Here is a 115343-nt window from a genome sequence, read left to right as displayed (position 1 = left end):
GCGGCGTCATTTCGCGCTTCCTGGTAGTTCCCCGCAATTGGCGTCAAGGTCGCCAATAACTGTTTATGTTCTGCTGCTTGATTCGCTAAATCCGTCACTGACAAGTCGGATAATTCGGCCTGCTGCTGGGTAAACGTTTGTTGATCGTCCGCGAGTTTTTGTTGCGCCTTCGTCAATGCAGCCGTTGCTTTCGTAACCTCATCAGTTCGCAATGCTAGCTGCTGTTTTTGCGCGCTCATGGCGACAAGTTGTTCGCGAACCGACTGCAACTGATCGAGTTGTTTTTGCTTCGCGTTGATTGCCGTCTCTTGTTGCTGCAGCTCGGCCAAGCTTGCTTTAGCCTGATCCATGGACTGTTGGATCGCCACCAAAGTTGCCTGGGTCTGCGTTGCTTGCTTCCGCGCGACAGTCAAGTCCTGGGCTGTGGTTTCGACCCGTTGCGCAGCGGCTTCATGTTGCTGAACCCAGGTTAATTGAGCCATGCGTTTGAGCCGGTCTTGCTGAACTGGCTCCTGTTCAGCGAGTTTCGCCAAGGCAGCGGTGGTTTGCTCGCGGTCTTTGAACGCTTGTGCCAACTGTCTGCCTGCCTGAAGCGCTGCCTGTGCGACCTGATAGGCATGATGGCTGCTGTCAGCGGCTTTTTGTCGCGCCGCAACTGTCACCGCTTGCTTTTCGACATTTTCCCGCATCAAGTCCAACTTGTCCGCCGGGGTGGCATTTTCATCCGGCTCAACTTCAAAGTCAAATTGGGATGTCAGCAAGTTGAGCATGCGTTCCTGATCCTGAATTTCCGCACCCTGCTCTTTGGTCTTGGCCAACATCGCCGTCTGCCAGCGCTGAATAAGCTGCGTGCCAAACAAGTCACGTAGCAAGTCTTCCTTAGCATTACTGTCCGCATCCAAAAAGTGCCGAAAATCGCCTTGAGGCAACAGCACAATCTGGCGAAACTGTTTGGCATCCAGATGCAAAACCGCATCTAACTGCGCCTGCACCTGATTCTTCTTGGTATATTCCGCTACCTGCTTATCGCCATCCGCGATCGCCAGCACGACCCTGGCCTTAACCTCGGTAAGCCCATCCCCGCGCTTTTTTTGTTGCAATTGTTGCGGCTGCCGCGTGACCGAGTAGTGTTTGCCATCATGTTCAAACGTCAACGTCACTTTCGTCAAATCATGATGGCTGGCAAAATTCGATCGCATCTGAACGCCATCCCGCTCGCCAGAAGTTTCACCATATAAGGCATACACCAGCGCATCAAAAATGGTGGTTTTTCCGCTGCCGGTCGGACCGCTGATCAGAAACAAGGGGCTGGTTTGAAAATCATCAAAATCAACCGTCTCATCTGCATATGGGCCAAAAAACTGCATGTGTAATTGTTTTAGTTTCATTGCTTCTGCTCGCTTTCTGCCGCGGCAAGACCGGCTTTTGCCCACTTCAGCTGATCAGCCGTCAGATCGGTTTGCATCAGTTCTTCATAAAAGGCCTTCAATAAGCTGACCGGATCCAGATCACGTTGCCGCTGTTGCAATGGCTTCACAGCTTGGACACCATTTTCCCGTCGTAAGCTAATGATGCGTGGATAAATCTGCCGCAACTGAGCCATCACGTTGGGAATGACCTGGGTATCGGTTAAATCAATCCCGATGTAGGCATCTCGATCCTGCTTTTGGTAATACGCAGGATCGGTCAAATCCGCATAGCTGGCTTTTAATTCCAGTAAGTCATGCTGCGGCTTCAACGGCACAAATTCCCGCTGCATCGTTTCGGTGTCCACAATGTAGACACCTTTTTCCTGCTTCGCCTCGCCTACTGCATACTTCAGCAAAGCACCGCTATATTGAATTTTCGGCTCGCCATGCAACGCATTGTGATTATGTAAATGTCCCAACGCAACATAATCAAATGCCGTCAAATCATCAATCGGCACCGCGTCCAAGCCGCCGACATTCACTTTTGTTTCCGAAGCACTATGGTCACTGCCAGCCGCAAAAAAATGACTCACTAAAATATGCCGCATCCCCGGTTTGAACAGCGTCTTCATCTTGGTAACGATCGGCCGAATCGCCTGTGCGACGTTTGTAATGGTCTGATCCTGAAAATAGTCGCGAACCGCGAACGGCTCAAAATACGGTAGTAGGAAAAATTGAACGCCATCCAGCTCAATCGGCGTGAACGCTTCGGCTAACTGCGTATTGACATACATTTGGGTGGCGGAAAACCAGGAACGGCCTGTCCGCAAACGCACCGCCGAATCGTGGTTGCCCGAGATCACCAACAACGGGTAATGCAAGTCGCGATTCAACTTCACGAGCATCTGGTCCAGCACCGCCACCGCTGCTTCGCTCGGCAGTGCCCGATCATATAAATCGCCGGCAATCACGATGGCGTCTACCTGTTGCGCCTGCGCAACCGCCATCAGCTGTTCAAAAACCGCCTGTTGGTCTGCTAATAAGTCAAAATCATTTAATTTTTTGCCAATATGCCAATCGGCTGTGTGTAAGAATCGCATTTGAACGCCTTTCTTTGTTACCGCTTACTTGCTACAATAATATTGGTTATTTAGGAGGAAAATTTATGAACACGTTTATCTTTGATATCGATGGAACCTTACTCGATAATGTCGAGGGTTATCTCTACGGTTTACAGAAAACGCTGCGGCGGCACGGTCGCAAGGTACCTATCCAGGATCTGACTTGGACCAATGGCCGTGCAGGCGTTGATAGCTTGAAAGAACTAGGCTTCAGCGATGAAGAAGTTCCTGTGGTTCACGAAGAGTGGCGGGAAGATTCAAAGGCTTTTTTGACTGACGTTAGCTGGTTTCCTAATATGCAAGTCGTTCTTAAACAGCTAGGTCGGCAATATAAACTCGGTCTTGTCACATCAAAAGATAAACCGCAGTTTCTTGAAGAGGACAAGAAATATCACTTCAGTCCTTATTTTCAGACGGTAGTTGTCGCTGGTGAAGCCAAACGCAACAAGCCATTTGGCGATCCGATTACATTGGCTCGCGAACGTCTAGGTGGCAACCCAGAAACAACGGTCTATATCGGCGATACCTCGACCGATGCCCAAGCAGCTGCCAACGCGAATGTCGCTTTTGCACTCGCTGGGTGGACAACGCCGCCTTCACCAGCTGTCGCCCCACGGATCGCCGTCTTGCAGCGAGCTGACGATTTGCTGAAGCTTCCGGACTTAGGATAAACGGTTGTTTCTATTATATACTACGCATTTAATCCGCTAACGCAATTTTCAGAAGGCCAAAAATGGACAAGAAATCGATCATTTTCATATAGAAGATTTAGAAAAGCCGACCCGCGACAAACTTTGCCTGCAGGAGCCGACTTTTCTTTGTCTTTATCAACTGATTGGTGCAGCAGGTGACACACGTTCTCCTTCATCAAAAAAGCTCGTCATTTAATGACTTCTATTCTGTTGCAATCACAAGCCCGTGAGATTTTCCGCAACCGGTATATACCATATGTTAAGGCTTGTTATATTCTGTTCACTTTTTCGGGCATTTTGTGAGCTTATTCAGGCAATAATCGATGACTTAAGAAAGCGGACAAGGCGTTCAAAAATCGCAAACTCGGCGTTAAACATTGTCATTATGAGCTTGACGAATGGTGTCGCCGGTGGTAACTTAAAAATGTAATAAGGAACAAAAACAAACAACAACGAACAGATCATGTGAGGTGATTCAATGTTAAAAGACGAGCGCTTGCTGACAATTCGCAACTTAGTGGATCGCAAAGGGATTGTGACCGTAAACGAAATTGGTGATAGTTTAGGTGTTTCGACCATGACCGTGCGTCGGGATCTGGAAGAGCTCGCCGATCGAAATGAGTTAATCCGCATTCACGGCGGTGCCCAAAGCACGCATTTTAAGCCGCTAACCGAATTATCCCGAAACGAGAAGCGATCCATTCACGTCAACGAAAAACGCAAAATTGCTGCGACCATCGCAGACATCATTACGTCAGGCGATACGGTGTATATCGGTCCCGGCACAACCATGGAACTCATTTCCCAGTACCTCAAAAAACCGGAAGTGCGCATTATTACCAATAGCCTTCCTGTTTTTCAGAGTTTTCAGGATCGTGCAGATTATTTTTCACTGAAACTGATTGGTGGCCAGCTGCGAGAGCGCTCCGGTGCTTTCATTGGCAGCTTAGCTAATGAGATGTTAGCTCACCTCACGACCACCAAGGCCTTTATCAGTGTCAACGGGATTGCCGACAACCATATCAGCAATGCCAGTCCTGAAGAAGGTCAGACCCAACGGATTGCCCTGAACAATGCCGGCATGAAGTTTGTTGCTGCGGATCATTTTAAACTGAATCGGCAAGATTTTTACAGCTTCTATGACCTCGATCAAACCGATGGCCTCATCACGGATGATGGTATCAGCGCTGACGATAAGCAGCATTTTAGCGAGTATACCTCTGTTATCGTAGGAAAATCATAACGCGTTGCTGGCGCAGGCGCCAGCTCACGCTCACCCAAAAAAAGGAGAATAAATCATGGATGTCATTATTGGTGCAGACAAAGACGGATTTGCAATGAAGGAACAGGTTAAGAAGTATTTGGAGGATCATCAGTATCAAGTTGCTGATGTAACCCCTGAACCTGCTGAAGATTTTGTTGAATCTGCTTTGGCAGTGACAAAGAAGTTGCTGAACGGCGACGCTCACAAAGCGATTATGTTCGACCGCTATGGTGTTGGCTCAGCTATGGCTTCTAATAAGGTTAAGGGTATGGTCACTGCCGTTGTTCAAGAAGAAAACACGGCGCACATGACCGCTGAACACAATGGCGCCAAGGCAATTGCTATCGGCACCGGCATCACCGGCCCTGATCGTGCCATTGCGATCGTTCAACGTTACCTCGACACCGAATATGCTGGCGGCCGTCATCAGATTCGGTTAGATATGTTGGAAAAAATGATTTAAGTTACGCCTCCGTTTATTTAAGCCAAGAAAGGAAGTTTCATCCTAATGATTATTGCAATCGGAAATGACCACATTGTCACCAATGAAAAAATCCAAGTCTCCAATATGCTGAAAGACATGGGCTACAAGGTAATTGATGAAGGTACCTATGACACGCATCGTACTCACTACCCAATTTATGGCAAACGCGTTGCCGAAGACGTTGCTGATGGGCGCGCAGATTTAGGTATCGTAATGTGCGGAACCGGTATCGGTATCTCAACTGCTGCCGATAAAAACGAAGGCGTTCGTGCCGCGATGGCTAATGACGCAACTTCAGCAGTCTATGCGCGTGAACAATTGAATGCCAACGTCTTAGGCATTGGCGGCGCCGTTACCGGTATCCATTTGATTGAAGATACGGTTAAAGCTTTCCTTGACGCAACTTACAAGGAAACACCGGAAAACAAGAAGATCATCGACAAGATTGACAAAATTGCTAAGCCTAACCCAGAACAAAAAGACAATCCGCACTTCTTCGATGCTGAACTCGAAAAGTGGGACGAAGGCGTTTATCACGATTAATTTGGCTTCATGAGCGTTAACGCGCTCACTAGCCCTTACTAATGGAGGAATTCTCATATGACTGTTACCCTTACTGCTGGTCAATTTAAACACTTACAAAAACTTTCCGATGACAACAATGTTATCTCCGCCTTGGCCATTGACCAACGTGGTTCCCTGAAGAAAATGCTGGCAGCTGCTGCCAACAAGCCGGCTGACGAAACTACGATTGTTGATTTCAAAAAAGCTGTATCTGAAGAATTAACCAAGTACGCTAGCTCCATTTTGCTGGATCCGGAATATGGCTTGCCAGCTGCAAAAGTTCGGGCACCTCAAGCCGGCCTGTTGCTTTCTTACGAAAAGACTGGCTACGATGCGACCGAACCTGGCCGCTTCCCTGATTTGATCGACAACCAGAGTGCCTTGCGCATCAAGAATGAAGGCGGCGACGCGGTTAAGTTCTTGCTGTACATTGATCCAGACGAACCAGACTCAATCAACGATCGCAAATATGCCTTCGTTGAACGTGTCGGTGCTGAAGCTAAAGCCAACGACCTGCCGCTGTTCCTTGAATTGGTTTCTTACGATGGTAAAACCAATGAAACCGGGACTGCTGCATGGGCCAAGGCTAAGCCAGAAAAGGTTATCAAGATCACCAAGGAATTCAGCAAGCCACAGTACAACGTTTCTGTCCTCAAAGTTGAAGTTCCGGTTGACCAGAAGTTTGTTGAAGGCTTTACTGATGAAGGCGGCACCCCGGTTTATACCAAGGAAGAAGCCGCTAAGTACTACAAGGCACAGTCAGATGCCACCGATCTGCCGTTTATTTTCCTTTCGGCAGGCGTTTCAAATGAATTATTCCTCGAAGAACTCAAATTTGCTAAGGAAGCAGGTTCAACCTTTAACGGTGTTCTCTGCGGTCGGGCAACCTGGAAGCCAGGCGTTAAGCCATTTGCTGCTGAAGGCGAAGCTGCCGGCAAGAAGTGGCTGGAAACCGAAGGCAAAGCTAACATCGATCGTTTGAACAAGGTTTTGGCTGAAACTGCCACCCCTTGGACGGACAAGGTTACTCACGATTAGTTCGTGCGTAGGCCATAAAAGCCGACTCCCCAGGGAATCGGCTTTTATTAAATGGACGACTGGCAGCAGTGCAGCGTTACGTTTGAATGAATGCACGCCAGCTCACGCTCATCATAACGCGTTCCCTGGCGCAGGAGCCTGCATGTAAGGACCTCGGTCGCAATGGCCAAAAACGGGCCATCACGCCCAAGGCCGCTTACACTCCGGCTCCTAACCGCGCCAGCTCACGCTCAGAAGGAGAAGAAATTCATGATTTTAACCGTCACTTTAAACCCCTCAATCGACGTTTCCTACCCACTCGAACATCTTAAAATCGACACGGTGAACCGCGTCAAAAATGTTCGCAAGACCGCTGGTGGTAAGGGGCTGAATGTTTCCCGGGTGATTCACATGCTGGATCACGATCTTACTGCGACCGGTTTTATCGGCGGCTATTTTGGCAAATGGTTGGAGAATCAATTGGATCGCGATGGCATCGCCCATGATTTTCTGCCGATCGATGCGGAAACCCGTAGTTCCATCGCGATGCTTCATGATGGCGGCAAGCAAACCGAGATTCTTGAAGCCGGCCCAACGATTACCCCTGAAGATGCGCAGAAGTTTCTCGATCACTTTGACAAATTGCTGGATCAGGCAGACCTGCTGACGATCTCCGGTTCCATGCCGCAAGGACTTCCGGAAGACTATTACACGCAAATGATCGCCCACGCTGGCGCCAAAAATGTCAAGGTCTTGCTCGACACATCGGGCGCCACTTTGAAGTCCGCACTCGAAGCACCAGTGAAGCCCCTTTTGATCAAGCCAAACGAAGAAGAACTTGCCGGCTTGCTTAACCGCGAAGTCGATAAAACCGATTATGCCGCGTTGAAACAAGACCTCCAGGATCCGATTTTTGACGGCGTTGATTGGATTGTCGTTTCCTTGGGATCAGCAGGTGCCTTTGTTAAGCATCAAGACAAGTTCTATCACGCCGCCATTCCTAAGATCCAGGTCGTCAATCCGGTTGGTTCCGGCGATTCAACCTTAGCCGGCCTCGCCATGGGTATTCACGATGGTAAGTCCGACGAAGACATTATGAAGACGGCGATGACCACTGGGATGCTCAACACGATGGAAGCAGAAACCGGCTTCGTCAACCCGACGAAGTTCGATACCTATTTTGCCAAAGTCACGATTGAAAATTACTAATTTTGGAAAGAAGCCATCAAATGTCAACTTTTGAAAAGATTCAGCAGTTGAATCCAGATAAGCAGATTCATCAGCTAACGGATCCGGCGTTTGCCGATTACGGCGTCACCTACCCGCAATACGATGTCAGTGAGCTCAAAACGTTCATGGACCAAAACGTCAACATCCCTGCCCCCACCGCAGCCAACCTCTATGTTCCGTCAAACCCGGACATGGAAAAGATTCCGGTTGTTCAGCAAATCGGCCGCGATGTTTTCGCTGGCCTGCCAATCGAAGCAGGCGAATGTGCTGGCCACGCCGAAGCTTTAACCGCCGTGGAATTCCACCAAGGCAGTGAAGTGAACGTCTTTTTCACAGATGTCGTCATGGTCATCGGCAAGCGCGGCCAAATGCACGCTGGCAAATTCAACGCGGAAAAGGATGCTAAACTGTTCTTCGTTCCAGCTGGCACCGTGGTTGAATTCTTCAGCGACACGTTGCACTACAGCCCGTGTGAAGCCCATGCCAGTGGGTTCAAGTTTATCGTGATGCTGATCCGCGGCAGTAATCAACCCTTACCAGCTGATTACCACACTGACAACAAGCTGATCGTTAAACAAAATAAGTTCCAAGTCGTTCATGCCACCCGCACCGATAAAATCAAGCAAGGGATCCAAGTCGGCGTGACAGGCGAGCTCGTCAAAGTGGCACATTTAGATTAATCAATCATGGCCGACGACGCCAATGCCCCAACAAGCACAAGCTAAGACTCGACCGATCGTTCATTTTTGGAGGCGTTTATACATGGTAGAACTAGAATCAGTTAAAGATGAATCACCATTAAGCCGTTCCTTACAAACCGAACACTATAACGGCGCAGTCGCAGTGGTGACTGCCGACAAAGAGTTAGCAGCAGATTCGCAAGGCTTTGCCCATATCGATATGAAGGTTCCATTCGCATCACATACACTCAGCGGTGCCGGAACCGTTACACAACAATTCTTCGGCGTTTTGCTCATGCAATTTGTCGAAAAAGGCGCGCTAAAACTGACCGACAAACTATCACAATACGTGCCTGAATATAAGCAAGCTGACAAAATCACCATCGGCCAGCTCGCCACGATGCAAAGTGGGATTCCCGATTACTTAACGCTCATGGCTGAACCATTCAAGGCGAACGCTCCGGCAACCTTACCAGGTGAGCGCCTGGCCTTACAAATCAACCAACACAATGCCGCGGACATGGATCTGGCCAAAGTCTTGGATGTCGTTGATGATCAACCGTTAGCCTTCAAGCCAGGTAGCCAGACTGCTTACAGCGCCACCAACGCCATTTTGCTAGGCGAAGTGCTTGATCGGCTCACTGAGGAACGCCCGCTTGAAGCCATTTTGAAGGAAAACATTTACGATCCTTTGGCTTTGACACATACCAAAATCGGCACCTCACACGCTTTTGCCGAAAGCTATCATTGGATTGCCGGCAACCCGAACCTCGCTGGTAAAGGTGACGAAAATCAGGCAGATCGCGGCTTAGTCACAACAGTCGACGATCTTGAAAAGTTTGCGCAAGCTGTGTTGAAAGGCAAGCTGCTCAAAGCAGGAAGCTGGGAAACCATCTTCAAGGCTGCTGAAGGCGGCTACGGATTCGGCTGGCACAAGCTTGCTGACGGCTGGTTAGGCAACAGCGGCAGTGTCCTCGGCTATACTGGCTTGCTCAGCATCAACCGCAAGCAGAAGAAGGCTGCGGTCGCTCTGACCAATGTCTTAAAGCCGCAAGCTGATATGACGGAATTCGTTGATAAAATTCAGCAGGCTGCACAAGAACTTTAAACTTCATAGACAAGCAACCCCGGCTGAAGCCACCAACTTCAACCGGGGTTTTCTTGACATTCATAACATCTTAGCGAGACACTAACAGAGAAAAATTGAAAAACAGATGGGGCGCAACCATGACATTTTGGTTATTCATTTACTTTATCGGTGCCGGCATCCTCGGCGGCTTATTGGCTTCGATCGCTGGCTTAGCTTCGTTAGTTTCCTACCCAGCACTCCTCATAGCCGGCATCCCGCCAGTCATTGCCAACGTTACCAATACAGCCGGACTCGTGCTCTCCGGTATCGGCGCAACCGCATCATCATCCCGCGAGCTTCACGGCGAAGGCAAACTGGTGACCGGCTTAACCGCCCTCACGCTAGCAGGCGGCATTCTCGGATCTGCACTTTTACTTATTGAACCGGCGTCCACATTCGAACACGTCGTCCCCTTCTTCATTCTGTCAGCCGGTGTTCTCCTCTTAGTCAGCGGACACCAAGCGGACCGGAAGAATGTCCCTGCCTTACGCGATCAGAACAAGTTCGGCCTGATTTTAAAAGCTATCGGTCTCTTCTTGATCGGTGCCTACACCGGATACTTCGGTGCGGCAGGCGGCGTCATTATCCTCGCAATTTTGACACTGAGCCTACCCCAAAGATTTGCAGTTCTCAACGCCTTCAAGAACGTCATGGCTTTCATGGCTAACGCAGTGGCGACAGTTATTTACGCGTGGACTGGCAAAATTGATTGGGTCGTCGTCCTGCCGCTTGGCATCGGCTTTCTGATCGGCGGCTACTGTGGTCCGATCGTTGTGCGGCATGTTCCGGTCAGACTGCTTCGGATTCTGATTGCGTTTGCTGCGTTTGGGTTGGCGGCTGATTTGTTTGTGCAGGCGTATTTTTAGTTGATCCATTGAGCCAGCAATTAATTAAAATACGCTATTAGACTTAAGCCAGACGGAGGCGTTACAGGCAATCGGCATCAGATTCAGGAAAGATAGGTACTTTCACTTTTACAAGTTGATCCCTTCAGCGCCAAAAAGCCGCCACAAAAGAAACCATACGCAAACAGCTAATCCGCCTAAACAGATTAGCTGTTTTTTCGTTCCATTTGACTGACAAACGCAGACCCACATTGACTCAACCAGTCACACTTTAGCAGACTTTGGCTTCTTCTTATTCTGCATAAATTGCTTAACTGTCACGACTTTTCCCTGATTAAGTGGTTGAAGTTCTTCTCCAGAGAGCATCAGAGCATGGTTTTGCAATGATATCTGGTGACTTTCTAATTCCGACTCTTCATGTCCACCCCAATTATTCGTCATTAAAGCCTGTGAATTTGGATAGGTAAAAGTTGACAATTTTTCCGGCTTCAAGTCAATGACTGTTCCATCTTTGCGGAACGATCCTTCTTCTATTTTAAAGCTAGCAGGCGCTTGGGGATTTTCACTAACATTAGTGATATTGATGACGTAATGCCCGCTGTTTTTTAAATTGATGACAGTGCTTGTCATACCGTGCCCTATGAAGAATGTCCCCAAATAGAAGTACTTACGCCGTTGGTAGAGCATGATGCCCATACCGGCCGCAATCATTGCCAAAACAAGAATCGAAATGTTAGTCGCCATATCATTCACCTCATGTAACTGATTCTACCATGCAAATTTGTCAGAAAAGGGGTGTGACTAGAAAGCCACGCCCCTTCCTCAATAACTGTATCTCCTAGATAAGTCAGCGACAACTAGATACCGTCATCAGAGCCAGTAGCCATATTGTCTGGCATATCCAGCGTAAACTTTTGCGTGCCTTGTTTTGATGCAGCAATAATCGCATCAGCATAGGCATCGGCATTGTCATAGTCACTGAATACAGATTCAAGTAACGACCCTAGGTTACAGCCAGAGACAACCGCCAATTGCGGATTTTTGCTTGCTAGAGTTGCCGCCACTTTATACGGGGTTCCGCCAGCTAAATCTGTAAAAAACAGTGTCGGCTTGGGATCAGATCCAAGAATCGTTTCAAACTTAGCTTGAAGTTGTTTATCACTCATACCTTCTGAAAAGTTTACGAACGACCAGTTGTCTGGAACGCTAGCCAGAAGATGTAGCGCACCTTTGAACCCATCGGCAAAAGTACCATGCCCGGTGACGATCACTTGAACTTTACTCAATGTCTAATTCCTCCTCAAATCATTTACTAACAGCTACATCCAACCGATGGCCGCCATAACAATGGCAAGTGCAAAGGTTACGACAATTAACCAAATTGGGTTAACATTCTTCTTCAACAGCCAGTACAGCAAGAAAACAAAGGCAAATGGCAGAATGTTCGGGAAGATTTTATCCAGCAACTGCTTTTGCAAGTTGATAACCGTATTCCCGGCACCAATTTTAATGGTGAGTGACATCTTGACATAACTGGCGATCAAACCACCGATAACGGTCAAGCCCAAGATAGAAGCAACGTGTGAAATGATTCGAGAGTTTTCCTGAATGACATCAATCGCTCGCGTACCAAGGTTATAACCCAAGTGTGCCAATGGAATACGAGACCAGAATAGGAACAGGTAAACCAGGAAGAACAGAATTGGTCCAAAAACGTTCCCGTTCTTCGCGATTGAGGCAGAAATACCACCGACAATCGGCATAATGGTGAACCAGAAGATCGCATCACCAATGCCGGCCATAGGACCGAACAATGCGTTCTTTAAACCTTTAATGGTTGTCCGATCAACATGGCCTTCTTCCATCGTCAGTAGCAATCCCATCAGGATAGGATACAGTGGCGGTGAACTGTTGATGAATTCCATGTTATCGGTCATAACGGCTTTAAGGCCCTCAGGATCATCTTTATAGATCTTTTGCCAGTATGGCAGCTGCGCCCAAGTCCAACCTGGTGAATGCATTCGTTCATATGAGAAGGATGCCTGAACTAAGTTAGACCGAATCCCAAGCATGGAGATTTCATGATTGGTAAACAAGCTTTTCTTTTGTGTCTTATCATTCTTGTCATCAGATGCCATCATTCATGCCTCCTCCTTGAGATTGATTTTGAACTTCCTTAACTTGCTTCTCTAACTTGATCTGATCACGGCTGCGATAGAACTCGATCAGTGCAAATACTGCGCCAACCAAAGCAACTGGCAGAACATTTGAGAATGGGATCATTGAAGCCATAACGAATCCCAAAAGCAGATATGCAAAGTATTGACCTTTTAACATAACCTTCAACAACATTGCAAACCCAACAGCTGGTAAAATACCGCCAGCTAATTCAAAACCATGTGTTAACCAGTGAGGCATTGAAGTAACAAGTGCCTTCATTGGGCCCTGTGCTGCATATGCACTCAGGAAAGCCATGATCCCGAAGGACAATGTAACGATCGTGAGCGGAATGAAATTCAGACGTTTAAACGCCCCTGCATTTCCTTCTGCGGCATATTGATCGAATTTCGGCAAAAACAGTGAAAAGCTGGAGTAGAAGAACAGCAGAATATATTGCATTAACATCGCGAACGGTAATGAAAGACCAATTGCCGTTGCTGGAGCTGTTTTGTTAGTTGCCGCAATAACCACCGTCATAATCCCGCAAAGAACCGTGTTCGGCGGTTGTGTCCCGCCGGCAGGAGTCAATCCGGCAAAAGCTAGTTCAGTTAACCCGCCAGCAATGACACCGAGCTGTAAATCGCCCAGAATAAGGCCAGTGACTGTGCAGACAATAATCGGGCGGAAAATGAAGAACGCCTGTAGCCAGCAGTCAAGACCTGATATCATTGCCCAAAGCGCGATTAACACCCCTTGAGTTAAGGTAACATCCATGAACCTGACACCTCCAATTTAATCTATTGACTATTTGACATTCTTTAACAAGTCAGCAGTAATTGGTGTCTTCTTATCACCCGGATAGTCCTGAATGAAAATATTGACGCCAGCGTTCACAATTGCTAACAGATCCTCTTTGTCCTGTTCATCGACATAGACCTTCTTAGTAATCTCTGTCTTGCCCTGAGCAAAGTGCATATTGCCAACATTGACTTCCTTGATTGGCACACCGTTCTCAACTAACTTGCGAGCGTCGGCTGGCGTCTTAATGACGATAAAGATGTGCTGACGATCGGCAGCCTTACCAATAATGTCAATGGTATGTTGAACCGTGAAGAAACGGATACCAGCACCTGAAGAGTCAGCCGTCGTTGCCATTAACTTCTGCTGAAGCGGATCATTGGCAGCTTGATCGTTAGCAACCAGAATCAGATTTGCATTAACAGCGCGTGTCCATGTAACCCCAACCTGACCGTGCACCAAACGGTTGTCAATTCGTGTAAAAACAATATTTGCAGCCATCACTTTTCACCTCCTTATAAAAATATTATTCGCAGCGTGAACAGAAACTGACGGTGTGTTTTTGCTCTGCGTCATGCTATTTGTAAACCTGATCCTCCTCACAAAGTAAACCTGGATAGGTCTTTTATAGCGCTTTCAAAAACTAGATCAAAAACCAGTCTGACTGAGCGGCATTACAAAAGCGATCGGGCATTTTTTAAATGAACAACATCTGGGGAAATGCCAATTTTGAATGAAAAAGTTACGTCGACCACCGCTTAATCATTTGTCAACCATTTGTTAACTATTGTTTGTTCCTGTTCACTTTTAATTATAAACAAGCGTTTTCAGTAGTCAAGAAAATCCTCAAAAAGGTTGGCAAATTATTTAATGAATTTTATAGAGAGTTTAACCCCTCGTTGTGCAAGTACTTAGACAATCTATAAAACTTTGCAAATTAATGACGTAGATTATTTACGGCAGAATTTTCCCTAACAAAAAAGAACAAATTAAAACAAATAGGCCTCAATTTAATTGGCAACCATTGATTTCGCTTTTTGTCATCTATGATGCATAACCTGATGCCATTAACACCTAAGCACAAGAAAAAAGCCTTCCTAATCAAGGAAAGCTTCCTCCTGTGCAAATAACCCACTAGTTAAAAACCACTATGTCTTATTCAAACGTCCAAGTATTCGCCAACGTAAATGGCTCCCCTGGCAACAACGTAATCGCCGAGAGGTCATCCCCGCTAACCGGCGCAAACTGGCATTCAAGGGCCACACCGTCGAATTGTTTGATGTTGTGAGGAATACCCGTACCATCGAAGTGATTGGCGGTGTAAACAACTACGCTTGGCGCGGTTGTGACTAAAGTCATAGTGTGCTTGGCTGTTTGAAGCTTAGCCGCCAGTGTTTTGCCGTTTTTCAAAAGAAATGGATGGTTGATCCCGCGTTCGGACGTGATTTGATCGGCGCGGGTGTGGATGACATCGCCGAGTTTTTGGCCTTGACGAAAATCGAACACGGTGCCAGCTACTGGCTGCCAGCCTTGATTTGGCAAGTGTTCGGCGTCTAATGGCTTGTAGTCATCAGCCGGAATTGTCAAGGTGGTGTCATCAATCGTCGCTGGTTGATCCAACGCGAAGTAAGTATGGTTAGTCGGATTGAAGAGCGTTTCCGCGTCGCTTAGCGCATCGACCCGATATTGTAAGGCATTCGTGTTGGTTAGCGTATAGGTGACTTGCAACTTGAGATTGCCGGGATAGCCGTTGTGGCCGTCCGGATCGACAAACGTGAAGCTGGCGCTGGCGGTCGTTGCCGTTTTCTCGATGCGGAAATTGAACACTTGCCGATCGAGGCCGTCATCCCCGCCATGAATGTGATTGCTGCCTTCATTCATGGGCAAGTCGACTTTGACATCGCCGTGTTGCCAAACGTGACCGCGAATCCGGCCGACAATGCGGCCAACCGTCCCGCCTAGAAAATTACGCTCTTTTGAATAGTCCTCACGACTCGGTAACGAAAGAATCATATTGTGCAACCCGTCAGCTTCCGGCAGCAGCACTTTTTCCAAAGTTGCGCCGTAGTTTAACAGTTTGACTACCATTCCCTGATCATTGGTCAAGGTTAGTTCATACAAGTCGTGTCCTTGATACTGACCATATTGCTCAACTGAAACGTCCATCATAACCTGCTATATAAAACGTGGAAGAATGTCTCTTTGACACCAATAAAGGTTTTACATATTTCCTTTCTTGATTGACAATCCTACATTTCATTTAGTCCCGTCAACAACGGTATTCCCACTCTGAAATAAATCATCATGACAGTGACCGTCTCCTGAACTTTAAGGGTATAGCCTACCCCGTAACCTTTGATTTTGCATAAGCAATTAGATTCTCAACCGCATTTTCGTCTCGCCGCAGCTTCACCCCGCATTGATAACAATGATAGTCATCATGACCAGTTCGATGTTTTAAGTTGCCGCGTAGCGTGACCCGTTCATCAGCGGTTTTCACATAACCACAGCGTGAACAACGCTGGGTGCTGGGGTAATACTGATCCGCCAGCACCAACGTATTGCCATACCAGTCAGCCTTGTACTGCATGATCACTTTGAACTTACCAAACAATGATCGATGCAAGTTCTTCGCGAGACGTTTATTCATGCGCATATGGCGATTATCCAGATCCTCAATCCCAATTAAATCATAATCAGTGATAAGCCTCGTCGTAAACTTTTGCAGCAAATCCATTTGAATCCGTTCAACTCGTTGGTATTGACGCTTCAACTTGGTTCTCGTTGTGCGATAAGCCTTGGAGTTAACCCGCTTGGGATTTACTTTCCGTTTGCGGGCTAATTGGCGCTGATAATGAGCAATGCGGGTGTAAAGCAATGGCAGACGGTCAGGCAAGGTGGGTTGAGTCGCATAGCCAGTTGACGTTTGATAGTCAAACTTGCCAATGTTGGCATCAACCCCAGTGACAGTTAGAACCGGCCGCTTTTCAACAGAAGTCTGAACCTCAATTGAAAAGGAAGCATAGTAACCGTCAGCGTCTTGAACGATACAAACTTGTTCCAGTTCGCCCTGCCAACGCGGTTGCTCGGCCAGTTTGATGTCATACCAGGCACCAGCACCATGAGGTTTATCTAAACGTAACTTGCCAGTCACAAGTTGCGCCCGATCCGTCTTGAAAGTTTTGCGAGATCGTTTCTTAGATTTCCAGTTGGGTTTATCGTGATCTGGCATCTTCGGATTGAAGTAGTTCTTCCAAGCCTTATCTAGATCTTTAACGGCGAGCTGTAAAACTCGGGCTGACTGTTCGTACTGCCAGTCGGTTTTGTTCCAAACCAGTTCGTTCCGTACTTTACGTTCATTAGGTCGCAGTGTTTTGTCCACCATCACCAGAGATGCGTCATACATGCTGTTCCAAGTTTCAAGGGCCTGGTTCCAGCAAAACCGGCGATAGTTGAACAATCGTTCCAGTTCACGCCGCATGGTTGCGTTGGGATAGAGTTTAATCTTATGCGTTTTAATCAAAAGTTGTCACCTCCTCTCAATTAGCTGGTTAAACGCCACTTGAGAGGAAGCTTGAAGTAGACGTTCAAACCAAGGCTAGTTAGCGGAACTTTGGTAAGAACCATCATACAGTACCGATTCAGGCTCTTGTCAATACATTTCGCAGATTAGTTTGGTTTGAACACATGGACAGCTTCCACTTAATTATTCTGTCCATGTTGTACCGCTTGATACCATATTGTTCGTCATATTTGAGTGCTGTTAACACCCTCCTTAATCAGTGATGCATACGCTACAAACTGCTAGCGCGCATCACAAGCTCACTCTTAAAATTGACTTGGCGTGGCACCCGCTTGGCGTCGCTCAGCCTTGCCTGCAGCAACTCAACCGCCGTCTGGCCCATTTGATCCGTGGCAGCATGGACCGTCGATAATGGCGGCGTCGTGAACTTGGCGACCGCCACATCGTTAAAGCTAATGACGGACACCCGTTGCGGCACTGCTAAGCCAGCCTCGTTCAACGCGCGCAAGGCACCGACTGCCATGGTGTCGTTGGCGATGATGAAGCCGTGCGGCAATTGATCGCCTAACGTTTCAATCGCCTTTTTCATCAAGCGGTAGCCCGAATCCGGCGTAAATTCGCCGATTAACCGAAACTCAGGGCGTGCGAGTCCGGCGTCCTTCGCCACACGATCAAACGTTACCGTGCGTACATCCTGAAACTGCTCGCGGCCGCTGCGACTCGCCTCAAGTCCGCCGAGAAAGCCAATATCGTCAATGCCGACTTTACGAAAATGCTCAATGATCTCTTTAATCGGCCCGGCATAATCGGCGGTAACCGAGTCGCAGTCGAACGCCAGCATGTTCTGATCAACAAAGACCACCGGCAATTCCAGTGCTTTCATTTTAGCCACTTCACCAGCGTCATATTTACCTAAAGCAATGATACCTTGGATGTTGGCAACACTGTCACTATCCAGCTGCTCGAGGTGAAAATTCTGCAAATGGTAACCGACGCTGGCTGCTTTGGCTTCAATTGCGTATTGAATTTGCAGGTAATAAAGATCATTCAATTCTTCTTGTTCACTGCGCCACTGGACAAGGGCTACCGTTGTCTGAGTGGGCACCCGTTTGCGTCGTCGCGGTTTATACGCTAGTTTCTCAGCCGTTTTCAAAACGCGCTGCCGCGTTTCTGGCGTCACAGCCAGCGTCGCGTCATAATTCAAAATTCGCGAAACCGTAGCGATCGACACCCCCGCCGCCTTCGCAATATCTGTAATCGTGGTCATCGATTCCCTCCGTTTCCCTGACTGTGCTGCCAAAAGATGCATTTAAAGTGTGCGGCAGAAGCGGCCAAACGCTTCCTGGCCGATTTCATCGCGTTTGAACACGCCGGCATCTTCCAGCACGCGGGCGAAGACGCGGCCCACGGCTTCTTGCAACTGGGCTTCTGCATTCTCCGGCGTCCACTGGTATTTGGCCTTAAGCTGGTCTGCCCATGCTTTGTGCATTGGCTTCATGTCATTGGCTTCACCTAATAAATATTTTTGCACTTCAGCCAATTCCGTCTTGAGCCGTGCCGGTAAAATGGCACGCCCCATCACTTCAATCAGTCCGATATTTTCCTTTTTAATATGTTGAACATCCTGATGCGGGTGGAAAATACCGTCAGGATACTGCTTACTGGTCTGATTGTCACGCAAAACCAAATCCAACTGGTATTCGGAGCCGACACGACGGGCAATCGGCGTCACAGTGTGGTGCGGCTTACCGTCCACAAATGCCCGCACGTCAACGGATTCATCCGTATACTGATCCCATACCTGCCGAACATGCTCAGCGGCATTCACCAACTCTTCGCGATCAGCGCTGACCAAGCGAATGACACTCATCGGCCACTTCACAATACCGGCGAAAACATGCGGATGGCCGCTAATTTCGACTTGGGTCTCAATCGGCGCCTTAGCCATCGGGAACGTATGCCGGCCACCTTGATAATGCTCGTGAGCCAGCATCGAACCGCCGACAATTGGCAAGTCCGCGTTGGAGCCGACAAAATACGTCGGGAACATGGCCACAATCGCCAACAGATTTTCAAATGTGCTCTGATCAATCACCATCGGTTCATGAATAGCATCCAAAAAGATCGCATGCTCATTGAAATAAGCATATGGCGAATATTGGAAGCCCCAGGTTTTCCCACCTAACAGGAAGCGGATAATCCGGTGGTTGGTACGTGCAGCAAAATTACTGCGGCCTGCATAGCCTTCCGTTTGCAGGCACAACGCACATGCCGGATAACCGGACTGGGCGTGGGCTGCGGCGGCAATATCTTTCGGATCCTTTTCCGGCTTGGAGAGGTTGACCGTAATTTCCAAGTCACCATACTCGGTTTTGGCCGGAAAGACCAGGTTCTTGGCAATCGCCCGAGTTTGAATGTAATTATTCGCCCGACTTAAAGCAAAGAACCAGTCAGTTGCGACCCGTGGACCCGCCTGATACTTATCCCAGAACATTTGGTTGACGCGACTCGGAGTCGGTGTGGCAAAATCCATCAGCTGCGCTTCAAGAATCTGGCGGGCTGACTGTGAATCCGGAATTTTACCGTTATCCTGGGCAGCTTGAACCATCAAATCCAGATTCTTCAACGGATCCTCATCACCTGGCAGGTCCAGTGCCGCATCCCCGATTAGGTTCAGCAACTTGTTCGTCAGGTAAACCGCATCCATATGGGTATAATCAGGATTCAGCTTAATAATGGTCTCAATATGATTGGTAATTGCGGTCAATTACGGTCACCAAAGCCTTCCGGATGATTCTCGTGCCAGTTCCAGGCAGTCTCGATAATTTTGTCGATGTCGTCATAGTTCGGTTTCCAGCCTAAGATGTCGCGGGCCTTGTCCGAGCTGGCGATTAAGGTACTTGGGTCGCCTGCACGCCGCGGTGCCATGGTTGCCGGGATCTTCTGGCCGGTCACTTTACGGGCAGCGTTCAAAATCTCCAAGTTCGAGAAGCCATGAGCGGAGCCGATATTGAAGGCCGATGACTGATTGCCCGCGTTCAGATACTTCAATGCCAGCACATGGGCATCAGCCAAGTCAACCACATGCACATAATCACGAACATTGGTGCCATCCTTGGTTGGGTAATCATCGCCATAGATTTGCAGACCGGTACGGGTCCCTGCTGCAACCTGCAAGATGATTGGAATCAAGTGGGTTTCAGGGTGATGATCTTCACCAATCGAACCATCTGGCATCGCCCCAGCCACGTTGAAGTACCGCAGCGCAACAAACTTCAGATCATAAGCAATGTCGGCCCAGTGCATGATCTTTTCCATGGCCAGTTTGCTTTCGCCGTATGGGTTGGTTGGCACTTGCGGATCGGTTTCCTTAATCGGCACCTGCTTCGGTTCGCCATAAGTAGCAGCGGTCGATGAAAAGACAATCTTTTTAATGCCAAACTGGTTCATCGCTTCAAGCAGCGTGATCATGCCACCAGTGTTGTTGTCGAAATACTTCAGCGGATCTTTCATGGATTCCGGCACAATCGAAAAGGCCGCAAAGTGCACGATACCGTCGATCTTTTCCTGGCTGAAGACCTGGCTCAGGAAGTGGTAATCGCGAATGTCGCCTTGGTAAAAACGGGCGCGCGGATCAACCGCCTTGCGATGACCGGTAATCAAATTATCTAAAACAATGACATCTTCCCCGTCAGCCAATAGTTGCTTAACCGTATGTGAACCGATGTAGCCTGCGCCACCTAAAACTGCAATTGTCATGTTAATGTTTTCTCCTTTACTTTTTGCTTCTGCATCCGTCTGCGTTGACTGATATTTTGTCAGCGCTAGTTTAACTGCTTAGCTCCGTCGGCAATGTCGGCCACATAGAAGTGCGCGTCATAGCCGATCTTTTCAGTATAAGCTTTGCCAACGTTACTAATAAAGTCCTCGACGTCAGCGCTGTTGACAATCGCAATCGCGCAGCCGCCAAACCCGGCACCGGTCATCCGTGCACCTAAGACACCGCGTTGTTTCAAGGCGTTGGTCACCAAAGTATCGAGTTCAACGCCGGTAACTTCATAATCAAATGCCAAGGAAACCCCGGACGCAGAAACCAGCTTGCCGAAGGTCGTCAGGTCGCCTTTTTGCAGTGCCTGTGCTGCTGTTAATGTCCGTTGGTTTTCGAATACCGCGTGACGGGCACGTTTGATCAGAATCGGGTCATAAATGAGATACGTGTTTTCATCAAATTCGTCTTCGGTCAGTTGGCCAAGGCTCTTCACGTCAATGCCTTTTTGCAGCATTGCCAAAGCCTTTTCGCATTCACTGCGGCGTTCGTTGTACTTGGAATCAGCCAATTCGCGGCGCTTGTTGGTGTTCATGATAACGATCACGTTGTCGCCCATTTCAACTGGCAGATACTCGTATTTCATGGTGTTCGTATCCAGCAGCGTTGCTTGGTTGGCGCGGCCCATTTCGATGGCAAACTGATCCATGATCCCAGAGTTAACGCCGATATAATCGTTTTCGACTTTCACGCCGAACTTAACCAAATCCAACGGGGCAAATCCGCCGTCAAAAAGATTATTCAGAATCGTGCCAACCAGCATTTCCAATGAAGCTGAGCTCGACAAGCCCGCGCCATCCGGCAAATTACCATTAATATAAACATTCAAGCCGTGGGTATAATTAATCCCCGCTGTCTTCATCACCCGCGCCATGCCTTGGAAATAGTCTGTCCACAAGCCGCGTTTTTCCTGAAAAAGATCCGGGAACGGAATGTCGATAATACCAACCTTCGGGAAGTTAGCTGAATACAACCGGAACGCATTGTCTTCATTGGCACCAACTGCGGCATAAGTACCAAGCGAAATCGCGCAAGGGAAAACGTGCCCACCATTGTAATCGGTATGTTCACCAATCAGATTAATCCGTCCCGGCGCGAAGAACGTATGCTCCGCCTGCTTACCAAATTGCTCTGTAAAGCCTTTCGTGACATCTGTACTGTTCACTCTGAATTCCTCCTATGTTTAAAAAATACGTCAATTTGTTCGCGATTTTTGTAACCGTTTTTATTTTACTAAAAAAGTCGCGCAAATGGAAGCGCTATTGTCAAAATATTTTAGCTAAATTAGACTGTATGCAACAAAAATACGTCAAAATAAAATTTATGTTTTAGTAAAACTCCTCTTAAATATCGGTTATACGGGGGAGTTCCTCAGCACTTGAACCTCGGAATCTTTTAAGTAGCTTTACCATAACGCGTTCGCCAGCCCAGAAACCTGCGTGTAAGGACCTTGACCGCAATGGCCAAAGACCAGCCATCACGGTCAAGGCCACTTACACGCAGGTTTCTAAGCGGGCTGGCTCACGCTCACACCAAAAAAGCATCAGGCTCAATGTTCTCCACCGAACCGATGCTTTTGGCCAATATTACCGGACAAATACATGACGCGAGTTAGTTCTCTTTAGCGCATCATAGATCCAAGTCTATTGTTTTTCTTCAAGTTTCTTAATACGCTTCAGCATTCGGATCATGTAACGTGCTTGATCAATCAGCAGCATAGTCGTCATCAGCGTATCTTGTCCGTGCACCATGATAAACGTCACGTCCATCTGGGCACCACCTGCTTCTTTGCTAAGCAGCTGGGTTTGTTGATTATGGGCTTCGTTGATATCTTTTTGGGCTTCATCGAGCAGCGCATTCGCTTTATCAAAATCTCCCGCCTCTGCTGCGTCCAACGCATGAATGGCTGCTGTGTGTGCATCTCCTGCATAAGCGACAAGTGCAAAGCCCACCATTGAAATTTCTTCTTTTGTTGCCATTATTTTGCCTCCAATACCGTGATTTTCCTTCATTGATTGTTTGTCTTAGTCAGGAATGACATGTGTTTCACAAACCTGTTTGAACCACTCTGCGCTTTGCTTGACATAGCGCTTCTGAGTTGGAAAATCGACAAAGAATAGTCCGTAACGCTTGCTGTACCCATTCGTCCAGGAAAACTGATCTTGAAGGGACCAGACAAAGTACCCTTTCACATTTGCCCCGCTCTTAATGGCATCGGCGATCGCACCCAGATATTTCTTTAAATAATCAATTCGTTTCGGATCGGGAATGACCGTATCAGCTGTCGCATCGGCTGGCAAAGATTCCTTAAGACCGATGCCATTTTCCGTCACATAGATGGCAGGAACTAACGGATAGTCATTGTGAATCCGCATTAAGATGTCATACATGCCACGTGGATAAATTGGCCAATCCCAATCAGTCGTCTCGATGCCTTCGGGTTTCTTTTCTTCGCCAATACCATGAAGCCGTGAAACAGAAGAACCCTTGGCACCAGTGCCGTTATGAATCGTCTCCGACTTGCCATGATAAACGCGCAACCACTTACTGAAGTAATTATTCACTCCGACAAAATCCAGTTGCTGGGCAGCTTTTTTAATGATTTGCATGTCTTCCGGCGTACTATGAAACATTGGCTGATCGTTAGCATTTAAAATTTCTTTGACCAGTGCTAGTGTCGTCGGGGCGTATTCGCCAGCTAAAGTGCCATCCAAATATAATCGGTTATCAAGGACATCTTGCAAGTCTGCTGCATGTTGATCTTCAGCCGTATCACTATACGGATAAACCGTCTGAAGCGCGTGCACAATGCCAATTTCACCGTCAAGCTTCATCGATTTGAACAAGTTAACGATCCGAGCGTGGGCGACCATCTGGTTATGCTCAGCCTGAAACGTCTTGTCGAATCGGCCTTTCTCAGCAGGTGGGAAGGTGCCGCTTGTGTATTGCTGTACTGCCATTGAAGTAAGTTCGTTGATCGTGATCCAGTGTTTAACCTCCGGGAACTCTTCAAAGCAGAATTTTGCATAATTGACAAAATCGTCTAGCATCTCCTGACTCAACCAGTCTCCTGCTTGATGAAGGCGCTCGGGCGTATCAAAGTGATGCAAGGTCACAAAGGGCACGATATGATGTTTGGCACATGCTGCAAATAATCGATGATAGTAAGCGACACCGCGCGGCTCCACCGCACCGGCCCCATCAGGAAAAATCCGGGACCAGGCAATTGAAACGCGAATGACTTGATGGCCGTATTGTTCTGCCAAAGTCAAGTCTTCGTCATACCGATGATAAAAGTCTGCTGCTGGATCAGGACTAAAGCGCCCCTGTTTTTCTAAAAAGTCATCCCAGAGAACTCGTCCTTTACCGTCCTCTTTTGTGGCACCTTCGACTTGATACGCCGCCGTTGCACCACCCATCACGAAGTCTTTTGGTAATTGTTTCTGCATCGCTCAATATCCTCCTTAAAGATTAGATTCGACAAAATTCAGAGCCATATCGCCATTGTTGGTTAAGTCAATGTACTGACGACCGGTTGTGGTGACCAGTTTGACGCCATATTTATCTGTAATCTTCTTGAGATTGGCTTTCATACTTTCCATCTGTGGCGCAAGGATCACCATGTTCATATCTTTGATCAGATCCATATCCTGCCCATATGCCCGGGCTGCCGCGGAAAGTTTCAAGCCTCGTTCTTTGGACAATTTATTGAGCGCATTGGCTAAAATACCGCTTGTCCCGCCACCGGCACACAAGACCAGGACATCAACTTCATTCTTCTTGAAATAATCCTCACTATGCGATGACGTAGCCTTTTCAATTGGTCCGGCATCATTTGGCGCCGTTGCTGTTTGCTTGGAAATTGTCTGGGTTGCGACTTTCTTAGGTTCAACGGTATCAGCAGCTAAGACTGCCGTATTGTCGCCTTCAAGCGTTGCCTCATTAGCTTTTTCTTCAGCAAGAAGCGTACTGTCATAGACCCGAATGAATGGGAAGTAAATGGCGACATCCAGTACCAGTGTCAACAAAACATAGACAAAGGCAAGTGGCGCAAAGCCTGTTGAAATGACAATCCCAATGGGTGCAGGAACTGTCCACGGCATCGTGTACATCATGCTGTTCATACCGAGAACGCTTACAAAAAACTTAAAAAGACAAACATTCACAATTGGCGTGAGTAGAAATGGAATGAAGAACATCGGGTTCATAATGATCGGCATCCCGAACAGTACCGGCTCGTTAACCGAAAAAGTACCCGGAATGAACGCAGCTTTCCCAACCGCTTTTAATTGTGCGGATCGGGCAGCAAACAACATAATAAAGGCAACGACTAATGTTGATCCAGTTCCGCCAAAGTTCATGACATAGTCCATCGTGTTCATAGCCAAGGCGTGGGAGACATGCTCGCCTGCCTGATATTGTTGAAGATTGGCCGCCGTATTGGCAATCATGATCGGCACAACGGCTGGTTGCACGATTGAAGGCCCCTGAACCCCACAAAACCAGAAGAATGCCATCGCACCAGCAATAAGTGCCAACCCCAAATAGGAGTCACTAGCTTGAAACAGTGGTGATAGGACTTGGATAATCCAGCGCGGCAAGATGGTCCCGGTCAATGCCTTGAATCCAACGCCGAAAAGCCAGAAAAGAGTGACAGATAAGCCCATCGGAATCAGGTCTTTAAACGACTGGGAAATATTACCTGGCACTTGTGGTGGTAACTTAATGGTGACGTTGTTCTTGATGCAGATAAAGTAAATGTTAGGAACGATCAAGCCAACAATGTACGCACAAATCAAGCCTTGCGTGCCCATGTAAGTCAAATCAACGCCAGTTTTCAGTGGCAGAATCGACAGAATGACAAACGCAATTTCGGACGCCACAATAACGGCAACCGGATTAATCTGATTGGTTTTAGGTAGCTCCAAGTTCTTACTGTCAGTCAGATTCTTAGCCGTTGTCCCAGCAACGAACAATGCCAACAATCCCATTGAATAGTTATATGCAATCATCAGCGCATTGGTGACATTTTTAGGCCAATAAAAGCCCCAAGCATTTGGTACATAAGCGATCATCATAAAGATACTTGAAAAGATGATAATCGGCATGCAGGCAATAAAACCGTCTCGAATGGCGGAAACGTATTTGTTCGCCGCAATGGCTTCAAATATTGGTTTAAGTTTGTCAAAAACCTTATTCATGGTGCTTTCCTCCTGTTTTTCCATCAGACGTCTGTTCCTCAGCAGGCGCTTCATTAATTAATCGTTGAATGTGGATGATGAAATACAGTCTTTCATCTTCGCTCATACCGTGGTAAAGGTTCTCTTTAATTTCATCAAAAATTTCAGAAGCAATCTCATAAGACTTTGGGTAATTCTGCTCTAACTCCGTTGCAACTTCCGGTACGATGGCAACAGAATCTGTGTCTACCCGCTGCAGTCGGTCAACTAGATACTGAAGATGGATCATAAATCGATCATAATAATTGCCATTAGCCGGTGATCTTGTGATTTTGTGCCGTTTCAAGACGCGTTGGACAAGTTGACTAAGCGAGGCCTCATTGCTCTGATCAAATGCCTGTTCATTGTCGTCCTCACCGGCGGCATTAATGAAATGTAGCGCAAGGTTTTTCACTTCAGAAAGCGGAAATTGAACACCTAAGTTTGCGGCAATAATTTGTAACGCTTGCTTGGCCACTGCATATTCTGCCGGGTACTGAATGTGAAAATCCGGCACCATTGATTCTTGGTAGGTACCTGCCTGATAACGTTTGTATGCCTCATAAATATGATCGCTTAAGGTTATATAAATATAATCAAGCACTTTGAGGTGAAACTGTTTTTTCGCAAGATCGATAATTTCGTATGTGGTCGTCACCACGTCAATTGGAATATTTCGCAATAGAAAGTACAAATTCTGGCGGGAAGTTTCCGTCGCAAGATAGAAAATTTTTTCGATCTGGTTAGCCGGAATGACATCCCCGCGCTTCTTTTTAAAAGCGATGCCCCGTCCCTTCACAACGGCCTGGCTGTGGTTGTCTAGATCAACTAACGCCACGTTATTGTTGAAGATCTGAGCGATTTTTGGCATACTGTCATCTCCTTACCAAGACATAGAAAAAACCACAAACCACGCGCTACTAATAGCGCTGTGATTTGTGGTCTCGCCTAATTGAATAGTCACAATCCACAATGAATATTCCCATCAACAAACAAATTGTACCATATTCGAACAAAATGTAAACGTTTTATTTCAGACTGGCGCTCATTTCCTGCCAGGCCTGTTCTTTATAGAATCGTGTTTGTGCCACTGCGCCTCTGTAAACCTGTGATAGTGCTTTATAAAATAACTAATTTAAAATTTCAAATGTTTTTATACAGTATTTATATTTGACAATACGCCCCCGCCATTTGCAGATGCCTCGCAAATGGCTCGAATCAAACAGAACTGTTCCCAACTTCACCGATGAAGAGAAACCAAGTCGTTTTAATTGACGGCTACCAAAAACTGACGATAATAATCAAAGCAAAGATCCAATATTGCAATGATTTAACCGCTTAGACGCCGTGCATGATTGCGGTGCCGCCAAGGAGGTTTAGATTTCCATGACCAATTTAGATTTATCCATCATTGTGCCAACGTACAATCTTGGCCGGTATCTGCCGGCTACCCTTAAAACCATTCAGGAACAAACAATTGATGTGGAACTGTGGCTCATCGATGATGCTTCAACAGATCGGACGGCTCAAACAGCGGCCGATTTTGTGCGCGGCGTGCCAAATTACCATGCTACGGCTTTTGATCGTCATCGTGGTATTGGCACCGCCCGCAACTTTGGGATTGATCATGCCAGTGGTCGGTTTATTGCTTTCGTTGATGGTGACGATTTGATCGCGCCTACTTTTGCCGAGACCCTTGTCCGCGGCTTCACACCAGGTGTCGTTGCGACCGCGGTTGGTTACGATTGGTGGCATCGCAGCCGCGGCGGTCCTGATCGCTTCCGCTTATTGTCCCAGGCCGAAATGTTTGAACAGGTTTCTCATCACGGAACGGAAATCGGCGGGTATATCTGGAACAAAGCCTTTTCCCACGCCGCTTTGGACGCCAGCAACATTCGCTACAAAGAGCAGTTGCGGATTGCTGAAGACTATGACTTCACTGCCGAATACGTTGCCCATACCCGCGGCAAGTATGCTTACAATCCAACGGTTCTGTACAAAAAAATCAACCGGCCGAACAGCACCATGCACAACTTCTCTTGGGACGACCGGCGTCAGGAAGACAAGATTTTTGACCACATTTATCAGCTCAAACAACTCATCTAATCAGCCTTACCTAACCCGGCCACCATGCCGGGTTTCGTGTTTCTGAATGCATAAGCCTAATGAAATTTAGGTGAATCTATATTCTCAATTGCGAATATAGGCCTTATGGTTAAAATAACTTATGATTTATATAAGCATAATGCTTGCATTCGTCCCGGCGATCGGGTATAACTATTACCGGAAACGTTTTCATTGTGTGCAATTATATTTCACTGGAGGTAGCTAATCGTGACAAACGAACAACAATATATTTTAGCGATTGATGAAGGAACGACCAGCACCCGGACCATCATCATCGACCATAATGGGCAAAAAGTGGCGGATGCACAACGCGAGTTTCCGCAGTATTTTCCGCATCCCGGTTGGGTAGAGCATAACGCTAACGAAATCTGGAACGCTGCCCTATCAACGATCGCCACGGCTTTCATTGAATCACATATTCAGCCGCGGCAAATCGTCGGAATCGGCATCACGAATCAGCGGGAAACCACGGTTGTCTGGGATAAGCAAACGGGCTTACCGATTTATAACGCCATTGTCTGGCAATCACGGCAAACCAGCGAGATTGCTGACCAGCTCAAAGCCGATGGATACGACGATCTTATTCACGATGCTACAGGCCTGCTGATTGATTCTTACTTCTCAGCAACCAAAATTCGCTGGATTCTGGATCACGTTCCGGGTGCCCAGGAACGTGCGGAAAAAGGTGAACTGCTTTTTGGAACGATCGACACCTGGCTTTCCTGGAAGCTGTCCGGCGGCGCGATTCACGTCACGGATTACACCAATGCCTCGCGTACCATGCTGTTTAACATTCATAAGTTGGATTGGGACGATGAGATTCTGCGCATTTTGAACATTCCTAAGCAAATGTTGCCGGAAGTCCGCAGTAACTCGGAAATCTATGGCGATGCTGCTGCTTATCACTTTTTCGGCAGCACGGTTCCGATCGCCGGCATGGTCGGGGATCAGCAAGCCGCTTTGTTCGGTCAGTTGGCGATTCAACCAGGTATGGTCAAGAACACTTACGGAACCGGTGCCTTCATTGTCATGAACACCGGCGACAAACCCACCCTTTCCAATCACAACCTGCTGACCACTATTGGCTATGGTCTTGATGGCAAAGTCACTTACGCACTTGAAGGCTCGGTCTTCGTTGCCGGAAGTGCCATTCAATGGCTGCGCGACGCGATGAAAATGATTGAACGCTCAAGTGATTCGGAAGCCGCCGCTTTGGCATCAAAAAGTCAAAATGAAGTCTATGTTGTTCCCGCCTTTACCGGTTTGGGGGCTCCTTACTGGGATTCCGATGCCCGCGGTGCCATTTTTGGCATTACCCGGGGTACGACCCGCGAAGATTTTATTAAGGCAACTTTGCAATCGCTTGCATATCAATCCCGCGATGTTGTCGACACGATGAACGCCGATACCGGTATGCCGATTCCGGCATTACGCGTTGATGGCGGTGCTGCCAACAATGATTACCTGATGCAATTCCAGGCCGATATTCTGGGGATTCCGATCGAACGGGCCGCGAACCTTGAAACCACCGCGATGGGCGCTGCTTTCTTTGCCGGCTTAGCCACAGGTTTCTGGAACAACACCGATGAACTGCAAAGCATTGTCAAGGTCGGCAAGCGGTTCGAACCACAAATGGACGCCGTCGACCGTGATTATCTGTACGAAGGCTGGAAGCAAGCCGTTGCCGCCACCCAGATGTACAAGCATACGGACAAACACAACTAATTCTTTTTAAAAATATCATTCAATCATTATTCAAAAGGAGCTTATTAAAATGGCATTTTCAAGTGAAACCCGCAAACAAACGATTGAACAATTAAAGCAAACCGAACTGGATCTTCTGGTTGTCGGTGGCGGCATTACCGGTGCCGGGGTTGCGATTCAGGCGGCCGCAAGTGGCATCAAGACCGGCTTGATCGAAATGCAGGACTTTGCTGAAGGAACCAGCTCACGTTCGACCAAACTGGTACACGGCGGCATCCGTTACCTTAAGACATTTGACGTTGGCGTTGTTGCCGATACCGTCAAGGAACGGGCCGTTGTTCAAGGCATCGCGCCGCACATTCCGCGGCCATTCCCGATGTTACTGCCGATTTTCCAGGAACCTGGCAGCACGTTTGATATGTTCAGCATCAAAATCGCGATGGATCTGTATGATCGGCTGGCAAACGTCGAAGGCTCGCAATATGCCAACTACACCGTTACGAAAGATGAAATTCTACAGCGTGAACCGCAGCTGGAAAAAGACGGGCTGCAAGGCGGTGGCGTTTACCTCGACTTCGTGAACAACGACGCTCGGCTGGTCATTGAAAACATCAAAGAGGCAGCTGAACTCGGCGGACTCATGGCCAGCCGCGTGAAGGCGATCGGCGTCTTGCACAATGACGCTGGCCAAGTCATCGGTTTGCGCGTCAAGGATCTTTTGGATGACAGCGAATTCGATATTCATGCCAAACTCGTGATCAATACCACCGGTCCATGGTCTGACAAGTTTAAAGCATTGGACAAGAACGAAAATCAGGCCCCAACCCTGCGCCCAACTAAAGGTGTGCACTTGGTTGTCGATGGTTCCCGTTTGCCGGTCCCACAACCGACCTACATGGATACCGGTTTGAATGATGGCCGGATGTTCTTCGTGGTACCACGTGAAGGCAAGACTTATTTTGGCACGACCGATACCGATTATACCGGCGACTTCAAACATCCACGCGTAGAGCAAGCCGATGTGGATTACCTGCTGAAAGTGATCAACAAGCGCTTCCCAGAAAGCCACATTACAATTGACGACATCGAAGCCAGCTGGGTCGGTCTGCGGCCACTGATTGCCAACAACGGCAGCTCCGATTATAACGGCGGTGGTGCCAACACTGGTAAGGTTTCGGATGATTCGTTTGAAGCCTTGGTCAAAGTCGTTAACGATTATGAAGACAACCAGGCAACCCGGTCCGATGTTGAGCACGCCATTTCCAAACTTGAGACCGCGCATGCCGAAGCGTCCCTGAGCCCATCCCAGATCTCCCGCGGTAGTTCGCTGCGCCAAGCCGATGATGGCATGATCACGCTGTCCGGTGGGAAGATCACTGACTACCGGAAAATGGCGGCTGGCGCCCTCGCCTTGATTCGTCGTGTCTTGGCTGAAAAATTTGCGACCGAAACCCGCACCGTTGATTCTAAAAAGCTTCAAGTCTCCGGCGGTCATTTTGACCCGACCAATGTTGACGATACGATTGCGTTCTATACCCGGATCGGGATTGACGCTGGCATGCCTGAAAAGGACGCCGCTGACCTTGCCAATCGTTACGGCTCCAACATCAGTCGCGTGGTCACGTATGCTGACGGCCAGCCGGCACCGGGCCTGAGTCTCAAAGAAACCATGAGTCTACGCTATTCAATTAATGAAGAAATGACGCTTACGCCGGTTGATTACCTGTTGCGCCGGACCAATGCCATTCTTTTCCATGCCGAAACGCTGGCTGACTTGAAACAGCCGGTGGTAGACGAAATGGCCCGCATCTTAGGTTGGGACGAAGTAACCAAGGCACAACAGTTGGCTGATTTGGAACAAGCGATCAGTGAGAGTCGGTTGGATGACTTGAAGAAGGCGCCGGCTTCGGCTCCTCAAGCCTAGAAAGGGGCACCCATATGTGGACACAAGCATTAGGTGAATTCATTGGTACCTTCGTTTTGATCCTCCTTGGCGATGGCGTCGTCGCAGGCGTGTCACTGAACAAGTCCAAAGCCAATGGTGCCGGCTGGGTTGCCATTACCCTAGGATGGGGATTAGCCGTGACCATGGGCGTTTATACCGCCGCCTTCTTAGGCCCGGCACACCTTAACCCGGCAGTCACTGTAGCGTTTGCAGCGATTGGCAAATTTCCTTGGGCGTGGGTCATGCCATTCATCATCGCTCAACTGCTCGGTGCGTTACTCGGTGCGGCAGCTGTCTGGCTGCATTACTACCCGCATTGGGCCGCTACCAAGGATCCCGCAGCAACCTTAGGCGTCTTTGCCACTGGCCCGGCCATTCGCAGTTATGCGGCCAACTTCATTTCTGAGTTCATCGGGACTGCCGTCTTGATTTTCGGACTGTTAGCCTTCACCAAAGGCAAATGGACAGATGGTCTGAATCCAATCGGCGTCGGCATCCTGATCACCGCGATTGGCCTATCACTTGGCGGTACCACCGGTTATGCTATTAACCCAGCTCGAGACCTTGGCCCGCGGTTGGCGCACGCCATTTTACCAATTGCCAACAAAGGCGACTCCGACTGGCCCTATGCCTGGGTACCGGTTTTAGGCCCACTGGCAGGCGGTGTGGCAGGCGCGCTGATCTTTGCAGCTTTGCCATAATCTATCACTTGATTTGAACCACAAAAACCGACATCGCGATTGATGTCGGTTTTTTGTATACCTTTGAATCATCTAAAAAGCAAGCTCCTAATAAGCTGAAACTGTTCCAGCATCTTGCGAACAGCTTTCTTTTGGCTATACAACGATAGTCATGCGATTGAGAGTGCTATGCTTCAGCCTCTTTTCCAGCAGCAACCTGCTTTTCGTCATTGACCAACTTGGCATCGTACAGTTTAATAAACGGAAACCAAATGAGAAATGCCACGATGCCGCACAAGATGGCTACAATCACCGCTCGTATATCAACGGTACTGATCAATGCGCCGAAGCCAATTGGTGATGGCCATGGTGCCTGTGTGATGATCGGATTGATTAATCGGAAATAAAAGGCGGCGTAAGCCAATGAAGCACTTGCCATCGGTGCCAAGAAAAATGGAATCGCCAAGTATGGATTATAAACAATTGGCAAGCCGAAAATCAGCGGTTCGTTGATGTTGAAAAATGCTGGTGCCAAAGACGCTCTCCCCAAAACCTTCAGCTGTTCCGAGCGTGCAGCAAAGGCAATGAAAAGACAAAGACCGAGTGTGGCACCGGAGCCACCCATAATGGCAAATGAGTTGTTGAATTCCCCGGCAAACGGAATATGTGCACCTTTTGCATTAGCGGCCATATTCGTCAATAAAATTGGAGTGATAAAGGCACTGATAATGTTTGCACCATGAATACCGACAATCCAAAGGGCATGGATCAAGAATTCGATGATGATGACGCCGATCCATGTACTCGTCAGATTGGTGACAAAACTAAACGGAATTGAAATCATTTTGAAAATATCCGTCCCCAACAAGACAAGCGAACCATTGATGACCATCACAACAAGAGCAATGACAGCGGTTGGAATCAAAGCAGTGAAAGAACGGGAAACACCTTCAGGGACAGCTTCCGGCATTCTAATCGTCCAATTATGCTTGACACAAAACTTGTATAAATAGACAGCCACAATCGCCATAATAATTGCTGTGAAAATGCCTGAAGTTCCCAAACGATCGATCGTTGCCGTCATTCGAAACCCATTGATCACTTTCTCTTTTGAAGTAATAGAGTTGAGTAGAATGATCTTTCCGCCCTTGACAACCAGTTCAGGTAAACACATGAAAAAGGCAAAGAGTGACAAGAACGCGCCGTTTAGCGGTGCAACTTTCAGCTTATCCTCTGTTTGAATGATTCTGGTCAGCTCATAGCCGATCGCCAGCGCAAAGTACATTGCTAAGATGCCCATGGTCGCTGTGTTGATAACCATATAAAGATCACTGAACTTCATAAAGGTGGCGTTCCAAAAACCGGCTGTCACCGGCCAAACTAAAGGAATAACATTAAGAACCAATACCATTGAGCCGACAATTGTGAAAGGAATACTTGCCATGCCGGCTGCCATGACCGCACGTACAATCCGATACTGGGCTACCTTCGACATGGGTTTAAGCAAGGTCTTCGTCATAAAATTGAAAAAGCGTCCGTTATTTTCCATTACTGTTCCCTCCTACTTTTATGAGCGGGCCAGCGCGGTAATACTTGAGATGACATCAAGAATGACACCTAATGGTCCTAAATCTCATGACCGACATTTAACCATTTTTTGTTGAAAAGCTTCTGCGCCGCAAAGTTTGTTACTTGTGAAGTGTTGCTTGATAAGCCTTCAAGCGACCATAAAATCGATCCTTGTCCTGTTTAATCAAATTCAGTCGACGTAAAGACCAGCCACCAAGGCCAATACCGATCATCAAAATCAAAAGGACAACACCGCGATTGTTATTCGTGTCGCGAATGAAGGGGTATAACGCATTAAATAGTGGCGTCACGATCAAAATACTGAGGCCAATGTTCACCCATGTTTGGCACCAGAAATAAAGTGTGGTATATGGCAAGTGATGCGTAGGGGTTCCAAAGAGTTTAATTTGTTCATAAATCACCGGAATTGCAAGCATCATCAACCCCACTGGCAGCCACTTGCTCCAAAGATTGTTAGCAATAATTGCCCACCAAAGATTAGCAAAAAAGAACACAGCGGTTAGATAGCGAATACCCAAAAATCGATTGAAACGCATGCTTTGCAAACTAAGTGCTTGGCGATTTTTATCAATAGTCGTTGTTGTTTGTGTTTGTACGTTCTCACTTGCCTTTATCTTCCGGTTCATTGCTTTTCAACTCCCCTGCAGCAGCCTGATTGCGATAAAGATGCTCCATTTCCAACGCAACTTCGCGTAACGTCATCGTGGTCATCAAGTGGTCCTGGGCGTGAACTAAAATGATCTCCATCTCGATCTTTGTACCACCGGCATATTTCTTTAAGAGATCGCTTTGTGATTGGTGTGCTAGCAATAATTCATCATTTGAAGCCTTCAAGCGTTCATCGGCTTTGTCAAAATCGCCAACACGCATAGCCGCGAACGCCTCATGAATCATGGTTCGTGAATTACCGCTATGCAAAATAATTTCAAATGCAATTAATTGAATATCATCTGAATTCATCGACACTATTCCTCCTCCATCATTTGTAAAAAGCGGTGACGAAAACTTTTAAAATCTGAGGCTGCCACTAATGACGCTTGCCAATCCGCATGATCAGTCAACGCAACAATTGTCTGGGTGATTGAGGTCAGCCCTCGATTCCCCAAATAAGAAGGTGACAGAAGAAACACGAGCTGGACAGCAGGAAAGCTTTCGGACCATTTCAACCCCGCAGGAATGACGCCAATGGCAATTTGGGTAAATTGTCCGACCGGCATTGCTGGATGAGGAACAGCGATTTTTTGACTAAATATAATGCTGCTCATCTGTTCGCGTTGATGTACTTGAGCTTTTAACTCGTCGGCAAAATTAGCCGGTTCAAGAAGCGCTAATTGGGCACAGAGCCGATTTAAAACTGTCGCTCGAGTAACTGGCTCTGTCCACCGTACAAATCGACTAGAATCAGTAAATTGATCAAAAAGGCTTTTATCGACAGCAGCAATAGCCTCGACTTTTGAAGTTGCTTTCCCATGTGGGCGATTATGCGTCTCCAAAAATTGACGAATCGCTCGGACATCCATTTCGCCCAAGAAGACACTGACCTGAATGACTGGGACACGCAGCACCTGGGTCGATAAATCAATCGCTGAAATGATTAGATCAACGTCAGCCAAACTTTCGTCATCGACTTCGTAATAACCTTTAACTCCGACAATATTCAGTGCCTCGCCAAACTCCTTTTGCACGCGATTGTTGAGTAACTCTGCACTGCCATAACCGGTGGCACAAATAATCAAGGTCCGCAGTTTATGGGCATTATGATACTTTTCGACTGCCGCCATGAGATGCATCGCCATATAGGCCGTCTCGTCATCGTTAATCGTGTACGTAGACAATATTTTTGACATGCCTAGAAAGCGCTTGGTGTCGGCAAAATATTGCGGATAATGGGTCTTGATTTCTTTTAACAATGGATTTTTTAGCTGAATGCCTTGCTGCAGTCGTACTAACATCGGCTTGATGTGTTCGGCCAGACTCTTTCTTAATGCATAATCCGTGCTCACCGGATAACCTGTCTCGGCTTCGATTCGTCTGAGCACTTGATCCATGTCCTTCCAAAGAGCCTGGTCGTTCGAGTCTTGCGGGCTTCCCTTTGCCATCGCAACAAGCTGAATCGCTAAATAGGCAACTTCACTTTCCGAAAACTGCAACCCGGTACTTCTGGCGATCCGTTCCATGATCCGCTCAGCCACCGCATAATGCCGTTGATGTTCTGGCGCTTGTTCAACCTTTACAGGAGGCAAACTGTTCCCTTTTCGGACCCGCTCGATGCTGAGTGCCAGGTACAAGACAATATTTTGAATGATGAAATCCGATAGCCGTAGACTGGCTTCGCGACATTCATCGATCACGACGATCGTCAGCTGTTCAAAACTGACATCGGCAAAGAAAGACTTATTTTCCATAAACCGTTGAAAGTTATTCTGGCCATGGCTAAAGAAATAATCCAGAATGAAATGCCGGCGATTGCGTTCCGTTCCGACAACATAAAAGCCCTTGTTCGCCCTACTCTCAAGATGCAGCGCATAAGGCTCCAACTTTTCACGAACAGAAATCATGTCTTTTGAAAGCGTCGAGCGACTGACGAATAGCCGTTCAGCGAGATCATCCATGAGTAACGCCTCGTCTTCAATTAGCAGCTTATTGAGAATATAATTCTGACGATCAATCGACTCGGACGCCGCCGCAGTGTCATTGACTTTTGTGCTTAACACCTTATGTTGGTTTAAAAACAGATCAAACGCGACTGGGTGGAGAATATGTAAGCGATAACCGAAACTCGGCTTCGCTTCGAGACTCGCACCATGCTTCTCGATCATGGCTTTTAAACTTTTAACATAGCTTCGGACCGTCCTAGGCGTCATCAAAAGTGTGTTTGCCAAGTCTTTACTCGTGACATATTGATCCTGATTCTCAACGAGATAAAGCATTAACTCGCGCTCTTTTTGTTTCATACTGATGCCTCCTCGATCCGGTCTTTGCTTCGCGGCTTTTTACATAAGCATGTTGTCGTTGCCGACCTGAAGGAAAGATAACTTCAGAGATTTTTTTCAACCAACTTGGCCATTTTCTCGATCCCCATTGGAATTGGAATGTAAGCATCAAATGGAATGCTGACAACTGGTTTTCCTACCTCTTTGCCAACTTTCTGGAAGTTATCCAGATACATGTTGGTCTGTGGTGAAATCAGGAAAAGATCGAAGTCGCCGTTGCGGATTTCATCTTCACCTTCAGTTGCTGTGACAGCATCTAACTGAATGTCTTTGCTGTGTGCCTTAAAGTAATCTGTGGTTTTCTTCGCCATCATGGATGACGACATTCCTGCTGCACAGATGATCAATGCTTTTTTCACGATACAGTCTTCCTTTCCTACTTGACGGCCAGCGATCACACTGCCGACTGCCATTACCTTAATTCAGATTCTCACCGTTTGACGCGATAACCTGTTTGTACCAGAAAAATGAATCTTTACGGCTACGAGCAAGCGTTCCTTCGCCTTGGTTGTCTTTATCAACGTAAATGAAGCCATAACGTTTGTCCATTTCGCCGGTTCCGGCAGAAACTAGGTCAATCGGGCCCCAAGGTAAGTAACCGATTAAATCGACGCCATCTTCCGTCACTGCCAGTTTCATTTGTTCAATATGTGCGCGTAAATAATTGATGCGATATGAATCGTGAATCTGACCATTCGCTTCAACTTTGTCATACGCGCCGAAGCCATTCTCAACAATGAACAGCGGTTTGCGATACCGATCTGTCAGCCAATTCAGCGCGTAACGCAACCCGCGCGGATCAATTTGCCAACCCCAATCGCTAGCTTTCAGGTAATTATTTTTGACCACTTGCTTTAAATCGAGATCGTCAAAGGATCTAGCAGGATCCTTTTTAACAGCGTGCGACATGTAATAACTAAGCCCAATATAGTCGACTGTGCCATTTTTCAGAATCTGGCCGTCTTCAGCACTGATCTCAGGCGTAATGCCTTTTCGCTCCCAATACTTGAGCAACGTTGCCGGATAGTCACCATGAACGTGCACATCAGCAAAATAGTAATTGTGTTCCATCGCTTTTTGCGCCAACAACACGTCTTCAGGATTCATGCTGTATGGATAAATCGGACCCATCGCGATCATGCAGCCGATTTGCATCGTTGGATTGATCGCGTGACCGATTTGCACGGCCTCTGCACTGGCAACCAATTCATTGTGGGCCGCCTGATACATGATAGCCTCCCGATCATCACCAGGTTGATAACGTAAACCCGAGTTGGTGAATGGTGCAAAATCATCGACAAAATTTGCCTGATTGTTAATTTCGTTAAATGTCATCCAGTACTTAACCTTGTTCTTATACCGTTCAAAACAGGTAGTGGCGAATCGAACAAAAAATTCAATTAACTTGCGATTTCTAAACCCGCCATATTCAGTTACAAGGTGGTACGGTAATTCAAAATGTGACAAGGTAACAACCGGTTCAATGCCGTTCTTCAATAGTTCGTCAAAGAGATCATCGTAAAACTTTAAACCTGCTTCGTTTGGCTGAGTCTCGTCTCCATTTGGATAAATCCGCGTCCACGCAATCGAGGTTCGAAAACTGTTGAAGCCCATTTCCTTGAATAAAGCGATGTCTTCCTTGTAGCGGTGATAGAAATCGATTCCATCATGATTCGGATAGTATTCTCCAGGAACCACGCCGTCTGTGATCGTCCGCGCTTTTTCCGGACCACCCACCGTCATAACGTCGGCAACACTGACACCCTTGCCGTCTTCCTGCCAAGCACCTTCCAGTTGATGGGCAGCAACCGCACCACCCCATAAAAAGTCTTTAGGTAACTCTGTTGTCATGTTTGAACCTCCTCCTCTTGTTCTTACATGAACCAGCATAATATGTAACCGGTTACACGACCATATCAGCTTTTTCCGCATAAATGAGGAAACGGACTAGCAAAAAAGAAGCAGTCGTATTTTTAACCGATTCCTCTGCGCTGCATTTGTCTACTAAAAAACGGCTCCCATTTAGGAAGCCGCCAATCGTTCGAACGATCGATCAATATTGCGGGTAACTAGGCCGCGATGATCTTCGAATGACACTTATATTTAGCTCTAAACACACATTATCATTTTCGGTACTTGCTGTCATTTTTTGAGTTCCGAATCACTTCATCAACCGCGCCACCCGCTGCTGCAGCGCCGGCACGACCTCATCCATGAACCACGGATTGCGATTCACCCAGCCGTAGTTCAACGGCGAAGGATGGACGATCGGGAAGTAGGTCGGTAGATAGGCCCGAAAATTTTTGACTGTCGCCGTCAGCGTCTTTTCCCGGCGTTTGCCTAGATAGTACTTCTGCGCATAGGCACCGATCACAATGGTCAACTGGATGTGTGGCATCAGTGCCAACAACGGGGGATGCCACTTAGCCGCAAAGTCTTTACGTGGCGGTAAATCCCCTGACTTGCCTTTTCCTGGATAATAAAAGTCCAGCGGTAGGACAGCGATTTTACCGCTGTGATAAAACTGGTCGTTCGTCACACCCATCCAAGTGCGCAAACGATCACCGCTTGGATCATTCCAATAAGTTTTCGTGGTTTGCGCTTTCCGTCCTGGCGCCTGACTTGCAATCAGGATGGTCGCATCTGGCTCGATGTGGTAAAGCGGATCCCACCCTTGCGCAGTGAAGTCTGCGTTGGCCGGATCACGCCGGATTGCTTCAAAAATCTGATTGGCTGTTGTCACGCCTTAATGCCTCCTTGTCGATACCTTGGCCATGCCTTAGTCCGTTCAAAATCAGCCGCAAGCGTCCGCGCGTCTTTGATCAACGTCTCCGGATACGCCATTGTGGCCAACAAGGTGATTGCATTATGCGACGTCGCCGGGCCTTGATGCAGCAAGTAGTCAAAGACAACGCCATCTTTTTTGGTCACCTTTTCCTGAAAATGCCAGTTGACGCATTGTTCGCCCATGATATCGGTCAGCTCGTTATCATGCGTCGCAACCACCACCAGACTGGGATAGTGGCTCAACCAGTTGATGACACTGGCCGATGCAGCAATTCGTTCGACCGTATTGGTGCCCTTCAGAATTTCATCAATGAAGCCGTAAATTCGCTTGTTAGTGGCAACCGCATCTAAGAGCCGATGGATCGCCTTAATTTCGGCCACAAAATAACTGTCGCCTTCGCTTAAATCATCCCGGATCGCCATGGCCGTAATCACCAGCCCCGGTTGGATCGAGAAGTCCTTCGCCAAAACTGTGTTGATCGTTTGCGCTAGAATCGCGTTGACGGCGATGCTTTTGACATACGTTGATTTACCAGACGCGTTGGCACCGGTAATCAAGGCGTTCTTCTGCCAATCAACCGGATTAGCCACCGGATGCTTGAGCAACGGGTGGACCAGCTCCTTCGCCGTCAGCCCACCATCCGCAAAAACCGGTTGGCTGCTGTCGGTATGCGCCTCGCGAAAATTAGCAATCGCAATCGCCAGCTCCAAGTCGCCTAACGCCTGCCACAAAGTTAACGCCTCGGCATGCCGATTGTGCAAGCGCGTCAGCACGTTGTTATAGGCAATAAACCCCAGCATAAACATACTGCTAAAATATTCGGTCATCATATCGGCACTGCTGTTATCGCGCGTGCGGAAAACAAAGGCAAGCCGCGTGATGCCACGCATCGGCTTCAACGCAGTCCGCAAAGCCGCCTGCGTTGGTTGGGCAATTTTAACGAGATGCTCGGCCGTCACAATCGTGCGCACCAGATACCCCATCGCCATCACTTCGGCGTCCAGTGCCTCTCTTTTCAAAACGTAATAAAAAAGATTCACCATGAGGCTCAACGTCGCCAGTGCCACCCCAATTGCTGGCAACAACGGAATCAGGAGCAAGCCCACAACCGGCAGGCCACCTAAAACCTTAAAGCGCCAAGCATGAGGCAGCGCCGCCTGTGTCGTGGTGCGGAGATAATGCTGACTATTATTCGCCGCTTCCGTGCCCAAACCGGCAAACGCAAGCTGAACTTTAAGCCGCTCCTCGGCGTGCGTACGGAAAAAGTCAATCAACGTTTCGTTAACATCAGGCTTGCCCAAGTCGTAAGCCCGCAACTGAGCATACACCCGCTCCGCACCAACGCTGCTCTGCGTGGCGTTAAGCTGTTTGAACACCTCAAACATGTCCAAATCCCGCCATGTCAAGTCGTCAATGAGACAATCATGATCAACCTGCGCCTCATGATCAAGATACGCCGCCTTCAAATAACGCTCGCTACCACCACGCTTAACCGGCAACGTCCCCCAGTCAGCAAGCAGCTGCTGCTTCAACTTCGCCTGACGCCGCCACGCCAACAGCAGATTAAGCACAACGACGGCAACAGCAAAGCCGCCAACACCAAGCAAAATTATCACGGGTTGGGTCATATCGATCATCCCTTCTTATGCACCAGGTCACGGGTTCATGCCAGCCATTCATCACACAAATCTAATGATATTATCTCGCGTGCAAAGATAAAAGACAAAAAAATAGACGAATCAACTTCCAGCGATATTATGTGGAAGATTAATTCGTCTGTTTCTAAAGAAGAGTCGGGGGAACATTTCGTTGTGTTCTTGGAAAACCCAGTGCCAAAGCGGAGCAATCGGAGGCCAGATGAGCCTCAGTGGTGACATTGTTGTTGGTGGGGCGTTCTTTGCCCCGCCTACAACAAGGCCGAGCTTTAAGACTCAGCGTTTTTTGCTGAGGCTTAAAGTCGTGCCCACCACGTTCCAGGCTCAGCTGGCCGGAGATTGCGGAGTTTGGCACGTCCCGGAACAAATTGCCTAAGCCTGCCGCAACGACTTCGGATAAATCTCTGCTACCTGCTTCTGCGCAGTCTCATGTTGCATAAACTCGTCATAACTCGTGTCAGCCCGATCAACAACACCTAATGGCCCGACTTCGATGATATGGTCCGCAATGGTCTGGATGAACTGATGATCATGACTGGTGAAAATCACGGAACCTTTAAAATCAATCAACGCATCATTCAGGCTAGTAATACTTTCCAAATCAAGATGGTTGGTCGGATCGTCCATGATCAACACATTGGCCTTACTTAGCATCATCTTCGCCAGATACGACCGCACCTTTTCGCCACCGGACAAGACATTCAACTGCTTAAGCACCTCATCACCGGAGAAAAGCATGCGCCCGAGGAACCCGCGCAAGAACGTATTATCCTGCTCATCTTGCGGCGCAAATTGGCGCAACCAATCCAGAATATTAAGGTCAGCGTGGTCAAATTCGGGATTTAAATCCTTAGGCATCGCCGCACGGCTGGTCGTGACACCCCAGGTAATGGTGCCACTATCCGGTTCCATCTCACCTGCCAGCAACTGCATCAGCACCGTTGCCGTCACATCGCTGCGGCTGATAATGCCGGTTTTATCACCCGGCCGCAAAATGAAACTGACATCTTTCAGCACCTGCTGGCCGTCAATCGTCTTGGAAACATTTTCAACCCGCAACAAATCGTTCCCGATCGCCCGCTCAGGTTCAAACTTGATATACGGATACTTGCGGGAACTCGGTCGAATATCGTCCAAAGTAATCTTTTCAAGCTGCTTCTTACGCGACGTCGCCTGCTTCGACTTGGACGCATTGGCCGAAAAGCGGGCAACGAATTCCTGCAGCTGCTTGATTTGTTCTTCTTTTTTGGCATTAGCCTGACTCTGCAGCTGCAACGCCAACTCGGAACTCTGCTTCCAAAAGTCATAGTTGCCGACGTAAAGTTCGATCTTACCAAAATCGACATCACACATCATGGTACAAACCGCGTTCAGAAAATGCCGGTCATGTGAAACGACCAACACGGTATGCTCATAGTCAGCCAAAAAGTCTTCCAGCCAGCTAATTGCCTGGGGATCAAGACCGTTAGTCGGCTCGTCCAGCAACAACACGTCCGGCTTGCCGAACAACGCCTGCGCCAAAAGGACCTTGACCTTCTCCCCTTCAGGCAGATCGGCCATAAGTTTTTGATGTTCGCTTTCCCGAATACCCAGCGACTGCAACAATTGCGATGCATCGCTTTCCGCGTTCCAGCCATCCATTTCTGCAAACTCGCCTTCAAGCTCGGCAGCCTTATTACCGTCTGCTTCACTGAAGTCCGCTTTAGCGTAAAGCGCGTCTTTTTCCGTCATCACTTGATACAGACGTTCCCACCCCTGTAAAACAGTGTTCATGACGGTCTGATCATCGAACGCAAAGTGATCCTGTTTCAGGCTGCTCATGCGCTCGTTAGGTGACAGACTGACAGATCCGGTCGTCGGCGTCAGCTCGCCTTCAAGAATTTTGAGAAAAGTCGATTTTCCCGCCCCGTTGGCACCAATAATGCCATAACAATTACCGGGCGTGAATTTCAAGTTAACGTCTTCGTACAGCTTCCGGTCCGAGAACGTCATCGAAACATTGTTTACTGTGAGCAATTTCATACCTCGCTTAAAAGATTTCTACATATATTATCAGATTATCGCGGGTTTCACAAATAACGCTGTTTCGCCAAACGCTATCAGTTCGGTCAACTGGTTAAAACTCGATGGAAATAATATTAGGGTTGTCGGCATAAAACATCAGCAGTCGCCGCATATCTTCGTTGGCCCTACTTTCGACATGCAGACTCATTTTCACTTCATCGCCTTCGTGCTTGATGGAGACGTTCAAGACTTTGATGTGATACTTGCCAAGTGTCTGACGCATGTGTTCCATATCAAAGCCTTCATTGCGAATTCGAATCGTCAAAACGCCATTGTCGCCACTTGGCAGCCAGCGATAATGGTGATGCAGGACTACCTGAATGCCCAAGACGAGCGCCGTCGCCGACAAACCCAGAATATACAGTTTGGCACCAATCGCCATCCCGACAGCAGCCGTGGTCCAGACACCAGCAGCGGTCGTCAAGCCATTGACGTTGTTGTGCCGCACCAGAATCGCGCCGGCACCAAGAAAGCTGACACCGCTGACGATCTGAGCCGCGACCCGGGAAGGATCCAACGCAATATTTTTCAAATTCAAAATATCAAAGAAACCATACTTAGAAACAATCATAATCAGTGCCGAACCCAGCGCGACAATCATGTGCGTTCGGATACCGGCATTTTTAAAGCGATTTTTGCGTTCAAACCCAATGGCAAACCCGCAAAACGCTGCGACCAGCAGTCGAATGACGAGTTCGACTTGATCCATTATTGTCATTGTCAAAACATCACAACCTTTGTTCTTACTTTACCACCCAAGGCAACGGTTTAAAACGCACGAATGGGAACCCCCAACTCTGCGTGAACGGTTAACGAAAAAAATCCAACGGTAGCGGCTGCTGACAGCCTTCACGCCTGCCAATACAGCTTCTTAACTAAATCATCCTGTCCAGGTGAAAATCGTTGCAATCCCTACCTGCTATGCTAAACTAAAACCAGATTAAAATGATTCTAGTTTGGAGGAGAAAGAATGGCAATTGATTTACGGGATGTACAGGATGTGTATAAAGATGCAGGGTCGGATATTATTTTTGCAACATTTGATCTTAAGCGGGAAGACGTTGCAAGCGACAAAGAAATGATTGCCGATTTGGCGGATCATCTGCCGGCCTTCATTAACAGTCTGAATATTCGTTATCCTGATGCAAAACTGGCAACGGCTTTCGGCTTTTCGCGGAAGGCGTGGGATTATCTTTTTCCTGATGCCGAACGACCAAAGGAGTTAGAAGCATTTCAGCCAATCGTGGGACCTAAATACACCGCGGTTGCTACCCCGGCGGATCTATTCTTCCATATCCGGTCACAAAACTCCGCCGTGCCATTTGAATTGATGTCCGAAATCATGGAAATCATCGGCGACAACACCGTCACCCTCGATGAAACCCATGGCTTCCGCTACTTTGAAGGCCGCGCCATCATTGGTTTTGTTGACGGCACGGAAAATCCCAGCGCACTGGACACACCGGAATACGCGGTGATCGGCGATGAAGATCCTGCGTTTGAAAATGGTTCGTATGCCTTCGCCCAGAAATACCAACATAACCTGGATGCCTGGAACAAACTCAAAACGGAAGATCAGGAAAAAGCCATCGGTCGTAAGAAGTTCAATGATTTTGAGTTAGCCGATGAAGAGAAACTGGTCAACTCGCACAACGTTGTGTCTCAGGACAACGAAGGCGGCGTCGAGCATAAGATCGTGCGCATGAACGTTCCCTTCAGCAATCCTGCCGAAAAAATCAACGGTACTTATTTCATCGGCTACGCCCGCCATTGGACTGTCACCAAGCGGATGTTGCAAGGCATGTTCGACAACTCCGACCGCTTGCTCGACTTCTCGACGCCATTGACCGGTGAACTGTTCTTTATTCCATCTAAGTCCGTGCTTGGACAGATTGCGGATGGTGAGCTTTAGGATTTCTAACGCTTAACAAGCGCTTTATTTGTTTTCAGCCTTAATGACATCGACTTGTTGTTAAGGCGTTTTTTAACTGACGCGTCTGTTCTTTCGCCATTAAATTTATATAGACCAATGTACCGAAAATCAAACACCCCCGTCGACCGTCAAGTTCTGGTGTCACATAACCTAACGCAGAAAATAATTTTTTGCAACCCGAAAAAACCTTTAACATCGGCAAACATATAATTTAATCGAACATTGGTCTAGATAAATACTAGCCGGTGTAACCCTGCTTCGCAAAAACCCGTGCTACAATACCACCATTCAAGATGAACGGGGTGGCACAGATGAATTTAGCCGATACAGGGTTTGTGATCATTGCAAGTGTGCTGGTCTGGTTTATGACGCCAGGCCTAGCCTTCTTTTATGGTGGGCTTGTTTCTAAACGCAACGTGATTAATACCATGCTTTCGGTCTTTTATATCACCGGCATTGCCATTTTATTGTGGGTCGCCGTTGGTTACGAACTGAGTTTTAACGGTAATCTATTTGGCGTCATCGGTCAGGTACATCATTTTTTCCTGAGTGACATTTCGCTTGGCGCGGTCACGGCTGCGCGGATTCCGACCGGGGTTTATATTCTTTTCCAGATGATGTTTGCGATCATCACGCCGGCTTTGTTTGTCGGGGCAGTTGTCGGACGGATGCATTTTAAATTTCTGACTTGGTTCATCGTTTTGTGGTCACTGCTGGTTTATTATCCGCTGGTGCATTTGATTTGGAGTCCTGATGGTTTGCTGGCGGGTCTCGGCGTTCTCGATTTTGCCGGTGGGACGGTGATCCATATCAATGCCGGGATCACGGCACTGACCCTCTCAGCGTTTCTCGGGCGGCGAACTGACGAGCATACCATTCCCTACAATCGACCCTGGGTGCTGCTGGGAACCGCGATTTTATGGATCGGCTGGTATGGCTTTAATGCCGGGTCTGCGCTGGGCGTGAATCAAGCTGCCATGACCGCTGCCTTGACCACCTCGGTCGGCGCGGCGGCTGCACTGGTCACCTGGATGTGTCTCGACATCTGGCAAACCGGGCATCCAACCTTGATTGGCACTTGCACCGGCGCTTTGTGTGGCTTGGTCGGCATCACCCCGGCAACTGGCTACGTCACGAGTTTTGGCGCTGCCTGCATCGGGGTTTTGGCGACGTTAGCCAGCTACTGGTTTATTAGCAAAATCAAGCCCCGCCTCGGGATCGATGACACCTTGGATGCATTTGGCTGTCATGGTGTGGCGGGTATTGTCGGCAGCATCCTGACCGGTGTTTTCGCCAGCAAGCAGGTCGCGCCGAACATTGCCCACGCCGGTCTGGCCTATAACGGCGGCTGGCACCTGCTACTGATCCAGTTAGCCGGCACGTTGATTGTCATCGTCTTGGTCGGGGCAATGGTCACCATCATTACTGTTGTATTATCCCGATTCGTCAGTATCCGCGTGTCCCCTGCCGCCGAAAAAATGGGCTTGGACTACAGTGAGCACGCCGAACCGGTTGATGAAGAGGTTGCGGCTAGCTGGGAACATCACACACCCGTTAGTTCATTTCCGGATGAATTTAAGGGCCAATTACACGGCTTCGATCCGCGGCCACATCAAGATGATCGCTAATTGAATTACGATTAAAAGGTTGACTAAGAGGACACCAGCTGTAACCGTTCACTTTTCCTTAACCACTTCAAGGCACTTTAATTGTCTTTTTCCCCAATCATGGTTAAAATGCCGCTAGTTTAACATTGACGTGATGGAGGAAAGAAAAATGATCGGATATGGATTTAGCGAGGCAGGCGGTCCGGAAGTCATTGATGCGATTGAATTACCGACACCGCAACCGGGTCCGCGGGAAATTCAAATCAAAACCGAAGCAATCGGCCTTAACAACCGTGATCGGATCGCACGGCAAATGGGCGGCAGCGGCTTGACGGTGCCGGGCTATGATGTTGCTGGCGTCGTAAGTGCAATTGGCAGTCGTGTCACGCAATTTAGCGAAGGCGATCGCGTCATTGCCCGAACCACCAGTGCATATGCCGAAATCGTGACCGCAGCGGCTGACATGAGTGTCTTGTTGCCAGCTGCCATCACTCCGGAAACCGGAGTTGCATTGATTACCCCTGGCGTCACTGGTTATCGCATGGTCGAACTCGGTAAAATCAAGGCCGGCGATACGGTGATTGTAAAAGGGGCTTCCGGCGGCGTTGGCTCTGCCGCGATCCAACTGGCAGTTGAACGTGGTGCCTCCGTGATCGGCATCGCCGCCAGCCGGCATGAAGCCGAGGTCAACCGCCTCGGAATCGAACATTTTGTCGCATATGATCGCGGCAACCCCGTCGATGAGCTACGCCGGACAGCTGATGTCGTGATTAATGCAGCGATGAATGGTCTCGGCGGTGATGACGACGTTGAAATGGCCAAGGATGGTGGGCTGATCGTTTCGGTTAGCCATACTGAACCTTTACTAAGTCGCGGTGTTCGGTTCGTGCACACGCGACCACTCGGCGGCTCCGAAGTTGGCCGGGCGCTGCAAACGCTCGTTGATTTAATGGCGCAAGGCAAATTGACCGTCCAAGTCGGCTACGTGTTGCCATTTACCCGCGAAGGTTTTATCAAAGGCCATCAACTGCTAGATGATCCGCGCCATGAGGGTCGAATTGTCATTAAGCTTTCTAAATAATCAAGCTCGGTTTTGTCCTGATGATCAAACCGTTAACTTAGAAGTGGTGCTTAGATCATCCGGAAGAGCGAATATTAAAAAACCGCGGTCACGCTAACCGCGGTTTTTTGCATGCAACTTGTTCGTCAACTGATATATCAGTTGACCACATCCACCGGTCCGTGATCGTCAACATGGTCGCCGTGAACATGTTGCAATCGACCATTCACCAAATAATCAATGTGATCGCCATGCGGTACTTGTTCATGGCCGCAGTACTCATCATGCAACTCGCCTTCAACAACCGGGCTTTCACCATCAGGATTGTTAGCAGAGACAGGAATCACAGCCTCATCAAAATGGTCTTCATGTGGGTGATGAAGATGGCCGTTCTCAAGATAATCAACATGATCACCATGCAACAGTTTGGTGTGCCCACAAGCAAGGCTGTGGTGATGATGGGCATCTACTTCCGCAATCGTATGTGCCATTAAAAGTCCTCCTCTGTCATTACCTTAGTATTTTCATCGACACTCATTTTATATCATTATCGTTTTTCTAAAGTCAATTAAAAGACCCTTTCACGAACTAGTAATCATTACTATTTACTATATAAATGTGCTTTTAAGGCTCGATGCAACGTCCTTTTCGTTGATTAACATTTAAACTTTTCAATTTTTTAAAACTTGTAAAACTTGTTTTTCACTAAATAATGTATTTTTAGCATTAAACGATAGTGACCTTGTTAATTAGCATCTAAGCATCGTTCTTTACCATAATGTCTTCTACGCTGCTTAAGCGGCTATTTTACTTGTGATCTCCATACACGGGTGGTAATCTGATGCTGGTTATGGACACTCGACAGCATAACGATGTACTTAAATTGTAACTGTGTAAAACGAATCTTCTGACATTCATTTCAATAAGGAAAGCGGGTTTTATTGTGGCACAAGATATTCTGATTACAACGACCGAGAACATTCCCGGTAAGCATTACGAAATTATTGGCGAGGTTTTCGGCTTAACCACCCAGTCTAAAAACGTGATTAGCAACATCGGCGCAGGACTAAAGAATATTGTCGGCGGCGAAATCAAAGCTTATAGCAACATGCTGCATGAGTCACGGGAAAAGTCGATCGAACGGCTGCGCGATGAAGCCCGCAAAGTTGGCGGTGACGCCGTTGTCATGATGCGGTTTGACTCCGGGTCAATCGGCGGCGACATGCAAAGCGTTGTGGCGTATGGTACGGCGGTTAAGCTGCTCGACTAGTCTGACCTCTCACTAACAATCCAACTCACCTCGCTCACGAGGAAAAACAGGTTTTGCTTTGGCAGGGCCTGTTTTTGAAACCATTCATCTATTCGATGCGACGAAAGGAATTATCGCGAAATGCCACCGTTAGACTATCACCATCAGGATACTTGGCCGAATGGTTTTGGCCAGCAACAGTCCCCGATTGACCTGCGTGACGCAACCGCTGCGGATCCTTCAACGTTAACCATTGAGGAGCCTTGGCTGGTGGATCGGGAAATTGACGACCACGTTACCATCCGCTTAGCCGGACATGGGCTTACGCAGATCGACCAGACCCAGTGGCGCTTTGTTCAGGCGCATCTGCATGTGCCGGCAGAACACCAAGCCACCAATCAACGCGCCGCGGAATGGCATTTTGTACACCAGTCGGCCATTGGCGCACTTTGCGTCGTGGCGGTTTTATTACCGTTGGGCGATGGCATGCCGGTAATGAACAGTGTACTTGATCATTTTGTGGCCCAAAGCTCGCAGCCAGTGGCACTGCAACTCGACAGTTTATTGCCGCCAAAAGGGACGGTCTTTCGTTACCTCGGCTCACTGACCACACCACCGCTAACTGAAGGCGTCACTTGGTATGTCATCGATCAAACCGTCGTCACGATCAGTCCTCAACAACGCCAACGTTTTCAGCAACTTTTCCCGGACAATCATCGACAGCTTCAGGCCCGCAATGATCGTCCGGTTTTACATGGTCCATTTTTGCAAGGGTCGAAATAACTTGGCACCGTCATTGTAAGGTCGCGGCGCCCAACTTTTTTATTATCGTCTACTCGCCATGCTAACGCTCAGGAGGCTGGTGCATCATGAAGCGCAAACAATCGAAGAAACGTCATCATTGGTTAGGAAAAACTGTGCTCGGCTTATTCTTGTTGGCCGCTGGCGGTTATTGGTTCTGGTGGCAAATTGGCAGCCGACCGATCCACGCCCGAACTTATCGCAATACCAACGTCGTCACGGTTTTCATACCGGGCTACGGGAGTAATAGCCTGACATTTGGGCCCATGGTCAGCCGGTTTCAGAAGGATCACGCCACTAATCAAGTCACGACCATTAAAATTAGTGCCACCGGAAAACGCACGGTGACAGGTGCCAAGCGCTATGACGGAAAAAATCCGCTTATCAGCGTTGTCTTTGAAGATGCCAAGGCGCCGGTCAAAGAAACCCGGCAACTCACCGCCTTACTACATTGGCTGCGCACCAAACACCAGGTTAAGCGGGTTAACCTCGTCGGCCATTCCATGGGCAGTAACCTCAGCTTTCGGTATCTGACGACGCAACACACCGATGTCCAACCGCAAGTGGTCAAATATATCTCGTTTGCCAGCGAATTTTATCGTGATCCCACGTCGCAACTGGCACATTTTCCTAAATCCGTTCAAACCCTCGTCATTGGCGGCCAGATTTTCGGCGCAAAAGGCGACTGGGCAGTCAGTCTTGCTGGCGTCAAGCGGTACGAACAGGAGCTTAAAGCAGCTGGCGTTCCCACATCACTTTACATTTACCGCGGAACGCCGATCGGAGCTTACCACAGTAGTTTGCACCAAAATCCTTATATTGACGCTAAGATACTGCAGTTTTTGTTTACCTGATATCCGACATCCACTGCAACGAGCTAGCAATCAGTGTTTTTATAAATTTGGTGTTAGAATTGAGGCATCGAATCAGGTCAACCGGTGAAAACGCGTTCGCTGGCGCAGGAGTCTGCGTATAAGGACCTTGGTCGCAATGGCCTGAGCCCGGGCCATCATGCCCAAGGCCGCTTACACTCCGACTCCTAAACGCGCCAGCTCACGCTCTGAAGGGGGGATTGCTTTGAGTCAGGTTGTTATTTTCGGCATTATGTTGGCCACCGTGATTGTAGGCAATCTGCTTGCCCGTCATATTCCTAAGATCCCTCTACCTTTCTTCCTGATTGGCCTTGGTGCAGCGTTGGCCGTCATGCCGTCGTTGCGGAATTTTGCTATTGATCCATCGGTTTTCTCCTTCGCCATTATTGCCCCATTACTGTTTAACGAAGGTCAAAATGCATCACGGCTCCAGATTGGCCGGTCTTTGACCAACATTGTGTCGCTAGCGGTTGGTTTGGTGTTGTTTTCGGTCATCATTTTAGGCTTTAGCGTCCACGCCCTTTTCCCGGTTATTCCGCTTAGCTTGGCATTTGCCTTGATCGCCATTGTCACGCCTACCGACGCATCGGCAGTTAGTGCCGTTGCGCAGACAAACCCTTTGAGTGACAGCCAGATGCAGCTGTTAAATAATGAAAGTCTATTTAACGATGCGGCGGGCATTGTTGCCTTTGACTTGGCACTCTCCGCTTATGTTTCCGGCAGGTTCTCGGCAACCGATGCGTTATTGGATTTTCTGTTTGTCTTTTTTGGTGGCATTTTAGTTGGTGCGATTATCGGTACCTTGATCGTCAATCTCCGAGCGTGGTTAATTCGGATCGGTGACGATGAACCGCTCATTATGGTCGGCATCCAGCTGCTGACTCCGTTATTAGTTTATTTTTTGGCTGAAGAGCTGGCACTTTCCGGCATTTTGGCAGTGGTGGCGGCTGGGATTGCGCAAGGTGTTGAACGTGACCGATTACGGCTGACCAGCGCCCGCATGCAGATCATCAGCGCCAATGTCTGGGAAATGATTGCGGCGGTTTTGTCCGGATTGGTGTTTGTCCTGTTAGGCTTATCGTTACCGAATGTTGTCATCGAAGCCTTACGCGGCCAAGCCGGCTTATTCAGTTTGCTCGTGGGAATCGGTGTTTTCATTTACGCGGCAAAATCACTGGTTCGCTTCTTCTGGAGCCGCATGCTATTACGCATTGGCAAGAAAAATCGGTGGCGCAATGCCTTGATCATGATGCTAGGCGGCGCAAACGGAACCATCACGTTATCGTTGGCTTTTTCTATGCCACGGACGATTGACGGCCACGAATTCGCGCTGCGTCAGGGGTTAATCCTGATTGCAGCGGTGGTTATCCTGCTGAGCCTGATTGTGCCGGTGGTGGTGTTACCGTTCTGCGTGCCAAAACAGCCGAAGCGCAATCGCCAATATATCTGGTTACGGCGCATGTTGTCGGCTGGTATCGATGCCATGCGCGACGAAACCGAACATCACAGTGAGGCCCAGATCGTCGCTGATGCCTTGTCGCAGGAAATGATTCTAAACGACAACCCATCGCGCCGGCTGCAGCGGAGTATTTTTGAAAGCACCATTACAGCGGAAAAAGCGGCGATTGAAGCGTTGCGCGCCAATGGAACGATTACAAAAGATGAGGCGTATTATTATAACCGGTTTATCGACTTAAATGATTTCACGGCTGATCAGCGGCTATGGAAAAACCTGTTTTTGCGGATTCGCTTTTCCTTTAACATGGGGCGCATGTACAAGGCGTTTAATGAAGCCCAAAACGCCTTTTTGACCACGCCGCTTAACCTTGAGCCAATCTTTTGGAAGCGACAATTTACCGCGCATGGTGAGGATCTTCTGCCGATTGAGCAGGCGGGATATGATGCGGTGATGAAATATCTGACGCATATTGAAAACGCACAAAACCGCAGCGCTGTCAACACGATCCGCCGCTTCTACCGCGATCGCCATCGCCGGGTTCACTCCGACTCCTTCAACGGCGACATCCTCTACGCCATGTTTCTTAAAGCCTTCCACGCCGAATACGAATTCATCCAGCAGGCATTTGCGGACGGCAAGCTAAGTCGCGACATCATGCAACGCCTGCAAACCCGCATCACATTTGACGAGATTACCTATCTGAAAAATCAGGATAGTTTTATTGTGTGACTGTGCGTACACAAAAACGGTTCCGGAAAGATGATGATAAGATCATCTCTCCGGAACCGTTTTGCTGTTGTGGTGACTGTGAATTGTTATCGTAACTACGAAATGATTCAAGGTCTATATTCACAATCGAAATATAGAGGCGACTGAACACTTTTGTAGTGCCAAAGCGGAGCAATCGTAGGCCAGATGGGGCTCAGGAGTGAAATTGTTGTTGGTGGGGCGCCTTTTGCCCCGCCTACAACAAGGCCGAGCTTAGAGACTCTGCCGCTTTTGCAGAGGCTCTAAGTCGTGCCCACTCCGTTCCAGCCCCAGCTGGCCGGAGATTGCGTAGTTTGGCACGGCATAAAACTACTAGCCTAACTTTAACGCTTGGCTTTTGAGTCAGAATCCAACGCCATTTCGAGTTCATCCGCAGCTGTCTTGGCAACACTTTCGATTTTCGCCAAAACCTTGCCATACGGCTTCGGATCCTTATTGATATACCGCAACAGCCCAGCCATTCGTGCTGTCATGTCATACCAACTTTGATTCGGCATGCCGGAAATCTGGCCGACGCGCGCATTTGGCAAAACGTCGATCAACTGTTCCAAAGCATTTTTAACCACCGGCAACGCGCCCCGAACCCGATCCGAGTCCGCATACGTGGCATCGAAAATCAGTTGCATGAACCGATCAGGCTGTGAGTGCTTCGACGGGGTTGCGGCCCGCTCTGCACGAACGCCCATGACGACTTGCTGCAATCCAAGCAATGTCAGGCGCACAAGTTGATCATGCTGCGAAACACCAAGCTCAGGCATCGGATTAATCCCAATCAGGCTAAGTTCATCGTGACTCAAGCGCAAAGCTGCATTGGCAACAAAATCAGACAACTGCAAGCCAAGATGTTCACGCGAATCAGCAAACTCAAAGCGAACTTTGATCGGCCGCTCCAGTGACAGTGTCAGATAGCGGCTGACAATATCGGCCCCCATCACGAGCTGATTGCCTTCCAGCTCGTTACGATGATCAATCATAATCACGATACTGTCAAAAGTGGTATCTACATCCCGCAGCACATGAATCGTTGCCCCGATATACGGATAGAGATATTCCATTGACGGCGCAAAATCAGGATAAGTCGTTTTGCGTGAAAAGACCGTGTACATCCCCATATGCTCATGTTGCGCTGCTTTAATCAACTGCGTCAGTGCGTCGACTTGTTTGCCGCGCGCCTTGACTTCATCGCCAGGTTCCCAACCATACGGGTAAAGCGCATCCCGAAAACCTGCAAGACTTTCATCGTCACCTTCCGGGAAAACGGCTGCAATTCCCATATGCATCATGCGTGGATCCGGCCGCCGTTCTTCGAAACTTTCATCAATGAACAGCTGCAATTGTTTACCGGTGACCAATGGTGCTTCGGTGTGCATGCCGTAACTGGCACGCTGATTCCGCTGACTGGTGGCGTTGGTCGCAGAGGTGTTGTTGCTCGTACTACTTGCAGTTGCACCAGTTGCCGCATTGCGCTCATTTGACGAAGAGCGGATGACGCTTGGCGTATGGGTTTCAACTTTATTGACCACAGCCGGCACATGTTGCTTGGTTGCGTCTTGACTGGTCATTGACTGCGAGGCACTGGTAGAAGCCGATTGCGTCATTGGCTGCCAGTTTTGCGGATCGGCATTAGCCGCAAACCGATTCTGCTTAGGCCGCCCCGGACGTCGGGTGCTATTTGGCTTGTTTCGATCGGTCCGCACATTACGCCGTTCGTTTCGAACCGGTTCGTGTTCAGACTTGCCATTACGCCGGAATGTCTCGGTTTTACCGGTTGGCGTGTGCTGTTTAGTATGCCGCGCCGTTGTTTCATGCCGTTCATCGTTTTCGGCCGGTTTCACTGAAGCCGCAGCAGACTGGCTATTCGTTTGCGTCTGACGCTTCTTTGCTTCAGCTTGCGCCTCTTGTGTTGCCACATCCGGCTGCTGCCGAATGGTAAAGCGATGGTTCCGGGTTGACGGCCGCTTACTTGTGGTCGGCTGCTCGGTTGGTGCTTGTGAGTTAGTTGCCTGGTTTTGATGTTGATTATTTGTCCGGTTAGCCTGGCGTGCCGTCACGCTTGCCCGATTAACCCGGGTTGTTGTCCGGCGCTTTGGTTGTGTGCTTGCCGCATTTTCCTGCGCGTTAGCAGCCGCTTGGGTCGTTGACTGACTGTGATTGGTTGCCGATGCGCTCGTTGAGTTGGCTTGGCTGTGTGCCGGACGTCCAACGGTTCCGGTTGAAGTTCGCTTAGCTGCTGCTTTTGGCGTAGCTGGCGTCTTTGCAGCGGTCTTACGGGTTGCTACTTTAGCTGCTGGTTTCTTGGCAACAGTTTTCTTTGTCGTTTTGGCAGTAGCTGCACCTGCTGGCACTTTGCCTGATGCAATGATGCTCTCGATCTTGGCAGTCGTCTTGCGGCTGACTTTTTCACCGCGTAAGGCTTTGCGTAACGTCGGCACGGATACGCCGATGGCAACGGATGTAGCGTTGGTGTTCAGTTGGTGCTTTGCCATATAAGCATTTAATGATGCTTTTAACTTATTATCTTTATCCAAAATATTTCCTCATATCCTACTTAAATTTAAATGATTCGGTACTAGTTTAACGCAAACGAGGACGAACGAACATGATTTGGAACAGCAAGCGTTATACTTACAAATGTAGTACATGCCGGTTTCAAAAACGTCTGCATTTTGCGTTCACCTGTTTGCGCAAACTAGACTTTTCTTGTATAGTCTTTTTCTGTATGCCACTAGATGAAAGAAATGGGGATCAACATGCAACGAAAACTTAGCGGACGCCATATGCAAATGATTGCGCTTGGCGGCACCATCGGCGTAGGCCTGTTCATGGGTGCCGGCGCAACGATTAAATGGACCGGGCCATCAGTTCTGATTGCGTATATTGTTGCCGGTCTTTTTCTCTATCTCATCATGCGGGCCTTGGGTGAGATGCTGTATGTCGATCCGGCAACCGGCTCGTTTGCCAAGTTTGCCAGCGAATACATGCACCCGCTTTTCGGCTATCTGACCGCCTGGAGTAATATTTTCCAATTTGTGGTCGTGGGCATGTCAGAAATGATTGCCATTGGTGAATATTTTAAATTCTGGTGGCCCGGGCTGCCGGGATGGCTTCCTGGGCTCGTAGCGATCACCTTCCTTGTTTTAGCCAATCTGATTTCGGTGCGAATGTTTGGCGAATTGGAATTCTGGTTTGCGCTCATCAAAGTTGTCACCATTATTTTGATGATCGTTGCCGGACTCGGCGTCATTTTATTCGGTCTTGGTAATGGCGGCCATCCCGTGGGTATCAGTAATCTGTGGACCCACGGCGGCTTCTTCACCGGCGGCTTTAAAGGCTTCTGCTTCGCCTTATCGATTGTGCTCGGTTCTTACCAAGGCGTGGAACTCATCGGGATCACGGCAGGCGAAGCGGCTAATCCCAAGCCGACGATTGTTAAGGCGGTCAAAGATACGATTGGTCGAATCCTCATCTTCTACGTGGGCGCGATTTTCGTCATCGTGGCGATTTACCCGTGGGATCAGCTCAATACACTAGGATCACCGTTTGTGCAGACCTTCGCCAAAATCGGCATTACGTTTGCGGCATCCCTCATTAACTTCGTCGTCATCACGGCTGCCTTGTCCGGCTCGAATTCAGGCATCTATTCTGCCAGCCGGATGCTGTATACCTTGGCTGATGCCAAACAATTGCCGCGAATTTTCACCAAACTGAATCGTCATGGCGTGCCGTTTTACCCAGTCGTTTCCGTTGGCGCCGGCATTTTACTTGGCGTCATCTTAAACGCCTTATTGCCTTATGTGGCCCCTGCCGCCAAGAATGTTTTCGTGCTGGTCTATAGCTCCAGCGTTTTACCAGGCATGGTGCCGTGGGTCGTCATTCTCGTCAGCGAAACGCGCTTCCGCAAGGTTCACGCCGATAAAATGCCTGACCATCCTTTTAAAATGCCATTCGCACCTTACAGCAATTATCTCACACTTATTTTCCTCGCGTTCACTTTATTTTTCATGTTGCTCAATCCCGAAACCAGCATTTCGTTGTTAGTCGGTGTCATCTTCTTGACGCTCGTCTGCCTGCACTACTTTTTCCACTATCGCACCGGGGCGAAAAAACTTCCGCCAGCCGAGCATGATAACGATCATCGCTAAGAATTAGTGCGGTTTAGGCAGTGAAAAATTTGCATTTTTTCACTTTTAAAAGAAGCCGCGTTCTCATCTTTTGTTCCATTTTTCCGATCATGTTTTTATTTCTTCACTAGTTTGTATAATGGACTTGTAGGAAGAAAGGAAGGTTGCTTTTATGAAAACGATCAATATTGGCGACGTCACGGTACCAATTGTGGGCATGGGTACTTGGTATCTGGGCGAAGGCAACGCTGCGCAGAGTGCTCGTGAAACCGAAGCCTTAAAATACGGGCTGGATCACGGCTTGAACGTGATTGATACTGCGGAAATGTACGGGAATGGCGCTGCGGAATCCCTGATCGGCGGTTTTCTGGGTGATTACAACCGGAGCGACATTTATTTGATTTCCAAGTTCTATCCGTCCCATGCAGACAAAAAGCAAATGCGGACGGCGCTGACCAATAGCCTGTCCCGCCTTAAAACCGATTACCTCGATCTCTACTTGTTGCATTGGCGTGGGGCAACCCCATTAGCAGAAACGCTTGAAGGCCTCCAGGACTTGAAAAAAGAAGGCCTGATTCGCCAATACGGTGTTTCCAATTTTGATGTTGACGACATGGATCAGCTCACGATGGAACCCGGTGGCGATCAAGTTGTCGCTAACGAAGTGTTATACAATTTGCAATCACGCGGCATTGAATATGACCTCCTACCACGTCAAAAGCAAGCCGGCATCACGACGATTGGCTACTCGCCTTATGGTTCCGGCAGTGGTAAGTCAATCAAGTTGACCCCGGAGCTCGTGGATCTGGCCAAAGCCAAGGGCGTTTCAACCCATCAGCTTATGCTGGCATGGGTACTGCGTAATGGCGATGTGCTGTCGATCCCGCGTACCGGCGAAGCCAGCCACATGGCCGAAAATATCGCAGCTGCCGACGTTACATTTACGCCGGATGAACTAGCGCTGTTTGACCAAGCGTTCCCGGTACCGCGTCACCATATTCCGCTTGAAATAATTTAAACCTAGCACACTGCCGGTCTTGAGCGTCGCTTAGTCTAAAAAATTCGGCGAGCGCTTTCATGCCTCAATAAAAAACGTTATACTGATAACAACTATTTTTCAGGAAAGGACCTTTGTTGTGAAAATCTTTGTTGTCGGTGCCCACGGTCAGATTGGCCAGCTACTGGTGCACAAACTATTGGATCGCGGTGATACCGTGACAGGCGGTTATCGCGATCCGCTCACCCAGATGCCTGATCCGCAGAAAAACTTTCGGGCAGTCGAACTTAATCTCGCATGGCCGGTCTCACGCTTGACAGAACTTTTTGCCGGCCACGACGCCGTTATCTTTGCTGCCGGTTCGCGGGGTAAGGACTTACTCGGCGTAGATCTCGACGGCGCGATCAAAACCATGAAAGCAGCCGAAGCCGATGATGTCGGCCGCTTCATTATGTTAAGTGCGTTGGATGCCGAGGATCCCGCAAGATGGCCGGAAGAGCTGCACGATTATTACATCGCCAAGTATTACGCTGATGAGTGGCTGATTCATAACACTGATCTGGACTATGTCATTGTCCAGCCGACCGCCCTCACCAATGACCCGGCGCAAGGCACCATCACGCTGCAACCGCAACGGCCATCGACCATTCCGCGAGCCGATGTCGCTGATGTCCTCGTCGCTGCTTTAGACAGCAACCGCCATCGCGAAACAATCAAAATCGCCAGTGGCAACACACCGATCCCCGAAGCCGTTAAAAGTTGACGAACCGGACCAGCCGTGCTAATTTTAAAGCAACGTTAAAGCGAAAGTGAGGTCTGTCCATTGAAGTAAGCCAATTGTTGAAAATGTCCAAGTCCTGTTCTCAGCAACGGGATCAGTGCGGACTTTTTGACAATTGGGCTTGATCAATGGCGGAGGCTCCGTTTATTTTGATCAGCCCTGAATTATTTGGGGCTGTTTTTTTATGAGCGTGAACCGGCGCGCTCAGGAGCCGGAGTGTAAGTGGCCTTGGGCGTGATGGCGCTCTTTGCCATTGCGACCAAGGTCCTTACACGCAGGCTCCTGCGCCGGTGAACGCGTTACGGAAAGCTGGGCATGAATTGCCAGGCGTTTTCAGTTACGCCATCGCACGCCACTGCGTACCCCCAAAAAACTCAAAAAGTCAGCTGATCTTTCTTCTGATAGCACAGGCATATCCGCGAAAGGACGTGGCTGTATGTCAACGATTCAAATCAAACACCTTTATTTTGCCTATGACGGCCAGGCGCCACTTTTCAGCGATGCCGGATTTAACCTCGATACTGGTTGGCACCTTGGCTTAGTTGGCCGTAACGGTCGTGGTAAAACCACGTTGCTGCGGTTATTGCAGCAGCAACTGGATTATCGCGGAACGATCACGGTTCCCATGCCTTTGCGCTATTTTCCGCAAGCGCTGGACGAGAGCCAACTGACGCTTCACGCAGCGCAAGCCTTTCAAGACGTGGCGCAATGGCAACTGGAACGCGAACTAAATTTATTGCATGCCGACCCTGATATCTTGTGGCGGCCGTTTCGAGATCTATCTGGCGGTGAGCAAACCAAGGTCCGCCTCGCCTTGCTCTTCATCCAAGACGATGGCTTTGCACTCATTGACGAGCCGACGAATCACCTCGACTTGCGCAGTCGTCGCCAAGTCGCTGCCTACCTAAAACAAAAGCCGGGCTTCATTGTGGTCAGTCACGACCGGGATTTTCTCGACGCTGTCACCGACCATACGCTGGCTATCGAACGCCAAAAAATCACGCTTTACCAAGGCAACTACACCACCTTTACCACGGAAAAGCAGCGGCAGGATCAAACCGAGCTCGCGCAAAATGCTCAGTTAAAAACTGAAATCAGCCGCTTGAAGCAAACTGCCCACGCCAAAAAAGTTTGGGCGGAAAACAAAGAACGCAGCGTTTACGGCAAGCGCCACGAAAAAGATAGCGGGCACAATAACACCCGCGGCTTCATCAGCGCCCGGGCAGCAAGAACCATGAAAAAAAGCAAAAACCTGGAACACCGCATGGATAAGGAAATTGCGGCAAAAGAACAGTTGCTTAAAAATTTGGAGAAAGTCGATCCACTCACCATGGCGCCACAACCAACCCATCATCACCATTTGATTGTGGCCGAAAATGTTCAGGTCGGTTATGATCAGCCGCTTTTCCAGCCAATTTCATTTACGTTGCACCCCGGCGACCGAGTGGCGATCGTCGGTGAAAATGGCAGCGGTAAATCGACGTTGATCCGTGCTTTGCTAGGACATTTTACCGGCAATCAAACCGGGCTTCTGACCTTGGCGCCGGTTGCTTTGAGTCTGGTACGCCAGCAATACCCTGACAATCGCGGGTTACTGCCGGACTTTGCCGAAAAGCGGCACCTCAACCTCGAAATTTTGCTTAACAACTTGCGTAAGCTCGGGATGCCGCGCGCCGATTTTGCCACGCCGATCGAATACCTTAGTATGGGCCAGCAAAAGAAAGTCGAAGTTGCGCGTTCGCTTGCAACCCCAGCCTCCTTGTATATTTGGGACGAGCCGCTCAATTATCTGGACACTTACAATCAAGACCAGATCATGGCCGCGATCACCCGCTATCAACCAACGATGCTATTTGTGGAACACGATGAGCATTTTATCAATAAAATTGCCACGAAAGTTGTCCGCCTGACGCCACTAACCTAATCAGAAATGGATCCGCCCGGCATGATATCCGAGACACATTGCCCGCAAATTAAGCGGTTCCATGGTATACTCACGGTGAAAGCTTCAAAACAAGAAAGGATGGATAGCATGGCAGAACGATCTTTGTATCATACCTATGTCCGCAACGAAAATGGTTTAGTCGGTGAAAGTTATGTCGAAGGCAATCAAGGGTTAGCCCTTGGTGTTTCCAGTTCGCTTCTGGACGCTCCTGGCACCAATCCGGAGCAATTCATTGCATTTGCCCTGTCCACTTGTTTCAACGCAACGATTCGCATCGTCCAGCATCGTGAAGGTACTGCAGAAGATTCGCAACTACGCACCCGAGTGGACATTGAGCGCGACAAAATCGGCTACAAATTCATTGTTGATGCGCAAATTCTCATGCCAAGTCACACACGCGAAGAAGCACAAAAAATTGTGACCCAGGCATTAGATGAGTGCCCTGTCGCTAAACTGTTAAAAGAAAACGAAAATGTCAGCTTCCGAATTGTTGACGAGTTCACCGATGAGCCGACGTTAGGTGAATAATGAGCGGTAACGGTTGTTCTTCGTCTACATTCGCTTAAGCAAAAAAAGTACGCCAGGAATTGCGGTCGGCCCTGTCAAGTTGACAGATGAAATAATATAAAATTTTGGTAGCTTTTAGATGGCCTTATTCCAGTATTCTTCTGGGGTAAGGCCGTCTCTTTGTCCTGAACGGTTGTCGTGATTGAAATAGTGGATCCCATCTTCAACGAGCTGGACGAACTCCTTATAAGTTTTTGCCATTGGGTGACGATCCATCCACCGCAGTTTAAACTCATTCCACCAGCGCTCTATCGGTGCGTTGTCATAGGGGGTTCCCGGTCGCGACATACTTCGTGTCACTTCAAACTGGCTAAGGTAGCGGTTGAATGCCTTAGATGTATAGGCGGAGCCACGATCAGTATGAATGAGCGGATGGACGTTGCCGGCGCGAGTGAAAGCGCGCTGGAAGACCTGAATCTCGGCGGCGGTTGTTTCGGTTGCACTCAGGTTATAAGCCAACAGATTGCGGCCATAGAGGTCAAGAACGCCACTGAGGCGCATCTTGTACTCGCTGTTGATACCGTATTTCAACTCGGTTGAGTCGGCTAGCCAGACTTGATTAGGACGTTCCACGTAGAAACATTGATTGAGCACATTGTCTTGCAGGTACTGTTCAGATTGCTTGACGCGACTATGCCGTTTTTGGCGGATCTGACATCGAATGCCAAGCTCGCGCATGACGCGACGAACTTGTTTGATCGTGACTGGAAAGTCAATTAGCTCATCCTGTTGTAAGTTGATCAGGAGATTCCCGGCGCCAATGCCTTGGTGATGAAAGTCAAACCAATATTGGGTCCGCTCCTTGAGCTGCCGATCGTGGGCCTCCCACACTGTTTTCTCCCGCCTTAAGCCTTTGTAATAAGCTTGACGGCTGACGCCAATAACGTCCAATAACTTTGTGACAGCGCCGTGGTGGCCTTGACTAACTTCTTCAATGGCACGGTAAGCTTGTCGGTGTTGTTTGATCACTCCTTGTGCTGGATTTCCAGTAATTTTTTTACAAAGGCCTCCACTAGCTCTTTGTCCTTGAGCTCAGCTTCTAGTTGACGAATGCGCAGTTTGGCCTTGTCTAATTCGGTTAGATCACGCTTGTCTTTGTGGTGACCACGGTTATCCACCAGCGCCTCATAACCGCCTTCGCGAGCCTTGATCACCCAAGACCGTGCCTGTTGATAAGACACATCAAAATGGGCTGCCGCTTCAGTATAGGAGTGCTTACCCTTAGTGACATATTCAACGACTTTAATGCGTTCTTCGAAGGTGGTTGTACGACTCATGGTGGGGACCTGCTTTCTAGACGGTGAAGCCGTCAACGATTGATGATCCCTATTATACATGGCTATCCAACGTTGCAGTTGTGTTGATGAACGCAGACCAAATTGCATCGTAACTTCGGCTAATGACCCTTCACCACTAAGATAAGCAAGCACTGCTTCAAGCTTTAGCTCTTTGGTATAATGTTGATTCTTTCGAGCTTCCTCTAATCCCTTAATCCCATCACGTTCATAGAGTGTCTGCCAACGTTGTAATGTACGATCACCAAGACCGTGTTGACGAGAGAAACTACTGATACTTGTATTCGAATGTCTGAACTCCTCCAATATGTGTAACTTTTCTTGAGCTGTATGCTTAGATCTGGGCATAGAAAATCCCTCCATGATCATCAGATGAATTATGATATTTCATCTGACAACCATAAAGGGATTATCGCAAATCTTCCGAGACTTCTGGCGTACTTTTTTTATTTTTCCGTCAAGAATCCTGTGTCTCAAAACCTTAATCCACCGTGCGCGTTACACTTGACCATAAGTGGAGATGGTAAGGATGATCAAGCAAGGTAACGGACAAACAACGCATCATTTAGGATTGGCGCTTTGTATGTGGTTAGGCAGCATCGCTTTTCTGGCGACTGGCGTCTGGGCCACCATTTTATTAGTGCTCACGTCCCGAATCACAGCCGCACTCATCATCACCTTGATCGGCGGTTGGGTGACGCTTGCCGGTATCTTCGCATGTTTTGTCACCCTATGGCAATTAGTCCGGGCACCGCAAGCGGCTCGTCATTTGGTCCGGCGGTTACAATGGCTTCTCGGCTCCATCACGATCATTGTGGCCGTCGTCAGTCTGTCGCTCTCCTATGCGTGGGCCAAAAGTGGCGATGCACCGGGTATTATTTTCATTGGTTTGTTTCTTGCGGCAATGCCTTTTGCTTGTTGGGTTTTGACCAGTGTCTGGCGATTGACGTTGGAGCGGTGAGTTTGTGTCAGGGGATCCAAGTCTATTCTTGGGGCTTTCTATTGGCGGCAATGGCATTGTTGACTGTTGTGTTTTATAACGCGCTCCCTAGCGTAAAAAAAATCCACCTAGTTTCCTAGGTGGATCCTTTTTTAACGAACCAAGAATTAAAGCTTGGTAACGTTAGCAGCCTGAGGGCCACGATCAGATTGTTCTACATCGTAGGAAACAGCCTGACCTTCGTCAAGACTCTTGTAGCCTTCGCCGTTGATGGCGCTGAAATGTACAAAGACATCTTGGCCGTCTTCACCAGTGATGAAGCCGTAACCCTTATCAGCGTTGAACCATTTAACTGTACCTTTTTGCATGAAAGTGAATCTCCTTTTCAAAACTAACAACAACAGACAACCGTAATCCTAAAAAGGAAATTCATGTTACATGATGTTTCCCGTTCAAGTATTACCATGAATAGACTATAACACGTCCGGCAAAAAAAAACTAATTTTTTTGCAAATTAATCGCGATTTATTTGCTGAAAGCCGTCTTCAGCCCGTACCTACACAATCATGAATCGCCCATTGCGGTCGCAACGATGTCATTTATTCAACTATGCTAGAGAAACCAAAAAATAATCTTCCTGATTTATTGCGACCAAGAAGATTATTTTCAACTGTTAAGATCGTTGATTGGCGCCTCACTTGCCCTGTCCCTATTAAAGGGTAGCAAACTTCAGTAAAGTCCGAATCATCTGGCAGGTAAACCCGTACTCGTTATCAAACCAAGCGACGGTTTTAACAATCTGGTCATCACCGACTGAAACCACCTCTGTTTGGGTCGGGTCGAAAACGGACCCAAAAGTCGTTCCAATAATGTCGCTAGAAACAATCTGATCGTCATTGTAACCAAAACTAGGATTGTTCTCGGTGTGCTTTTTAATGGCAGCATTCAATTCATCAGCCGTAACATGTTTCTTTAAAGTCGCAACCAATTCAACCAATGAACCATCAGCAACTGCTACCCGCTGTGCATGTCCATTTAATTTGCCGTTGAGTTCCGGAATGACTAACCCAATTGCTTTGGCGGCACCTGTGGAATGAGGAATCGTATTGATAGCCGCCGAACGTGCTGCTCGTAAATTACCGTTGCGTACCGGCCCATCAAGCAACATCTGGCTGTTCGTATAAGCATGAATCGCAGTCATCGTGCCAACTCGAATGCCAAATTCCCTATTCTCAAAGTAAGCTAGCGGTGCGAGGCAATTCGTTGTGCAAGAAGCCGCCGACACAATGCGATCATCACTGTTTAAAACATCGTCATTGACATTGTAGACAATGGTCTTAACATCATTGCCAGCCGGGCCGGAAATTAGCACACGCTGGGCACCGGCATCCAAATGCGCTTGTGACTTCGCTTTAGAAGTATAAAAGCCAGTGCACTCAAGTACATATTGAACGCCATCGTTTTTAACCCAAGGAATGTTTTGTGCTTGTGGTTCGGCATATACCCGGTACTTTTTACCATCCACCACAATGGCATCATCCGTCGCACTAACATCCGCTGGAAAAGTGCCATGAGTGGAATCATACTTAAGTAAGTGAGCCAGCATGGTCGGACTCGTCAAATCATTAATTGCAACTACCTGAATACTATTGGACTTTTCACCAAGTTCATAAATCCGGCGAAAAGCCAGACGACCAATTCTACCAAAGCCATTGATACCAATTTTAACTGTCATATCAAAGTCTCCCTCTTCTCAAAAATTGTGAGCGTGCGCCAGTTTTTGCACTGGGGAGCGCGTTAAGGTTGGCAACCAGATTGCCTGAAACCTTCTTCAAACATCAAGACGTGGTACAATTAACTTGTTAAAGGTATTGAAACAATTGGATATATCCCTTGTCTCCAATGCCCACAATAGTTCGGTAGGGAGGCCGTGTCAAGTGAAAATTTCCTCTAGTTGGGAACAGTCTATTTACGTTTTATTAATCTTATCCCGATTGCCCAAGGGTAAGTCCGTCAACTCATTAGCGCTAAGCGAACGGCTCAACGTTTCGCATTCTTATCTCAAAAAAACCATCAAATCACTAGTAAAAGAAGGCTTCGTCAAGTCAATACCAGGCAAGTCAGGCGGCTTTTCATTGGCAATGCCGTTAAACGAGATCGATTTTTATAAAGTCTTTCAGGCAGTTGAGGGTCGCGGCAAAGTTTTTGCGAGTCAACACCTGCTAGCAGAATTTCTGGATAAAGATCAGTCAGAAATCGAGCCTTGTGCGGTTTCTGCTGCGATGGACAATATTGAGAACTCTCTAAAAAAGACCATGCAAGCCATCACATTGGATCAGATGGTCAAAGAGATTCAGGAAAAATACGATACCTCTGATTTGGATCAGTGGCTTAAACAAGTTGCCCATTAACTTCATGTTCCTGATATACAAGTATGCACGAAATCGGATGAAACGCTTTCTTCGGCGTTTGATCCGATTTTTTGTTTGCTTCATTCGGTGCCTTTTCTGGGTACCTCAATTAAAAAATTTAATTTCAGACCTTTACACCAAAAAGATTCGATGCTACATTGTGGTTGATGAAAGAAACATAAATGCACATCAGAAAACAATTACAAACATTTCGGGTGCTCTCCCCCACTGACTTTCTTCAAAACGATCAGCTTGCCCCGCCAGTATCTGAGTCACAAATGCTATTCATTAAAACAAAGGAGTGACAATTTTGGATGTTGTGATTGGTGCTGATCAGGACGGTTTTGCCATGAAGGAACAGGTCAAAGACTATCTCAAGCAGCGTGACTACCATGTCATTGATGTAACGCCGCAACCAGCGAAGAACTTTGTCGAATCTGCTTTGGCTGTGACCAAAGAAGTGATGGCAGGTAAGGCACACAAAGGCTTGATGTTTGACCGTTACGGCGTGGGCTCAACGATGGCGGCTACCAAAGTCAAGGGTATGGTCGCAACCAATGTCGGTGACGAGACGGCTGCGCATCAAACTGCTGAACATAATGGTGCCAAAGCCATTGCGATCGGTACTGGACTTATCGGCCTAGATCGGGCGCTCGGCCTGATTCAACGTTACCTGGACGCGGAATACGTTGACGGCCGCCACCAAGTTCGGCTCGATATGCTTGCGAAAATGATCTAACTTTGGAAGAAAGGAAGTCTGACCCCATGATTATTTCTTTAGGTAATGATCATATTGTGACTTACATGAAGATTAAGATCTCGAATTTTTTAAAGCATGCTGGCTATCAAGTTATTGATGAAGGCACCTACGACACCGTCCGGACGCACTATCCGATTTATGGCAAGAAAGTTGCCGAAGATGTCGCCGATGGTCGTGCTGATCTAGGCATTGTTTTGTGTGGTGATGGCAGCGGCATTACCATGGCAGCCAATAAAAACGAAGGCATTCGCGCTGCCATGGTGAACGACGCCGCAGCGGCCAAGTATGCTCGCGAGCAATTAAATGCGAACGTACTGGGCTTCGGCGGTGCCAGCATTGGTGAACATCTGGCATACGATATCATCAAGGCCTATCTGGATGCCACCTACAAAGAAACTCCGGAAAATGCGGAACTGATCAAAGAAATTGACCACATTGCCAAACCAAACCCTGATCAAAAAGATAATCCGCACTTTTTCGATGAAGAAAACGAAAAATGGGCCGAGGGCGTCTATCACGATTAGTCGCTTCTAGGTTGCCATCGAATTAACCAGTATGGTGATTTAGTTGTCACCGTAGCAAAAAGGCCCGGAATTCCGAGCCTTTTTTGATGCCGTCATCTCTTTCTGGGAATTTGTCATTGTGGTTTCATCGTGCGTCGTGCTTAAGCGTCGCAAAATGGATAATATGAGTCGACACATACCATAAAATCGTATACTATAAAAACGTAGCAACGTGGAGTAATGGCGTTAATTTCATGATCCGCCTTATTTCTGCAAACAGCAGCGTTGAAAAAAGTTGTTCAACGTCTCAAGAAAAGGTGAATAACATGACTAAAAGTACACTCGAAAGAAGTATTGAAGAGCTCAATCAGCTATTAGACGGTAATGATCCTGGCGTCGAACGACATGAGCGACATCTACCAACACCGCCTGAGTTTACCGGCGAAGAAATCAAGAAAATTCGTCAGCAAATCCCGGCAACGCAACTCGTCTTCGCCCAAATTATGGCGGCTTCTCCTCGTACCGTTCAGGCTTGGGAAACGAACCGCAGTAAACCAAATGGGCCAGCTCGTCGGCTCATGCAACTGATTGAACTTGATCCGTCAGTGGCGCGGCTTTTGATGTAGAAAAAGAACAGGGTTTGATGCCAAGTACCGTTTTATAGACGGCTGCTCTGTTGATAATTTTTTGACTCACGCTCACATATAAAACAAACGGCGATCAGATAACCTCATGATTATCCGACCGCCGTTGTTTTCGTGCTTTTGATCTCGTCAATGGAGAGGCATGCGGAAACTCAGCGCTTTAAATCCACTATTTCATCTCTTGTCATCGTAACGAATTGCCTACATCCCTTGCGCATACATAGCATCTGCCACTTTCAGGAAACCGGCAATGTTCGCTCCCGCTTCGTAGTTACCGGGCATGCCGTATTCGTCAGCAGCATCAGCACTCGCCTTAAAAATGTGTTGCATGATTTCATGCAGTTGGCTATCGACTTTTTCAAAACTATCACTTTCGCGGCGCGAGTTCTGCCCCATTTCCAGCGCTGAAACAGCAACGCCCCCGGCATTGGCGGCTTTTGCCGGTCCGTATAAAATCCCGGCGTCTGCATAAGCAGCGATGGCGTCTGGATTGCTCGGCATATTGGCGCCTTCAGCTACCGCGATCACGCCGGCTGCCTTAAACCGCGCCGCCTGTTGACCATCAATTTCGTTTTGCGTGGCGCAAGGCAATGCCAGATCAAACTTAAGATCGATGGCATCCCAGACTGAACCTTCATGATATTCGGCTCCAGCCACTCGGTCCGCATAAGCTTTAATGCGACCGCGTTCGACTTCCTTGATTTGTTTGACCACCGCAACATCAATCCCGTTTTCATCGACCACATAGCCGTTTGAATCGGAAACGGTCAGCACCTTGACGCCCAGTGCCTCAGCCTTCTCAGCAGCATGAATCGCAACGTTACCGGCACCGGAAATGACCGCACGTTTGCCGGCCAACGTTTCGCCATTGGCTTTCAATAATTCACCGGTGTAGTAAATCAAACCATAGCCAGTCGCTTCCGTCCGCGCCAACGAACCACCATAACTGAGCCCTTTACCGGTTAAAACACCACGTTGCGCCCCTTTTAACCGTTTGTATTGACCGTATAGATAACCAATTTCGCGGGCACCGACGCCAATGTCACCAGCCGGCACATCCAAATCCGGCCCGATATACTTGCTCAGTTCGGTCATGAAGCTTTGGCAAAAACGCATCACCTCGGCATCCGACTTCCCTTTTGGATCAAAATCGGAACCACCCTTGGCCCCGCCGATCGGCAAAGTAGTCAGACTATTTTTAAAAATCTGTTCGAAGCCTAAAAATTTCACAATGCTGAGATTGACGGAAGGATGTAGTCGCAGACCGCCTTTGTAAGGACCAATCGCTGAATTAAACTGAACGCGAAATCCGCGATTAACTTGAATATTTCCTTGGTCATCCTGCCACGGAACAGCAAATTGAATCGCCCGCTCCGGTTCAACCAATCGTCCAAGAATATTGGCCTTCACATACTCCGGATGCTTCTCAAACACCGGCGTAATCGTGTTTAAAAGCGTTGAGGCCGCCTCAAAAAATTCTGGTTGGTTAGGATCACGTTGCTTAAGCGTTGCAAGCACTGACTGCACATAAGATGCTGCTGACATGGGAAACCACCTTTCTCAAAAAACGTAACGGACGTTGTTTTAAGATTAACAGAAAAATGGCAAAATGATAAGAATTTTTTGAGCGTAAGCCAGCCCGGTTAGAAACCGGAGCATAAGTGGCCTCAAGTAGGAATGACTGGGCTTTGGTCATTCTTACTTGAGGTCCTTATGTGCAGGTTTCTGGGCTGGCGAACGCGTTACCGCGCGAGCGCGAACTAATTTTCAACTCATCAATCACGTTTATCAAGTTATCGCAACTGTCATCTGTTACAATGAAATCGGATACATGAAAAACAGCTGACAATGAACATTGTTGGGTGACGGTCATTGTTCAGCTTCGGATAGCTACGTTGGTGTCAATATCATTATGAGGAGGAATTTTGGAATGCAAAATCGCGGCAATATTATTTTAATTGGTGACGGCGCCATTGGTTCAAGTTATGCGTTTAACTGTCTCACAACCGGCGTCGGCCAGAGTCTGGGGATCATCGACGTCAATGAAAAACGGGTACAAGGTGATGTCGAAGATCTTTCGGACGCACTGCCTTACACATCGCAAAAGAACATTTATGCGGCTAGTTATGAAGACTGCAAATATGCCGACATTATTGTGATTACTGCGGGGATCGCGCAAAAGCCGGGCCAGACGCGGCTTGAATTGCTAACGATTAACGCCAAGATTATGAAGGAAATCACCCACAATATCATGGCAAGCGGTTTCAATGGTTTCATTTTGGTGGCTTCCAACCCGGTTGATGTGCTGGCAGAATTGGTTTTGCAGGAATCCGGCTTACCGCGCAATCAAGTACTCGGCTCCGGCACCGCGTTGGATTCGGCGCGACTACGAGCGGAAATCGGCTTGCGCTACAACATCGATGCCCGCATCGTTCACGGCTATATCATGGGTGAACACGGCGATTCCGAATTTCCGGTTTGGGATTACACCAATATCGGTGGCAAGCCAATTCTTGATTGGATTCCGAAAAATCGGCAGGAAAGCGACCTTGCTGAAATCAGCGAGCGCGTGAAAACGGCGGCTTACGGGATCATCGAAAAGAAAGGCGCCACCTTCTACGGCATTGCTGCTTCGCTGACCCGGTTAACCAGTGCCTTCTTAAATGACGACCGCGCAGCATTTGCCATGTCCGTTCATCTCGAAGGCGAGTATGGCTTAAGCGGCGTTTCGATCGGCGTTCCTGTCATTCTTGGCGCCAACGGTTTGGAACGCATTATCGAACTTGATCTGAATACCGAAGATCATAAGCGCCTAGCAGATTCTGCGGCGATTTTAAAAGAAAATCTCCAGAAGGCTCAGGAAGCTTAGTCAGTATTCATCAGTCAAAGAAAATTAAAAACGCTCACAAAGACAAAATCTTTGAGGGCGTTTTTAATTTAAACCATATCTTTTAAACCACTCAGTCTTCTTTTGACTGCTCCAATGCTTCGGTTTCCTGCTCAACAACCGACCCTTTTGTCAGCGCTGAATGCCGCATGCCATACAGAAAGTAGATGGCGCATCCAATCAGGAACCAGACGCCGGAGTACATTTTGGCTTGAATGTCCAGACCCAGGAAAACCACCAGCGAGCCGAGGAAAGCTACGGCTGGCAATACCGGATACAACGGCATTTGGAAGCGTGGCTTGGCGATGTCCTTGCCTTCACGCGGACGGAGGCGATAAATGCCAAGCGTGACGAACATGAAGGCAATCAGCGTGCCGGCGGAAATCAGTTGTGCCAGGAACGCAAATGGGAAGAATGCCCCGATAATGACACCGATCGTGATTAAGACTGCCAAGGCAATGTTCGGCAACTTGCGGCTGTTCAACTTGCCCAAACCGTGCGGCAACATGCCGTCGCGGCCAAAGCTGTAAAGTAACCGGGATCCCGCCATGGCCATGCCGATTAAGGCCGTGAACATCCCCAACACCGCAATGCTTTCGACCACCGTCGCGACCACCGCATGACCGGAGTGCCGAAGCGCCCAGCCAACCGGTTCGGCGTTGTTGGCGTAATCCTGATACGGGAACATACCCAACAAAACGAGGCCGACCGAGACAAACAGGAAAACCGCAATTAACAGCGAGCCAAGAATCCCCCGCGGCATCGTTTTCTCCGGATCGATCGCTTCAGCCGAATTCGCGGCAATCGAATCAAACCCGATATAGGCCAGGAAAATCATGGAAACGCCGGCGTAAATGCCTTGCCAGCCCCCAAAAGGTGTTCCATCAGCATTCAGGTGATACTTCGGGAAGAATGGATGAAAGTTTTCCGGATGAATCGCGGTCAAGCCGACTACAAGGAACAGCAAAATTGCCAAAACCTTCATGACCACCAAAATATTTTCGACCCGCGCGGCACTTGAGACACCGCGTGACAGCAAAACGCCAACCATCAACATCACCACCACGGCGACCAGATCGACAACCCCGCCGTCAGTGCCAAACGGATTGGCCAACGCCGCCGGAAAATTCAGGCCGATCGTCGCCAGCAACCCGCGAAAATTGGCAGATAACCCTGAAGCAACGAACGCAACGGCAATAAAGTATTCGGCCAACAAAGCCCAGCCGGCAATCCAGCCGAAGAACTCGCCGAACACCACATTAATCCACGAATAAGCCGAGCCGGCAAACGGCATCGCGGCCGACATTTCCGCGTACGCAAACGCCACCAACCCTGCTACAATCGCAGCGACTAAAAAGGAAATCGAGACTGCGGGACCTGCGTGTTTAGCCGCAACCACCCCTGGCAGCGTAAAAATTGACGCCGACACAATGGTCCCGACCCCTAAAGCGAGAAAGTCACGTACCCGCAACACCCGCGGCAGATGCGAATCTTTATCTTCGTAAACACTTGGATCCTCTTTTCGAAACAGTCGTTGCCACACTTTGCCCATCGGTACCTCCATTAAACAGTTAATGCTGTCTTTTCAATGTGTTAATAAAAAATCCATGAAAACTAGGTTAGCACATTTTAGCAAAGCTGGAAAGCGCTGTGTTTTTAATGACATCAGTTATCATAGGAAAAATAACCTTACAATTTTTTAAGCTAGACAATTTGTCCGTTAAATCAACGTTTCACAGCTAAAAAATGCACCAACATTGAAACGCAAAAACTGCCCAAGCGACTTCTTTCGTCTCTTGGGCAGTTTTCATCAGTTTATAAAATGACTGAGTTGATGCCTGACACCATGCTTCAAACCGGAAGTACTGCTGTGAATTAAATCTGTTCTCCTTCTTCTTCAACCGGCTTAGCAGCTTTGGCTTTCACTTTACCTGCGGCTCTAACCGCCGCGCGCATATCGATCGGGTGGCCGTCACGGCGATCATCGGCATATTCTGCCGTGGCAGTAAACAGCAGATCGGAAGCCGAATTAACAGCTGTTTCCACGGAGTCCTGAACTACCCCGATGATGAAGCCGATACCGACCACCTGCATCGCAATGTCATTGGAGATCCCAAACAGCGATGCCGCCATTGGAATTAATAACAGCGACCCACCGGCAATTCCCGACACCCCGGTTGCCGAAATGGCTGACAGGAAGCACAGCAGCAACGCTAGGAAAATGCTGACGTGCACGCCCATGGTATTGGCCGTTGCCAACGTCATAATCGACACCGTGATCGCAGCACCACCAGAGTTAGCCGAACCGCCTAACGGAATCGAAATCGCATAGCTTTCTTTGTTCAAGCCTAAGTCTTCGCAAGCTTGTAAATTGATCGGAATATTCACCGCGCCACTACGCGTAAAGAACGCCGGAATGCCGCTGACCTTTAACGTCCAAAACGTCAGTGGGTAAGGATTCTGACGGGTTAGCAGCCACACCATAAATGGATAAACGATCAGATAGACAAATACCATCGTCGCGACCAGCAAGATGAGCAACTGACCATACGCCATGACACCTTTAACGCCCGTCTTACTCAGCGATTCATGCAGCAAGCCGACAATCCCAAACGGTGCAAACTGGATCACCGTTTGCGCCACGCTGCTGACGGTTTCCGCGAACTCGGTCACCACTTTTTTGGTTGTCTCGCTCGCCAGGCGCAACCCCGCCCCAATCAGCAATGACCAGAACAGAATTGCTAGGTAATTGCCTTCAACCAGCGCAGAAATCGGATTGGCCACTGCATTGGTCAGCAAGTCGGAAACAACCGTGCCTAAATCCTTTGGCGCACTTTCGGCAATTTTCATCGCACCAGGCAAGACAAGCTTGATCGGGAAAAGATAAGAAACCGCGACCGCCGCAATAGACGAAAGCAGTGTGGCACTTAAGTAAAGCACGATCACGGTGCCAAAGTGATTCTTCGAGCCGGATCGGTATTTTGAAATTGCCGACATAATCAGCAGAAATACCAGTAATGGCGCGATTGCTTTTAACGCCCCAACAAATAACTTCCCTAAAATATCGACAAAGGACCAGGAGGGCACCAATACCCCTAACACTGCCCCAACAACAATTCCGATGACAATTTTCAGAATCAGCGACACATCTTTGTACCGTTTATACATATCTGGCCCTCCTCCATGAAAAATTAGTGTTTAATGAGAACACTTTTTAGTGTGCCCTAATTCTGCCGCAACTGCAAGTTATTTTTATCGAAATCGGCACAAATTTTTGTGGCGTTTCTCCAATCATGATCGGCCTCGCTTTTTTGCCAAGCAAAAACACCGATGCCCAACGACATCGGTGTTTTAACTACTAGACTTCTAGACTTTGATTCTTCGCCAAAATGACTCGATTGTCATTTCGAACCACTTTTCAGTGAAGCCTTAACTCATTATTCAACTGTCTTACCTAAGCGCTTCTTCTTAGGTGCTGCCTTAGCCGCATTGGCATCGGCATCTTTATAACCGAAGAAGTAAACCAAGAGGAAGGCAGCAACCAAGGTCACAACCGAAGCAATCCAGAATCCGGCAAAATTGCCTGGATTGTGTGCCCAACCCGGAGCAGCAAATGATGGAAAACCAATGAAGCTGCCAGTGAATCCGTACATCGAAACACCTAACAGGCCATTGACAACGCCACCGATTGCGGCACCGATACTAGCAAAGACGAAGACCCGGCCATACTTCAAGTTAACACCATACATCGCAGGTTCGGTGATGCCGCAGCATGCGCTGATGAACGCGGAAATAGACAAACCTTTCAGTGCTGGGTTGTGCTTGGTCTTAACCCAGACAGCCAACGCGCCGGCACCTTGGGCAATCATGGAAATGGAGACGATGCCGTTAAGCACGGACTCTGGGTGTGCCGAAGACAATTGTGCGGTAATAACCGGGATAACCGCCCAGTGCAATCCGAAGATAACCAGAACCTGATATAGACCGGCAATAATGGCGTCGGAAATCATTGGCGTCAAGCTGAGTAATGCCTGAATCCCGGATGTGATCGCACCAGACAGCACCGTGATCAGTGGACCGACAACCAAGACAACCGTCATGCCGACTAAGAAGATTTCAACCAGCGGCGTGAAAATCATCCGCAGAACCAGCGGCATCCAGCTCTTGATCCACGGTTCAAGCTTGGCTGCCATCCATGCCGCAAAAATCATCGGGAAAATCGAATACGTGTAATTCGCAATGTGGACAGGTAAGCCGAAGAAACTGGCATTGACCCCCATGCCCAGTAACGTACCACTAACTTTACCAGCCGTTGCAATCTTAGCAATTGATGGATAAATCAGGAACGCACCGATAATGCCAACGATAACCGGATCCGAACCGAGTTTTTGCGCGGCCGTGAAACCGACGATCACAGGCAGGAAGTAAAAGGCTGCATCGCCCATCGCATTAATAATCACGTATGTCGGATCCGTTGTTGAAAGATGGAACCAGGTGGTCATAATGTTGAGAACACCTTTGAGCATCCCACTGGCGGCCAACAGTCCGATAACCGGAATCATGGATCCGGTTATCGTCCCGATCAACGCCTGGGTCCAACGTTTGATTGTGCCCCAGAAGCTGGTATCTTTAGCCTCTGCTTGGGTTTCTTTAATGGCTTCCGCAGTACCTTCAGCATTAGAGTAGCCGGGGCCTAACTGTTTAATGACTTCATCATAAACGTCAGTGACGGCTTGCCCAATGACCACTTGATACTGGCCGTTTGCTCGGGCAACATCAATGACGCCCGGAATGTTGCGCACTGTGTCATCGTCCGGCTTTTGTTCATCTTTCAGATAAAACCGCAACCGGGTGATACAGTGAATCAAACTATTGACGTTCTGCGCCCCGCCGACATCGGCAATAATCTGGCGGGCAGTCGCCGCATACTTGCTTTCCTTCTTATTTGGCGTGGCCGCGGTTGTTGATGTAGCCGCCGCTGCCTTAGGTGTCATCACGGCAACTTCTTCACCAACCTTAACTTCGCCCGGGGTGACATCAAGATGATCAACCACGTCATTGGTATTGGTAATCGCAACAATGACAGTGGTCTTTTTGCCGGCTTTCTTGATTGCATCCAAATCCATGGAGCCAATCACGTCGCCGGCTTTGACTTTGGCATCCATTGCCGTATCGATTTCAAACGGTGCGCCTTTCAACTCAACCGTATCAATGCCCAAGTGAATCAACAACTCGGCGCCGTCATCGGCTTTAATCCCGATTGCATGCTTGGTATCGGCAATCATCATGATGCGTCCGTCAACCGGCGCAGCAATCTGACCATCTGATGGTTCAATGCCAAAGCCATCACCCATCATTTTCTGTGAAAAGACCGGATCGGAGACGTCTGTAATCGCCATGGCAAGCCCTGAAACAGGCGCCAAAATGTGTAGCTTCTTTTCATCAGCCATTTTTGGTTCCTCCTTAATTCTCTTCCGATGTCAACAATGCGATCGTCGCATACGGCGGCAATGTCATCGTTGCAGTTGGTATTAATCCTGATTCGTTGGTAATGAGCACTTTTGCGGATTGGAATCGATTTGGCAGCGGTACTGTGATCGTCTTGTCACTGAAGTTATTCAGGACCAACAAATGATCCTCACCAGCAACCCGTTCGTACGCATACAAGCGGTCGATATCGATTCCAAACGGTTCATAACTGCCGTCACTGATCACGTCATATTGTTTTCGCAACGCAATCAGCTTTTGATAAAATTGGAAAATTTCGCCATGCGCTAACTCATCTTTGACGTTGATTTCTTTTTGATTCGTCGGCCGCAACCAAGGCGTGCCAGTGGTAAAACCGGCATTCGCCGAATCATCCCACTGCATCGGCGTCCGACTGTTATCACGGGCCTTCGCCAAAATGATGGCAAACGCCGCTTTTTCCGACTTACCTTCCTTGAGCAAAGCCTTGTAAGCATTCTTGGCTTCGATATCCACGTAATCAGCCATTGAATGGTAGTGCGGATCGGTCATGCCGATTTCCTCACCCATATAGATATACGGGGTGCCGCGACTGAGATGAATCGCCGCAGCAAGCATTTCGGCACTTTTAACCCGATACTTGTCAACGTTGCCAAAACGATTGAGTGCCCGCGGCTGATCGTGGTTATTCCAGAACAGCGCCTGCCAGCCACCGCCTTGATCTAACTGTTGACCCCAAGTGTGCAAAATGTCCCGCAACGCATTGAAGTTATACGGTTCTTTCGTCCACTTTTCACCGTTCTTATAATCCGTCTTCAAATGGTGAAATTGAAAGACCATGGATAATTCATGATTTTCCGGTTTCGTGTAGGCGATTGAGTTCTTAACAGTTGTGGAACTCATTTCGCCCACCGTGACGCTGTTAGGGTCTTGGCCGAAGCTGTTAGCAGCCAATTCCTTCAAATAATCCTGAACGATCGGCGTATCCGTGTACAGCGTTTTGCTGGCAACCTTTGGCGGTGCATCGACCAGTTTTTCTGCCTTGCCGATCACGTTCAACACATCGAACCGGAATCCGTGGACACCCTTGGCACGCCAAAAGTTAATAATCGCTGCAGCTTCTTGCCGAACTGCTGGATTGTGCCAATCCAAATCAGCTTGGCGGCGTTCATATAAATGCAGATAATAATTGCCGGTGTCGCCAAACGGTGCCCACGCTGGTCCGCCGAATTTGCTTTCCCAGTTAGTCGGCAAGCTGCCATCCGGCTTTGGCGGGCGAATATAATAATAGGCTTGATAATGCTTGTCGCCAGCCAACGCCTTCTGGAACCATTCATGTTCCGTGCTGGTATGATTCAACACCATGTCCAACATGATATCGATACCAGCTTCTTTGAGTTTCTTAGCCAATTCGTCAAAATCCGCCATCGTACCGAACCGCGGATCAACGTTGCGATAATCGGCAACATCATAACCGTTATCGTATTGTGGTGACACGAAAAATGGATTGAACCAGATCATGTCGACGTGCAATGACTTAAGATAATCAATCTTGTCAATAATGCCACGCAAATCGCCGACCCCGTCGCCATTGCTGTCATAAAATGACTTGGGATACAGCTGATAAATGACTTTCTTATGAAATCCCATCATGCACCTCCTTAATCTTCACCTTTAACTGAAGCTCGACCTGCCACCATTCACGGCCGCATTCGCCGCGCAAAATCATGAAACTTAAACCGATCCGCCCGGTGCCGCGACTCCGTGTACTGAAACTTTGTTGTATCGACCAGACTGCTGCAACTGCGAACTACGACGACCACTGCGGCCTGGGGCAACTTCAGGTAACGCCGATCTTCTTCGGTAGCTGTTTCCACCGTGATTTCCTTGGTCGCATAGGCAATGGTCAACCCCACCTGACCTTCAAGATAGGCATACAACGAATCTTTGGCTGCCGACTCCGGAATCGGCGGCACCACCTTAGGATCAAGGTAATCGATATCGATGATGTCCGGCTCACCTTTCAAATACCGCACCCGCTTCAAAAACCGCATCTGTTTAGTCGTCACATGTGGATCCACGTCCTTAAACGACTTGGCTGGTAACGTTGCAAAATGATTGGCCAAAATGACGGTTCGCGTCTGTAAGTGAAATTGTTTGGCCAGTTCGGCATAACTCACAACTCCTGAAACGGGAAAAACGTATTCCTGCCGATTAATCACCGTTGAACCTTTACCTTTTTGCGACTGGATAAACCCGTCGTCTTTGAGCAGCTGCAATGCTTTTCGTACCGTGTCGCGCGATGCCCGGTACATTTCCTGCAACGTCCGTTCACTTGGTAGCAACGATCCCGTTACATAAATCTCTGCTTCGATCTTGTCCTTCAGATCCTGATAAATGACATCGTACTTACGCATTTCTTCCCCCTCCAGAAAGCGATTTCACTTACAGAGCTTATTTTACCTGTACGTACAGGTTTGTCAACAAAAGACGCTTGGATTTGGTCAATAATATGTGACATAAACTAAAAATGTTGTCATATCAGCATTTTGGGACATAAAAAAATCCCGTACCTAAATACGGGATTTTGATATATTAATATCCACATTAGACGATGTTTATATCACCAGCAAAACATCAACGGCAAAATGTTTTTCATTCAGCCTAAAGTCTCTCTCTGTCGATCTTTTCGCAGACAAAACCGTTAGTCGGTCACATGCTTCGCATCTTGCGCAGTTGCTTTGAATTCCCGCCGAATGCGAATTGACAGCCCTAGAGCCAGTAATTCGAGAAGAACAAAGAGGATCAAGCTAACGGTATAATTGTGAAAATATTCTTCGCTAAAACTCAGCAGCGTCGGGCCAACGATTCCCGCAGCGGCCCAAGCCGTCAGCACATAACCATGAATCGCCCCAAGCTGTTTGGTGCCAAAGACATCCCCAAGATAAGCAGGAATGACCGAGAACCCGGCGCCATAGCAAGACATAATCAGGCATAACGCAATCCCAAAGAGCAACGGGGAGCCCACGGTCAAAATACCGACCAGCATGATGACATCTACCACAAAAATCAACGTATAGGTGAGCGGCCGACCAATCAAATCAGACAACGTTGCCCATGCCAAGCGGCCAAAACCGTTAAATAAGCCCACGACCCCGACCATCATAGCGGCGGTCGCAGCGGACATACCGGTTTGCTGCTGGGCCATCGGCGATGCAACCGCCACAAGCCCGATACCACAGGTGATGTTGATAAAGAACATCAGCCATAAGTAGCGGAATGCTGGCGTTTTGACTGCTTCATTGGCGGTCATCGCCTTACCGGTCAAACTCACGCTTTTAGCAAGATCGGCTGCCGGCACTTCATCCGGTCGCGGCTTACGGATTACTTGAGCTGCTCCCAACATGATCACCATATAAACCGCACCCAACACATACATGGTGGCTACCAAGCCGATAGTTGCGATCAATTGCTGGGCAACCGGGCCAGTCAACATGGCGGCAAATCCAAAGCCCATAATCGCCATTCCGGTCGCGAGTCCGCGATTATCCGGGAACCACGCAATAATCGTTGAAACCGGCGTCACATAGCCGGCGCCCAAACCTAACCCGCCGATCACGCCGTAACCCAGATATAGCAACGGCAACGAATTGATTTGAACCGCCAAGCCGGTTAACAAAATCCCTGATCCGTATAAAATTGCGGCAACTGTCCCGGTCAACCGCGGGCCAAAGCGCTCAACCACACGGCCCATGAAGGCAGCGCTCATGCCCAGAAAGAAAATGGCAATACTAAACGCCACTGTGACTGAGGACAACGCCCACCCTGTCTGTTTGGCAATCGGACCGGTAAACACGCTCCATGCATAAACAGAACCAATCATCAAATGCAGCAAAATACCGCCTAAAGCGACCAAATACCTACGTTTGCTCATTGCTACCTCCACGAAGTCTTTATTGATCAAAACAGCGAACAGCATTGTTCTGATATAGAAAGACTATCATAAGTTTTAAGCTTTAGAAAGGTCTCTAAATCGCTTTATATACGAATTATACTAAAAAAGATTCCTAAATAGTTCGGAATTTTTCAGACCGCTATTCAAAGACCATCTGGTTATGGTATAGCTCGGCATAAAAGCCATTTTGCGCCAGCAGTTGTTCATGATCGCCTTCTTCAATAATCCTGCCATCACGGAGGACGACAATTTTATCGGCATTCAAAATCGTCTTCAACCGGTGGGCAATGACAAAACTCGTCCGCCCTTGAATGACGTTATCCATTGCTGCTTGAATCTTGGCTTCAGTGACCGTATCCACGTTACTGGTCGCCTCATCAAGAATCAGCAACCGCGGATCGGTCAAAATGGTCCGGGCAATCGACATGAGTTGCTTTTGGCCGGCTGAAAAGACGCTTTGTTCATCCGAAACCAACGTATCATAGCCATCCGGCAGACTCACAATAAAGTCATGAATGTTGGCCTGTTTGGCGGCGGCTTCAACCCGCGCTTGATCGGCCTCCGGATCACCGAAGCGAATGTTATCGCGAATTGTGCCGGAAAACAGTTGCGGATCCTGTAAAACGATGCCGACATTTTGCCGTAGCGATGCAAGTTTAAATTCACGCACATCAACACCGTCAAAGGTAATCGAGCCGGAATCAACATCGTAGAAACGATTCATCAGGTTCATAACCGTGGTTTTCCCACTGCCAGTCGGGCCAACCAGCGCCACCATTTCGCCTTTTTCAACATGGATCGTAACGCCGTGTAGAATCTCCTTACCCGGAATATAGCTAAAATGCACGTTATCAATCACGAGCTCGTGTTTCAAACCATCGAGGGTGCGACCATTTTTCGGATCGACTTCATCCGGCTGTTCCCGCACTTCGGTAATCCGACGTGCCCCGGTAATGGCTAATTGAATCATGTTAAACAAACTGGTCAGCTGCACAATTGGCTGATAGTACTGCTGCGCATAGTTAACGAACACAACCACCAAGGCCAAAGCCGCGCCTTGACTCAGTGAGCCGTTTAGCGCCAGCCAGGAACCGGCAAAGATTACAATCGCCGTATTCAGCAACGACAACCCCAAAAGCAACGGGTTTAAGATCCCGCTCCAAATCTGCCCGCGCAGGTTAGACTTGCGCACCGCGGCATTGTAAGGTTGGAAGCCGGCAACACTTTCCTGCTGCAAACCATTGGTAATCAACATCTTCTGACCGGTAATTTGCTCGTTGATGTAACCATTAAGTCGGCCGATGTCGTCCTGCTGGCGATCAACTGACACACTTGCCTGGTGCATCACAAACGCGGCCAAGCCAATCGCCACCGGGGTCGAGGCCATGGTGATCCACGCCAACGTGGCATTCTGGGTGAACATCATCCAGATAATCCCAATAAACTGGGCACCGCTTAAGAATATTTCGATCAGCGCCTGGTTCATGGCATTAAAAATGTTATCCAAATCGCTGGTAAACCGCGACAGAATATCGCCGTCACTGTGGCTGTCAAAATACTGCACTTTCATGCGCTGCATTTTTCGGAACAGGCCCACTCGCATGGTGCCAGTCGAATAACCGCTGACTTTTGACAGCAGCAGGCTCGAGATCAAAATACTGGAGGCATCGATCAAATACAGCAGGACAAAAATGGCTAGGGTGTGGTTAAACGCCTTAAAGGAGGCTTGCGCACGCGTTGCCGGGTTCGCCCATTGCTGAACGTAAACGGTGAGTTCCTCAATGGCGCGGCCCATATACGTCGGTGCAACAACAATCGCCCATGTGGAAATCGCGATCAAAATGGTCGTGATCAAAAACTCTAGCCAATAAGGCCGTAAATAATGGGCGTAAAATTTACCCGCATTTTTCAAGTCTTTCATGAGTTACACCCCCTCTTCCAATGCCTTTTGGGTTGCATAAATTTCGCGATAAACATCATTATGCTGAGCCAATTCATGATGTGTGCCGCTACCGACCAACCGACCTTCATCAAGTACTAGAATGCGATCGGCCTTGATAATCGAACTGATTTTTTCGGCGATGATAATGGTCGTCGTGTTTTTCAGTTCATGCGCCAAAGCTTCTTGAACCAATTTTTCCGAACGGGCATCCAGCGCCGAAGTAGCATCATCGAGAATCAAGATCTTCGGCTGCCCGATGACCCCGCGTGTAATCGACAGCCGCTGCTTTTGGCCGCCTGAAAAGTTTGACGATCGTTCTTCTACTTCTGCGTGGTAGGTGTGCGGCAGACGTTCAATAAACTCAGCTGACTGAGCAATTCGTGCCGCCCACTTCATAGAAGCTAAATCAGCATCCGGATTGCCTTGCTGCAAGTTTTCCGCAATAGTACCGGAAAAAAGCGTTGAACGCTGCAGGACAAAGCCAACTGTCTGGCGCAAGTCAGCTTCGGTGACAGCGCGGACATCATGCCCACCAACCTTGACGATCCCGGTGTCTGGGTCAAACAGCCGCGGAATCAGTTGCGCCAAGGTAGTCTTGCCACTGCCGGTCGCCCCGACAATGCCAATCATTTCACCTGGCTTAACCGCAAAACTGATATCGCGAATCGTTGGTTTTTCATCCCCAGGATAGGTGAATGTCACGTCGTTGAATTCAACGGCGCCATTCAGATCCCGATGCGGGCCACTCACAAAGGTCATGCTCGGCTTAGTGTCCATGACTTCATGGATCCGCCGTAAAGAAACCAGCGCCCGCGACGCGAATGTCAGCATAAAGCTTCCGTTAATAATCGCGAACAGAATCTGCATCAAGTAGTTGATAAAACTGGTAATCGCCGCCAAGTTACTTGGATGGCTCGTAATGTTCTGGCCGATCAGCCAGATACTTAAGGCAATCGCTAAATTGGCAATCAGGAAAAATGCCGGCATCAACAAGGCAAACAAATTACCGATTTTGACACTGACATCCCGCATCTCGTCGCTTGATTCCGCAAAGTTTTTTGTCTGATTGGCGCCTTGAACAAACGACTTTACCACCCGCATGCCCATTAAATTTTCGCGCGCTAAGGTGTTCACTTTTTCAATCAGCTGTTGCATCCGGCCAAAATATTTGCCCATGCGACTAAACGAAAAAAGACTGACCCCCATCAGCAGTACCATCATGACCGCAATCACCCACCACAACTCAGGCAAGGTCACGATCGCAAGAATCACGGCGCCGACAAACAGAATCGGGATGCGCGTGACTTGCTGGAAAAAGCCCATGACAATCTGTTGCACCTGATTAATATCATTGGTCATGCGCACAACCAGATTTGATGGCGAGAATTTTTCGATGTCGGCATAAGCCAGACTTTGAATTTTGGCATATTCATCAGCTCGCAAATCAGTGGCCACGCCTAATGCGACCCGCGCCGAATAGATGGTATTGATAATCCCGCCAACAATCCCGATTATCGCCAGGCCAATCAAATACAGGCCATTGGTCCAGACGGTCTGCTTGTCATTTTTCATAATGGCATTCATGATCACCTGAAGCAGATGCGGCTGCCAAAGTGTCGCGAACGCTACCACAAAAATAGCCAGGATTGACCAGATCACGTCCCAGCGATATTTCTTAACGTATGGAACCAAAACTTTCATAGCATTCTTCCTCCGATGACTTGTGCTAATAGCTTACCCTAAAATTTGAAACAAGTCAGTGTTAACGCTCTTTGACTTTTCTTGTTCATGTCGCGGCTGCGCAATCTCAAGGGCAAGCATGACACTGGTATTGTCATCTTAACAAACCCGCGTCATTATTTACGAAATAATGAGAATGAAACAGGTGTTTTCGTAACAACCTAGTATTTAACAGCCGCGGAAGGCTTCATCTTAATTTAATAAATATCTTGACAGCTGCCATAATTGTCAGTATGCTAGTCGCAACATTGAAATGCGGAAAGATGAGTAGTTGGCGATTTCCTGCCTAGAGAGTGTCCATTTTGGTGCAAGGACATCTGGAAACGACGACGAATATGGTCTTGGTGATGCAGGTGTGTCGAGCGCGAGCAAAGCACACATGGGGACGCCCATTATTGCGTTAGGTCTCACAGCATGGCTGTCGGACTGATTGAGGAAAGTCGTGTGAGCGACTTTTAAACCAAGGTGGTACCACGGTAAGCCGTCCTTGGCCTAGACATTTTTTGTCTGGGTCAAGGACGGCTTTTTGGTTTCCATCTCCGCGTGCAAATACAAGCCACGTCTTTCGACAGTTCATTTCGATCATTAGCAAGTGTTCTTCAATTCATCATTGGACTGATTGACATTATGCCTAAAACAGGAGGTTTTATTATGACAACAACCATCATCGGCTATCCACGAATTGGTGAACATCGTGAATTGAAGTTTGCCACTCAGAAGTATTTCAAGCACCAGATTACGGCACAGGAGCTGCAGGAAAAAGCCAAAGCATTGCGTCAGCAGCACTGGGAAACCATTCAGGCGGCGGGCATTGATCAAATTCCTACCGGCGATTTTTCTTTCTTCGATAACACCTTGGATGTTGCCAACCTTTTGAATATTGTGCCCAAGCGGTATTTGGACTTGAACCTGTCGCCTCTCGATACCTATTTTGCCCAGGCGCGGGGTTATCAAGGCGATGCCGGTGATGTTAAGGCACTTGCCATGAAGAAATGGTTCAACACCAACTACCACTATCTGGTGCCCGAATTTGACCACGACACGCACATTCAAGTGACGGACTGGCAACTTTTTGAACAATATCAAGAAGCCAAGGATTTGGGCATCGCGGCGCGCCCGACTTTAATCGGTCCTTACACGTTGTTGAAACTGTCGCGCTTCATTGATGTCGCCCCGGATGATTTCGTAGCCGACTTAATCACCGCTTATAGCACGATCATCCAGCGATTACACGCAGTCGGTGCCGAGTGGATCCAGCTTGATGAACCAGCGCTGGTTTATGACCAGACCGATGCTGACTTAGCGTTGTTTGAACGGCTTTATACGCCGATTCTCGCGCAAAAGAACACCGCCAAAATTCTGGTGCAGACTTATTTCGGTGACTTAACCGATTCGTTTGAACAAATTTCCGAACTGCCATTTGATGGCTTCGGCCTGGATTTTTTGGAAGGCTATGCGAACCTCGATCTGCTGAAAAAGCACGGCTTCCCGGCGCATGCCACCTTGTTCGCCGGCATCGTCAACGGCAAGAATATCTGGCGGACGCACTATGCCGATGCTTTGGCGACAATTAAGCAGCTGGCAGCCATCACGGACAAGCTTGTGTTGAGCACCTCCACATCGCTATTGCATGTCCCTTATACACTACGCAACGAGACGCATCTCAAACCCGAAGAAAAGCAATATCTGGCGTTTGCTGAAGAAAAACTAAATGAGTTGCACGAACTTGACGCTATTTTCCACACCGGCGCCGATCACGAAGCTTATCAGGCTAACGTCGCCTTATTCAGCAAGCCACGTTACGAGGAAAATAAAGCCTTAAACGCCAAAATTGCGGCCTTAACGCCCGAGGACTATAAGCGGACACCGGATCGCAAAACCCGGCTGGCGATTCAGGCTAAGGAATTCAACTTGCCGTTACTGCCGACAACCACCATCGGCTCGTTCCCGCAAACCGCAGAAGTTCGGCGCAATCGGGCTAAGTTCCGCCGCCATGAAATCACGGAAGCCGAATATACGGCATTTAATCATCAAGAAGAAGTCGATTGGATCAGATTCCAGGAAAAAATCGGCTTGGACGTTCTGGTTCACGGCGAGTTTGAACGCAACGACATGGTTGAATATTTTGGCGAAAACTTCGGCGGCTTCCGCTTCACCGACAACGGCTGGGTACAAAGTTACGGGACCCGCGGTGTAAAACCTCCGATTATTTGGGGTGATGTGGTGCGCACCAAGCCGATTACAGTGGCGGAAACGGTTTTTGCCCAAAGTCAAACCGACCATCTCGTCAAAGGCATGCTCACCGGACCGGTCACCATTTACAACTGGTCCTTCCCGCGTGAGGATTTGAGTCAAAAAACCAGTGTCGAGCAAATTGCATTGGCCCTAGAAGATGAAGTGCTGGATCTTGAAAAGCATGGCATCAAAATCATTCAAATCGACGAGCCGGCGTTACGGGAAAATCTGCCACTACGCAAAAAAGACTGGTATCCCAAGTATCTGGACTGGGCAGTCCCAGCCTTCCGCCTCGTTGCCAGCAAAGTAAAACCGGAGACCCAGATTCACACGCATATGTGTTATTCGCAGTTCGGCGACATCATTAAGGCGATTGATAATCTTGATGCCGATGTGATTTCGTTTGAAGCTGCGCGCTCTGATTTCAGCCTCTTGGACATTCTCAAAGCCACCCATTTTCAGACCCACGTTGGCCCTGGCGTTTACGATATTCACTCGCCGCGCATCCCTTCCAAAGACGAAATCGTCCACATCATCCACGAAATTCTGAAACGGTTGCCGGCTGATCATGTCTGGATTAACCCTGATTGCGGACTTAAAACCCGCGACGTCCCGGAAACCAAGGCCAGCTTGATCAACATGGTCGCAGCGGCTAAACAAGTACGTAAGGAACTCACTCATGAAAATCAACCAGTGCTTTAAAGATCATCAAGTCATCTCATTTGAAGTCTTTCCTCCGCGCAAAAATGCCAGCAACGTTGCGCTGACGCCAATTTTGAACACACTTGATGCGGTAAAAGAAGCCGATCCCGATTTTGTCTCCGTCACATTCGGCGCGAATGGCAATAAGCCACACATGGGCACGCTGGAGGTCGCTAAGTTGATCAAAGACGAGTTTGATCTAGAACCGGTCGCCCACTTACCGGCTGCCCAGCTCACCCGTGCGCAGGTCGACGTAGAGTTACACGGTTTTCAAGAAGCCGGCATTGATAACATTCTCGCCTTGCGCGGTGATATTCCCAAAAGCGGCCGCGTCAGCAACGACTTCCCGTATGCCTGCGATTTAATCGAGCACATTCACCAACGCGGCGATTTCAACGTTGTGGCAGCCTGTTACCCGGAAAAGCATCCCGAATCACCAGATGTGGTCAGCGACATTCGCCACCTTAAGGAAAAAGTCGATGCCGGAGCCAGTCAATTGATTAGCCAACTTTTCTTTGACAATCAGGTTTTCTACCGCTTCCGCGAACGGACCGAGCTTGCAGGGATTCATGTGCCCATCGAAGCCGGGATCATGCCGGTGATCAACGAGCATCAAATCGAACGCATGGCCACCATGGCTGGCGTCAATTTACCGCCAAAATTTGTCGCCATGATGCAGCATTTTTCCGGCAACAAAGAAGCCATGCGCGATGCGGGGATTGCTTATGCCATTGATCAAATTATTGATTTATTAGTGCATGGTGTCGATGGCATCCACATTTACACCATGGACAATCCCACGGTCGTCAAGCGCATTGCCACAGCGACAAAGACAATTCGGAATACTTAACTGATTTTGATACCTTCAATATGAATGGTCCCGGCGCGGTGCCAGGGCCATTTTAGTTTGCACAGAAGGCAGTTTGTGCCAATATATAAAAAAGCTCATTGACAGTTCGTTAAAAATTGCGCATGCTCTTTGTTAAGCACCTATACTTTTAGAAAGGATTCATACTTTGAACACGAAAAGTCTGATCATTAGTCAGGATTTGTGCGGTGTCGGCCAGGTTTCCATGGGCGTGGCTTTGCCGTTAGCGGCCGGTCTGGGGTTGACGCCGTATGTGTTGCCGACCGCCTTACTGTCAAGCCACACTGGCGGTCTGGGCGCTAATACTTATCTTGACCTGAGTTCCGAGATGCCGGGAATTCTAACCCATTGGCAACAACTGCAACTGCAACCCGACGGCATTTATCTCGGCTATCTTGGCCAAAATGCCGCGCTTCAATGGAAACGCTGGATGCCAAAATTTTCTGCGCCGCTGGTCCTGATCGATCCGGTTATGGCAGATGACGGCAAGCTTTATAAAGGTTTTGATGCCGCCTACGTCGAAACGTTGCAGCAGTTAGCCTACCGCGCAACGGTCTTGACGCCGAACGTCACCGAAGCACAACTGCTTTTAGACGAACCATTGGTAGCACTGACGGAACCATCAGCCGTCATGGCCTTGGCCAAGCGGCTGCATGCCCAGTTCCACAATGCGGTTTTAATCACTGGGGTCCCGTTCCATAAGCAGATTGCCGTTGTCGGGATAGATGCGTCTGGAGAAACGCTGGCACTGGCTCAGCCAAAAGAACCCGGGCATTATTTTGGCACTGGCGATCTTTTCGCTGCGGCCTTGGCAACTGGCTTGCTGAAAGGCCAGCGCTTGCGGCAAGCGACGGCAACTGCCATGGTAGCCGCGCGCTTAGCAATTAAAGCCACGTTGGCCGCTGATGCTGATCCAAAATATGGGTTAAATCTCGCTGGGGTTATCCCGGCACTGAGTAAACAACTGCCTTAGATCAAACAAATACGCTAGCGTGCTGCCGGCTTCTAACCGCGCGGGCTCACGCTCATCTTTGGAGGGTAAAACATGCAAACATCGCATAACACTTTAAAAAATATCATCTTCACCGGACTATTCGCCGCAATTATTTATATTGGGATTTCACTATTGCGCATTCCGATTCCGGCCATGGTTGGTCGGCCGTTTATTCACTTTGGCAATCCCTTGATGGTGCTGGCCATTCTCTTCTTAGGCGGACGGCTAGGCGGTTTAGCAGCTGCGATTGGCTTGGGTGGGTTCGACTTGCTGAACGGCTATGCTGCGACCTCGTGGCTAACGGTCTTGGAAGCAATCGTGATGGCGATCGTCGTCAGTGCGCTTGTCAAAGCGTTTAAGCATGATGACCAGCCGCGCAACATCATTATCATTGGCATCGTTGCCGGATTAACGAAAATCGTTACCTCTTATCTCACTGGCATCGTTGAAGCACTCATGGTTGGGACGATCTTTAAAACCGCGATTGTCGGCGCCTTTTTAAGTCTTCCGGCAACTGTCATCAACTCAATTGCAACTGCCTTTATCGTGCCGATATTGTATTTTATCCTTCGTCCGCTCTTCAAACGGTTTACGGATTGAACAATTTCTTTCGTTTTTTATTACGATTTCTTTTGGACTAGTCCGGCGAACAGCAGACTAGTTTAACACTAAGCAGAACGCTTGGTGTTTTTTTATGGGCTTTTTTAGCGGCGTTATACAACAAGCATTTCCCTATACAACAATAATATTTTCTGTCATAATCGGCCCAACGCAGTATGTTGATAACTCGGTCAAGAGGAGGCCATTTTTATGACAGAACCCATCGTGACCCTCAGTCACATTCGGAAAAGTTTCGGACCCAAAGAAGTATTGAAAGATCTCAACTTCTCAATCACCCCTGGCAGCATCGTTGGTTACATCGGTCCCAACGGCGCTGGTAAAAGTACGACGGTTAAAATGATGCTCGGCCTGCTTGAGCCAGATGACGGCACACTCGAATTATTTGGCCAACCGATTAGCCCTAAAGATCCCAGTTACAAACGGCGAATCGGCTATGTGCCGGAAAGTGCCGATGTTTTCGATGCGTTAACAGCTCGGGAATATCTGAGCCTCATTGGCCAGCTTTACGGCTTGAGCGCCGCCGATGCCGAGCAAAAAGCCTTCGCGCTGGCGGAACTGGTCAACTTGCGCGACGCTTTTGATCGCCGAATTTCATCCTATTCAAAAGGGATGCGGCAACTGATCCTGATCATTGCCAGTTTGCTGCACAATCCGGACATTTTATTCTGGGATGAACCGTTGAACGGACTTGACGCCAACACCGTGTTGGTCATTGAAGAAGTGCTTCAGGACTTGCGCGATCAAGGCAAAACGATCTTCTACTCCAGCCATATTCTTGATGTCGTCCAAAAACTATCGGACCGGATTATCGTTTTGAACGCCGGAACAGTGGTGGCAGATGGGCCATTCAAAGCCATTGCCAAGGAAGCCGACACCAATTTGCAGCAGCTCTTCAATGATCTGACCGGTTTTGCGGAACATGATCAAAAAGCCCAAAGCTTCGTGGATATTGTGACAGGCGGTGACTCGCATGAAGATGCTTAAAAAACCGACTCCTGATGTTTCTGAAACAACTGATTCAGCCGCCCTGCCGTTACCAAAAGCGTTTGGCTGGTTGACGCGTCTCCGCCCAACGTTGGAAAAACGCGGCATTCAGTTTGACCAACTACGGCTGATTCTTGCTAGTAAAGGCTTGCTAGCCGCCCGTGAAACAAACGGCTTAGGCAGCATGTTTAGGAGCAACAGACGCCGGAAGGAAACACGCCTCAAAACTGCTTTCTTGTGGAACGCTTTGGTTGGCGCCATTTTAGGTTTGGTGCTGCTTATCCCTACCTCCATCCTGACAACTTTTACTATGTTCATGACGATCCAGCTTCTAAACAGTTTCCTAGTCATTTTAACCACTTACTCCAGCCTGATCCTGGATCCGCGTGATCGCACGGTCTTTGCTGCACGCGGCGTCAATGACCGTACGCTTAGTTTTGCCCGTCTTCTAAACATTTGCTACTATCTGGGGATGACACTGCTCGCCGTGGGTGGTCCGGGAATCATCATCAGCGCCTTGCATTATGGGCCAGTGGTTGCGCTTGGCGGCTTAATTGCGCTGGTGTTTAGCGGCGTGTTAAGTCTGATGATGGCGTTGTTTGTTTACTTGCTGGTTTTGCGATTCTTTGATGGCGAGCGTTTGCGAAACATGTTAAACCTGGTACAGATTTTGCTAATGATCGGGATCTATGTTGGCAGCCAATTACCTAATATACTACCGCGCTCGATGTCATTTTTTGGTTTATCTCTTAGCGATTCGTTTAACTGGATTTTCATACCGGCATTTCCTTCATGGTTTGCTGGCTTGCCAATGTTGTTTGCTGGACAAGTGACCGCCTTAAGTATGACATTGGCTGGCTTAAGTATTGTGATGCCAATCGTCTTGACCCTAGTCTTCCTCCATTTCTCCGGTTCGTTTGAAACCTATTTGGAAAAATTAAATCAAGGCAACGATCGAACTCGTAAACTCGGTTGGTGGTTCCGTGGCATCAGCGCCTTAATGACGCGACCAGGCGAAGAGCGGACTTATTTCACTTTAGGTTGGCGCGTTTTAGGTAATGAACGCGACTACAAGCTGCGCGTTTATCCACAACTGGCTTATGGGTTGATTTTGCCATTGGTCATCGTCAGCAATGAGTTGCGCCAGATGAGTTTTACAAACGCGAGCCATTATGTTGCTTATGCCGGTATTGGAATCGTTGTCGCGTTGGCACCGGCGCTGGTTAATCTGCGGTTTTCAAGCCAGCCACAAGCCATGGCGATTTTTCAATATGTGCCATTTACCACACACGGATTATTACTGCGTGGTGTCGTAAAGGCCATGTTTGCCCGCTTATTCCTGTTGCCACTGGTGTTGATTACGATCGTCACGACCGCTATTGGCGGCTTGGATGCATTTCTGGCTGGCGTTGCCATCATCGTTCTCATCTATGGCATCACGTTAATTATGGGCTGGCCACTGGTTGGCGGACAGTTTCCATTTGCCAGCGTTTATTCAGCTAACGCCAACGTGCACGGTGGTTCGATCGGTATGATCAGCATCATCGGCGGCATGATCATCGGGGCCATAGTTATTTTCGTTGGCGGCTTTCTTTCCGGCTGGATTTTCCCACTGGCTTTGACACTCTTAGGTTTGACGTTCGGTTTGCTACTAGGCCATTTTTATCGCACCAATCTGCATTATGAATTAAGAATCAACACCGAGCCAGAATAACCTCTTAACATTCCAAAAATGAACATCACTCTGGAATCGCCCCTTGAGACGAAATTTGTCTTTAGGGGCGATTTTGATTGATCGAGCAAAATGCCGGCAAGCTTCCATGCACGTGCGTCAAGTTTGATCAAAATAACACGAACTAGCCAACCAGGTTCTTTTTGCGTATAGTAGTCTGGATGTCTTAATTTGAAAGGAATACTGCTATGCCGCGCACTGAAGCTCATCTTACGAACGATTCGAATCGAAAAATAAAAGGCGTTACATTTGCCGTTGTTGGCGCCATTTTTTGGGGTGCCAGCGGTATTTTTACGCAAACGCTTTTTACCAATGCCGGCGTTAAGCCGCTTTGGCTTGTGGGTATTCGCCTCTTTTTTGCCGGGATGTTACTAGTATTGTGGAGTGCTCTGCGCGATCCGCAATCGTTTTTGGCCCTTTGGAAAAATCGGCGCGATGCCGGCCTCATGATTTTGTTTGCTTTCTTCGGCATGGTGCCATCGCAGTTGACTTACTTTCTTGCCATTAACGCGGGCAATGCGGCGACTGCGACGATTTTGCAGTTTTTAGGGCCGGTGTTTATTTTGCTTTACATGGCGCTGACAACCCGGCAAATGCCGCGGCGGATCGATTTTATCAGCATCACCTTAGCCCTGATCGGCACCTATTTACTCGTCACGCGCGGCCATCTCACCAGTTTACAGCTCGCCCCTGCCGCTGTCTTCTGGGGAATTATGGCCGGCGTGAGTCAGGCGCTTTATACGTTGCTGCCGCGAACCTTGCTGGCCAAATATGATGCGCGCGCCGTCACGGGCTGGTCCATGTTGCTCGGCAGCCTGCCATTCTTACCTCAGTACGTTCTCCATCCTAACCCGATGCTTACGCTGCCGGATCTAGGCGCAATTGGGTTTGTCGTCATCTTCGGCACCATGCTCGCTTATCTGCTGGTACTCGGCAGCCTCAACTACATTTCACCTGCAGCAACCGGCATGTTAAGCGCGTTCGAACCGTTAACCGCCACCACGCTTGCCGTCACCCGCCTACACATCGCCTTTGGTCCGGCAGAATGGCTCGGCGGCATCCTCATTGTCTTGAACACCTTGTTGCAGGCACTGCCGTTCAAAAAAATTCAAGGTATTCAAAAACGGCTGATTCACCAGCTTTGGCAAAAATCTAAGTCCTGAACATCAAAAAGAGATGCTAAAAGTCTAGGGAAAATCCCGAAACTTTCAGCATCTCTTTTTTGTTCGTTGATTGACCAGAACCAGTATCGACTAAAGGAAGCCGGTGAAACTGGCAATCAAAACGTGAATGGGCAACTCTAGCAAGAAGGCCAGTGTGCCCAAAACTACGACCGGCAGTAAATGAGAACGTGTAACATGTTTTTTCATTAGCAGACCCCTCTATAACCGCAATCCTAACAACTCAACATTTAAAAATAAGAATTGTCCATATCATATTCTCATTTTCAGAATAGTTCAACTCATTTTTGCGGTTTTAGGAAATTGCTTGTCCGTTAACGCCTCATTCTGGTGCGTCTGCAAGGGTCCATGTGGCGGTTGCATGATATTTTCCAGCGCGGACGGATGGTGTCCCTTTAACGGTCATTAGAGCTTGTGCATGTTGCGCACCATCGCCAATTTGCCACGTACCGCCCCCACTTGGCATGTTTTTGACGGTCACTGTATCGTTGTTATCCTTCACCCGTGCAACTTCACTGGTGCCGTTTGAATCTATCAGCACGATTTCGGCCTTACCACCGGTTTGACTGCCGTTGTCGCCTAGAACATAATCGCCACCGTCCAGTTTAAACGGTGAAAGCTTCATTTGCAGGTGCCACCCTGGTTGATCGGGACGGGTATCAAGCACTTCGAGATAGTCCTCGGTGCCGCCACCTTCAAGCGTATTCAGCCACTTTTTGAAGTCTTCGGGACTTGACGGCAGCGAATTGTCGCCGGGGATGCCGCGAATGATATCAGCGACACTCGGATCGCTAAACCCGCCCGTATACTTCTTGAAAACGAATCCCGGTACATGTGTTAAAAACAGATCGCCTGTGTGGGCGCCGAGCACATACTTAATCGTATTTGAGCTATCAGCCGTGTTGACTAACTTGTAATCCTTAGCTGGCGAACCACCATTGATGGTTCCGGCATCATCACTAAAAGCTTGATTAGCGGAGAGATTATACAGCTTTACCTGGGCGGGTAAGCTAAACGTTACCGTCGTGTTTTTATTTTTTGGTAACTCTGGCATGTTCGTGATGACGGCCGACTTCTGGTCAGCCTGAACGATCGCTTTAGCTTTCGGACCCGCGACACCGTCAACAGTTAATGTCACTTCCAACTCGTCGCCAGGTTGGGCCGGCTTTCCGTCAGCTTTCAGATAATCAAAGTACTCGCCTTTTGGTAAGGTGATTGTCGGCATTGGCCAAGGGCTACCATCAAGATTATCGACATTAAGATTGTAATCATAGGTTAACTGATCGCCAGGTTGCAGGATCGTGGTTTCTCCGACGACCTGACCTTCACGCTTTAACGTGACCTCAGGCTTGACGGTGATAAAATCGGCCAAACTCTTAATTGCGACCACGTGCGGTTCAAAGGCGTCACCTGTGGCGCTTGTGAAGCCCAGGTACAACTGGCGCTTATAGCCAAAAATGTCATTGATTTGTTGATTGGTCCATGTGAGTGAGCGCGTGACAGTATTAAAACCTGTCCCGCTTAATCTATAAATCAAATTCCCACCCGTAGCAGTCTTGTGCCACTCCACACTCAAATCTTGCCACGAGCCGTTAGTAATTTTACCGCTTAAAACTTTGGCTTCATTTGGAAATTCCGGGTTATTGAATTCAAGCTCAGTTTTATAATTGGGAAAACCGATTGCATACATACTTGCTTGGCCAGGATACCCAGAGCCAATATACTGATTTGATGAGCCAAGTAAGGGGTAGCCAACCCTTTGATCCATACCAGTTGTGGCAATTATACCATCACGACTTCTCTTGGTATCAACCACGATTGCAAAACTGTTTGGCAAACCGGTTGTGGCAATGTCGATCGGCTTTCCACCGTTCTTACCAGTAATCCCCCAGATGCCGAGTGACGCACCACCTGACAACACTTTGGTTGGTCTATCCCCTGCCAGCGCAAAAGCAAGTCCATCCGCACCACTCGTGGTGTTGCCCAAATAGATTCGCATGTCCAACTTAAAACTGCTTTTATCTAAATCGACAAAGGGTTGGTTACTCCAAATGCTCCCTGTCTGACCTGCCACATTTGCATTCAACTCAAGGCCGACTTCATCTGGACCATTTGAAATCATATGAGATTGTGTGCTGACTGGTGAAAAAACACCATTCAAACTCGTAAAATTTCCTTCGCCCGGTGACGGATAAGTGCTCGGAACCGGCCAAGTAGCTGCCGCCGCCACGGATTGTATCGGACCAAGCATCATGCTGAACACCGCAGCAAGGCAAATCATGATTAAAGTCTTTTTCTTCATTTTTTACCTCCTTGCCGCGAACGTCCATGCACAAGCACAGCACTTAAGATAACAATCAACAGAACTTCGACGCCGATTACGATCAGCCATGGTTGAACCGCGTCCCCTGTTTGTGGAAAGCGGCTGTAGTCCAGAATTGACTGTCCTTTTCCATATTGATCACCATGCGGATCGCCTGCATTGGATGGATCGGTTGCGTCAGCCGGATCGGTTGGGTCGGTCGGATCACTCGGATCGCCACCACTCGGGTTTCCACTCGGATCGGTTTCTGGATCGGGTTTTGGATCAGGTTTCGGGGTCGGTGGTGGCGTCGGATCCGGTCCCGTTGACGGCAACTCGCCGACGAGTTCAACTTGCGCCACTGATGTTTCGGCGTGCACCTTATGGGCTGCGGATCCGCCTGCCGTGAGACCGACCATCATGAGCATCATGAACCAAAAGTTACGCTTTCTTTTCGCCATCAGTCTCCCTTCCTCTCTTTTGTCGTTGCCGCCAAATAAGCCAAAGCAGGATCAGAATCACCACGGCAAGGATGATCGCAATGATGATCCATACCCAAGGCGTTTTTTGCGGTGTCCGGCCTAGTTTTTCTTCGATGGCGTTCGACTGTTGTCGGGTAATCGTGAAGTTACGGCGCCAATGCCAGGTTTTCCCGACAGCCTTGGCAGTCAGATCCAAGGTGTAGGTACCGGGAGCGAGCGCCTCTTTGGTAAAAATGGCATAGTCAAAATGTGAGTTAGGGGCAAACGACCAGCCTTTTTCATGTCGGGTTAAATAAGGTTCATTCGATCCCTGCCGGTACACCTTACCGTCTAACGTCATGTCACCAAACAGTCGCGGCTTAAAGTTTTGAATGGTCGCTAATACGCCTGCTTGGTTGTCCTGTAATCCTGGCTTGACCTGCATCAGCTTAAGATCAGGAGCCACTTCGGTTTCTGAAGTTTGCAAAACCACCCCGATCAGCATGGCAAATTTGTTATTAATCGCCATGCCGCCACCGCCGCTTTTATGCACGTTCGGGTCTTCAACATACAGACTCCCGAGAATCTGGCCGGTGAAGCCTTGTTCCGGAATTTTGACATCAAAAGTCACCGGCACTTGGCCATTGGCTGGAACGTCGATGGTCTGCGGCTCACTTGCCAATTGGGCAAATGTGTATTCGGCCGAGTTGTCCTTTTTGTTATTAGGATAATAGCCTAACGTTCCGTTATTTTGCGTGAACGCACTGACTGGACTGACCTTTAGCTTCTTAGCCTGATCGCTCGTATTCTTCACGTAAATGAGCAATCGCTGCGTTTCGCCTGGCTTGACCAGCAAATTGAAGTACGTGGATTTGTCAATCTGATTTTGCGGCAGAGCGGGGCTAATCGTGAAACCTGCGCCTTCAGCCGCCTGAACCTGATGCAGATTGCCAAGCCAAAACATGCCCAGCAACGCAATAAGGCCAAATAGAATTTTTCGTTTCATGCTTACCCCTCTCCGAGCGTGAACCGGCGTGCTTAGGAGCCGGAGTATAAGCGGCCTTGGCCGTGATGGCCCGAACTTAGGCCATTGCGACCAAGGTCCTTATACGTAGGCTCTTGCGCCGGTGAACGCGTTAATGTGAGCGTGAACCAGTCCGGTTAGAAACCGGAGTGTAAGCGGCCTTGGCCGTGATGGCCCGGGCTTAGGCCATTGCGACCAAGGTCCTTACACGCAGGTTTCTGGACTGGTGAACGCGTTAATAAGCTGAGCGTGAACCGGCGCGCTTAGGAGCTGGAGTGTAAGCGGCCTTGGGCGTGATGACCCGAACTTGGTCATTGCGGCCAAGGTCCTTACACGCAAGCTCCTGCGCCGGTGAACGCGTTAATAAGCTGAGCGTGAGCTGGCGCGCTTAGGAGCTGGAGTGTAAGCGGCCTTGGGCGTGATGACCCGAACTTGGTCATTGCGGCCAAGGTCCTTACACGCAAGCTCCTGCGCCGGTGAACGCGTTAATTTGCCAAAAAAGGACAGCGGATGCCCCGCCGCCCTTTAGCTTGAACACTAAATTACAAAGGTGCATCAGCCAGCGTCCAAGTAATTGCTGCTTGGTATCGGCCGGCGCTTGCTGTTGGATCTTTGAGAAGGTGAAGAACCGTTTCACTGCCCTTCTTTAATAAGGCAGTATTCTTACCTTGCCCTTGCCCATTTGTGCCTGTTGCCAAAGCATCAGCCTTCCAGATCGGAAGTGAACCGCCACCGAAATCAAGGGTCGTTCCAGCTGTTGGGTTAACGGCATTGAGGGTCGGGTTATCTGTCGTGACGTCAGCAGTTTTGAGTGTCAGTGACCCATTCAACGTTCTACCGGCAGAGTCTTTCATATCGCCTAATTGGGCGGTCAGAGCCCAACCTGCACTGGTACCACGATTATCAGACACAGTTAGTTCGCCGTCAGCATTACCGTCCATGGCATTGGTACCGTCTTTAACCGGACCTGTTGCGTCAATCGTATTGTTATCAAGCTTTAGATCAACGTTGCCTGCTGTGATCTGACCGATGTTGATTGTGCCAAAGTGAAGATCAGGCACCTTGTCCAAGTTAATATCACCAGGAAGGATATTAACTTCTGCCACAGAAGTCTTTGTGTCATTTGCAGCAAACACACTTCCTGTTGGTACCAGACAACCTGCCAACGTCAAAGCCGAAATACCAGTTACAATATAATTAATTTTCCTCATCGATTTTACCTCCATGGGTGTTGTGAAAAGTTTCTTTACCTGTGTTACTAATATCAATATAGCACCTTGCCGAATCGGTAATCAAACAATACGATCAGCCAATCAGCCCCGTCAGACGGGCAATATTACGGAATTTTTGAAATTTTGTTTTTTATAAAATTAGGCCATTTACATTAATGTAAGTTTATAAGCAACATTAGCAATTTATTTTTAACCAGTTCATCAAATCAGCGTTATTGAACCCATTAAAAAATATTTTTTGTGATTGTCATTTTGAACGTCGGTTAACCAATATAAGTTGTGCACTAATGAACTTTAGTCAAAGTTATCTATTGGTTGCATTATATAAAAATTATAATTTTTGTTTCGCACGAGATTTACCGAGCACTATTTTGAATGCCACCAAGTTTTTCTTTGACCCAGCTAGCAACATTAAATTTAGATTAGTTGTTGACAAGGAAGCAAAGCGTGTTAAACTCATAATCAAATACAAATGCAACGCGAAAGACAAGTAGTGATGTTCATGGATTCAGCGAGCTTCGGTTGGTGTGAGGAAGCATTCAGGACATGATGAAGATCCCTTTCAAGCAGGACACCGAACCTTCAGTAACGTGTCATGGGAGCACCCATTATAGTGCTAGCATATCGTCCACGGACCGTATGCGATGAAGGCCAAGGCTCTATGCATTGGTGAATTAAGGTGGTACCGCGCAAAGTCGCCCTTAGATTAAATCTAAGGGCGACTTTTTGTATCTCCGTAACCTGTTCGTATTTTCGCGTAGCAACTAGATCAACAAACCAATTAAGGATGTGATGCAATTGGAATCTGACATTACCCACATTAGTCGCCTCATGAATGAAATAACGTCTAACTTAAACTTATTGGAGGAACTCAAATGGAATTACCTGAAAAGAAACTTTCAACCCGTGATTATGTCGTCATTGCATCACTTTTATTCGGCCTCTTCTTTGGTGCCGGCAATCTAATTTTCCCATTGCACCTCGGTCAGCTCGCTGGGGCTAACTGGTTCCCGGCCATGCTTGGCTTTTTGGTCACCGCGGTTGCATTGCCGCTACTAGGTGTTTTAGCCATCGCCGCCACGCATGCGGAAGGCGTTTATGATATTGGCCGGCCGCTTGGTGGCGTCTTTGCCCTCGTCTTCATGGTGTTGATCCACGCAACGATCGGTCCTATGTTCGGCACCCCGCGGACTGCAACCGTCTCATTCACCACCGGCGTTTTACCAATGTTGCCAAAAGATTGGCAGCAAGGTGGCCTCCTTGTTTTCTCCGCCTTGTTCTTCGGCGCAGCGTTCTTCCTGTCCTATAAGGAACGGAAGATCACCACGGCTGTCGGTAAGGTTTTGAACCCGATTTTTCTAGTGCTCTTATTCTTCGTATTCTTCGTCGGCTACCTGCATCCAATGGGCAATCCGGCTGCGCAAACCGTTACCGCTGCATACAAAAATGGCAGCTTCATGAATGGCTTCCTGCAAGGCTACAACACGATGGATGCACTTGCTGCGTTGGCATTCGGGGTCACCGTTGTCACAGCGGTTCGCGGCTTGGGGTTGAAAAATGATGACCATGTCGCCAAAGCAACCGCCAAGGCCGGCGTCATGGCAACCAGTTTTATCGGATTGATCTACGTTGCATTGATCGTGCTTGGCAGTATGTCATTGGCACATTTCAAACTGAGCCCTGAAGGTGGCACTGCCTTCAATCAAGTGGTCACTTATTACTTTGGTACCGCTGGCCACGCAGTTTTAGCTACCTTGCTAACGCTGACCTGCCTGACAACCGCTGTGGGCTTAGTTGCCGCATTCGCGCAAGACTTCCACCGGCATTTTCCTAAGGTTAGTTATCGGGCATGGCTGGCACTGACGAGTTTTCTGTCCTTCTTGACCGCTAACTTCGGGCTTGAACAAATCATCGCTTGGTCCGTGCCAATGTTGATGTTCCTATATCCATTCTCAATGGTCCTCATCCTCATGTCTGTTTTCGGCAAAGCCTTCCATCACGATCCGGTCGTTTACCGCGTCGTCGTTGCCTTCACCGCAGTACCGGCTGTTTTGGACATGTTCGCTGCATTCCCGGCAGTTGTGAGTCAAAGCGCAGTTGGCTTGGCTTTACACAGTTTCCAATTACATTACCTGCCATTCGCCGCAATGGGTCTGGGCTGGTTGGTTCCGGCTGCTGTCGGTCTGGTTATCGGCTTGGTCGCCCACACCGTTAAAACACGGCGGGCAACGGCTTTAGCCAAGGTTCAAGCTGAACAAAATTAAACGGCATCGTTCTTGCTGATCATCCCAAAAGCCAGCTAATCAAAAGCTGCTTGATCAGACATTTCCCCGCCAAATGAAAAGGTACCGATCACGTTTTTGCGATCGGTACCTTTATTTTTATACGTTTTCTTCTATAATAGCCTAGCAAAGATTCACCGATAATCGGTATTAATCAGGTCCTTCAGTAAAACCTGATTAAGTAAGCCGATGACATCTTTAATTGTTCGATTGGCCAGTGTCAGAATATCCTTTTGAAAACTCTGCGCTAGTGACTTGACAGAAAACGCCTTGTGGAGCTCTTTGGTCATGAGCGCCAATGATGTTTTGACAATACCCTGATCGTCGGTCGGTTCATGGACAACCAGCCGGTCACTGACATCACTTGGACATTGCTGCCGCTGGGAAAACGTGTCGATTAACGCCTGCCAGATGAGTTCGACAGCATTACGCGGATGCTTCTGCTTTGATGTTGGCGTTGCAAAGTGATTAATGCCACTTGAAACAACCGGTAACGACTGGCCACCTTTGTCATGATCGTGAGTTGCTGCCTGTGCTGCCGCAACCACGGCCTGTTCCTTTTGCTCTTCTGCTGTCGGCTTTGTCACTGACTGACTGGCCAGCGAATTGACTTCCTGCTCGGTTTTAATCGTCGGTGTTGAACTGACTGTTTTTTCGGAAACCTTGCTTGGCTTGTCTGCCGATGTTTCCGATACTTTGCTGCTTGGTACTGAGACCCCGCTGATTGCTTCGGTACTTGTGGATGACTTTTTGTCGTCCTGACTGTCAGAAGTCACCACGGAACTTTTTGAAGCTTCCTTGCTGTCAGTCGGTTCATCCGTGTCAGCTACTGTGATGACCGGTGGCTGATCATCGGTCGTCTTTTCGGTGGCGTCTTGCGTTGTCTTCACGCTGTCTTCTTTTGGTTGTGTGCTACTGCAACTTGGTGCTGATGCCTGTACCGCAACTGGTGGCGCTGAAGCTGCAAACGTCAACGCCTGATTACCAATCACCGTTGATACACCCAAGCCAAGCATGGCAGCTAAGCCGTAAACCCATGCCTTTTTCATCTTATCCTCCACTAAAACATTAACATCTTACATAACTTCTCCGCATTTAATATACCTCATTTATGAAATAAAGTCACTGGACTTTAGGACTAGAGAACGCGAGCTTGACGCGGTTGGAAGTGCAACAGAAAAAGTGGCGAGTTGAACGTGCCAGGATTGCTCTTGAAATGACCAATTGTGAGTCGCAGAACAGACTAGCAAACAACACAACACGAGCAAAATTGCTTCCAGCTGCAGAATACACATCAATCAAAAAACAGGTCTGTTCCGTCGATGTTTGATGCTACAACATGAACGAAATAGACCTGTTTTGGGCTGTGCTAAGTGGATCGCTGCTCCCGTTCTAGACAGAAATATTTCTTAAGTACCGGGGCGTTTCCGCTTGTTATCTTATGTCTCTAAAAAGCTTACTGAACATCTTTCACTTTGAGAAATGCATTGTTGGCCAGGGAATTAAGATCCGTATTCTTATTAACGATGCCGATCTTCTGCAAATCCTTACCAACCTGAATGAACGCTTTTTGTCCACCATAATATGAAGCTTTCCAGTCATACGTCTTGAGTGCTTTTTCGTTCACACTTGCCTTGCCAGCCGCAAATTTGTTTGAGATTTGAATGGCTGCTGTCTGTGACTGATGTGTTTTAACCCAGTTAGTGGCTTCTTGCATTGCCAACGTATACTTCCGTGCTGCTTCAGGATGCTCTTTTGCAACTTTTGCGGAAACATATGCCACACAGCAATATTCAGTGTTAAATGGCGCCGTTTCTGCTGAAGAAGCGACGATGTTGAAGCCATACTGTTTGACCGCAATCTGAACGGTGGGGTCTTCGATGGCAATCGCATCAACTTGCCCCTTGGCTAACGCAATTGGTAATTCAGAAGCATCATATTGAAAAAATTGCACCTGGGCGTTGTTGGTTCCAACCTCAACCCCATGATCCCCCAACCAACGTTTGGTAAACGTCGCTTCGGATCCGGCAACAGCGGCAACCCCGATTTTCTTGCCGACAAAATCTTTCGGTGCCTTAAGCGTTGAACCTTTTGCGGTTAAAACGCTGATACAACCGGTGTGCAAGCCCGTTGTAATTTTCAACTGTGCCCCATTAGCAATCGGCTGAACGATTGACCCCAATAGCGAATTAGAGGCATCGATTTTGTTTGAGGTGACTGCCTCAATGCCGGTCGTATTTGCATCAACTTTGACGACTTTATATTTCAATCCGACTTTCTTGAAGAACCCCTTCACTTGCGCAATCTGTTGCGGCGCACCGCAGACACCACCCGGATCACCCAAGCGCAAAACATAGTTATCGTCTTTCTTCGCCACGGTGGCTGTGTTTTGTGGCGCAGTACTGGTTGTTTGCTTATTTTGATGAACAAATGCAAAAACCAACACAACTGCCAAAACGGCAATCGTTGCGACTGCCACCCAAATAGTTTTGGTCTGCTTTTTCATAATGACACGCTCCTCTTTTGCTGCTAATCTGCAACAATGAAATGATGCATTAAGCTTTAAAGTTCAAAATATCCAACACTTTTTCTTTTAACGCAATGAACTCAGGACTGTTACGATCCCTGGGATGTGGCAAGGTAACCGGGACAATTTTTTTGAGTACCGCCGGCCGCGGCGTCATAGTGAAAACCCGGTCAGCCAGATAAACGGCTTCTTCAACGTCATGCGTCACAATGATCATCGTGATCTTTCGTTTCTGCCAGATATGAATGAGCTCATCATGAAGCCGCATCCGCGTAAACGCGTCCAGTGCCCCAAAAGGTTCGTCAAACAGCATAATTTTCGGATAATTAATCAGTGCTCGGGCAAGCGCCACCCGTTGTTGCATCCCACCGGAAAGTTGGCTGGGATATTCATGCTCGAATCCGGTTAACCCCACAAGCTCAATCAACTCATGAACTGCGTCGTCCGTATTCTTTTGATGCGCAATTTTCAGGCCAAATCTGACATTTTCCGCAACCGTCAGCCAAGGATACAAGGTAGCATCCTGGAAAACCAACCCCCGCTCGCGACTTGGCCCCGTAATCAGCTTGGAATCGACTTTTAAGGTTCCTTCTGTCGGCGTATCTAGACCGGCTAGCAGACGTAAAAGCGTTGACTTGCCGCATCCCGAAGGCCCAATCAAAGCAATGAATTCCCCTGGACGGATTTGCGCGTCCACTTGATGCAGAGCCTCCGTATTTTTGGCACCCGGTCCATTATCCGTGTATATTTTGCGAACATGATCAATTGTAATTGCCCCACTTGTCGTCTCTACCATTGGATAATTCCTTTCTGCCAACGCAAGAAGTGATCGCGGATTTTGAAAAAGATCGTGATAATCAACGAAAAGCTAATGGCGATCACCAGCAAGCCAGCGTAAACATTGGCGTAACCCATGATTTGTCGTTGCCAGTTAATATACCAACCAATGCCATATTTAACCCCAATCATTTCGGCCGTCATCAAGGTAATAAAACTTGAGCAGATACCGTTAAAAATGCCAACAAAGATATCTGGCAGTGCTCCCGGAATCGCCACCTTGAAAATTTTCTGGACGTTGCTTGCGCCCATCGTGTCGGCAACTTCGAAAAACTGCTTTTTGACATTCGCAATTCCCGAATTGGTCAGAATGGTGATTGGAAACCATGTTGACAAGGCAATCAGGAAAACCGAAGCTTGAAAACTTGTCGCAAATGCCGAAAGCGCTACGGGAATAAATGCTGTTGAAGGAATCGGGCCAAAGAGTTTGACGACTGGTGATAGCCAGTAATTCCACTTGGTATACCAACCAATCAAAATACCGGTAATAAGACCAGTGACGATGCCAAACAACAAACCGAGAAACAATAATCGCGTTGAATAAGCAAGGCACTTCAGTAAGAATGCCCAGTCCTTGACCAGAACATCCAGAATCGATTCAGGGCTGGGAAAAAACAGCGGATTAATCAATGCGTACTTCAGCGTTACCAGATTGTACAACCCCAACATCAGAAAAACGCCGCCAATAAAATAGCTCTTGTACACATAACGCTGCGCTTTGGACGTAATCAGGTGATACAAAGCCAATCCCACCGTTAACCCCAACGCGATTAATAATAGATCCGTGAACCATGGTTCTGATTTTGCTGTAATGGTGCTAGCTTTAGGTAATAAAAGCTGCAAAATCAACGTGATAAAAATTGCCAATGGCGCAAAGAACGCACGTAGAGGTGCAATGGTGTCTGGTTGCGCCACAGAAACTGCCGAAATATTCGTCGTCTCTTGCAAAAGATCACTTCCCTTTCTTTGATGAACTCGGAGACAAAAAAAACGCCGCCCTTAGCCAATTTCAAAATTGGCCAAGGGCGACGTTGCGCGTTACCACCTTGGATTTGCGAGAATCGTTCACACGATCTGCCTCGACAGGTACAATCAAGTTGATGATACCCCGGCACCATAACGACTGCCCACCGTTGCGGATTTACAATGCTCATCCACAAATCACTCTGGGGACCATTTTCGCTGATGCCGCCTGTCCGCCTTGCACCAAGTTAGCGGCTCTCTGAGCAGTAAGCACGTAGTTACTTATCCCGTCTTCATGATCATCAATTGTTGAATCTCACTTTAGTCGCGCCGTACATGCATGTCAACACTTTTCGAATTATTCAATTACTTTTTTTATGTCGACCGATAAAAATAAACAAGCGTCACTTTTCTAGCTTGACGCGTACTGCTACGAGTCTCTTTTGGACCGTGTCACACACATGCAGCTTTCCTTGACAGAGAAAAGATAAGGGCGTATGACGTATTTGGATAACTGAGTAAGCGATTACGATACATACCATCAGTGCTCTCCAGCGCTTTGTACTTCCTCTTTTGTATAAACGGATTGTTAGTGATGGACGCAATGTAATTACAGCTATAGCCGATTTAGTATTACCTAAGACGCTTAGGCAACGAAAGAAGTGACACTCAATGATGATGTATCCTTATATTAACTTAGGCCCCAGAGATGGCGTCTTGTTAATTGCAGCGGTCATACTGTTGGTTTTAACATTGGTTTTTAAGTGGTCAGTATTGGAGTTTGTGCTTTCTGCTATTGCAATCATAATTGCGTTTTTGGCGGGAAGCATGAAACCAAATAAGAAGAACGTGCTTACGTTCATAAAAAAATAAGCTGAGAAGATTATTCATGCAAAAGTAAAAAACGAACGTAATTTCAAAATTCAAATTGCGTTTGTCTTTATGTTGGGGGGGTAGCGAAAGCGTTATCTAATTGTCTCGTCAGTTCGCTCTCCGCTATTGACAACACCTGTTTTTTAGCCTAATGTAATGTCAATATCTTAGCGGCAGAGAGATGAGTAGCCAGGCGAAGATCCGCAGCGAGTTGTCATTTGGTGGAAGACAATGATCGGGTTCTGGCGAAGATGGTCTTTTCATGCATTCAGTTGTGAACGTTCACCGCAAGCAGCTGACGGGTGCTCCCGTTATTGAGTCAGGGTATTCGCACATGAGGTGTGCTGTACTTAAAGGGAGCCGGATCAGTTCGGTTAATCAAGGTGGTAACGCGGAACATTTTCGTCCTTGTCTATGAAAAATGGACAGAGGCGGAAATGCTTTTTTATTTGCCCGTTCGTTTAGAGCGTGCCGCTAAGAAAAGTAGCTTGAGAGCATGCAGTCTGCTTGACATTTAGCGGAAAGTACCGGCATGTATCTTAAGAGGAGGAACATTATGTGGAAAATCATCGTTGACGCCGTGCCGCAAATGGTAGCCGCCGGAATTAAATACACCATTCCGATCGCAATTGTTTCATTTGCCATTGGCCTCATCATCGCTTTAATCACCGCCTTGACACGGATCTCGGCACGTAAAGGGGTGTTAATCAGCATCGCTAAAGGCGTTGCATCGTTTTACGTCTGGCTTTTCCGGTCAACCCCTTTGTTGGTTCAATTGTTTATCGTTTTCTTTGGCTTGCCCAGCCTGGTCATTCCGGGTATTTTCCCGCATGGCATTAAGCTCGATCCGGTTGTGGCGGGGATCATTACCTTTTCGCTGAATACTGGCGCTTACTGTGCCGAAACGATTCGGGCGGCGCTTTTATCCATCGATTCCGGTCAGTGGGAAGCCGCGTATGCTGTGGGGTTGCCGCGACGTCTGGTTTTGCGAGAAATCATCATCCCTCAGGCGCTGCGAACCGCGGTCCCGCCGCTGTCAAATAGTTTCATTAGCCTCGTCAAGGATACCTCTTTGGCGGCATCAATCACCATCGTCGAAATGTTTCAGGTCAGTCAGCAGATCGCGGCGGAAAATTACCAGCCATTGTTGATGTACTCACTGGTTGCGTTGCTCTATGCGATTGTCTGCACCGTTTTATCCTGGGGTCAGCGCTACCTCGAAAAAGTCACCTCGCGCTATACGGCAAACACGCAGTCGACTCAGTTGTAAGGTGTTTACCATCGCGCGTTCACTGGCGCAGAAGCCGGTGAATGCACAACCTTATCTATGGAAGGAAGAAATATGATGTTGAAGAAAAAGTTGTGGTTCATGTTGCCAATCATGGCGCTCGTTGTCTTCACCCTGACGGCCTGCAGCAGCGGATCGTCCAGCACGTCTAAAAGCAGCGACGTCAAAACCGAATTGATTAATAAGAACGAGCTCACGATCGGTCTTGAAGGAACCTATGCCCCGTTTTCCTACCGCAAAGACGGTAAGCTACAAGGGTTCGAAGTTGAACTCGGCAAGGCGTTAGCCAAAAAAGTCGGCGTTAAGGCCAAGTTCGTCCCTACTCAATGGGATTCTCTGATCGCCGGTCTTGGCAGTCAAAAGTTCGATCTGGTGCTCAACAACATCAGCGAAACGCCACAACGCAAGAAGGTTTATGACTTCACGACACCGTATATGTATTCGCGTTATGCGTTGATCACTCGTAGCGACGATAGTTCGATTAAGCAGTTAAGTGACATTAAAGGCAAGAAATTCGTTGAAGGTACCGGCACGCCTAACGCTGCCTTAGCCAAAAAGTACGGCGCGACCATCACCCCATCCGGTGACTTCACGGTTTCACTAAACCTTGTCAAAGAGAACCGTGCTGATGGCACGATTAACGCTACCGCTGCCTGGTATGCATATGCCAAAAGCAATTCAACTGCCGGCTTAAAGAGCCAAACGCTTAAGGACAGCGCGGTCAAGCCTGATGAAATTGCTGGAATGGTCAGCAAGAAATCACCGAAGCTCCAAGCTGCTCTTTCTAAAGGTATCAAAGAGCTTCGCAAAGACGGCACACTGAAGAAGCTATCGCAAAAATACTTCGGCGCCGACTTGACGACAAAATAACTTGTCGCATTGCTTTTAAACTTTCAAGCCGCGAATACTCGAAATTCGCGGCAATACATAGTCAACATGTTCATCAAAGGGAGGTCGGGTTTTTATGACTCAATTCAATACGAAATTAGTTCATGGACCGCAACTACAGACTGATCAGGCTGGTGCTATCGTGCCGCCGCTTTATCAAAGCGCCATGTTTCGGTTTGCCCCTGATGGACAGGAAACCCACTGGGACTATGCGCGCAGTGGTAACCCGACCCGCGAATATTTAGAACGACAGATTGCAACATTGGAAAATGGCGACGCCGGCTTTGCCTTTTCTAGTGGGGTCGCTGCCATTACCACCGTCTTGGCCATCTTTCCCAACGGCAGTCACTTCATCATCGGCGACTCACTGTACAGCGGGACCGATCGCCTGATTAACCAATACTTTTCCCGGCACGGCCTGACCTTTACTGCGGTCGACACGCGCGACTTGGCGGCAGTAGAAGCGGCGATCCGTCCTGAAACCAAGGCTATCTTCTTTGAGACCTTCTCCAATCCGCTACTGAAAGTCAGCAGCGTGAAGGCCATTAGCGCACTTGCGAAGGCTCATCACCTCATCACGATTGTAGATAACACCTTCCTGACACCTTATTACCAGCGGCCGCTCGATCTTGGTGCTGACATTGTGTTACACAGCGCGACCAAGTACCTTGGCGGCCACGGCGACCTAATTGCCGGACTGGTCGTTTCTGCACGCCCTGACCTCAGTGAAAAGTTGGCCTTCTTACAAAACACGATCGGCGCCATCCTAAGCCCACTGGACTGTAGCCTAGTGTCACGCGGCATCGCAACCCTCGCTGTTCGCCTCGATCGGGAAACAGCCAACGCCCAGGCAGTAGCTGAATTTTTAAACCAACACCCTGATGTTTCCCACGTCTACTATCCCGGGCTGCCAAGCGACCCAGGTTACGCGCTGGCCCAACAGGAAACCACCGGCGCCAGCGGCCTGTTGTCCATTAAACTTGCCGACAACATTGATCCGCTGAAATTCGTCAACAGCACCAAAGTCTTTGACTTCGCCGATTCACTAGGCACCGTCTCCAGCTTAGTCAAACTGCCATGGTTCAAACTACCGGAGGAAAAACGGGCAGGTTCCGGTTTAACGCCGCAGCATGTCCGCGTCGCGATTGGCCTGGAAGATCAGCAGGATTTGATTGATGATCTAGCGCAGGCATTGGCAGCGGCGGAAAAGAAATAGGTGGTATGAAAAAACATCCTTTGAGCGTAAAACTCAAGGGATGTTTTTTTGCACACCATTATTTGACGCCAAAGCAAAGTCCGAAGAATCAGTGCTACTTCGACTCTCGGTCAGATCGGTTGACGTTGGAATATTGAATGTACCCGAGGGCTTTTTCGATAAAGAATGACTGATCCTCGCCCGAGTGACATCCGCATCAAAGTCTGCTGAAATCTTAGCAATGACACAAGGGCTAATTTCACGCAACATGAGTTCCAGCGCAGCATCGTCAGGGATCCTAAAGCTCATTTTTGTCCATCTCCTCTTTCAATAATCTCCGGTAATCCTAAAACTAATTGGTCGCGTATAGCATCAGATTACTTTTGCCTTAAGTGCAGCATGAGATCCATAATTTTGTTTCTTGGGCATTTTAAAAATAAAATCCTTGAATACCAAACAAAACCCTGTACTTCCTTATGTGCATAAGCAACGTTTTTCTTTTTACCAAATCAAATAATAGAAATTAAGCCTACGCAAGTCCCTAATGAAGTCTCCACCTATCAACGTTATCGGCCTACTTCAACTCATTATGAGGACTTTGATACTTGTTGCTTGTCGGACTACTTTTAATCACGCTTGACTGATTGACACCCATAATGGTTTCTACAAGTTTAACCAGATCTGCATCACGCAACAAATTGCTAAATATCTTAGAAGCGTCACTCATGCTCTTGTTGTATTTAGCCACTACTACCACCTCAAATCTTTTTACTCGTGGTTTCTTAAAAACGGTAAAAGCTCCCACGACACATACTCTGTGCTTTAACGGCGATCTTACTGCTGATCCAAATCTTAACATAGAAGTCTTGATAGTCATCTAAAAGTTTTCGCAGTTACTAAAATCTGCAGCAAGCAAAAAAATAGAAGCCTAATATGCCAAGACTTCTACCTCCTACAGAAAATAAAACATTGATCAAAGCTGCCCTCACCGGGATTCGAACCCGGATCTGTGGTTTCGAGGACCATTATGCTATCCGTTGCACCATGAGGACTTACAAGTTTTATTATAGCGCGTTTAATGTAGTAGTGTTGACTTTAATCGGCTCTGCTGGTGAGAGAATCCGGCAGAGAATCATCGGCTTTTCAAGCTTAAATCCGTCAAACCTTTTTAATTGCGCTTTGAATTAAAAAAGCCCGATGGTTAACCCACCAGGCGCTACTGGTTTTTCTGTTGTCTGCCAACCACCTGCACTTATGTCAGGGACTAATTTCAGGTTTTTCCGTTGCCTGCCAACCGCACGTATTTTCACCGTGGAAGAATTTCAGATTAATATAGGAGCCAGCACTCCGTTTGCTACTTTTAAATTACCATCTCTTAAACTGCTGCGTCAACTTATTTCTTCTGACAGCGGACACTAATTATTTGTATAGCTTGGGGTAGACTGATCGAATTTTTTAAAGAATGTAACTGTGATTCCTAACAGCACCCCAACTAAGCCTCCGCCCATATGGACATAGTCACTCGCATTAAAGGCTTCTCCCTCAAAAAATGGATAAGACCAAGGAACTAAGCAGACAAATAACCAAAAAGTTAGAATAAAGAGGTCTATTTTGCTCTTGGCTTTTCCATGAGTTGATTTAGCATATATGATCACCGTATAAAACAAAAGTCCAAATAGTGCTGTAGACATGCCGACTATATATCCATTCTGTCCTTCAGTACTTAAGTAGCCGGGCAATGTGATCTGACTGTTACTTAGTCGAATAATAAACAAATCGGCTAATAAGTTACCAACTGTACCGGTGAGGATGAATGTAAAAAGAAACTCAAAGTAGCTAGTTACTTTGCAAGTAACCAGACTAAGCACTATAAGCATAATGCTATTTGAAAATAGTTCCGAGAATCCGTAATTGCTTAGGAAAATGCTGGTGAATGCGCGGTACCATTGAGATAACGAAGATACTGTAATACTTGGAATGTTTGTAAAATCCTCAATACTTAACTGGTTAATACTGTCATAGTGCGAAGTCAGTCCGAAAATGGCCCATGAAATGAGAAGAATTGGAAGCACGGGACTGGTAACGGTTCTCTTAATCATTATTACAAACTCCATATGGTTGTTTAATATTTGGTAAGTTAACCGTACGTTTATTTGTGTAGAAAATCAAAGACTGTGTTAAAAAGGTATTGCGAAACTTATTTCTTCCGACAACGGACAATTTAGCCAGACAATGGTCAGAAGACAGTTTGAATGAAAACGGTCCAGAGCCTCAAAAGTTTACGATAAATCAGTCCAAAACAAAAAACGCCCAATCCCTTTAACATCAAGGGATTGAACGTTTTTGACCTCTTCTAAGTGTCAAAGATTGGCACCCACAATGCCACTACCTACGCATCGTTTAGCTAGGCAAGGCATTCATTGACCTTAATCATCAAACTTAAACAAATCTGTCGACAGATACCGCTCGCCGTTATCTGGTGCAACGGTTGCGACGCTCTTGCCTTTGCCGAGTTTCTTGGCAATTTCAATGGCGCCGAAAATATTGGCACCGGCTGAAATACCTGGCAGGAAGCCTTCTTCATGGCTGACGTGGCGCGCCATGTCGATGGCCTGATCGCTTGTCACTTCGACGATGTCTTGATAGAGGTTCGTATCCAAGACATCTGGAATGAAGCCGGCTGAAATGCCTTGGATTTTGTGCTTGCCGCCATGGCCTTCTTTGAGCATTGGGGACTCGGCTGCTTCCAAAGCGTAAATCTGGACGTTTGGATTGATTTTCCGCAAAGCACGGCCGACACCGGTTAACGTGCCGCCTGTCCCAACGCCTGCAACAAACGCGTCCGGTGTGCCGCCGTCAAATGACCGGATGATTTCCTGGCCGGTGGTGCGTTCGTGTACATCTGGGTTAGCGGGATTCTGAAATTGCATCGGCAGGAAGTAGCCATTTTCTTTGCTGAGTGCTTCGGCTTTTTTGATTGCACCCGGCATGCCATCTGCGCCTGGGGTCAAAATCAATTCTGCCCCATAGCCGCGCATCAACGCTCGGCGCTCGACACTCATGGTTTCTGGCATCGTGATGATCAGATGATACCCCTTAGCTGCCGCAACCAGAGCAAGGCCAATGCCAGTGTTACCGGAAGTCGGTTCGACAATCGTGCCGCCGGGCTTCAAAACGCCTTTGTATTCAGCATCTTCAATCATTGCCAGCGCAATCCGATCCTTTACAGAACCGCCGGGATTGAAGAATTCAAGTTTTACATAAACATCAGCTGCGCCTTCAGGTACAACGCGATTCAACTTGAGTAACGGGGTGTTGCCAATCAAACCTGTAATATTATCTGCTGCTGTGACCATATTAAAGCCTCCATATTCGTGAGCGTGAACCGGTGCGGTTAGGAGCCGGAGTGTAAGTGGCCTTGGGCGTGATGGCCCGAGCTTAGGCCATTGCGACCAAGGTCCTTACATGCAGGCTCCTGCGCCGGTGAACGCGTTATTGTGAGCGTGAGTCAGCCCGGTTAGAAACCGGAGTGTAAGCGGGCTCAGGCGTGATGGCCCGAACTTAGGCCATTGCGCCTGAGGTCCTTACACGCAGGTTTCTGGGCTGGTGAACTCGTTATCGTGTCGGCATTGAACGATCTTCGTTACGATGGCCGGCAACATGCCGAACCCAATTGTCAAAAATCGTTCGCTGCGTTTTCTTCCAATTAAACTTTGGATGATCATAATCGTTTTTGTGATGGTAATAGTGTTTGGCACGCGCATAGTCGATCTCGGGGTGCGCGGCGATTTCGCGGTGATATTCCGCATCCAATCCCCACCGATCGTACTCGATATGCGAAAAGACAAATGTTTGGGTGCCGGTCGGTTCCGTCACCATGAACAATTTACCTTTTGTCGTGGTCGCGTTGATCGTTAATCGCGGGTCATTGCGAATATCGCGGACATCCATCTCGGCATAACGCGCATGTGGTGCCTTGAATCCATCTTTTAAGCCTTGCAGAAGCGGATGCGGTTCCAGAATCGTTTGCGGGTAAACCCCAAACAGTTTGTGAGGAAGAATGAGCTTACTGACACCAAAAAAATAATTCAGTGCTACCATGCCGCCCCAGCAAAGATAGAGTTGATTCGGTACATGCTGCCCCAGCGTTTTCAAAAGCGTCCGCACCTCTGAAATATAGTGTACTTGATCGAACTCTAGGGTTTCAATCGGCGAACCCGTGATGATGAACCCATCCATTGTCGCCGCTTCGTGAATATCCAGTGGGTCTAAAATCGAACTGACCGTTTCTGGCACATCACGTCCTGCGTAATGGGTCATGGGGTAATAAAAATGCAATTCAACCGGAATCTCAGTGCGGGTCAAGACGTGTTGCAGCCGAGTTTTGGTATCGGCCTTATCATGCATGACGTTTAAAATACCGATCTTGAGTGGCGATTTTGTCAAGATTCACCTCCTATCTCATGATAGTAACGACTCAACCTTAAAAGAAGCTTTGCGCATGACCGCGGACTAAACTGTCGCGCGTCGTCACTTGCCCGGACACATCAGGGGGATACCCTGATCAGTCACACAGTGCCAACATCGATTAAATGCAATGAGGTTTTTCATAGTATCCTCCCTTTCAGTACTTATATACTAACTAAATGTAAGGCTAATAACAACCTTTTGCGCTAACATATTCGTAAATTCTTTTTATTCGATTAGTTGACGATCTTAAGCAAAAAAGCCTGATAGCATCGGCTTTGATGCATCAAGCTTTCTATTAATATATTGATTTTCTGCTATAGCGATTGAAATACCAGTCCATTTACGCGTGCGTGACAACCGCCGGCTCGCCAAACACCGTTTCGCGAATATCATCAACCGGCATCTGCAGTCCGGTCCATAGGTGGAATGCGGCCGCCCCCTGATTGATTAACATATTGATGCCGTTGTAGACATGCTTGACGCCTGCCTGCTTAGCGATTTGCATGAGTTTGGTCTCACGTGGTGCATAAACCGTATCAAACACGATCGTCTCTGGCATGAACCATTCGCCATCAGGAACATTGCTAACGTGCTCCAGCGGCTTCATTCCGGCTGGCGTTGCATCAACGTAAATCGCTGAATCGGCGATGCTGGCCTTTAACGTTGCCTGATCATCAAGTGCAAATAACGCCGCGTGTCCTTGTGTCTGGTCATTGATAATCGCAACGTTGCGCTGAGCATTTTGCCAGGATTCATCGCGGCGATTGAAAATGTTGATTTGACTGACACCATCTAAGGCTGCCTGAATCGCAATCGCTGTTCCCGCACCACCAGCACCGGCTAGCGTCATTTTTTCACCGCGAATATCCAACCCGTCATGGCGCAAAGCTTCCATAAAACCCGTCCCATCAGTGATATGGCCGATCAACACGCCATGGTCATTGACGATGGTATTCACTGCCCCGATCAACTTCGCAGCAGGTGAAAGTTTGTCCAATAGTGGTATCGCCTTTTGCTTATTGGGCATCGACAGATTACCGCCTAAAAAATGCAGACTGCGCATGGCTTGCAAGGCGTGGGCAAGCTCTGGAACATCAACGTCGAAAGACAGATACGCGTCGTTGAGCCCTAATTTTTCAAATGTTGCATTGTACATCGCTGGTGATAACGAGTGCCCGGCAGGATGGGCGAATAGTCCTGCCAAAGCTGTATGACCATCGATTTCATCTTTTAATGACATCCTGAAACCTCCATTTTAATGTGCCCGTGCAACTTCTAGCACTCTTTTTTCCTGCGTTTTCACAATCAACGCTAAACCAATGCCGATGATCGTAATCCCAATGTTCAAAAGAATAATCATCCGCGGCGCCGCATCCCCGAAGGCCTTGGTCAAACCAGCTGCTGCGGAAAGCACGGCGTAATTGGCAATGCTTGAGGCAATCATGACCAGTGACGTTGCGGTTCCCTTGTGGCT

The 115343-nt window shown here is 48.2% G+C and carries 100 protein-coding genes, 1 tRNA gene and 1 other annotated feature (2 of these 102 cut by a window edge); of the genes, 43 read left to right on the top strand and 58 right to left on the bottom strand.

All coding sequences use genetic code 11. From position 1 onward, the window contains the following. Together LACSTY_RS02880 and LACSTY_RS02875 are read right to left on the bottom strand one after the other, a co-directional pair. On the bottom strand, window positions 1–1388 hold the beginning of the coding sequence (locus LACSTY_RS02880) for an AAA family ATPase (RefSeq protein ID WP_087911651.1). The gene continues 1738 nt to the left of window position 1, outside the view; 1388 of the gene's 3126 nt are visible here — the first part of the coding sequence; it begins with the start codon at window positions 1386–1388; its stop codon lies beyond the left edge, outside the window. Then, on the bottom strand, window positions 1385–2509 hold the full coding sequence (locus tag LACSTY_RS02875; protein WP_087911650.1) for an exonuclease SbcCD subunit D: 1125 nt from the start codon (window positions 2507–2509) through the stop codon (window positions 1385–1387). The genes LACSTY_RS02880 and LACSTY_RS02875 overlap by 4 nt, the downstream gene beginning before the upstream one ends. A gap of 65 nt (window positions 2510–2574) precedes the next feature. Between LACSTY_RS02875 and LACSTY_RS02870 the strand changes: the two genes are divergently transcribed. The 9 genes from LACSTY_RS02870 to LACSTY_RS02830 all read left to right on the top strand — a co-directional run bounded on the left by LACSTY_RS02870 (window position 2575) and on the right by LACSTY_RS02830 (window position 10456). Continuing rightward, window positions 2575–3201: an HAD family hydrolase gene (locus LACSTY_RS02870; RefSeq protein ID WP_087911649.1), complete on the top strand. Its 627-nt coding sequence runs from the start codon at window positions 2575–2577 to the stop codon at window positions 3199–3201. 499 nt (window positions 3202–3700) lie between these two features. Continuing rightward, entirely contained in the window at window positions 3701–4465 is a 765-nt protein-coding gene (locus tag LACSTY_RS02865) for a DeoR/GlpR family DNA-binding transcription regulator (RefSeq protein WP_047107290.1), read from the top strand. Window positions 4466–4520: 55 nt separating this feature from the next. Next, on the top strand, window positions 4521–4949 hold the full coding sequence (lacA, locus tag LACSTY_RS02860; protein WP_010493495.1) for a galactose-6-phosphate isomerase subunit LacA: 429 nt from the start codon (window positions 4521–4523) through the stop codon (window positions 4947–4949). 45 nt (window positions 4950–4994) lie between these two features. Continuing rightward, window positions 4995–5513 (top strand): galactose-6-phosphate isomerase subunit LacB, encoded by a 519-nt coding sequence (lacB, locus tag LACSTY_RS02855; protein ID WP_025013209.1) that lies wholly within the window; start codon window positions 4995–4997, stop codon window positions 5511–5513. 57 nt (window positions 5514–5570) lie between these two features. After that, a complete protein-coding gene (locus tag LACSTY_RS02850) occupies window positions 5571–6572 on the top strand; it encodes a tagatose-bisphosphate aldolase (RefSeq protein ID WP_087911648.1) in 1002 nt (333 codons plus the stop codon). 249 nt (window positions 6573–6821) lie between these two features. Further along, a complete protein-coding gene (gene lacC, locus LACSTY_RS02845) occupies window positions 6822–7760 on the top strand; it encodes a tagatose-6-phosphate kinase (protein ID WP_087911646.1) in 939 nt (312 codons plus the stop codon). A gap of 20 nt (window positions 7761–7780) precedes the next feature. Then, complete coding sequence (locus LACSTY_RS02840) at window positions 7781–8461, top strand: DUF4867 family protein (RefSeq protein WP_087911645.1); 681 nt, start codon at window positions 7781–7783, stop codon at window positions 8459–8461. An 82-nt stretch (window positions 8462–8543) separates the two neighbouring features. Beyond that, the gene (locus LACSTY_RS02835) at window positions 8544–9569 is read left to right on the top strand and encodes a serine hydrolase domain-containing protein (protein WP_087911644.1); all 1026 of its coding nucleotides are present in this window, start codon (window positions 8544–8546) and stop codon (window positions 9567–9569) included. A gap of 119 nt (window positions 9570–9688) precedes the next feature. After that, complete coding sequence (locus LACSTY_RS02830) at window positions 9689–10456, top strand: sulfite exporter TauE/SafE family protein (RefSeq protein ID WP_087911643.1); 768 nt, start codon at window positions 9689–9691, stop codon at window positions 10454–10456. Window positions 10457–10699: 243 nt separating this feature from the next. Here LACSTY_RS02830 and LACSTY_RS02825 read toward each other — a convergent pair whose 3' ends face one another. From LACSTY_RS02825 to lacT, 15 genes are all read right to left on the bottom strand, one after another. Continuing rightward, window positions 10700–11179, bottom strand: coding sequence for a hypothetical protein (locus tag LACSTY_RS02825; protein WP_087911642.1), 480 nt, complete (start codon window positions 11177–11179; stop codon window positions 10700–10702). A gap of 113 nt (window positions 11180–11292) precedes the next feature. Further along, window positions 11293–11721 (bottom strand): PTS sugar transporter subunit IIA, encoded by a 429-nt coding sequence (locus LACSTY_RS02820; protein WP_025013202.1) that lies wholly within the window; start codon window positions 11719–11721, stop codon window positions 11293–11295. Between the two features lie 33 nt (window positions 11722–11754). Next, window positions 11755–12576, bottom strand: coding sequence for a PTS galactosamine transporter subunit IID (gene agaD, locus LACSTY_RS02815; protein ID WP_083311638.1), 822 nt, complete (start codon window positions 12574–12576; stop codon window positions 11755–11757). Next, on the bottom strand, window positions 12563–13369 hold the full coding sequence (gene agaC / locus LACSTY_RS02810) for a PTS galactosamine transporter subunit IIC (RefSeq protein WP_039639554.1): 807 nt from the start codon (window positions 13367–13369) through the stop codon (window positions 12563–12565). The genes agaD and agaC overlap by 14 nt, the downstream gene beginning before the upstream one ends. 30 nt (window positions 13370–13399) lie before the next feature. Further along, window positions 13400–13894, bottom strand: a complete 495-nt coding sequence (gene agaB / locus LACSTY_RS02805; RefSeq protein ID WP_025013201.1) for a PTS galactosamine transporter subunit IIB — start codon at window positions 13892–13894, stop codon at window positions 13400–13402. A 654-nt stretch (window positions 13895–14548) separates the two neighbouring features. Continuing rightward, window positions 14549–15559 (bottom strand): aldose epimerase family protein, encoded by a 1011-nt coding sequence (locus tag LACSTY_RS02800; RefSeq protein WP_087911641.1) that lies wholly within the window; start codon window positions 15557–15559, stop codon window positions 14549–14551. Between the two features lie 175 nt (window positions 15560–15734). Then, on the bottom strand, window positions 15735–16916 hold the full coding sequence (locus LACSTY_RS02795) for an RNA-guided endonuclease InsQ/TnpB family protein (RefSeq protein ID WP_087911640.1): 1182 nt from the start codon (window positions 16914–16916) through the stop codon (window positions 15735–15737). A gap of 271 nt (window positions 16917–17187) precedes the next feature. Further along, window positions 17188–18183 carry a LacI family DNA-binding transcriptional regulator gene (locus tag LACSTY_RS02790; protein WP_087911639.1) on the bottom strand — a complete coding sequence of 332 codons (996 nt, stop codon included), beginning with the start codon at window positions 18181–18183 and terminating at the stop codon, window positions 17188–17190. Between the two features lie 42 nt (window positions 18184–18225). Then, on the bottom strand, window positions 18226–19683 hold the full coding sequence (locus LACSTY_RS02785; protein WP_025012746.1) for a UDP-glucose--hexose-1-phosphate uridylyltransferase: 1458 nt from the start codon (window positions 19681–19683) through the stop codon (window positions 18226–18228). Further along, the gene (galE, locus tag LACSTY_RS02780; protein WP_087911638.1) at window positions 19680–20675 is read right to left on the bottom strand and encodes a UDP-glucose 4-epimerase GalE; all 996 of its coding nucleotides are present in this window, start codon (window positions 20673–20675) and stop codon (window positions 19680–19682) included. Before galE ends, LACSTY_RS02785 begins: the two co-directional genes overlap by 4 nt. A gap of 65 nt (window positions 20676–20740) precedes the next feature. Next, complete coding sequence (locus LACSTY_RS02775) at window positions 20741–21907, bottom strand: galactokinase (RefSeq protein ID WP_010493473.1); 1167 nt, start codon at window positions 21905–21907, stop codon at window positions 20741–20743. 478 nt (window positions 21908–22385) lie between these two features. Further along, window positions 22386–22721: a PTS lactose/cellobiose transporter subunit IIA gene (locus tag LACSTY_RS02770; protein ID WP_087911637.1), complete on the bottom strand. Its 336-nt coding sequence runs from the start codon at window positions 22719–22721 to the stop codon at window positions 22386–22388. Between the two features lie 45 nt (window positions 22722–22766). After that, window positions 22767–24191, bottom strand: coding sequence for a 6-phospho-beta-galactosidase (lacG, locus tag LACSTY_RS02765; protein ID WP_087911636.1), 1425 nt, complete (start codon window positions 24189–24191; stop codon window positions 22767–22769). A 15-nt stretch (window positions 24192–24206) separates the two neighbouring features. Continuing rightward, the gene (locus tag LACSTY_RS02760; RefSeq protein WP_087911635.1) at window positions 24207–25943 is read right to left on the bottom strand and encodes a lactose-specific PTS transporter subunit EIIC; all 1737 of its coding nucleotides are present in this window, start codon (window positions 25941–25943) and stop codon (window positions 24207–24209) included. Next, a complete protein-coding gene (gene lacT / locus LACSTY_RS02755; protein ID WP_087911634.1) occupies window positions 25936–26832 on the bottom strand; it encodes a transcription antiterminator LacT in 897 nt (298 codons plus the stop codon). Before lacT ends, LACSTY_RS02760 begins: the two co-directional genes overlap by 8 nt. Before the next feature lie 515 nt (window positions 26833–27347). Between lacT and LACSTY_RS02750 the strand changes: the two genes are divergently transcribed. The 4 genes from LACSTY_RS02750 (at window position 27348) to LACSTY_RS02735 (ending at window position 32438) form a co-directional block, all read left to right on the top strand. Then, on the top strand, window positions 27348–28067 hold the full coding sequence (locus tag LACSTY_RS02750; protein ID WP_087911633.1) for a glycosyltransferase family 2 protein: 720 nt from the start codon (window positions 27348–27350) through the stop codon (window positions 28065–28067). A gap of 228 nt (window positions 28068–28295) precedes the next feature. Beyond that, window positions 28296–29813 carry a glycerol kinase GlpK gene (gene glpK / locus LACSTY_RS02745; RefSeq protein ID WP_070652102.1) on the top strand — a complete coding sequence of 506 codons (1518 nt, stop codon included), beginning with the start codon at window positions 28296–28298 and terminating at the stop codon, window positions 29811–29813. Between the two features lie 49 nt (window positions 29814–29862). Next, on the top strand, window positions 29863–31716 hold the full coding sequence (glpO, locus tag LACSTY_RS02740; protein ID WP_087911632.1) for a type 1 glycerol-3-phosphate oxidase: 1854 nt from the start codon (window positions 29863–29865) through the stop codon (window positions 31714–31716). 14 nt (window positions 31717–31730) lie between these two features. Next, window positions 31731–32438, top strand: coding sequence for an MIP/aquaporin family protein (locus LACSTY_RS02735; protein ID WP_025012751.1), 708 nt, complete (start codon window positions 31731–31733; stop codon window positions 32436–32438). 166 nt (window positions 32439–32604) lie between these two features. Here the strand turns inward: LACSTY_RS02735 and celB are convergent, their stop codons facing one another. The 10 genes from celB to LACSTY_RS02685 all read right to left on the bottom strand — a co-directional run bounded on the left by celB (window position 32605) and on the right by LACSTY_RS02685 (window position 44225). Continuing rightward, window positions 32605–33966, bottom strand: a complete 1362-nt coding sequence (gene celB, locus LACSTY_RS02730) for a PTS cellobiose transporter subunit IIC (protein ID WP_025012752.1) — start codon at window positions 33964–33966, stop codon at window positions 32605–32607. A 139-nt stretch (window positions 33967–34105) separates the two neighbouring features. Continuing rightward, a complete protein-coding gene (locus LACSTY_RS02725; protein ID WP_087911631.1) occupies window positions 34106–34633 on the bottom strand; it encodes a sugar transporter in 528 nt (175 codons plus the stop codon). Further along, window positions 34608–34967, bottom strand: a complete 360-nt coding sequence (locus tag LACSTY_RS02720; RefSeq protein WP_087911630.1) for a PTS cellobiose transporter subunit IIA — start codon at window positions 34965–34967, stop codon at window positions 34608–34610. The genes LACSTY_RS02725 and LACSTY_RS02720 overlap by 26 nt, the downstream gene beginning before the upstream one ends. Before the next feature lie 5 nt (window positions 34968–34972). Further along, window positions 34973–36961 carry a BglG family transcription antiterminator gene (locus LACSTY_RS02715; RefSeq protein ID WP_087911629.1) on the bottom strand — a complete coding sequence of 663 codons (1989 nt, stop codon included), beginning with the start codon at window positions 36959–36961 and terminating at the stop codon, window positions 34973–34975. A gap of 83 nt (window positions 36962–37044) precedes the next feature. Further along, entirely contained in the window at window positions 37045–37359 is a 315-nt protein-coding gene (locus tag LACSTY_RS02710; protein WP_010493446.1) for a PTS cellobiose transporter subunit IIB, read from the bottom strand. A 58-nt stretch (window positions 37360–37417) separates the two neighbouring features. After that, on the bottom strand, window positions 37418–38851 hold the full coding sequence (locus LACSTY_RS02705) for a 6-phospho-beta-glucosidase (RefSeq protein WP_087911628.1): 1434 nt from the start codon (window positions 38849–38851) through the stop codon (window positions 37418–37420). Between the two features lie 310 nt (window positions 38852–39161). Next, window positions 39162–39743 (bottom strand): uracil-DNA glycosylase family protein, encoded by a 582-nt coding sequence (locus LACSTY_RS02700; RefSeq protein WP_087911627.1) that lies wholly within the window; start codon window positions 39741–39743, stop codon window positions 39162–39164. Further along, complete coding sequence (locus LACSTY_RS02695; RefSeq protein ID WP_087911626.1) at window positions 39740–41416, bottom strand: MutS-related protein; 1677 nt, start codon at window positions 41414–41416, stop codon at window positions 39740–39742. Before LACSTY_RS02695 ends, LACSTY_RS02700 begins: the two co-directional genes overlap by 4 nt. 399 nt (window positions 41417–41815) lie before the next feature. Further along, on the bottom strand, window positions 41816–43459 hold the full coding sequence (locus tag LACSTY_RS02690; RefSeq protein ID WP_162494853.1) for an ABC-F family ATP-binding cassette domain-containing protein: 1644 nt from the start codon (window positions 43457–43459) through the stop codon (window positions 41816–41818). A gap of 100 nt (window positions 43460–43559) precedes the next feature. After that, window positions 43560–44225: an MgtC/SapB family protein gene (locus LACSTY_RS02685; protein ID WP_032958545.1), complete on the bottom strand. Its 666-nt coding sequence runs from the start codon at window positions 44223–44225 to the stop codon at window positions 43560–43562. Window positions 44226–44477: 252 nt separating this feature from the next. Between LACSTY_RS02685 and LACSTY_RS02680 the strand changes: the two genes are divergently transcribed. The 3 genes from LACSTY_RS02680 (at window position 44478) to LACSTY_RS02670 (ending at window position 48128) form a co-directional block, all read left to right on the top strand. Beyond that, on the top strand, window positions 44478–45419 hold the full coding sequence (locus LACSTY_RS02680; protein ID WP_087911625.1) for a Dyp-type peroxidase: 942 nt from the start codon (window positions 44478–44480) through the stop codon (window positions 45417–45419). Window positions 45420–45751: 332 nt separating this feature from the next. Then, on the top strand, window positions 45752–47068 hold the full coding sequence (locus LACSTY_RS02675) for an ammonium transporter (protein WP_087911624.1): 1317 nt from the start codon (window positions 45752–45754) through the stop codon (window positions 47066–47068). Window positions 47069–47216: 148 nt separating this feature from the next. Next, window positions 47217–48128, top strand: coding sequence for a quinone oxidoreductase family protein (locus LACSTY_RS02670; RefSeq protein ID WP_087911623.1), 912 nt, complete (start codon window positions 47217–47219; stop codon window positions 48126–48128). Window positions 48129–48265: 137 nt separating this feature from the next. Here LACSTY_RS02670 and LACSTY_RS02665 read toward each other — a convergent pair whose 3' ends face one another. Further along, window positions 48266–48598, bottom strand: a complete 333-nt coding sequence (locus LACSTY_RS02665) for a hypothetical protein (RefSeq protein WP_025012759.1) — start codon at window positions 48596–48598, stop codon at window positions 48266–48268. Window positions 48599–49050: 452 nt separating this feature from the next. On the opposite strand from LACSTY_RS02665, the gene LACSTY_RS02660 reads away from it, so the two are divergent. The 4 genes from LACSTY_RS02660 (at window position 49051) to LACSTY_RS02645 (ending at window position 53217) form a co-directional block, all read left to right on the top strand. Further along, on the top strand, window positions 49051–49377 hold the full coding sequence (locus LACSTY_RS02660; protein WP_010493417.1) for a heavy metal-binding domain-containing protein: 327 nt from the start codon (window positions 49051–49053) through the stop codon (window positions 49375–49377). A gap of 120 nt (window positions 49378–49497) precedes the next feature. Continuing rightward, a complete protein-coding gene (locus LACSTY_RS02655; RefSeq protein WP_087911622.1) occupies window positions 49498–50139 on the top strand; it encodes a carbonic anhydrase family protein in 642 nt (213 codons plus the stop codon). An 86-nt stretch (window positions 50140–50225) separates the two neighbouring features. After that, window positions 50226–51011, top strand: a complete 786-nt coding sequence (locus LACSTY_RS02650) for an alpha/beta fold hydrolase (RefSeq protein ID WP_087911621.1) — start codon at window positions 50226–50228, stop codon at window positions 51009–51011. Between the two features lie 223 nt (window positions 51012–51234). Further along, a complete protein-coding gene (locus tag LACSTY_RS02645) occupies window positions 51235–53217 on the top strand; it encodes a cation:proton antiporter (protein ID WP_087911620.1) in 1983 nt (660 codons plus the stop codon). Window positions 53218–53579: 362 nt separating this feature from the next. On the opposite strand, the gene LACSTY_RS02640 is transcribed toward LACSTY_RS02645, so the two are convergent. Then, window positions 53580–55784 (bottom strand): DUF3800 domain-containing protein, encoded by a 2205-nt coding sequence (locus LACSTY_RS02640; protein WP_087911619.1) that lies wholly within the window; start codon window positions 55782–55784, stop codon window positions 53580–53582. Window positions 55785–56006: 222 nt separating this feature from the next. Here LACSTY_RS02640 and LACSTY_RS02635 point away from each other — a divergent pair, with 222 nt between their 5' ends. From LACSTY_RS02635 to LACSTY_RS02615, 5 genes are all read left to right on the top strand, one after another. After that, window positions 56007–57398: an amino acid permease gene (locus LACSTY_RS02635; protein WP_087911618.1), complete on the top strand. Its 1392-nt coding sequence runs from the start codon at window positions 56007–56009 to the stop codon at window positions 57396–57398. 151 nt (window positions 57399–57549) lie between these two features. Further along, window positions 57550–58395, top strand: coding sequence for an aldo/keto reductase (locus LACSTY_RS02630; protein WP_087911617.1), 846 nt, complete (start codon window positions 57550–57552; stop codon window positions 58393–58395). Between the two features lie 118 nt (window positions 58396–58513). Then, entirely contained in the window at window positions 58514–59137 is a 624-nt protein-coding gene (locus LACSTY_RS02625) for an SDR family oxidoreductase (RefSeq protein WP_087911616.1), read from the top strand. 454 nt (window positions 59138–59591) lie between these two features. Beyond that, window positions 59592–61079, top strand: coding sequence for a ribosomal protection-like ABC-F family protein (gene abc-f, locus LACSTY_RS02620; RefSeq protein ID WP_087911615.1), 1488 nt, complete (start codon window positions 59592–59594; stop codon window positions 61077–61079). A 108-nt stretch (window positions 61080–61187) separates the two neighbouring features. After that, window positions 61188–61628 carry an OsmC family protein gene (locus LACSTY_RS02615; protein WP_025012766.1) on the top strand — a complete coding sequence of 147 codons (441 nt, stop codon included), beginning with the start codon at window positions 61188–61190 and terminating at the stop codon, window positions 61626–61628. A gap of 114 nt (window positions 61629–61742) precedes the next feature. On the opposite strand, the gene LACSTY_RS02610 is transcribed toward LACSTY_RS02615, so the two are convergent. Together LACSTY_RS02610 and LACSTY_RS02605 are read right to left on the bottom strand one after the other, a co-directional pair. Continuing rightward, window positions 61743–62636 carry an IS3 family transposase gene (locus LACSTY_RS02610; RefSeq protein ID WP_087911614.1) on the bottom strand — a complete coding sequence of 298 codons (894 nt, stop codon included), beginning with the start codon at window positions 62634–62636 and terminating at the stop codon, window positions 61743–61745. Continuing rightward, on the bottom strand, window positions 62633–63310 hold the full coding sequence (locus tag LACSTY_RS02605; protein ID WP_087911613.1) for a helix-turn-helix domain-containing protein: 678 nt from the start codon (window positions 63308–63310) through the stop codon (window positions 62633–62635). The genes LACSTY_RS02610 and LACSTY_RS02605 overlap by 4 nt, the downstream gene beginning before the upstream one ends. A gap of 181 nt (window positions 63311–63491) precedes the next feature. Between LACSTY_RS02605 and LACSTY_RS02600 the strand changes: the two genes are divergently transcribed. Continuing rightward, window positions 63492–63923 carry a hypothetical protein gene (locus LACSTY_RS02600; RefSeq protein ID WP_087911612.1) on the top strand — a complete coding sequence of 144 codons (432 nt, stop codon included), beginning with the start codon at window positions 63492–63494 and terminating at the stop codon, window positions 63921–63923. Window positions 63924–64069: 146 nt separating this feature from the next. Here the strand turns inward: LACSTY_RS02600 and LACSTY_RS02595 are convergent, their stop codons facing one another. Both LACSTY_RS02595 and gap read right to left on the bottom strand, forming a co-directional pair. Then, window positions 64070–64270, bottom strand: a complete 201-nt coding sequence (locus LACSTY_RS02595) for a cold-shock protein (RefSeq protein WP_003563620.1) — start codon at window positions 64268–64270, stop codon at window positions 64070–64072. A gap of 344 nt (window positions 64271–64614) precedes the next feature. Continuing rightward, a complete protein-coding gene (gap, locus tag LACSTY_RS02590; RefSeq protein ID WP_087911611.1) occupies window positions 64615–65637 on the bottom strand; it encodes a type I glyceraldehyde-3-phosphate dehydrogenase in 1023 nt (340 codons plus the stop codon). Window positions 65638–65839: 202 nt separating this feature from the next. Here gap and LACSTY_RS02585 point away from each other — a divergent pair, with 202 nt between their 5' ends. The 4 genes from LACSTY_RS02585 to LACSTY_RS02570 all read left to right on the top strand — a co-directional run bounded on the left by LACSTY_RS02585 (window position 65840) and on the right by LACSTY_RS02570 (window position 68202). Beyond that, entirely contained in the window at window positions 65840–66313 is a 474-nt protein-coding gene (locus tag LACSTY_RS02585) for an Rrf2 family transcriptional regulator (RefSeq protein WP_087911610.1), read from the top strand. Between the two features lie 310 nt (window positions 66314–66623). Further along, window positions 66624–67052: a galactose-6-phosphate isomerase subunit LacA gene (lacA, locus tag LACSTY_RS02580; RefSeq protein ID WP_087911609.1), complete on the top strand. Its 429-nt coding sequence runs from the start codon at window positions 66624–66626 to the stop codon at window positions 67050–67052. A gap of 26 nt (window positions 67053–67078) precedes the next feature. Further along, the gene (lacB, locus tag LACSTY_RS02575; RefSeq protein WP_087911608.1) at window positions 67079–67597 is read left to right on the top strand and encodes a galactose-6-phosphate isomerase subunit LacB; all 519 of its coding nucleotides are present in this window, start codon (window positions 67079–67081) and stop codon (window positions 67595–67597) included. Window positions 67598–67902: 305 nt separating this feature from the next. After that, entirely contained in the window at window positions 67903–68202 is a 300-nt protein-coding gene (locus LACSTY_RS02570) for a helix-turn-helix domain-containing protein (RefSeq protein ID WP_087911607.1), read from the top strand. Window positions 68203–68421: 219 nt separating this feature from the next. On the opposite strand, the gene gdhA is transcribed toward LACSTY_RS02570, so the two are convergent. Continuing rightward, on the bottom strand, window positions 68422–69765 hold the full coding sequence (gdhA, locus tag LACSTY_RS02565) for an NADP-specific glutamate dehydrogenase (RefSeq protein ID WP_087911606.1): 1344 nt from the start codon (window positions 69763–69765) through the stop codon (window positions 68422–68424). A 385-nt stretch (window positions 69766–70150) separates the two neighbouring features. Here gdhA and LACSTY_RS02560 point away from each other — a divergent pair, with 385 nt between their 5' ends. Then, on the top strand, window positions 70151–71089 hold the full coding sequence (locus LACSTY_RS02560) for an L-lactate dehydrogenase (RefSeq protein WP_087911605.1): 939 nt from the start codon (window positions 70151–70153) through the stop codon (window positions 71087–71089). Window positions 71090–71180: 91 nt separating this feature from the next. On the opposite strand, the gene LACSTY_RS02555 is transcribed toward LACSTY_RS02560, so the two are convergent. The 8 genes from LACSTY_RS02555 to LACSTY_RS02520 all read right to left on the bottom strand — a co-directional run bounded on the left by LACSTY_RS02555 (window position 71181) and on the right by LACSTY_RS02520 (window position 84171). Next, the gene (locus tag LACSTY_RS02555; RefSeq protein WP_025012772.1) at window positions 71181–72659 is read right to left on the bottom strand and encodes an APC family permease; all 1479 of its coding nucleotides are present in this window, start codon (window positions 72657–72659) and stop codon (window positions 71181–71183) included. A gap of 323 nt (window positions 72660–72982) precedes the next feature. Next, window positions 72983–74275, bottom strand: a complete 1293-nt coding sequence (gene sstT, locus LACSTY_RS02550) for a serine/threonine transporter SstT (protein WP_087911604.1) — start codon at window positions 74273–74275, stop codon at window positions 72983–72985. A gap of 269 nt (window positions 74276–74544) precedes the next feature. After that, complete coding sequence (locus LACSTY_RS02545; RefSeq protein ID WP_025012773.1) at window positions 74545–76557, bottom strand: PTS sugar transporter subunit IIABC; 2013 nt, start codon at window positions 76555–76557, stop codon at window positions 74545–74547. Between the two features lie 13 nt (window positions 76558–76570). Further along, window positions 76571–78223, bottom strand: a complete 1653-nt coding sequence (treC, locus tag LACSTY_RS02540) for an alpha,alpha-phosphotrehalase (RefSeq protein ID WP_087911603.1) — start codon at window positions 78221–78223, stop codon at window positions 76571–76573. A gap of 50 nt (window positions 78224–78273) precedes the next feature. After that, entirely contained in the window at window positions 78274–78990 is a 717-nt protein-coding gene (gene treR, locus LACSTY_RS02535) for a trehalose operon repressor (protein WP_003577780.1), read from the bottom strand. A gap of 287 nt (window positions 78991–79277) precedes the next feature. Next, window positions 79278–80507, bottom strand: a complete 1230-nt coding sequence (locus tag LACSTY_RS02530) for an L-lactate MFS transporter (RefSeq protein WP_087911602.1) — start codon at window positions 80505–80507, stop codon at window positions 79278–79280. 160 nt (window positions 80508–80667) lie between these two features. Further along, window positions 80668–82449, bottom strand: coding sequence for an ABC transporter ATP-binding protein (locus LACSTY_RS02525; RefSeq protein WP_087911601.1), 1782 nt, complete (start codon window positions 82447–82449; stop codon window positions 80668–80670). Window positions 82450–82452: 3 nt separating this feature from the next. Continuing rightward, the gene (locus LACSTY_RS02520) at window positions 82453–84171 is read right to left on the bottom strand and encodes an ABC transporter ATP-binding protein (RefSeq protein WP_087911600.1); all 1719 of its coding nucleotides are present in this window, start codon (window positions 84169–84171) and stop codon (window positions 82453–82455) included. A gap of 690 nt (window positions 84172–84861) precedes the next feature. On the opposite strand from LACSTY_RS02520, the gene metE reads away from it, so the two are divergent. The 7 genes from metE (at window position 84862) to LACSTY_RS02485 (ending at window position 93509) form a co-directional block, all read left to right on the top strand. Continuing rightward, a complete protein-coding gene (gene metE / locus LACSTY_RS02515; protein ID WP_087911599.1) occupies window positions 84862–87147 on the top strand; it encodes a 5-methyltetrahydropteroyltriglutamate--homocysteine S-methyltransferase in 2286 nt (761 codons plus the stop codon). After that, window positions 87125–87997: a methylenetetrahydrofolate reductase [NAD(P)H] gene (gene metF, locus LACSTY_RS02510; RefSeq protein WP_087911598.1), complete on the top strand. Its 873-nt coding sequence runs from the start codon at window positions 87125–87127 to the stop codon at window positions 87995–87997. Before metE ends, metF begins: the two co-directional genes overlap by 23 nt. A 166-nt stretch (window positions 87998–88163) precedes the next feature. Next, window positions 88164–88988, top strand: a complete 825-nt coding sequence (locus LACSTY_RS02505) for a PfkB family carbohydrate kinase (protein WP_087911597.1) — start codon at window positions 88164–88166, stop codon at window positions 88986–88988. A gap of 72 nt (window positions 88989–89060) precedes the next feature. Continuing rightward, complete coding sequence (locus LACSTY_RS02500; RefSeq protein ID WP_087911596.1) at window positions 89061–89609, top strand: ECF transporter S component; 549 nt, start codon at window positions 89061–89063, stop codon at window positions 89607–89609. A 210-nt stretch (window positions 89610–89819) separates the two neighbouring features. Continuing rightward, a complete protein-coding gene (locus LACSTY_RS02495; protein WP_087911595.1) occupies window positions 89820–90614 on the top strand; it encodes an ABC transporter ATP-binding protein in 795 nt (264 codons plus the stop codon). Then, window positions 90601–92328: an ABC transporter permease gene (locus tag LACSTY_RS02490; protein ID WP_087911594.1), complete on the top strand. Its 1728-nt coding sequence runs from the start codon at window positions 90601–90603 to the stop codon at window positions 92326–92328. The genes LACSTY_RS02495 and LACSTY_RS02490 overlap by 14 nt, the downstream gene beginning before the upstream one ends. A gap of 206 nt (window positions 92329–92534) precedes the next feature. Then, entirely contained in the window at window positions 92535–93509 is a 975-nt protein-coding gene (locus LACSTY_RS02485; protein ID WP_087911593.1) for an EamA family transporter, read from the top strand. 340 nt (window positions 93510–93849) lie between these two features. Here LACSTY_RS02485 and LACSTY_RS02480 read toward each other — a convergent pair whose 3' ends face one another. The 4 genes from LACSTY_RS02480 to LACSTY_RS02465 all read right to left on the bottom strand — a co-directional run bounded on the left by LACSTY_RS02480 (window position 93850) and on the right by LACSTY_RS02465 (window position 98525). Then, a complete protein-coding gene (locus LACSTY_RS02480; protein WP_087911592.1) occupies window positions 93850–95829 on the bottom strand; it encodes a WxL domain-containing protein in 1980 nt (659 codons plus the stop codon). Further along, window positions 95826–96290, bottom strand: a complete 465-nt coding sequence (locus LACSTY_RS02475; RefSeq protein ID WP_087911591.1) for an LPXTG cell wall anchor domain-containing protein — start codon at window positions 96288–96290, stop codon at window positions 95826–95828. The genes LACSTY_RS02480 and LACSTY_RS02475 overlap by 4 nt, the downstream gene beginning before the upstream one ends. Further along, window positions 96271–97296: a WxLIP family cell surface protein gene (locus LACSTY_RS02470; protein WP_025013761.1), complete on the bottom strand. Its 1026-nt coding sequence runs from the start codon at window positions 97294–97296 to the stop codon at window positions 96271–96273. Before LACSTY_RS02470 ends, LACSTY_RS02475 begins: the two co-directional genes overlap by 20 nt. A gap of 560 nt (window positions 97297–97856) precedes the next feature. Continuing rightward, the gene (locus LACSTY_RS02465) at window positions 97857–98525 is read right to left on the bottom strand and encodes a WxL domain-containing protein (RefSeq protein ID WP_010491100.1); all 669 of its coding nucleotides are present in this window, start codon (window positions 98523–98525) and stop codon (window positions 97857–97859) included. Window positions 98526–99014: 489 nt separating this feature from the next. Continuing rightward, window positions 99015–99252: a binding site (T-box leader), on the top strand. 169 nt (window positions 99253–99421) lie between these two features. Between LACSTY_RS02465 and brnQ the strand changes: the two genes are divergently transcribed. After that, window positions 99422–100810 carry a branched-chain amino acid transport system II carrier protein gene (gene brnQ, locus LACSTY_RS02460; protein WP_049170865.1) on the top strand — a complete coding sequence of 463 codons (1389 nt, stop codon included), beginning with the start codon at window positions 99422–99424 and terminating at the stop codon, window positions 100808–100810. A 152-nt stretch (window positions 100811–100962) separates the two neighbouring features. On the opposite strand, the gene LACSTY_RS02455 is transcribed toward brnQ, so the two are convergent. The 4 genes from LACSTY_RS02455 to LACSTY_RS02440 all read right to left on the bottom strand — a co-directional run bounded on the left by LACSTY_RS02455 (window position 100963) and on the right by LACSTY_RS02440 (window position 105140). Then, window positions 100963–101877, bottom strand: a complete 915-nt coding sequence (locus LACSTY_RS02455) for a hypothetical protein (protein ID WP_087911590.1) — start codon at window positions 101875–101877, stop codon at window positions 100963–100965. 407 nt (window positions 101878–102284) lie between these two features. Further along, window positions 102285–103334 (bottom strand): ABC transporter substrate-binding protein, encoded by a 1050-nt coding sequence (locus LACSTY_RS02450; RefSeq protein ID WP_087911589.1) that lies wholly within the window; start codon window positions 103332–103334, stop codon window positions 102285–102287. Between the two features lie 49 nt (window positions 103335–103383). Further along, the gene (locus tag LACSTY_RS02445; protein ID WP_087911588.1) at window positions 103384–104151 is read right to left on the bottom strand and encodes an ABC transporter ATP-binding protein; all 768 of its coding nucleotides are present in this window, start codon (window positions 104149–104151) and stop codon (window positions 103384–103386) included. Then, a complete protein-coding gene (locus tag LACSTY_RS02440; protein WP_410055336.1) occupies window positions 104145–105140 on the bottom strand; it encodes an ABC transporter permease in 996 nt (331 codons plus the stop codon). Before LACSTY_RS02440 ends, LACSTY_RS02445 begins: the two co-directional genes overlap by 7 nt. A 687-nt stretch (window positions 105141–105827) precedes the next feature. Here LACSTY_RS02440 and LACSTY_RS02435 point away from each other — a divergent pair. The 4 genes from LACSTY_RS02435 to LACSTY_RS02420 all read left to right on the top strand — a co-directional run bounded on the left by LACSTY_RS02435 (window position 105828) and on the right by LACSTY_RS02420 (window position 109420). Continuing rightward, complete coding sequence (locus LACSTY_RS02435) at window positions 105828–106028, top strand: hypothetical protein (protein ID WP_087911587.1); 201 nt, start codon at window positions 105828–105830, stop codon at window positions 106026–106028. 556 nt (window positions 106029–106584) lie between these two features. Beyond that, entirely contained in the window at window positions 106585–107298 is a 714-nt protein-coding gene (locus LACSTY_RS02430; RefSeq protein WP_087911586.1) for an amino acid ABC transporter permease, read from the top strand. A gap of 75 nt (window positions 107299–107373) precedes the next feature. After that, window positions 107374–108186, top strand: a complete 813-nt coding sequence (locus LACSTY_RS02425; RefSeq protein ID WP_087911585.1) for a transporter substrate-binding domain-containing protein — start codon at window positions 107374–107376, stop codon at window positions 108184–108186. Between the two features lie 94 nt (window positions 108187–108280). After that, window positions 108281–109420 carry a trans-sulfuration enzyme family protein gene (locus LACSTY_RS02420; protein WP_087911584.1) on the top strand — a complete coding sequence of 380 codons (1140 nt, stop codon included), beginning with the start codon at window positions 108281–108283 and terminating at the stop codon, window positions 109418–109420. 33 nt (window positions 109421–109453) lie between these two features. Here the strand turns inward: LACSTY_RS02420 and LACSTY_RS02415 are convergent, their stop codons facing one another. The 8 genes from LACSTY_RS02415 to LACSTY_RS02380 all read right to left on the bottom strand — a co-directional run. After that, window positions 109454–109708 (bottom strand): hypothetical protein, encoded by a 255-nt coding sequence (locus LACSTY_RS02415; protein WP_087911583.1) that lies wholly within the window; start codon window positions 109706–109708, stop codon window positions 109454–109456. A gap of 265 nt (window positions 109709–109973) precedes the next feature. Continuing rightward, window positions 109974–110147 (bottom strand): hypothetical protein, encoded by a 174-nt coding sequence (locus LACSTY_RS02410; RefSeq protein WP_161492236.1) that lies wholly within the window; start codon window positions 110145–110147, stop codon window positions 109974–109976. A gap of 232 nt (window positions 110148–110379) precedes the next feature. Then, window positions 110380–110451 (bottom strand) — tRNA-Arg (locus tag LACSTY_RS02405). Between the two features lie 363 nt (window positions 110452–110814). Continuing rightward, the gene (locus LACSTY_RS02400) at window positions 110815–111498 is read right to left on the bottom strand and encodes a rhomboid family intramembrane serine protease (RefSeq protein ID WP_161492235.1); all 684 of its coding nucleotides are present in this window, start codon (window positions 111496–111498) and stop codon (window positions 110815–110817) included. Window positions 111499–111825: 327 nt separating this feature from the next. Beyond that, window positions 111826–112755: a cysteine synthase A gene (gene cysK / locus LACSTY_RS02395; RefSeq protein ID WP_010493076.1), complete on the bottom strand. Its 930-nt coding sequence runs from the start codon at window positions 112753–112755 to the stop codon at window positions 111826–111828. Between the two features lie 259 nt (window positions 112756–113014). After that, a complete protein-coding gene (locus tag LACSTY_RS02390; protein ID WP_087911581.1) occupies window positions 113015–113845 on the bottom strand; it encodes a homoserine O-succinyltransferase in 831 nt (276 codons plus the stop codon). A gap of 364 nt (window positions 113846–114209) precedes the next feature. After that, window positions 114210–115109: a shikimate dehydrogenase gene (locus tag LACSTY_RS02385; RefSeq protein ID WP_087911580.1), complete on the bottom strand. Its 900-nt coding sequence runs from the start codon at window positions 115107–115109 to the stop codon at window positions 114210–114212. Between the two features lie 15 nt (window positions 115110–115124). Then, window positions 115125–115343: the 3' end of an MFS transporter gene (locus LACSTY_RS02380; RefSeq protein WP_087911579.1), read on the bottom strand. 999 nt of this gene lie beyond the right edge of the window; 219 of the gene's 1218 nt are visible here — the last part of the coding sequence; its start codon lies off the right edge, out of view — the gene reads right to left on this strand; it ends in the stop codon at window positions 115125–115127.

This window comes from Lacticaseibacillus styriensis, assembly GCF_030770295.1.
GTDB classification, from domain to species: Bacteria; Bacillota; Bacilli; order Lactobacillales; family Lactobacillaceae; genus Lacticaseibacillus; species Lacticaseibacillus casei.
The sequence above is the reverse complement of the archived record's forward strand: the minus strand, read 5'-3'. Positions and strand labels throughout refer to the sequence as shown.

What these genes read in the sequence shown, in the direction of transcription:
- cysK (WP_010493076.1), bottom strand. Translation starts at nt 112,755, where the DNA reads ATGGTCACAGCAGCAGATAATATTACAGGTTTGATTGGCAACACCCCG.
- LACSTY_RS02545 (WP_025012773.1), bottom strand. Translation starts at nt 76,557, where the DNA reads ATGGCTGATGAAAAGAAGCTACACATTTTGGCGCCTGTTTCAGGGCTT.
- LACSTY_RS02790 (WP_087911639.1), bottom strand. Translation starts at nt 18,183, where the DNA reads ATGACCACGATTACAGATATTGCGAAGGCGGCGGGGGTGTCGATCGCT.
- LACSTY_RS02870 (WP_087911649.1), top strand. Translation starts at nt 2,575, where the DNA reads ATGAACACGTTTATCTTTGATATCGATGGAACCTTACTCGATAATGTC.
- LACSTY_RS02705 (WP_087911628.1), bottom strand. Translation starts at nt 38,851, where the DNA reads ATGACAACAGAGTTACCTAAAGACTTTTTATGGGGTGGTGCGGTTGCT.
- LACSTY_RS02480 (WP_087911592.1), bottom strand. Translation starts at nt 95,829, where the DNA reads ATGAAGAAAAAGACTTTAATCATGATTTGCCTTGCTGCGGTGTTCAGC.
- LACSTY_RS02835 (WP_087911644.1), top strand. Translation starts at nt 8,544, where the DNA reads ATGGTAGAACTAGAATCAGTTAAAGATGAATCACCATTAAGCCGTTCC.
- LACSTY_RS02695 (WP_087911626.1), bottom strand. Translation starts at nt 41,416, where the DNA reads ATGACCCAACCCGTGATAATTTTGCTTGGTGTTGGCGGCTTTGCTGTT.
- LACSTY_RS02490 (WP_087911594.1), top strand. Translation starts at nt 90,601, where the DNA reads ATGAAGATGCTTAAAAAACCGACTCCTGATGTTTCTGAAACAACTGAT.
- LACSTY_RS02595 (WP_003563620.1), bottom strand. Translation starts at nt 64,270, where the DNA reads ATGCAAAAAGGTACAGTTAAATGGTTCAACGCTGATAAGGGTTACGGC.
- LACSTY_RS02560 (WP_087911605.1), top strand. Translation starts at nt 70,151, where the DNA reads ATGCAAAATCGCGGCAATATTATTTTAATTGGTGACGGCGCCATTGGT.
- LACSTY_RS02685 (WP_032958545.1), bottom strand. Translation starts at nt 44,225, where the DNA reads ATGACAATAATGGATCAAGTCGAACTCGTCATTCGACTGCTGGTCGCA.
- LACSTY_RS02750 (WP_087911633.1), top strand. Translation starts at nt 27,348, where the DNA reads ATGACCAATTTAGATTTATCCATCATTGTGCCAACGTACAATCTTGGC.
- LACSTY_RS02530 (WP_087911602.1), bottom strand. Translation starts at nt 80,507, where the DNA reads ATGAGCAAACGTAGGTATTTGGTCGCTTTAGGCGGTATTTTGCTGCAT.
- lacT (WP_087911634.1), bottom strand. Translation starts at nt 26,832, where the DNA reads ATGCCAAAAATCGCTCAGATCTTCAACAATAACGTGGCGTTAGTTGAT.
- gdhA (WP_087911606.1), bottom strand. Translation starts at nt 69,765, where the DNA reads ATGTCAGCAGCATCTTATGTGCAGTCAGTGCTTGCAACGCTTAAGCAA.
- LACSTY_RS02600 (WP_087911612.1), top strand. Translation starts at nt 63,492, where the DNA reads ATGATCAAGCAAGGTAACGGACAAACAACGCATCATTTAGGATTGGCG.
- LACSTY_RS02680 (WP_087911625.1), top strand. Translation starts at nt 44,478, where the DNA reads ATGGCAATTGATTTACGGGATGTACAGGATGTGTATAAAGATGCAGGG.
- agaC (WP_039639554.1), bottom strand. Translation starts at nt 13,369, where the DNA reads ATGGATGTTACCTTAACTCAAGGGGTGTTAATCGCGCTTTGGGCAATG.
- glpO (WP_087911632.1), top strand. Translation starts at nt 29,863, where the DNA reads ATGGCATTTTCAAGTGAAACCCGCAAACAAACGATTGAACAATTAAAG.
- LACSTY_RS02400 (WP_161492235.1), bottom strand. Translation starts at nt 111,498, where the DNA reads ATGATTAAGAGAACCGTTACCAGTCCCGTGCTTCCAATTCTTCTCATT.
- brnQ (WP_049170865.1), top strand. Translation starts at nt 99,422, where the DNA reads ATGGAATTACCTGAAAAGAAACTTTCAACCCGTGATTATGTCGTCATT.
- sstT (WP_087911604.1), bottom strand. Translation starts at nt 74,275, where the DNA reads ATGTATAAACGGTACAAAGATGTGTCGCTGATTCTGAAAATTGTCATC.
- LACSTY_RS02760 (WP_087911635.1), bottom strand. Translation starts at nt 25,943, where the DNA reads ATGAATAAGGTTTTTGACAAACTTAAACCAATATTTGAAGCCATTGCG.
- LACSTY_RS02720 (WP_087911630.1), bottom strand. Translation starts at nt 34,967, where the DNA reads ATGAATTCAGATGATATTCAATTAATTGCATTTGAAATTATTTTGCAT.
- LACSTY_RS02570 (WP_087911607.1), top strand. Translation starts at nt 67,903, where the DNA reads ATGACTAAAAGTACACTCGAAAGAAGTATTGAAGAGCTCAATCAGCTA.
- LACSTY_RS02850 (WP_087911648.1), top strand. Translation starts at nt 5,571, where the DNA reads ATGACTGTTACCCTTACTGCTGGTCAATTTAAACACTTACAAAAACTT.
- metF (WP_087911598.1), top strand. Translation starts at nt 87,125, where the DNA reads ATGAAAATCAACCAGTGCTTTAAAGATCATCAAGTCATCTCATTTGAA.
- LACSTY_RS02470 (WP_025013761.1), bottom strand. Translation starts at nt 97,296, where the DNA reads ATGAAACGAAAAATTCTATTTGGCCTTATTGCGTTGCTGGGCATGTTT.
- LACSTY_RS02520 (WP_087911600.1), bottom strand. Translation starts at nt 84,171, where the DNA reads ATGAAAGTTTTGGTTCCATACGTTAAGAAATATCGCTGGGACGTGATC.
- gap (WP_087911611.1), bottom strand. Translation starts at nt 65,637, where the DNA reads ATGACAGTTAAAATTGGTATCAATGGCTTTGGTAGAATTGGTCGTCTG.
- LACSTY_RS02875 (WP_087911650.1), bottom strand. Translation starts at nt 2,509, where the DNA reads ATGCGATTCTTACACACAGCCGATTGGCATATTGGCAAAAAATTAAAT.
- LACSTY_RS02450 (WP_087911589.1), bottom strand. Translation starts at nt 103,334, where the DNA reads ATGAAAAAGCAGACCAAAACTATTTGGGTGGCAGTCGCAACGATTGCC.
- agaB (WP_025013201.1), bottom strand. Translation starts at nt 13,894, where the DNA reads ATGGCTGCAAATATTGTTTTTACACGAATTGACAACCGTTTGGTGCAC.
- LACSTY_RS02650 (WP_087911621.1), top strand. Translation starts at nt 50,226, where the DNA reads ATGAAGCGCAAACAATCGAAGAAACGTCATCATTGGTTAGGAAAAACT.
- LACSTY_RS02425 (WP_087911585.1), top strand. Translation starts at nt 107,374, where the DNA reads ATGTTGAAGAAAAAGTTGTGGTTCATGTTGCCAATCATGGCGCTCGTT.
- LACSTY_RS02455 (WP_087911590.1), bottom strand. Translation starts at nt 101,877, where the DNA reads ATGAAAAAGGCATGGGTTTACGGCTTAGCTGCCATGCTTGGCTTGGGT.
- LACSTY_RS02715 (WP_087911629.1), bottom strand. Translation starts at nt 36,961, where the DNA reads ATGAAACAAAAAGAGCGCGAGTTAATGCTTTATCTCGTTGAGAATCAG.
- lacG (WP_087911636.1), bottom strand. Translation starts at nt 24,191, where the DNA reads ATGCAGAAACAATTACCAAAAGACTTCGTGATGGGTGGTGCAACGGCG.
- LACSTY_RS02475 (WP_087911591.1), bottom strand. Translation starts at nt 96,290, where the DNA reads ATGGCGAAAAGAAAGCGTAACTTTTGGTTCATGATGCTCATGATGGTC.
- LACSTY_RS02435 (WP_087911587.1), top strand. Translation starts at nt 105,828, where the DNA reads ATGATGATGTATCCTTATATTAACTTAGGCCCCAGAGATGGCGTCTTG.
- lacB (WP_025013209.1), top strand. Translation starts at nt 4,995, where the DNA reads ATGATTATTGCAATCGGAAATGACCACATTGTCACCAATGAAAAAATC.
- celB (WP_025012752.1), bottom strand. Translation starts at nt 33,966, where the DNA reads ATGGAAAATAACGGACGCTTTTTCAATTTTATGACGAAGACCTTGCTT.
- LACSTY_RS02615 (WP_025012766.1), top strand. Translation starts at nt 61,188, where the DNA reads ATGGCAGAACGATCTTTGTATCATACCTATGTCCGCAACGAAAATGGT.
- LACSTY_RS02655 (WP_087911622.1), top strand. Translation starts at nt 49,498, where the DNA reads ATGCCACCGTTAGACTATCACCATCAGGATACTTGGCCGAATGGTTTT.
- LACSTY_RS02840 (WP_087911645.1), top strand. Translation starts at nt 7,781, where the DNA reads ATGTCAACTTTTGAAAAGATTCAGCAGTTGAATCCAGATAAGCAGATT.
- LACSTY_RS02865 (WP_047107290.1), top strand. Translation starts at nt 3,701, where the DNA reads ATGTTAAAAGACGAGCGCTTGCTGACAATTCGCAACTTAGTGGATCGC.
- LACSTY_RS02415 (WP_087911583.1), bottom strand. Translation starts at nt 109,708, where the DNA reads ATGAGCTTTAGGATCCCTGACGATGCTGCGCTGGAACTCATGTTGCGT.
- treC (WP_087911603.1), bottom strand. Translation starts at nt 78,223, where the DNA reads ATGGGATTTCATAAGAAAGTCATTTATCAGCTGTATCCCAAGTCATTT.
- LACSTY_RS02605 (WP_087911613.1), bottom strand. Translation starts at nt 63,310, where the DNA reads ATGCCCAGATCTAAGCATACAGCTCAAGAAAAGTTACACATATTGGAG.
- LACSTY_RS02735 (WP_025012751.1), top strand. Translation starts at nt 31,731, where the DNA reads ATGTGGACACAAGCATTAGGTGAATTCATTGGTACCTTCGTTTTGATC.
- metE (WP_087911599.1), top strand. Translation starts at nt 84,862, where the DNA reads ATGACAACAACCATCATCGGCTATCCACGAATTGGTGAACATCGTGAA.
- LACSTY_RS02675 (WP_087911624.1), top strand. Translation starts at nt 45,752, where the DNA reads ATGAATTTAGCCGATACAGGGTTTGTGATCATTGCAAGTGTGCTGGTC.
- LACSTY_RS02800 (WP_087911641.1), bottom strand. Translation starts at nt 15,559, where the DNA reads ATGGACGTTTCAGTTGAGCAATATGGTCAGTATCAAGGACACGACTTG.
- lacA (WP_010493495.1), top strand. Translation starts at nt 4,521, where the DNA reads ATGGATGTCATTATTGGTGCAGACAAAGACGGATTTGCAATGAAGGAA.
- galE (WP_087911638.1), bottom strand. Translation starts at nt 20,675, where the DNA reads ATGACAATTGCAGTTTTAGGTGGCGCAGGCTACATCGGTTCACATACG.
- LACSTY_RS02525 (WP_087911601.1), bottom strand. Translation starts at nt 82,449, where the DNA reads ATGAAAGACTTGAAAAATGCGGGTAAATTTTACGCCCATTATTTACGG.
- LACSTY_RS02445 (WP_087911588.1), bottom strand. Translation starts at nt 104,151, where the DNA reads ATGGTAGAGACGACAAGTGGGGCAATTACAATTGATCATGTTCGCAAA.
- lacB (WP_087911608.1), top strand. Translation starts at nt 67,079, where the DNA reads ATGATTATTTCTTTAGGTAATGATCATATTGTGACTTACATGAAGATT.
- LACSTY_RS02385 (WP_087911580.1), bottom strand. Translation starts at nt 115,109, where the DNA reads ATGTCATTAAAAGATGAAATCGATGGTCATACAGCTTTGGCAGGACTA.
- LACSTY_RS02725 (WP_087911631.1), bottom strand. Translation starts at nt 34,633, where the DNA reads ATGAACCGGAAGATAAAGGCAAGTGAGAACGTACAAACACAAACAACA.
- LACSTY_RS02420 (WP_087911584.1), top strand. Translation starts at nt 108,281, where the DNA reads ATGACTCAATTCAATACGAAATTAGTTCATGGACCGCAACTACAGACT.
- LACSTY_RS02430 (WP_087911586.1), top strand. Translation starts at nt 106,585, where the DNA reads ATGTGGAAAATCATCGTTGACGCCGTGCCGCAAATGGTAGCCGCCGGA.
- LACSTY_RS02630 (WP_087911617.1), top strand. Translation starts at nt 57,550, where the DNA reads ATGAAAACGATCAATATTGGCGACGTCACGGTACCAATTGTGGGCATG.
- LACSTY_RS02485 (WP_087911593.1), top strand. Translation starts at nt 92,535, where the DNA reads ATGCCGCGCACTGAAGCTCATCTTACGAACGATTCGAATCGAAAAATA.
- agaD (WP_083311638.1), bottom strand. Translation starts at nt 12,576, where the DNA reads ATGATGGCATCTGATGACAAGAATGATAAGACACAAAAGAAAAGCTTG.
- LACSTY_RS02555 (WP_025012772.1), bottom strand. Translation starts at nt 72,659, where the DNA reads ATGGGCAAAGTGTGGCAACGACTGTTTCGAAAAGAGGATCCAAGTGTT.
- LACSTY_RS02465 (WP_010491100.1), bottom strand. Translation starts at nt 98,525, where the DNA reads ATGAGGAAAATTAATTATATTGTAACTGGTATTTCGGCTTTGACGTTG.
- LACSTY_RS02500 (WP_087911596.1), top strand. Translation starts at nt 89,061, where the DNA reads ATGCAAACATCGCATAACACTTTAAAAAATATCATCTTCACCGGACTA.
- LACSTY_RS02825 (WP_087911642.1), bottom strand. Translation starts at nt 11,179, where the DNA reads ATGGCGACTAACATTTCGATTCTTGTTTTGGCAATGATTGCGGCCGGT.
- lacC (WP_087911646.1), top strand. Translation starts at nt 6,822, where the DNA reads ATGATTTTAACCGTCACTTTAAACCCCTCAATCGACGTTTCCTACCCA.
- LACSTY_RS02635 (WP_087911618.1), top strand. Translation starts at nt 56,007, where the DNA reads ATGCAACGAAAACTTAGCGGACGCCATATGCAAATGATTGCGCTTGGC.
- abc-f (WP_087911615.1), top strand. Translation starts at nt 59,592, where the DNA reads ATGTCAACGATTCAAATCAAACACCTTTATTTTGCCTATGACGGCCAG.
- LACSTY_RS02495 (WP_087911595.1), top strand. Translation starts at nt 89,820, where the DNA reads ATGACAGAACCCATCGTGACCCTCAGTCACATTCGGAAAAGTTTCGGA.
- LACSTY_RS02665 (WP_025012759.1), bottom strand. Translation starts at nt 48,598, where the DNA reads ATGGCACATACGATTGCGGAAGTAGATGCCCATCATCACCACAGCCTT.
- treR (WP_003577780.1), bottom strand. Translation starts at nt 78,990, where the DNA reads ATGCGTAAGTACGATGTCATTTATCAGGATCTGAAGGACAAGATCGAA.
- LACSTY_RS02830 (WP_087911643.1), top strand. Translation starts at nt 9,689, where the DNA reads ATGACATTTTGGTTATTCATTTACTTTATCGGTGCCGGCATCCTCGGC.
- LACSTY_RS02670 (WP_087911623.1), top strand. Translation starts at nt 47,217, where the DNA reads ATGATCGGATATGGATTTAGCGAGGCAGGCGGTCCGGAAGTCATTGAT.
- LACSTY_RS02770 (WP_087911637.1), bottom strand. Translation starts at nt 22,721, where the DNA reads ATGGCAACAAAAGAAGAAATTTCAATGGTGGGCTTTGCACTTGTCGCT.